Source organism: Streptomyces sp. Je 1-369 (genome assembly GCF_026810505.1).
Classification (GTDB): Bacteria; Actinomycetota; Actinomycetes; order Streptomycetales; family Streptomycetaceae; genus Streptomyces.
The window spans coordinates 5471895-5581901 of record NZ_CP101750.1 but is presented as its reverse complement, the minus strand read 5'-3'; the positions used below and the strand labels follow the sequence as shown (position 1 = coordinate 5581901).

The 110007-nt window shown below is 71.2% G+C and carries 108 protein-coding genes and 1 pseudogene (2 of these 109 running past the window's edge); 60 read left to right on the top strand and 49 right to left on the bottom strand.

Annotated elements, in window-relative coordinates:
- A protein-coding gene (locus tag NOO62_RS25565; protein WP_268773191.1) for a DUF2267 domain-containing protein crosses the window boundary here: on the top strand, positions 1 to 195 show its 3' portion. The gene continues 204 nt to the left of window position 1, outside the view; the window shows 195 of its 399 coding nt (coding positions 205-399); its start codon lies beyond the left edge, outside the window; its stop codon occupies positions 193 to 195.
- Between the two features lie 73 nt (positions 196 to 268).
- Here the strand turns inward: NOO62_RS25565 and NOO62_RS25560 are convergent, their stop codons facing one another.
- On the bottom strand, positions 269 to 1120 hold the full coding sequence (locus tag NOO62_RS25560; protein ID WP_268773190.1) for a S1 family peptidase: 852 nt from the start codon (positions 1118 to 1120) through the stop codon (positions 269 to 271).
- 220 nt (positions 1121 to 1340) lie between these two features.
- On the opposite strand from NOO62_RS25560, the gene NOO62_RS25555 reads away from it, so the two are divergent.
- A complete protein-coding gene (locus NOO62_RS25555; protein ID WP_268773189.1) occupies positions 1341 to 2552 on the top strand; it encodes a pyridoxal phosphate-dependent aminotransferase in 1212 nt (403 codons plus the stop codon).
- 91 nt (positions 2553 to 2643) lie between these two features.
- The gene (locus NOO62_RS25550; protein WP_268773188.1) at positions 2644 to 3054 is read left to right on the top strand and encodes a hypothetical protein; all 411 of its coding nucleotides are present in this window, start codon (positions 2644 to 2646) and stop codon (positions 3052 to 3054) included.
- A 75-nt stretch (positions 3055 to 3129) separates the two neighbouring features.
- On the opposite strand, the gene NOO62_RS25545 is transcribed toward NOO62_RS25550, so the two are convergent.
- Both NOO62_RS25545 and NOO62_RS25540 read right to left on the bottom strand, forming a co-directional pair.
- On the bottom strand, positions 3130 to 4938 hold the full coding sequence (locus NOO62_RS25545) for an Ig-like domain repeat protein (RefSeq protein ID WP_268773187.1): 1809 nt from the start codon (positions 4936 to 4938) through the stop codon (positions 3130 to 3132).
- 133 nt (positions 4939 to 5071) lie between these two features.
- Positions 5072 to 6931, bottom strand: coding sequence for a phosphoenolpyruvate carboxykinase (GTP) (locus NOO62_RS25540; protein ID WP_268773186.1), 1860 nt, complete (start codon positions 6929 to 6931; stop codon positions 5072 to 5074).
- Between the two features lie 283 nt (positions 6932 to 7214).
- Here NOO62_RS25540 and trhA point away from each other — a divergent pair, with 283 nt between their 5' ends.
- The 4 genes from trhA (at position 7215) to NOO62_RS25520 (ending at position 11083) form a co-directional block, all read left to right on the top strand.
- Entirely contained in the window at positions 7215 to 7931 is a 717-nt protein-coding gene (gene trhA / locus NOO62_RS25535) for a PAQR family membrane homeostasis protein TrhA (protein WP_268773185.1), read from the top strand.
- A 125-nt stretch (positions 7932 to 8056) separates the two neighbouring features.
- Positions 8057 to 9574, top strand: coding sequence for an MFS transporter (locus tag NOO62_RS25530; RefSeq protein ID WP_268773184.1), 1518 nt, complete (start codon positions 8057 to 8059; stop codon positions 9572 to 9574).
- Between the two features lie 4 nt (positions 9575 to 9578).
- On the top strand, positions 9579 to 10223 hold the full coding sequence (locus tag NOO62_RS25525) for a TetR/AcrR family transcriptional regulator (RefSeq protein ID WP_268773183.1): 645 nt from the start codon (positions 9579 to 9581) through the stop codon (positions 10221 to 10223).
- 92 nt (positions 10224 to 10315) lie between these two features.
- Positions 10316 to 11083: a Mut7-C RNAse domain-containing protein gene (locus tag NOO62_RS25520; protein ID WP_268775771.1), complete on the top strand. Its 768-nt coding sequence runs from the start codon at positions 10316 to 10318 to the stop codon at positions 11081 to 11083.
- Here NOO62_RS25520 and NOO62_RS25515 read toward each other — a convergent pair.
- Positions 11055 to 11372: a hypothetical protein gene (locus tag NOO62_RS25515; protein ID WP_268773182.1), complete on the bottom strand. Its 318-nt coding sequence runs from the start codon at positions 11370 to 11372 to the stop codon at positions 11055 to 11057. The genes NOO62_RS25520 and NOO62_RS25515 overlap by 29 nt on opposite strands.
- A 21-nt stretch (positions 11373 to 11393) precedes the next feature.
- A complete protein-coding gene (locus tag NOO62_RS25510; RefSeq protein ID WP_268773181.1) occupies positions 11394 to 13415 on the bottom strand; it encodes a thioredoxin domain-containing protein in 2022 nt (673 codons plus the stop codon).
- A 114-nt stretch (positions 13416 to 13529) separates the two neighbouring features.
- Between NOO62_RS25510 and NOO62_RS25505 the strand changes: the two genes are divergently transcribed.
- From NOO62_RS25505 to NOO62_RS25495, 3 genes are all read left to right on the top strand, one after another.
- Complete coding sequence (locus NOO62_RS25505) at positions 13530 to 16796, top strand: tetratricopeptide repeat protein (protein WP_268773180.1); 3267 nt, start codon at positions 13530 to 13532, stop codon at positions 16794 to 16796.
- Between the two features lie 132 nt (positions 16797 to 16928).
- Positions 16929 to 17171, top strand: coding sequence for a chaplin (locus tag NOO62_RS25500; protein WP_268773179.1), 243 nt, complete (start codon positions 16929 to 16931; stop codon positions 17169 to 17171).
- A 163-nt stretch (positions 17172 to 17334) separates the two neighbouring features.
- Positions 17335 to 17526 (top strand): hypothetical protein, encoded by a 192-nt coding sequence (locus NOO62_RS25495; protein WP_268773178.1) that lies wholly within the window; start codon positions 17335 to 17337, stop codon positions 17524 to 17526.
- Positions 17527 to 17608: 82 nt separating this feature from the next.
- Here NOO62_RS25495 and NOO62_RS25490 read toward each other — a convergent pair whose 3' ends face one another.
- Positions 17609 to 17833 carry a hypothetical protein gene (locus tag NOO62_RS25490; RefSeq protein ID WP_268775770.1) on the bottom strand — a complete coding sequence of 75 codons (225 nt, stop codon included), beginning with the start codon at positions 17831 to 17833 and terminating at the stop codon, positions 17609 to 17611.
- 19 nt (positions 17834 to 17852) lie between these two features.
- Positions 17853 to 18734, bottom strand: coding sequence for a mycothiol conjugate amidase Mca (gene mca, locus NOO62_RS25485; RefSeq protein ID WP_268773177.1), 882 nt, complete (start codon positions 18732 to 18734; stop codon positions 17853 to 17855).
- 116 nt (positions 18735 to 18850) lie between these two features.
- On the opposite strand from mca, the gene NOO62_RS25480 reads away from it, so the two are divergent.
- Both NOO62_RS25480 and greA read left to right on the top strand, forming a co-directional pair.
- Complete coding sequence (locus tag NOO62_RS25480; protein ID WP_268773176.1) at positions 18851 to 19270, top strand: DUF4307 domain-containing protein; 420 nt, start codon at positions 18851 to 18853, stop codon at positions 19268 to 19270.
- A 166-nt stretch (positions 19271 to 19436) separates the two neighbouring features.
- Positions 19437 to 19934, top strand: a complete 498-nt coding sequence (gene greA, locus NOO62_RS25475; RefSeq protein ID WP_268773175.1) for a transcription elongation factor GreA — start codon at positions 19437 to 19439, stop codon at positions 19932 to 19934.
- 145 nt (positions 19935 to 20079) lie between these two features.
- Here greA and NOO62_RS25470 read toward each other — a convergent pair whose 3' ends face one another.
- From NOO62_RS25470 to ilvA, 4 genes are all read right to left on the bottom strand, one after another.
- Positions 20080 to 20496 (bottom strand): hypothetical protein, encoded by a 417-nt coding sequence (locus tag NOO62_RS25470; RefSeq protein ID WP_268773174.1) that lies wholly within the window; start codon positions 20494 to 20496, stop codon positions 20080 to 20082.
- 31 nt (positions 20497 to 20527) lie between these two features.
- Positions 20528 to 21391, bottom strand: coding sequence for an ABC transporter permease (locus NOO62_RS25465; RefSeq protein ID WP_268773173.1), 864 nt, complete (start codon positions 21389 to 21391; stop codon positions 20528 to 20530).
- Entirely contained in the window at positions 21388 to 22416 is a 1029-nt protein-coding gene (locus tag NOO62_RS25460; protein WP_268773172.1) for an ATP-binding cassette domain-containing protein, read from the bottom strand. The genes NOO62_RS25465 and NOO62_RS25460 overlap by 4 nt, the downstream gene beginning before the upstream one ends.
- Positions 22417 to 22684: 268 nt before the next feature.
- Positions 22685 to 23926 (bottom strand): threonine ammonia-lyase, encoded by a 1242-nt coding sequence (gene ilvA / locus NOO62_RS25455; RefSeq protein ID WP_268773171.1) that lies wholly within the window; start codon positions 23924 to 23926, stop codon positions 22685 to 22687.
- Positions 23927 to 24082: 156 nt separating this feature from the next.
- Here ilvA and NOO62_RS25450 point away from each other — a divergent pair, with 156 nt between their 5' ends.
- From NOO62_RS25450 to NOO62_RS25440, 3 genes are all read left to right on the top strand, one after another.
- Positions 24083 to 24601, top strand: coding sequence for a MarR family winged helix-turn-helix transcriptional regulator (locus tag NOO62_RS25450; protein WP_268773170.1), 519 nt, complete (start codon positions 24083 to 24085; stop codon positions 24599 to 24601).
- Positions 24602 to 24665: 64 nt separating this feature from the next.
- The gene (locus NOO62_RS25445) at positions 24666 to 25148 is read left to right on the top strand and encodes a sigma factor-like helix-turn-helix DNA-binding protein (RefSeq protein WP_268773169.1); all 483 of its coding nucleotides are present in this window, start codon (positions 24666 to 24668) and stop codon (positions 25146 to 25148) included.
- On the top strand, positions 25145 to 25396 hold the full coding sequence (locus tag NOO62_RS25440) for a hypothetical protein (RefSeq protein WP_268773168.1): 252 nt from the start codon (positions 25145 to 25147) through the stop codon (positions 25394 to 25396). Before NOO62_RS25445 ends, NOO62_RS25440 begins: the two co-directional genes overlap by 4 nt.
- 14 nt (positions 25397 to 25410) lie before the next feature.
- Here the strand turns inward: NOO62_RS25440 and NOO62_RS25435 are convergent, their stop codons facing one another.
- A complete protein-coding gene (locus NOO62_RS25435; RefSeq protein ID WP_268773167.1) occupies positions 25411 to 26565 on the bottom strand; it encodes a cystathionine gamma-synthase in 1155 nt (384 codons plus the stop codon).
- Positions 26566 to 26666: 101 nt separating this feature from the next.
- On the opposite strand from NOO62_RS25435, the gene NOO62_RS25430 reads away from it, so the two are divergent.
- The 4 genes from NOO62_RS25430 to NOO62_RS25415 all read left to right on the top strand — a co-directional run bounded on the left by NOO62_RS25430 (position 26667) and on the right by NOO62_RS25415 (position 30173).
- A complete protein-coding gene (locus NOO62_RS25430) occupies positions 26667 to 27785 on the top strand; it encodes a hypothetical protein (protein WP_268773166.1) in 1119 nt (372 codons plus the stop codon).
- An 81-nt stretch (positions 27786 to 27866) separates the two neighbouring features.
- Positions 27867 to 28565, top strand: coding sequence for a peptide-methionine (S)-S-oxide reductase MsrA (gene msrA, locus NOO62_RS25425; protein ID WP_268773165.1), 699 nt, complete (start codon positions 27867 to 27869; stop codon positions 28563 to 28565).
- Between the two features lie 325 nt (positions 28566 to 28890).
- Positions 28891 to 29538, top strand: a complete 648-nt coding sequence (locus NOO62_RS25420) for a ClpP family protease (RefSeq protein WP_268773164.1) — start codon at positions 28891 to 28893, stop codon at positions 29536 to 29538.
- Positions 29539 to 29555: 17 nt separating this feature from the next.
- Positions 29556 to 30173 carry a ClpP family protease gene (locus tag NOO62_RS25415; RefSeq protein WP_268773163.1) on the top strand — a complete coding sequence of 206 codons (618 nt, stop codon included), beginning with the start codon at positions 29556 to 29558 and terminating at the stop codon, positions 30171 to 30173.
- Here the strand turns inward: NOO62_RS25415 and NOO62_RS25410 are convergent, their stop codons facing one another.
- Both NOO62_RS25410 and NOO62_RS25405 read right to left on the bottom strand, forming a co-directional pair.
- Positions 30174 to 30527, bottom strand: coding sequence for a helix-turn-helix domain-containing protein (locus NOO62_RS25410; protein WP_414931013.1), 354 nt, complete (start codon positions 30525 to 30527; stop codon positions 30174 to 30176). It lies immediately after the preceding gene.
- 156 nt (positions 30528 to 30683) lie between these two features.
- Positions 30684 to 31568 carry a helix-turn-helix transcriptional regulator gene (locus tag NOO62_RS25405; protein ID WP_268773161.1) on the bottom strand — a complete coding sequence of 295 codons (885 nt, stop codon included), beginning with the start codon at positions 31566 to 31568 and terminating at the stop codon, positions 30684 to 30686.
- A gap of 138 nt (positions 31569 to 31706) precedes the next feature.
- Between NOO62_RS25405 and NOO62_RS25400 the strand changes: the two genes are divergently transcribed.
- Together NOO62_RS25400 and NOO62_RS25395 are read left to right on the top strand one after the other, a co-directional pair.
- The gene (locus NOO62_RS25400) at positions 31707 to 32759 is read left to right on the top strand and encodes an NAD(P)-dependent alcohol dehydrogenase (RefSeq protein ID WP_268773160.1); all 1053 of its coding nucleotides are present in this window, start codon (positions 31707 to 31709) and stop codon (positions 32757 to 32759) included.
- A gap of 137 nt (positions 32760 to 32896) precedes the next feature.
- Positions 32897 to 33286, top strand: coding sequence for a VOC family protein (locus NOO62_RS25395; protein ID WP_268773159.1), 390 nt, complete (start codon positions 32897 to 32899; stop codon positions 33284 to 33286).
- A 76-nt stretch (positions 33287 to 33362) separates the two neighbouring features.
- Here the strand turns inward: NOO62_RS25395 and NOO62_RS25390 are convergent, their stop codons facing one another.
- Complete coding sequence (locus NOO62_RS25390; RefSeq protein WP_268773158.1) at positions 33363 to 36701, bottom strand: S8 family peptidase; 3339 nt, start codon at positions 36699 to 36701, stop codon at positions 33363 to 33365.
- A 300-nt stretch (positions 36702 to 37001) separates the two neighbouring features.
- Here NOO62_RS25390 and NOO62_RS25385 point away from each other — a divergent pair, with 300 nt between their 5' ends.
- The gene (locus NOO62_RS25385) at positions 37002 to 38567 is read left to right on the top strand and encodes an InlB B-repeat-containing protein (RefSeq protein ID WP_268773157.1); all 1566 of its coding nucleotides are present in this window, start codon (positions 37002 to 37004) and stop codon (positions 38565 to 38567) included.
- 78 nt (positions 38568 to 38645) lie between these two features.
- On the opposite strand, the gene NOO62_RS25380 is transcribed toward NOO62_RS25385, so the two are convergent.
- Together NOO62_RS25380 and NOO62_RS25375 are read right to left on the bottom strand one after the other, a co-directional pair.
- Entirely contained in the window at positions 38646 to 39908 is a 1263-nt protein-coding gene (locus NOO62_RS25380) for a L,D-transpeptidase (protein WP_268773156.1), read from the bottom strand.
- Positions 39909 to 40157: 249 nt separating this feature from the next.
- Positions 40158 to 40487 carry a hypothetical protein gene (locus tag NOO62_RS25375; protein ID WP_268773155.1) on the bottom strand — a complete coding sequence of 110 codons (330 nt, stop codon included), beginning with the start codon at positions 40485 to 40487 and terminating at the stop codon, positions 40158 to 40160.
- 110 nt (positions 40488 to 40597) lie between these two features.
- Between NOO62_RS25375 and NOO62_RS25370 the strand changes: the two genes are divergently transcribed.
- From NOO62_RS25370 to NOO62_RS25360, 3 genes are all read left to right on the top strand, one after another.
- Positions 40598 to 40933, top strand: coding sequence for an LAETG motif-containing sortase-dependent surface protein (locus tag NOO62_RS25370; protein WP_268773154.1), 336 nt, complete (start codon positions 40598 to 40600; stop codon positions 40931 to 40933).
- A 52-nt stretch (positions 40934 to 40985) separates the two neighbouring features.
- Complete coding sequence (locus tag NOO62_RS25365) at positions 40986 to 41789, top strand: inositol monophosphatase family protein (RefSeq protein WP_268773153.1); 804 nt, start codon at positions 40986 to 40988, stop codon at positions 41787 to 41789.
- Positions 41790 to 41936: 147 nt separating this feature from the next.
- Positions 41937 to 42710: a polysaccharide deacetylase family protein gene (locus NOO62_RS25360; protein WP_268773152.1), complete on the top strand. Its 774-nt coding sequence runs from the start codon at positions 41937 to 41939 to the stop codon at positions 42708 to 42710.
- Here NOO62_RS25360 and hutH read toward each other — a convergent pair.
- The 5 genes from hutH to NOO62_RS25335 all read right to left on the bottom strand — a co-directional run bounded on the left by hutH (position 42707) and on the right by NOO62_RS25335 (position 49123).
- The gene (gene hutH, locus NOO62_RS25355; protein ID WP_414931012.1) at positions 42707 to 44245 is read right to left on the bottom strand and encodes a histidine ammonia-lyase; all 1539 of its coding nucleotides are present in this window, start codon (positions 44243 to 44245) and stop codon (positions 42707 to 42709) included. The genes NOO62_RS25360 and hutH overlap by 4 nt on opposite strands.
- A gap of 131 nt (positions 44246 to 44376) precedes the next feature.
- On the bottom strand, positions 44377 to 45543 hold the full coding sequence (locus tag NOO62_RS25350; protein ID WP_268773151.1) for a sensor domain-containing diguanylate cyclase: 1167 nt from the start codon (positions 45541 to 45543) through the stop codon (positions 44377 to 44379).
- A gap of 133 nt (positions 45544 to 45676) precedes the next feature.
- On the bottom strand, positions 45677 to 46474 hold the full coding sequence (locus NOO62_RS25345) for an enoyl-CoA hydratase/isomerase family protein (protein WP_268773150.1): 798 nt from the start codon (positions 46472 to 46474) through the stop codon (positions 45677 to 45679).
- 77 nt (positions 46475 to 46551) lie between these two features.
- Complete coding sequence (locus NOO62_RS25340; RefSeq protein WP_398974723.1) at positions 46552 to 47751, bottom strand: adenylate/guanylate cyclase domain-containing protein; 1200 nt, start codon at positions 47749 to 47751, stop codon at positions 46552 to 46554.
- A gap of 508 nt (positions 47752 to 48259) precedes the next feature.
- Positions 48260 to 49123, bottom strand: a complete 864-nt coding sequence (locus NOO62_RS25335; RefSeq protein WP_268773149.1) for a biotin--[acetyl-CoA-carboxylase] ligase — start codon at positions 49121 to 49123, stop codon at positions 48260 to 48262.
- Between the two features lie 126 nt (positions 49124 to 49249).
- Here NOO62_RS25335 and NOO62_RS25330 point away from each other — a divergent pair, with 126 nt between their 5' ends.
- From NOO62_RS25330 to NOO62_RS25315, 4 genes are all read left to right on the top strand, one after another.
- The gene (locus NOO62_RS25330) at positions 49250 to 50878 is read left to right on the top strand and encodes an acyl-CoA carboxylase subunit beta (protein WP_268773148.1); all 1629 of its coding nucleotides are present in this window, start codon (positions 49250 to 49252) and stop codon (positions 50876 to 50878) included.
- A 17-nt stretch (positions 50879 to 50895) separates the two neighbouring features.
- Positions 50896 to 51102 (top strand): acyl-CoA carboxylase subunit epsilon, encoded by a 207-nt coding sequence (locus tag NOO62_RS25325; RefSeq protein ID WP_268773147.1) that lies wholly within the window; start codon positions 50896 to 50898, stop codon positions 51100 to 51102.
- A gap of 82 nt (positions 51103 to 51184) precedes the next feature.
- Positions 51185 to 51313, top strand: a complete 129-nt coding sequence (gene mmpB / locus NOO62_RS25320; RefSeq protein ID WP_268773146.1) for a morphogenic membrane protein MmpB — start codon at positions 51185 to 51187, stop codon at positions 51311 to 51313.
- 49 nt (positions 51314 to 51362) lie between these two features.
- Positions 51363 to 51971, top strand: coding sequence for a nucleoside triphosphate pyrophosphatase (locus NOO62_RS25315; RefSeq protein WP_268773145.1), 609 nt, complete (start codon positions 51363 to 51365; stop codon positions 51969 to 51971).
- A 33-nt stretch (positions 51972 to 52004) separates the two neighbouring features.
- Here NOO62_RS25315 and NOO62_RS25310 read toward each other — a convergent pair whose 3' ends face one another.
- Positions 52005 to 52436 carry a hypothetical protein gene (locus NOO62_RS25310; RefSeq protein WP_268773144.1) on the bottom strand — a complete coding sequence of 144 codons (432 nt, stop codon included), beginning with the start codon at positions 52434 to 52436 and terminating at the stop codon, positions 52005 to 52007.
- Between the two features lie 354 nt (positions 52437 to 52790).
- Here NOO62_RS25310 and NOO62_RS25305 point away from each other — a divergent pair, with 354 nt between their 5' ends.
- From NOO62_RS25305 to NOO62_RS25290, 4 genes are all read left to right on the top strand, one after another.
- Positions 52791 to 54563: an acetyl/propionyl/methylcrotonyl-CoA carboxylase subunit alpha gene (locus tag NOO62_RS25305; RefSeq protein WP_268773143.1), complete on the top strand. Its 1773-nt coding sequence runs from the start codon at positions 52791 to 52793 to the stop codon at positions 54561 to 54563.
- A gap of 169 nt (positions 54564 to 54732) precedes the next feature.
- A complete protein-coding gene (locus NOO62_RS25300; RefSeq protein ID WP_268773142.1) occupies positions 54733 to 55632 on the top strand; it encodes a hypothetical protein in 900 nt (299 codons plus the stop codon).
- Positions 55633 to 55637: 5 nt separating this feature from the next.
- The gene (locus NOO62_RS25295; protein ID WP_268773141.1) at positions 55638 to 55811 is read left to right on the top strand and encodes a hypothetical protein; all 174 of its coding nucleotides are present in this window, start codon (positions 55638 to 55640) and stop codon (positions 55809 to 55811) included.
- A gap of 53 nt (positions 55812 to 55864) precedes the next feature.
- The gene (locus NOO62_RS25290) at positions 55865 to 56482 is read left to right on the top strand and encodes a TetR/AcrR family transcriptional regulator (protein ID WP_398974702.1); all 618 of its coding nucleotides are present in this window, start codon (positions 55865 to 55867) and stop codon (positions 56480 to 56482) included.
- Positions 56483 to 56497: 15 nt separating this feature from the next.
- Here the strand turns inward: NOO62_RS25290 and NOO62_RS25285 are convergent, their stop codons facing one another.
- Together NOO62_RS25285 and NOO62_RS25280 are read right to left on the bottom strand one after the other, a co-directional pair.
- The gene (locus tag NOO62_RS25285; protein ID WP_268773140.1) at positions 56498 to 57469 is read right to left on the bottom strand and encodes a DeoR/GlpR family DNA-binding transcription regulator; all 972 of its coding nucleotides are present in this window, start codon (positions 57467 to 57469) and stop codon (positions 56498 to 56500) included.
- A gap of 176 nt (positions 57470 to 57645) precedes the next feature.
- A complete protein-coding gene (locus tag NOO62_RS25280; protein WP_268773139.1) occupies positions 57646 to 59094 on the bottom strand; it encodes an NAD(P)H-quinone dehydrogenase in 1449 nt (482 codons plus the stop codon).
- Between the two features lie 121 nt (positions 59095 to 59215).
- Here NOO62_RS25280 and NOO62_RS25275 point away from each other — a divergent pair, with 121 nt between their 5' ends.
- The 4 genes from NOO62_RS25275 to NOO62_RS25260 all read left to right on the top strand — a co-directional run bounded on the left by NOO62_RS25275 (position 59216) and on the right by NOO62_RS25260 (position 64219).
- On the top strand, positions 59216 to 59653 hold the full coding sequence (locus tag NOO62_RS25275) for a gamma-glutamylcyclotransferase (protein ID WP_055568517.1): 438 nt from the start codon (positions 59216 to 59218) through the stop codon (positions 59651 to 59653).
- Positions 59654 to 59777: 124 nt separating this feature from the next.
- Entirely contained in the window at positions 59778 to 60602 is an 825-nt protein-coding gene (locus tag NOO62_RS25270; protein WP_268773138.1) for a purine-nucleoside phosphorylase, read from the top strand.
- A gap of 559 nt (positions 60603 to 61161) precedes the next feature.
- A complete protein-coding gene (locus NOO62_RS25265; RefSeq protein WP_268773137.1) occupies positions 61162 to 62826 on the top strand; it encodes a phospho-sugar mutase in 1665 nt (554 codons plus the stop codon).
- 148 nt (positions 62827 to 62974) lie between these two features.
- Complete coding sequence (locus tag NOO62_RS25260; protein WP_414930879.1) at positions 62975 to 64219, top strand: hypothetical protein; 1245 nt, start codon at positions 62975 to 62977, stop codon at positions 64217 to 64219.
- 28 nt (positions 64220 to 64247) lie between these two features.
- Here the strand turns inward: NOO62_RS25260 and NOO62_RS25255 are convergent, their stop codons facing one another.
- Positions 64248 to 64883, bottom strand: a complete 636-nt coding sequence (locus NOO62_RS25255) for a PH domain-containing protein (RefSeq protein ID WP_268773136.1) — start codon at positions 64881 to 64883, stop codon at positions 64248 to 64250.
- Between the two features lie 88 nt (positions 64884 to 64971).
- On the opposite strand from NOO62_RS25255, the gene deoC reads away from it, so the two are divergent.
- Genes deoC through NOO62_RS25240 form a run of 3 tightly spaced genes read left to right on the top strand, consistent with a single transcriptional unit; the run spans position 64972 to position 68232 of the window.
- Positions 64972 to 65910, top strand: coding sequence for a deoxyribose-phosphate aldolase (deoC, locus tag NOO62_RS25250; RefSeq protein WP_268773135.1), 939 nt, complete (start codon positions 64972 to 64974; stop codon positions 65908 to 65910).
- Between the two features lie 5 nt (positions 65911 to 65915).
- Positions 65916 to 67352, top strand: coding sequence for an aldehyde dehydrogenase family protein (locus NOO62_RS25245; protein ID WP_268773134.1), 1437 nt, complete (start codon positions 65916 to 65918; stop codon positions 67350 to 67352).
- On the top strand, positions 67345 to 68232 hold the full coding sequence (locus NOO62_RS25240) for an aldehyde dehydrogenase family protein (protein ID WP_268773133.1): 888 nt from the start codon (positions 67345 to 67347) through the stop codon (positions 68230 to 68232). The genes NOO62_RS25245 and NOO62_RS25240 overlap by 8 nt, the downstream gene beginning before the upstream one ends.
- A 54-nt stretch (positions 68233 to 68286) precedes the next feature.
- Here NOO62_RS25240 and NOO62_RS25235 read toward each other — a convergent pair whose 3' ends face one another.
- On the bottom strand, positions 68287 to 69027 hold the full coding sequence (locus tag NOO62_RS25235) for a TetR/AcrR family transcriptional regulator (RefSeq protein ID WP_268773132.1): 741 nt from the start codon (positions 69025 to 69027) through the stop codon (positions 68287 to 68289).
- 89 nt (positions 69028 to 69116) lie between these two features.
- Here NOO62_RS25235 and NOO62_RS25230 point away from each other — a divergent pair, with 89 nt between their 5' ends.
- Together NOO62_RS25230 and NOO62_RS25225 are read left to right on the top strand one after the other, a co-directional pair.
- Positions 69117 to 69722 (top strand): NADPH-dependent FMN reductase, encoded by a 606-nt coding sequence (locus tag NOO62_RS25230; protein ID WP_268773131.1) that lies wholly within the window; start codon positions 69117 to 69119, stop codon positions 69720 to 69722.
- A gap of 26 nt (positions 69723 to 69748) precedes the next feature.
- Positions 69749 to 71311 carry an MDR family MFS transporter gene (locus NOO62_RS25225; RefSeq protein WP_268773130.1) on the top strand — a complete coding sequence of 521 codons (1563 nt, stop codon included), beginning with the start codon at positions 69749 to 69751 and terminating at the stop codon, positions 71309 to 71311.
- Here NOO62_RS25225 and NOO62_RS25220 read toward each other — a convergent pair.
- Positions 71308 to 71697, bottom strand: coding sequence for a hypothetical protein (locus tag NOO62_RS25220; RefSeq protein WP_268773129.1), 390 nt, complete (start codon positions 71695 to 71697; stop codon positions 71308 to 71310). The two genes, NOO62_RS25225 and NOO62_RS25220, sit on opposite strands and share 4 nt — an antisense overlap.
- 224 nt (positions 71698 to 71921) lie before the next feature.
- Between NOO62_RS25220 and NOO62_RS25215 the strand changes: the two genes are divergently transcribed.
- Complete coding sequence (locus NOO62_RS25215; RefSeq protein WP_268773128.1) at positions 71922 to 72563, top strand: uridine kinase; 642 nt, start codon at positions 71922 to 71924, stop codon at positions 72561 to 72563.
- 173 nt (positions 72564 to 72736) lie between these two features.
- Here NOO62_RS25215 and NOO62_RS25210 read toward each other — a convergent pair whose 3' ends face one another.
- Positions 72737 to 73462: a SigE family RNA polymerase sigma factor gene (locus NOO62_RS25210; protein ID WP_268773127.1), complete on the bottom strand. Its 726-nt coding sequence runs from the start codon at positions 73460 to 73462 to the stop codon at positions 72737 to 72739.
- Between the two features lie 224 nt (positions 73463 to 73686).
- On the opposite strand from NOO62_RS25210, the gene afsQ1 reads away from it, so the two are divergent.
- The 5 genes from afsQ1 to NOO62_RS25185 all read left to right on the top strand — a co-directional run bounded on the left by afsQ1 (position 73687) and on the right by NOO62_RS25185 (position 77424).
- Positions 73687 to 74364: a two-component system response regulator AfsQ1 gene (gene afsQ1 / locus NOO62_RS25205; protein WP_030779097.1), complete on the top strand. Its 678-nt coding sequence runs from the start codon at positions 73687 to 73689 to the stop codon at positions 74362 to 74364.
- Positions 74361 to 75935, top strand: a complete 1575-nt coding sequence (locus tag NOO62_RS25200; RefSeq protein WP_268773126.1) for a sensor histidine kinase — start codon at positions 74361 to 74363, stop codon at positions 75933 to 75935. Before afsQ1 ends, NOO62_RS25200 begins: the two co-directional genes overlap by 4 nt.
- The gene (locus NOO62_RS25195; protein WP_268773125.1) at positions 75932 to 76531 is read left to right on the top strand and encodes a hypothetical protein; all 600 of its coding nucleotides are present in this window, start codon (positions 75932 to 75934) and stop codon (positions 76529 to 76531) included. Before NOO62_RS25200 ends, NOO62_RS25195 begins: the two co-directional genes overlap by 4 nt.
- A 52-nt stretch (positions 76532 to 76583) precedes the next feature.
- A complete protein-coding gene (locus NOO62_RS25190) occupies positions 76584 to 77132 on the top strand; it encodes a VanZ family protein (protein WP_414930878.1) in 549 nt (182 codons plus the stop codon).
- 91 nt (positions 77133 to 77223) lie between these two features.
- Positions 77224 to 77424 (top strand): PspC domain-containing protein, encoded by a 201-nt coding sequence (locus NOO62_RS25185; protein ID WP_268773123.1) that lies wholly within the window; start codon positions 77224 to 77226, stop codon positions 77422 to 77424.
- Positions 77425 to 77505: 81 nt separating this feature from the next.
- Here NOO62_RS25185 and NOO62_RS25180 read toward each other — a convergent pair whose 3' ends face one another.
- Both NOO62_RS25180 and NOO62_RS25175 read right to left on the bottom strand, forming a co-directional pair.
- The gene (locus NOO62_RS25180; RefSeq protein WP_268773122.1) at positions 77506 to 77826 is read right to left on the bottom strand and encodes an ATP-binding protein; all 321 of its coding nucleotides are present in this window, start codon (positions 77824 to 77826) and stop codon (positions 77506 to 77508) included.
- A 163-nt stretch (positions 77827 to 77989) separates the two neighbouring features.
- Complete coding sequence (locus tag NOO62_RS25175; protein ID WP_268773121.1) at positions 77990 to 79159, bottom strand: adenosine deaminase; 1170 nt, start codon at positions 79157 to 79159, stop codon at positions 77990 to 77992.
- Between the two features lie 102 nt (positions 79160 to 79261).
- Between NOO62_RS25175 and NOO62_RS25170 the strand changes: the two genes are divergently transcribed.
- The gene (locus NOO62_RS25170; protein WP_268773120.1) at positions 79262 to 80026 is read left to right on the top strand and encodes an alpha/beta hydrolase; all 765 of its coding nucleotides are present in this window, start codon (positions 79262 to 79264) and stop codon (positions 80024 to 80026) included.
- A 9-nt stretch (positions 80027 to 80035) separates the two neighbouring features.
- Here the strand turns inward: NOO62_RS25170 and NOO62_RS25165 are convergent, their stop codons facing one another.
- Positions 80036 to 81010 (bottom strand): LysR family transcriptional regulator, encoded by a 975-nt coding sequence (locus NOO62_RS25165; protein WP_268773119.1) that lies wholly within the window; start codon positions 81008 to 81010, stop codon positions 80036 to 80038.
- Positions 81011 to 81073: 63 nt separating this feature from the next.
- Between NOO62_RS25165 and NOO62_RS25160 the strand changes: the two genes are divergently transcribed.
- Positions 81074 to 82360: an MFS transporter gene (locus tag NOO62_RS25160; RefSeq protein WP_268773118.1), complete on the top strand. Its 1287-nt coding sequence runs from the start codon at positions 81074 to 81076 to the stop codon at positions 82358 to 82360.
- A gap of 128 nt (positions 82361 to 82488) precedes the next feature.
- Entirely contained in the window at positions 82489 to 83472 is a 984-nt protein-coding gene (locus NOO62_RS25155; RefSeq protein ID WP_268773117.1) for a sigma-70 family RNA polymerase sigma factor, read from the top strand.
- On the opposite strand, the gene NOO62_RS25150 is transcribed toward NOO62_RS25155, so the two are convergent.
- The 10 genes from NOO62_RS25150 to NOO62_RS25105 form a co-directional block, all read right to left on the bottom strand.
- Positions 83383 to 83790 carry an STAS domain-containing protein gene (locus NOO62_RS25150; protein ID WP_268773116.1) on the bottom strand — a complete coding sequence of 136 codons (408 nt, stop codon included), beginning with the start codon at positions 83788 to 83790 and terminating at the stop codon, positions 83383 to 83385. The genes NOO62_RS25155 and NOO62_RS25150 overlap by 90 nt on opposite strands.
- A 1598-nt stretch (positions 83791 to 85388) precedes the next feature.
- Positions 85389 to 86666, bottom strand: a complete 1278-nt coding sequence (locus NOO62_RS25145; protein ID WP_268773115.1) for a thymidine phosphorylase — start codon at positions 86664 to 86666, stop codon at positions 85389 to 85391.
- Positions 86667 to 86786: 120 nt separating this feature from the next.
- Positions 86787 to 87188 carry a cytidine deaminase gene (locus NOO62_RS25140; protein WP_268773114.1) on the bottom strand — a complete coding sequence of 134 codons (402 nt, stop codon included), beginning with the start codon at positions 87186 to 87188 and terminating at the stop codon, positions 86787 to 86789.
- Positions 87185 to 88447: an ABC transporter permease gene (locus tag NOO62_RS25135; RefSeq protein WP_268773113.1), complete on the bottom strand. Its 1263-nt coding sequence runs from the start codon at positions 88445 to 88447 to the stop codon at positions 87185 to 87187. The genes NOO62_RS25140 and NOO62_RS25135 overlap by 4 nt, the downstream gene beginning before the upstream one ends.
- Positions 88444 to 89583 carry an ABC transporter permease gene (locus NOO62_RS25130; protein ID WP_268773112.1) on the bottom strand — a complete coding sequence of 380 codons (1140 nt, stop codon included), beginning with the start codon at positions 89581 to 89583 and terminating at the stop codon, positions 88444 to 88446. The genes NOO62_RS25135 and NOO62_RS25130 overlap by 4 nt, the downstream gene beginning before the upstream one ends.
- Positions 89580 to 91163, bottom strand: a complete 1584-nt coding sequence (locus NOO62_RS25125; protein ID WP_268775765.1) for an ABC transporter ATP-binding protein — start codon at positions 91161 to 91163, stop codon at positions 89580 to 89582. Before NOO62_RS25125 ends, NOO62_RS25130 begins: the two co-directional genes overlap by 4 nt.
- A gap of 229 nt (positions 91164 to 91392) precedes the next feature.
- Positions 91393 to 92445: a BMP family lipoprotein gene (locus NOO62_RS25120; RefSeq protein ID WP_268773111.1), complete on the bottom strand. Its 1053-nt coding sequence runs from the start codon at positions 92443 to 92445 to the stop codon at positions 91393 to 91395.
- 264 nt (positions 92446 to 92709) lie between these two features.
- Positions 92710 to 93828: a BMP family lipoprotein gene (locus tag NOO62_RS25115; protein WP_414930877.1), complete on the bottom strand. Its 1119-nt coding sequence runs from the start codon at positions 93826 to 93828 to the stop codon at positions 92710 to 92712.
- A gap of 144 nt (positions 93829 to 93972) precedes the next feature.
- Entirely contained in the window at positions 93973 to 95214 is a 1242-nt protein-coding gene (locus NOO62_RS25110; RefSeq protein ID WP_268775763.1) for a M20 family metallopeptidase, read from the bottom strand.
- Positions 95215 to 95587: 373 nt separating this feature from the next.
- Positions 95588 to 96505 carry a LysR family transcriptional regulator gene (locus NOO62_RS25105; protein WP_268773110.1) on the bottom strand — a complete coding sequence of 306 codons (918 nt, stop codon included), beginning with the start codon at positions 96503 to 96505 and terminating at the stop codon, positions 95588 to 95590.
- Between the two features lie 99 nt (positions 96506 to 96604).
- Here NOO62_RS25105 and NOO62_RS25100 point away from each other — a divergent pair, with 99 nt between their 5' ends.
- A complete protein-coding gene (locus tag NOO62_RS25100; RefSeq protein ID WP_268773109.1) occupies positions 96605 to 98101 on the top strand; it encodes an MFS transporter in 1497 nt (498 codons plus the stop codon).
- Positions 98102 to 98119: 18 nt separating this feature from the next.
- Here the strand turns inward: NOO62_RS25100 and NOO62_RS25095 are convergent, their stop codons facing one another.
- Positions 98120 to 98581 (bottom strand): ATP-binding protein, encoded by a 462-nt coding sequence (locus tag NOO62_RS25095; RefSeq protein ID WP_268773108.1) that lies wholly within the window; start codon positions 98579 to 98581, stop codon positions 98120 to 98122.
- Positions 98582 to 98810: 229 nt separating this feature from the next.
- Between NOO62_RS25095 and NOO62_RS25090 the strand changes: the two genes are divergently transcribed.
- The 4 genes from NOO62_RS25090 to NOO62_RS25075 all read left to right on the top strand — a co-directional run bounded on the left by NOO62_RS25090 (position 98811) and on the right by NOO62_RS25075 (position 100555).
- Positions 98811 to 99665: a helix-turn-helix domain-containing protein gene (locus NOO62_RS25090; RefSeq protein ID WP_268773107.1), complete on the top strand. Its 855-nt coding sequence runs from the start codon at positions 98811 to 98813 to the stop codon at positions 99663 to 99665.
- Between the two features lie 12 nt (positions 99666 to 99677).
- Complete coding sequence (locus NOO62_RS25085) at positions 99678 to 99890, top strand: DUF397 domain-containing protein (RefSeq protein ID WP_268773106.1); 213 nt, start codon at positions 99678 to 99680, stop codon at positions 99888 to 99890.
- Positions 99890 to 100099: a DUF397 domain-containing protein gene (locus NOO62_RS25080; RefSeq protein WP_321170601.1), complete on the top strand. Its 210-nt coding sequence runs from the start codon at positions 99890 to 99892 to the stop codon at positions 100097 to 100099. Before NOO62_RS25085 ends, NOO62_RS25080 begins: the two co-directional genes overlap by 1 nt.
- Before the next feature lie 243 nt (positions 100100 to 100342).
- Complete coding sequence (locus NOO62_RS25075) at positions 100343 to 100555, top strand: DUF397 domain-containing protein (RefSeq protein WP_268773105.1); 213 nt, start codon at positions 100343 to 100345, stop codon at positions 100553 to 100555.
- 11 nt (positions 100556 to 100566) lie between these two features.
- On the opposite strand, the pseudogene NOO62_RS25070 reads toward NOO62_RS25075, so the two are convergent.
- Positions 100567 to 100716 (bottom strand): annotated as a pseudogene (locus tag NOO62_RS25070) (GNAT family N-acetyltransferase); the annotation flags it as partial.
- Positions 100717 to 100745: 29 nt separating this feature from the next.
- Positions 100746 to 101306 carry a cysteine hydrolase gene (locus NOO62_RS25065; RefSeq protein WP_268773104.1) on the bottom strand — a complete coding sequence of 187 codons (561 nt, stop codon included), beginning with the start codon at positions 101304 to 101306 and terminating at the stop codon, positions 100746 to 100748.
- A gap of 40 nt (positions 101307 to 101346) precedes the next feature.
- Here NOO62_RS25065 and NOO62_RS25060 point away from each other — a divergent pair, with 40 nt between their 5' ends.
- A complete protein-coding gene (locus tag NOO62_RS25060) occupies positions 101347 to 101808 on the top strand; it encodes a protein-tyrosine phosphatase family protein (RefSeq protein WP_268773103.1) in 462 nt (153 codons plus the stop codon).
- 3 nt (positions 101809 to 101811) lie between these two features.
- Here the strand turns inward: NOO62_RS25060 and NOO62_RS25055 are convergent, their stop codons facing one another.
- From NOO62_RS25055 to NOO62_RS25040, 4 genes are read right to left on the bottom strand one after another with little or no spacing between them, the layout of a single operon-like run.
- Complete coding sequence (locus NOO62_RS25055; RefSeq protein WP_268773102.1) at positions 101812 to 102921, bottom strand: hypothetical protein; 1110 nt, start codon at positions 102919 to 102921, stop codon at positions 101812 to 101814.
- 38 nt (positions 102922 to 102959) lie between these two features.
- Positions 102960 to 103913 carry an N-acetylneuraminate synthase family protein gene (locus tag NOO62_RS25050; protein WP_268773101.1) on the bottom strand — a complete coding sequence of 318 codons (954 nt, stop codon included), beginning with the start codon at positions 103911 to 103913 and terminating at the stop codon, positions 102960 to 102962.
- Positions 103914 to 103927: 14 nt separating this feature from the next.
- Positions 103928 to 105253, bottom strand: coding sequence for an N-acylneuraminate cytidylyltransferase (locus NOO62_RS25045; protein WP_268773100.1), 1326 nt, complete (start codon positions 105251 to 105253; stop codon positions 103928 to 103930).
- A gap of 26 nt (positions 105254 to 105279) precedes the next feature.
- Positions 105280 to 106629 (bottom strand): DUF6716 putative glycosyltransferase, encoded by a 1350-nt coding sequence (locus tag NOO62_RS25040; protein WP_268773099.1) that lies wholly within the window; start codon positions 106627 to 106629, stop codon positions 105280 to 105282.
- Positions 106630 to 106827: 198 nt separating this feature from the next.
- On the opposite strand from NOO62_RS25040, the gene NOO62_RS25035 reads away from it, so the two are divergent.
- The 3 genes in view from NOO62_RS25035 to NOO62_RS25025 are tightly spaced (each overlapping or abutting the next) and all read left to right on the top strand, a layout consistent with a single transcriptional unit that may run on beyond the window.
- Complete coding sequence (locus NOO62_RS25035; RefSeq protein WP_268773098.1) at positions 106828 to 107805, top strand: glycosyltransferase family 2 protein; 978 nt, start codon at positions 106828 to 106830, stop codon at positions 107803 to 107805.
- On the top strand, positions 107805 to 109226 hold the full coding sequence (locus tag NOO62_RS25030; protein WP_268773097.1) for a polysialyltransferase family glycosyltransferase: 1422 nt from the start codon (positions 107805 to 107807) through the stop codon (positions 109224 to 109226). Before NOO62_RS25035 ends, NOO62_RS25030 begins: the two co-directional genes overlap by 1 nt.
- Positions 109223 to 110007, top strand: partial view of an acyltransferase family protein gene (locus NOO62_RS25025; protein ID WP_268773096.1) — the 5' portion only. Its footprint extends 391 nt past the window's final position; the window shows 785 of its 1176 coding nt (coding positions 1-785); its start codon is at positions 109223 to 109225; its stop codon lies beyond the right edge, outside the window. The genes NOO62_RS25030 and NOO62_RS25025 overlap by 4 nt, the downstream gene beginning before the upstream one ends.

Here is a 110007-nt window from a genome sequence, read left to right as displayed (position 1 = left end):
GCGGCGCAGTTCGTGGAGAGCGTGGCGAAGTGCCTGCCGGGCGCGACCCCCGCCACCGCCCGCTGGGACGTCAGCTCCGTCCTCACCGCACTGGCGCGGGCGGTGGACGGCGCACTCGTCGACCGCCTGCTGGGCCTGCTGCCGTCCGGTTACGCGCTGCTGTTCGGCAGGGCGGAGCTGGTGCGGGCGGCCTGAAGGGCAGGCTCTGACGTGCGGGTGCCGTCCGAGAACCCCGGCAGGGGGTCTCGGACGGCACCCGCAGCAGTGGTTACCGCATGCCCGAGGGCTTGGGCAGCTGGCAGCCCGCGCGGCTCAGGTCGATCTTGTTGCCGGCGCCGACGCACGGCACGATCCAGTAGGTCTGCTGCGCGTAGTTGATGCCTTCGCGCACGGTGACCTTGCCGTTCTCGTCGACCTCGCACGGGTTGTTGTCCGTGCACCGCTCACCGCTCTCGTTGCCGGTGTTGTTGACGGCGACGACCTTGCCGGTCTCGTCGTCGATCACCGGGGAGCCCGAGGTGCCGCCGATCGTCTTGCAGTCGGGGGTGTAGCGGACCGAGTCCTTCCAGGTCCAGCTCCCCTCCTTGAGGCGGTACGCGAAGCCGTCGACGCTGCACTTGTACAGCTTCTTCCAGTACCCGGAGGCGACGGTGATCTTCCGCCCCTGCTCGGGGCGCGCCGAGTTCAGTTCAAGCGCCTTGATCCCGTACCGGCTCTCTATGTCCTTGTAAGTGCTGGTGGTCTGATAGAGCGACATGTCCGTGTCGGTCATCGTGCCGTACGCGATCTTGCTGGCCTTGATGGTCCCGAGGCGGCCGCCCGAGCTGTTGAGCAGCGTGAAGCTGCGGGAGGAGGCCTTGTTGACGATGACCTCGCCCGGCGCGGGGAAGCCGCTCTCCAGGCAGTGTCCGTTGGACAGGACGAGGGCCGGGTCGGTGGGCTGGGAGTTCGGTACGCGGACCACGGAGCCGGAGCAGTTGCTGAGCGCCACCGTTCCGGCGAGTGTGACGGCCTTGATCCTGGGCTTCGCGGGTGCTTCGTTGCCGACGGCAGTCGCGGGCGCCGCGGTTGCTCCGATGAGCAGAGCCGCGAAGCACGCACCGACGAGAGGCTTCTTCATGTGGGGGTCCCCTCAGATGACTAAGTGACCGAAGTTCCTTCGGCGTTGTCATGCGCATTGTTGGGGCGCCACGCCGTCAGGACAAGACCACAAACGGACACAACTGACCGCTGACAGGACGCCGTGGAGCGGAACAACACGCTCCGCCGGGCCCCGCGGGACACCCCTTGTGTCCGAAAACACGAGGCGGCCCGTGATACCCGCCCGTAAGCTCGCGGACATGCAGGTCATCCAGTCGACGAAGCTCTCCAACGTCTGTTACGAGATCCGGGGCCCGGTGCTCGAGGAGGCGATGCGGCTGGAGGCGGCCGGTCACCGCATCCTGAAGCTCAACACCGGCAACCCCGCCGCCTTCGGCTTCGAGTGCCCGCCCGAGATCCTGGAGGACGTCCTCCGCAACGTCGGCACGGCGCACGGCTACGGCGACGCGAAGGGCCTCCTCGCCGCCCGCCGCGCGGTCGTCATGCACAACCAGACGCTGGGCATCGAGACCGACGTCGAGCACGTCTTCATCGGCAACGGCGTCTCCGAGCTCATCGTGATGGCCATGCAGGGCCTCCTGGACGACGGCGACGAGGTCCTCGTACCGGCGCCGGACTACCCCCTGTGGACCGCGGCCGTCTCCCTGTCCGGCGGCACCGCCGTGCACTACCGCTGCGACGAGCAGGCGGACTGGATGCCGGACCTCGCGGACATCGAGCGCAAGGTCACCGACCGCACCAAGGCGCTCGTGATCATCAACCCGAACAACCCGACCGGCGCCGTGTACGACGAAGCGATGCTGCGCGGCCTCACCGACATCGCGCGCCGCCACAACCTGCTGGTCTGCTCGGACGAGATCTACGACAAGATCCTCTACGACGGCGCGACGCACACGCCGACCGCCGCCGTCGCCCCGGACCTGCTGACCCTCACCTTCAACGGCATGTCGAAGGCGTACCGCGTGGCGGGGTACCGGGTCGGCTGGATGGCGATCTCGGGCCCGAAGGCGCACGCGTCCTCGTACATCGAGGGCCTGACGATCCTCGCGAACATGCGCCTGTGCGCGAACATGCCTGGCCAGCACGGCGTCGTGGCCGCGCTCAGCGGACGGCAGACGATCAACGACCTGGTGCTGCCGGGCGGCCGGCTCCTGGAGCAGCGCGACACGGCGTACGACCTGCTGACGCAGATCCCCGGCGTGAGCTGCGTGAAGCCGAAGGGGTCGCTCTACCTCTTCCCGCGGCTCGACCCGAAGGTCTTCAAGATCAAGGACGACCGGCAGATGGTCCTCGACCTGCTGCGCGCCGAGAAGATCATGGTCGTGCACGGTACGGGCTTCAACTGGCCCGAACCCGACCACTTCCGGGTCGTGACGCTGCCGACGGCGACGGATCTCGCGGAGGCGGTCACCCGGATCGGTCATTTCCTGGACGGCTACAGCCAGCCCTGACCAGCACCGATCGACCAGGATTGACCCCGACTCAACTTTAGACAGGATCTAAGCTAGGATGGCTTTCAAGCAACCGTCTGGAGGCCATCCCATGTACGAGCCGATCCGCACCAAGTCGGTCCACACCATGGCCGACGACGCGAGCTATCCGCACCGCTCCCGCGAGGAGGAGCTGGACATCCAGCTCGCCGGACACCTCGCGGCGCTGCTCGCCCTCACCGACGAGCTGCGCGCCCTGTCCCCCTCGGCCGCCCTCGACGACGCCGCCGAGCAGCTCGCGCTGCAGGTGGCACGGCTGCGCGGGGGCGTTCTCCCGCCGCGCTCCGCCGTCGCGGCCGCCGTCCACGAGCCCCACCTGTCCGCCCTGCACCAGCGCGCCCACGCCCTCGCGGGCCGCGCCCTGGTGGTGGCGGCGTCCCGTGCCGACACCGCGGCGGCGATCCTGGCCGCCGAGCGCATGGACGCCCACGCGGACGCCTCGCGCCTCGTCGGCGCCCCCTGATCGGCCCCGGTCCGCGGCCGGGGAGGCCACGGACCGGGTGCCACCAGCCCGGCGACAGCTGGGGGTGCCGGCCGCCTAGCCGGTGATCTTGACGGTCGCCGTGGCGGACGAACCCTCGTGCAGGGCGTCACCCGCGTAGCTCACCGTGTAGAGCGTCTTGCCCCGCTTGCTGGGCAGGTCCTTGACGCTGAACGTGCCGTCGGCCGCGACCGACGCCGACGTCAGCTCGCCCGTCGTGCCGAGCCGGTCGGTCCGCGTCACCTTCAGGTTGATCCCGGACGGCAGGGCGCGTCCCTGCCCGGTCAGCTTGCCGGTGATCGCGACGCCGCCCGCGCGGGTCGCCTCGGCGGGCGCGGTCAGCTCGATCCCCGTCGAGGCCTTCGCGACGTCCACCGTGAGCGTGACGTCCTCGGCCGGGCGGTGCGTGACGTCGCCGAGGAAGCGCAGCGTGTACGTCGCCTCGCCGACCCGGTCCGGCACGTCCAGGACGGTGAAGCTGCCGTCGGCCGCGACTCTGGCGGCCGCCACCTCCTGCGTGCCGTCGGCGTCCTTGCGGACGGCGGCGACCTTCACGGGCTCCGCGGGCGCGGGGCCGTCGAGCTCCAACCTGCCACGGATACCCATGGGTTCACCGACGACGGGCTTCGACGGCGTGGTGGTGAGGGTGCCGGTGAAGCGCGAGTCGTACTGCGCGGCCGGCGGCTTGATGACGTGCAGCCAGTGGCCGTTGCCGCCGTCGGAGGTCACCGCGAAGAGCCGCGAGCCGTCCTTGGCCCAGTTGAGCCCCTGCGGCACGACCCGCTTCCCGTCGAGGTCCCCCTCGAAGGCGAACTCCAGCGGTGTGGTGCCGTCCTTCGGGTCGGCGGGCTGGATCAGGAGGTCCGCCGCGCTGCCGGTGGCGGCCGCGCCCCGCGCCACGTACTTGCCGTCGCCGCTGAACGCCACCGCCGACGCCTTCGCGCCCTCCGGCAGCGGCTGGTACGCCGTCGGGGCGTCCGCCAGGTCACCGGCGTCGAGCAGCCGGGTGCCGTACGCGGCATCCGCCACGGCGATGCGCTTGCCGTCGGCGCTCTGCGCGATGTCCTTCAGGTCGAGCGCGCCCTTGCCCTCGGCGTCGGCGAACCGCCGCGAGGGGCCCCGCACGAGACTGTCGCCGCTCGCATCGAACGTAGTGAGGAACGGGTCGGCCGTGGGACCCGCGCCCGCCTGCCCCATCACGAGCCGGTCGGGCGCCCCGGGGCCCGCCTCCAGGCGCAGCCGTCCCTGGCTGTTCCACCCGGTGTTGACCGACGCCGTGCCCTTGACCCCGTACAGCAGGGCCAGGTTGTCGGGCCGTTCGCAGTACGTGGAGCCGGTGTACGGCGTCTCCGTGAACCATGTCCTGCCGCCCGCGACCGCGACCTCGCGGCCACAGGTCACGTCATAGGGCGTGCTCGCGGCGCCGGTCCTGGTCTGCGTCGCCGTGTCGAACGTCAGGATGCGGTTGGACTGCGACACGTGCAGGGTCGCGCCGTCCGCGCTGAGCGCCATGCCGGACGCCGGCTGGTCCGTGGCGAGCGAACCGACGCGCCGGCCCGCGAAGTCGTAGACGAGGACCTCGCTCGCCCCGGCACCGCTCCTGCGCCCGTCGGTGACGTAGACCCGCTCGTGCGCGTCGTCGACGACCATCGCCCCGAACGACGCGATGGGCAGCTTCGCCGCCTCGTCGGACGGTGTCGCCGCGGAGGCCGCGGGCGCCCCGACGGCGATCATCCCTGCCGAGCCGATGGCCACCGCGAGCGCGGCACCCGTCACCCGTCGTAAGCCCAGAGATCTCTTCAACTCGTCCCCCCACAGGATCGATCGACGGCCCGCCGTGATCAGCGGGCCGACATGCGGACCCATGAAACATGTGTGAGGGATGTGAAGGCAAGGTGTTCAAGATGCGGGTGTGTCACGCGGCCGGGCCCCCGCACGCCGTTGTGCGGGGGCCCGGCCGGAAACGGAACGGCTAAAGGCCGACGGAGCGGCCGACGGGTCAGCCGAGGCGCTGCACCAGCGCGCGGTACTCGTCCCACAGCTCCTTGGGCGTGTGCTCACCGAAGGTGTTGAGGTGCTCGGGGACCAGGGATGCCTCGTCGCGCCAGACCTCCTTGTCGACCGTGAGCAGGAACTCCAGGTCGTCCTTGGCCAGGTCGAGGCCGTCGGTGTCCAGCGAGTCGACCGTCGGCAGGATGCCGATGGGGGTCTCGACGCCCTCGGCCCTGCCGTCGAGGCGCTCCACGATCCACTTCAGGACGCGGGAGTTCTCGCCGAAGCCGGGCCACACGAACTTGCCGTCGGCGTTCTTCCGGAACCAGTTGACGTAGTAGATCTTCGGCAGCTTGGACTGGTCGGCCTTGTCCGCGCCGACCTTCACCCAGTGCGCCATGTAGTCGCCCATGTTGTAGCCGCAGAACGGCAGCATGGCGAACGGGTCGCGGCGCAGCTCGCCGACCTTGCCCTCGGCCGCGGCGGTCTTCTCGCTCGCCACGTTCGCACCGAGGAAGACGCCGTGCTGCCAGTCGAAGGACTCCGTCACCAGCGGCACCGCGCTGGCGCGACGGCCGCCGAAGAGGATCGCCGAGATCGGCACGCCCTTGGGGTCCTCCCACTCGGGCGCGATGATCGGGCACTGCGAGGCGGGCGTGGTGAAGCGGGCGTTCGGGTGGGCGGCGGGGACGCCTGACTCAGGAGTCCAGTCGTTGCCCTTCCAGTCGGTGAGGTGGGCCGGAGTCTCCTCCGTCATGCCCTCCCACCAGACGTCGTTGTCGTCGGTGAGCGCGACGTTCGTGAAGACGGAGTTGCCCCACAGCGTCTTCATGGCGTTGGCGTTGGTGTGCTCGCCGGTGCCGGGCGCGACGCCGAAGAAGCCCGCCTCGGGGTTGATCGCGTAGAGGCGGCCGTCCTCGCCGAACCGCATCCAGGCGATGTCGTCGCCGATGGTCTCGACGGTCCAGCCGGGGATCGTCGGCTCCAGCATGGCGAGGTTGGTCTTGCCGCAGGCGCTCGGGAACGCGGCGGCGAGGTACGTCGGAGATGCGGCCTCGCCCTCGCCCTGCGGGGGCGTGAGCTTGAGGATCAGCATGTGCTCGGCGAGCCAGCCCTCGTCGCGCGCCATGACGGAGGCGATGCGCAGCGCGTAGCACTTCTTGCCCAGCAGGGCGTTGCCGCCGTACCCGGAGCCGTACGACCAGATCTCGCGGTCCTCGGGGAAGTGCGAGATGTACTTGGTGGAGTTGCAGGGCCACGGCACATCGGCCTCGCCCTCTTCGAGCGGGGCGCCGAGCGTGTGGACGGCCTTCACGAAGAAGCCGTCGTCGCCGAGCTCGTCCAGGACGGCCTGACCCATGCGGGTCATGGTGCGCATGGAGACGGCGACGTAGGCGGAGTCGGTGATCTCGACGCCGATGGCGGAGAGCGGCGAGCCGACGGGGCCCATGCAGAAGGGCACGACGTACATGGTGCGGCCGCGCATGGAGCCGCGGAAGACGCCCTTCTCACCCGCGAAGATCTCCCGCATCTCGGCGGGGGCCTTCCAGTGGTTGGTCGGGCCCGCGTCCTCCTCCTTCTCGGAGCAGATGAAGGTGCGGTCCTCGACGCGCGCGACGTCGGTGGGGTCGGAGGCCGCGTAGTACGAGTTCGGCCGCTTCACCGGGTCCAGCTTCTTGAACGTGCCCTTGGCGACGAGCTCCTCGCACAGGCGCTCGTACTCGGCCTCGGATCCGTCGCACCAGACCACACGGTCCGGCTGCGTCAGTTCCGCGATCTCGTTCACCCAGGAGGCCAGCTCCTGGTGGTTCGTCGGGGCAGTGCCCAGGGGCTCTGCGAGAAGGGGAGCCGCGATGTCGCGCGCCACGATTGCTCCTAATCGAGGGGTTTTTGGGATGTATGCCCCGTGGGGGCTGCGACCCGGACGCTTCACGTGTACGTACTTTGGCGCTCATCCGGTGCCGACCGCACTCATTTGATCATCCGACGCGTTCGCGCATCTGTCCAGAGGGCTTCACACTTGAGCGGCGTGAGCATCGCCACTTGTACGGGTACGGGGGTGTGGGCGCCGATCCGTCCGTTTGACGCCGACCAACCAGGTCACCAACCGTTTGATGTCCGACTTACGGGCCCCTCGGTACGATGCCGTCATGACCGCCCCTGTCCCCGAAGCGACACCGCACTCCGCGGACAACCCTTCACTCGTCCCGTCCCCGGACTCCATGCCCCTGCCGGTGAAGCCGGCCATGCGCGGCTGGCTGCACGCGGGCATGTTCCCCGCCGTGGTGATCGCGGGCCTGGTGCTCACCGCCCTCGCGGACTCCCCCCGCGGCCGGGTCGCCTGCGGCATCTTCGCCCTCAGCGCCTGCCTGCTGTTCGGCATCAGCGCGCTCTACCACCGCGGCAACTGGAGCCCCAGAGCCGACGCGGTGCTGCGCCGCCTCGACCACTCCAACATCTTCCTGATCATCGCGGGCACGTACACCCCGCTGACCCTGCTGCTCCTGCCCGAGGCGAAGGGCCAGTGGCTGCTGTGGGGCATCTGGGGCGCGGCGCTCGCCGGCATCGCCTTCCGCGTCTTCTGGGTCGGCGCCCCGCGCTGGCTCTACACGCCGTGCTACATCGCGATGGGCTGGGCGGCCGTCTTCTTCCTGCCGGACTTCATGCGAACGGGCGGCATCGCGGTCCTCGTCCTGGTCGTCGTCGGCGGCGTGCTCTACAGCGTGGGCGGCGTGATCTACGGAATCAAGCGCCCCAACCCCTCCCCCCGGTTCTTCGGCTTCCACGAGGTCTTCCACTCCCTGACCCTGGCAGCCTTCGTCATCCACTACGTAGGCATCTCCCTGGTGGCCTACCAGCACGGCTGACCCCTCCCCCTTTCCACCCGAGCCTTCCACCCGAGTGGCCGCGGTCCGACCGTGGCCACTTTTTTCATGCCTCCACACGGGCCCGATATTGACACTAACCTTCTTTTGAGAGTTACTCTCATTTCATGGCCACTGTCACTACCTCGACCGTCGCGCGGCAGGACCCCCGCCGCTGGTGGGCGCTCGGCGCCCTGGTCGCGAGCATGCTCGTGCTCGGTTTCGACATGACTATCCTCAACGTCGCCCTGCCGACGATGGCCGCGCAGCTCGGCGCGAGCACCGGTGAGCAGCAATGGATGGCCGACGCGTACGTCGTCGTGTTCGCGGCACTGATGCTCCCGGCCGGGCTGCTCGGCGACCGGTTCGGACGGCGCCGGATGCTGATGACCGGCCTGGGGATCTTCCTGGCGGGCTCCGTCGTCGGCACCCTCGCCGACGACGTCTCGCTCGTCGTCGTGGCACGCGCCGTCATGGGCGTCGGCGGCGCCCTCGTCATGCCGCTCGCGATGGCCGTGCTGCCCGCGCTGTTCGGGCCCGGCGAGCGGACCAAGGCCGTCGGCATCGTCTCCGCCGCCTCCGCGCTCGGCGCGCCGCTCGGACCGATCATCGGCGGCTGGCTGCTCGACCACTTCTGGTGGGGGTCGATCTTCCTGATCAACATCCCGATGGTCGCGATCGGCCTCACCGCCTGCCTGTTCCTGCTGCCCGAGACCCGCGACCCCGCGTCCCCCAAGGTCGACACCGTCTCCACGGCCCTGACCGCCGCCGGACTCGGAGCGCTCATCTACGGCATCATCGAGGCGCCGGGACGCGGCTGGAGCGACCCGCTCGTCCTCGGCATGCTCGCGGCCGCCCTCACTCTCCTCACCGCGCTCGTCCTGCGCGAGCGGCGCATGACGCGCCCGATGCTCGACATGACGCTGCTGCGCAACCGCGCCTTCTTCCTCAACACGATGGCGGCGACGCTGGTCATGTTCGTGCTGTCGGGCCTGATGTTCGTGCTGCCGCAGTACCTTCAGACGGTCCTCGGCAACGACGCGTTCGGCACCGGCCTGCGGATGCTGCCGATGATGGGCGGGCTGCTGGTCGCCGCGAAGGGCGCGGAGCCGGTCGTGCGGCGGTTCGGGGCGCGGGCGGTGATCAGCGGCGGGCTCGTCGTCCTCGCCTTCGCCGCGATCCTCGGCAGCCGCACCGACGTCGACAGCGGCTACGGCTTCACCGCGCTGTGGCTCTCGGTGGCCGGCCTCGGTTTCGGCTTCGCCATCGTGCCGTCCATGGACTCGGCGCTGGGCGCGCTGCCCGTGGAGCGGGCGGGATCCGGCACGGGGCTGCTCATGACGGTACGGCAGGTGGGCAGCGCCCTCGGGATCGCGATGCTCGGCTCGCTCCTCGCGGGCACCTACGCGAGCCGCCTCGACACCGGAGGCCTGCCGGGACCCGCGGCCGACGCGGCCGGTGACTCGGTGGTCGCCGGGCACGGGGTCGCCGAACGGCTGGGCGCGCCGGGGCTCGTGCGGTCCGCCGACTCCGCGTACCTCGACGGCATGGGCCTCGTCATGCTGGTCAGCGGTGTCGCCGCGCTGGTGACGGCACTGTGCGTGGCGGCACTGCTGCCCGGGCCGCGGGCCGATGGCCGACAATGACGTCATGACGGCCGCACGTACCCCCGCCCCCGCGGGCGCCCCCCTACCGGGGCTCCGCGAGCGCAAGAAGCTCAAGACCCGCCTCGCGATCCGGGACGCGACGTACCGGCTGATCCGGGAGCAGGGGTACGAGGCGACGACGGTCGAGCAGATCGCGGAGGCGGCGGAGGTCTCGCCGTCCACCGTCTTCCGCTACTTCCCGACCAAGGAGGACATCGTCCTCACGGATGAGTTCGACCCGTTCCTGGAGACGCAGTTGCGGGAGCGGCCCGCGGACGAGCCGATCGTGGAGTCGCTGCGGCTCGTGCTGCGGCGGGCCGTCGCCTTCGGCTTCGCGGAGGAGCCGGAGGTCTCCAGGCTGCGGACGAGGCTGATGCTCGAGGTGCCCGCGGTGCGCTCGCGGATGCTGGAGAGCATGTCGGTCACCGGCGGCATCCTGTGCCGGGTCATCGCCGAGCGCACCGGGCGTGACCCCGGCGACCTGGAGGTGCGGGCCTTCTCCATGGGCCTGATCGGCGCGCTCACCGAGACCGCGGCGTACTGGGCGGAGCGCGACCACGAGGACGACCTGCCCTCGCTGGTCGACCGGACGCTGGACGTGCTGACGGCGGGGTTCGCGGGACCCGCCGACGCGGGCGGGCACGCGTGAGGGCACGAGGGAGGGCACGAGGGAGGGCACGCGTGAGGGGCGGGGAAAAACCCGCGTCGTCACCGCACCCGGCGTGCCATCCTGACCGCATGATGAACGGTCCGGAGATCCTCCTCGCCTTCGCCCCCGAGCTGGGGATCTTCGTCCCGCACGGGCGAAGGGGCGGCCCCACGCGGGCCGTTACGGACGGCGCGTCCACGCTCGGGCACGTCGTCGAGTCGCTCGGCGTCCCGCTGACGGAGGTCGGCGCGCTGGTGGTCGACGGCCGCGAGGTGGCGGTCGGGCACATCCCCGCGGCGGGCGAGAGCGTCACCGTCCGCGCGGTGACCCGCCCCCAGGAGGTGCCGGGCGCCCCGCTCCGCTTCCTCCTCGACGTCCACCTCGGCACGCTCGCCCGCCGCCTGCGCCTCCTGGGTGTCGACGCGGCGTACGAGAGCACGGACATCGGCGACCCGGCCCTCGCCGCGCGTTCGGCGGCCGAGCAGCGGGTCCTGCTGAGCCGCGACCGCGGCCTGCTCCGGCGCCGGGAGCTGTGGGCGGGGGCGTACGTCTACAGCGACCGCCCCGACGACCAACTCCGCGACGTCCTCGGCCGCTTCGCCCCGGAACTGCGCCCCTGGACCCGTTGCAGCGCCTGCAACGGCACGCTGCGCCCGGCCACGAAGGACGAGGTGGCGGACCGCCTGGAGGGCGGCACCCGCGGCACGTACGACGTGTTCGCGCAGTGCGGGTCCTGCGACCGCGTCTTCTGGCGCGGCGCCCACCACGACCGCCTCGAAGGAATCGTGCGGCGGGCGATGGAGGAGTTCGGCGACGCGGGGACGGCCGACCTCACGGCTCGTACAGCGGCAGGAAGTTGATCACGGCTTCCTCGTACGGGTGGGCCGCCCGCACCGCCTCGAGGACGGCGCGAGCCTGCTCCTGGCCGCACACGGACTCCACCCGGCACTCCGCGCCCCGCTGCACGACGCCGACCTCCCCGTCGTAGGGATCGGCGCCCGGCAGCGGCAGCCACGTCCCGTTGACGGGCCACCAGCTCGCACACCGCGCGTAATCCCCGACCCGCCCCGCACCGGCCGCGTGGAGCGCGTCGATGACCTGCTCCACGTGGCTCTCCGGGACGGCTATCTCTATCTTCAGACGCACCATGCGGGGACCCTAACCGGCGGCCTACGACAGCTGTTCCGCCAGCACCGCCGGATCCGTCGTCGGCGCGCTGCAGACGAAGCCACGGCAGACGTACGCCGCGGGGGCGCCGTCGACCAGCGGGCGGTCGGCGAGGAGCGGGAGTTCCGTGCCGCCCTCCGGGCCCGCCGCGACGACCGCTCCCGGCGCCGTGCCGAGCAGCGCCGTGCGGTGCAGGTCGCCCAGGACGTCGCCGATGACCGCCACCTCGCGCGGGCCGTCGAGCGCGGCCTCCGCGACCGCGAGGCCGTGGCCGATGAAGCGCGGCACGCGGGGGCCGAGTGCCTTGACGATGCCGAGTGCGCGCTCCGCCGCGGTGCGGTGGGGCTCGGCGCCCGTGTGCGCCGCGTAGGAGAGGAGCGCGCCCGCCGCCGCCGTCCAGCCGGAGGGCGCCGCGTTGTCGGTGGGGTCCTGCGGGCGGCGGATGAGCTGCTCCGCGTCGGCCGCCGTGTCGTACAGCGCGCCGCTCTCCGCGTCCACGAACTGCGCGAGGACGTGGTCGAGGAGGAACCCGGCGAACTCCAGCCACACGCCCTCGCCGGTGACCGCGGCCAGCGCGAGGAAGCCCTCCGAGACGTCGGCGTAGTCCTCCAGGACGCCCGCGTTGGCCCCGGCCCTGCCGTCCTTGGAGGTACGGGCGAGACGGGCGCGCGGGTCCATGTGGAGACGTACGAGAAGGTCGCCCGCGCCCACCGCGGCCGCGATCAGGTCCGGCCGGTCGAAGTACGCGCCGACCTCGGCGAGCGCGGCGACGGCCAGGCCGTTCCACGCGGCGACCACCTTGTCGTCACGGCCGGGGGCGGGCCGCTCGGCACGCGCCGCGAGGAGCCGCTCCCGGATCGCGGCGAGCCGTGCGGCGTCCGCCACCGGCCCCTCCGTGCGCGGCAGTTGCAGCACGGAGGCACCCTTCTCGAAGGTGCCCTCCTCCGTCACCCCGAAGCAGGCCATCGCCAGCTCCGCGTCGTCCTCGCCGAGGACGTCACGCAACTGCTGAGGAGTCCATACGTAGTACGCGCCCTCGACGTGCGCGCCCGTCACCGGGTCCTCGCTGTCCGCGTCGAGCGCGGAGGCGAACCCGCCCTCGTTGGTGCGGAGTTCGCGGACCATGAAGTCCGCCGTCTCCAGGGCGACGCGGCGTGCAAGCTCCGAGCCCGTGGCCCGCCACAGATGGGCGTACGCACGGCACAGCAGCGCGTTGTCGTACAGCATCTTCTCGAAGTGCGGCACCACCCACTCGCGGTCCACGGAGTACCGCGCGAAACCGCCGCCCAGCTGGTCGTAGATGCCGCCGCGCGCCATCCGCTCGCACGTGTCGGCCGCCATCTGCAACGCGCCCTCGGCGCCCACGCGCGCGTAGTGCCGCAGCAGGAACTCGATGACCATGGACGGCGGGAACTTCGGGGCACCGCCGAAACCGCCGTGCGTCGCGTCGTAGTCCCGGGTGAGCCCGAGCAGCGCCTGCGCCAGCTCGTCCTCGCCGGGCCGCTCGTCGGTGTTGTGGGTGAGCTGCCGCTCCCCCAGGTCCCGCACGATCTTCCCCGCCACCTCGTCGACCTCACCGCGCCGGTCCGTCCACGCCCGGTGGACGCCGTCGAGGACCTGCGGGAAGGAGGGCATCCCGTGCCGCGGCTCCGGCGGGAAGTACGTACCGAAGTAGAACGGCTCGGCGTCGGGCGTGAGGAAGACGGTCATGGGCCAGCCGCCCTGGCCCGTCGCGGCCTGCACGGCCTCCATGTAGACGGCGTCGACGTCGGGCCGCTCCTCGCGGTCGACCTTGATGTTCACGAAGTTCCGGTTCATGAGCGCGGCGGTCGCCTCGTCCTCGAAGGACTCGTGCGCCATGACGTGGCACCAGTGGCAGCTGCTGTAGCCGACGCTCAGCAGCACCGGCACACCCCGCTCGCGCGCCTGATCGAAGGCCTCTGCCGACCAGGGCCACCAGTCGACGGGGTTGTCGGCGTGCTGCAGGAGGTAGGGGGACGTCTCTTGGGCCAGTCGGTTCGGCATGCCCCCCATCCTCGCGCACACCCGGCCCTGATCCACGGACGCCCTCGCGCCCGCGCCCCGTAGGCAGGACACTTGTGGCCGCAGGGAACTGTTGCTCTCGGAGGGGGAACCCATATGCGGGACAGCCATCGGGCCGAGGCCGAGCGGCTGTTGGTACGGGCCGTGGAGGACGAGGTCCGTCGTTCGGGCGGGCGCGTCGACGGGGGCGTGCTGCTTTCGCGGGCGCGCGGCGCGCTGGACGCCATGGCTCAGACGGCGGCGGAGGAGTACGGCGCGTACAGCGGCGCGCTCGACGAGGCGGAGGCCGGGCGGCTGAGCTTCAAGCAGCGGTACGCGCGGGAGGGGGCGGGAACTCCGCTCCTCGTCGCGGTGGTTGCGGCGCTCGCGGCCGGGGTCTCCGACCTGTCGTTCGGCACGAGCGTCGGCACGGCCCTCGGCACCGGCGCGGTCGTCGCCGTGGCGGGCGCGGCGGCCACCGTCGTGAAGGTGACGGCCTCCCACGTCCCGGCGGCCAGCCGCCGCGCGGGCGAGCTCAGCAGGCCGGGCGGGCCCGAGCAGCTGCGGTTGCAGTGGCTGACGGCCCTTGAGGTGCGCGGCATCCGGCCCTTCCTGGACCAGCAGCGGGTCCTCGCCGCGTCGACCGGCGCGCACACGGCGAAGAAGGCGGCGCCGCAGCTGCGCGGTACGGACAAGAGCGCGGCGGCACGCAGGCGCAGCGTCCTGGAGCAGTCCTTCACCCAACTCACCGAGACGACGGCGCCCTTCGTGGGCCGCAGGGCCGAGCTGGGGCGGATCGCGCAGTGGGTGCACGCGGCGCGCGCCAGCACCGATACCCGGCCCACGGTCGTCGTGCTGCACGGCGTGCCGGGCTCGGGGCGGACCTCGCTGGCGGTGCGCGCGGCGCACGACCTGCGGGACCAGTTCCGCGGCGCGTGCGTCGTGGACCTGCGCGGCGACACCCCGCAGGAGTCCCCGATGTCCACCCGCGACGCGCTCCTGCACCTGCTGAATCGATTGGGCGCCCCGCGCGAGCAGCTGCTCTTCCGTGAGCGCGCATCCCAGGAGCAGCAGCTCAAGCGGCTCAGCGAGCTCTACCACCAGTACCTGACGGGCCTCGCGGTGACGATCGTCCTCGACGACGCCAGCGACGCCGAGCAGGTCCGCACCCTGGTCCCCGAGCGCTCGGACAGCCTCGTCCTCGTCACCGCCAGGGAGCCCCTCGAGCTGCCCGGCGACCTGCCCGCGTGGGTGCACACGCTGCCGGTCGAGGCGCTGGACGAAGCGGGCGCCGAGGAGCTGCTCCGCGCCTCCGCGGAGGACGCCTCCGGGCCCTACGACGCCGCATCCGCCGACACGATAAGGGAGTTGTGCGGCGGTCTGCCGCTGGCGCTGCGCGCCGCGGGCTCCTCGCTCGGCCCGCGGACACCGAGCCTGCTCGCATCGGACCTGTCGGCGTACGGCCCCGCGGACAAGGTCGGCCCCGTCGAGCGCGTCCTGTGGCTGCGCTACGCCGACCAGTCCGAGCAGGCCAGGCGGCTGCTGCGGCGCCTGGCGCTCGCTGGGCGCGCCTCGCTGGGCGCGGCCGCCGCGGCGGCGCTGCTCGGCACCGACGAGCAGGAGGCGGCCCGGCAGCTGACCGCCCTGTCCCGCGCGGGGCTCGTCGAAATGCCCCGCCCCCGCGACCGCGAAGGCACCGAGGCTCCGCCCGGCAGCCGCTACCGCCTGCACGACGTCGTCCGTTCCTTCGCCCGCACCCGCCTCCTCGACGAGGAGGAGCCCGCCGAGCGCACGGCCGCCCAGGAACGCCTCATCGCCAGCTACGGGGAGCTGGCCGACACCGTGATCCGCCTGGTCGACGGCAAGACGTCCACCCGCGCCGACACTCTTCTGAAGGGCGCAGCCGGGCAGCACGGGTTCACCTCCCTCGAAGCGGCGCTGCGCTGGCTCGACGACGAGTCGACGTTCATCACGGCGGCGCTGCGGCACGCGGAGGGCGTCGACCAGCGGGCCGTGCTCAACCTCCTGGGCGCCCTGTGCGACTACTGCCTGCTCCGCGGCGACCTCTACCGGCTCGGCGAGATCAACGAACTCACCCAGGCCATCGACCAGGGCCTCCTCGGCCGCAGCGTGCAGTGGCGCACCGGCATCGCCGCCCGCCAGCTCGGCGAGCTCGACCAGTCGCGTACGACACTCAACTCCGTCGTCGACCTGTACTTCGAGGCCCACCAGGACGCGGCCGCCGCCCGCGCGCTCGGCTCCCTCGGCATCACACTCCACCACCAGGGCAATCTGACGGAGGCCGCCGCACGGCTCACCGAGGCGCTCGATCTGCAGGCGGCCGACGAGCTGGCGGGCGACCGCGCCTGGACGCTGCACGCGCTCGCGGCGGTCGAGCGGGACCGCGCCCACCTCGCGCACGCCCTCGACATGCTGGACACGGCGCTCACCCTGCACCGCGCGAGCGGCTCGGTGCACGGCGAGGCCTGGACGCACTTCCAGCTCGGCCAGCTCTGCCTGCGCATGGGCGACGTACCGCGCGCGGAGGGCGAGCTGCGCGACGCCCTCGAGCTGTACGGCCGCACCCGCGACCAGCGCGGCGAGGCCTGGGCCATGACCCAGCTGGCCCGGGCCCGCCTCGTCGACGGCGACCCCTCACCGGCCGTCGACGGACTGCGCCAGGCGGTGTCCCGGCACCGCGACAACGACGACGCGCGCGGCGAGGCGTGGTCCCTGTACTACCTGGGCCAGTCCCTGGAGGAGGCGGGCAGCCTCGACCAGGCGGTGCGCGACCTGGAGCGGGCCCGCACGATGTTCTCCCGGATGCGGGACGTGTACGGCCTGGCCTGCGCCCGGCACCACTCGGCGCGCGCCACCCGCGATCTGCGCGCCGCGCAGACGGGTTCGCTGCGCAACTCCGGCTTCGCACGCCAGCTCCTGGTGGACGCCCGCGCCGACTTCCAGCGCATCGGCGTCGCGCACGGCGAGGCCTGGACGTGCCTGGAGCTGGTGGTCGTGGACGCGGGCAACAACCGCAGTCAGCAGGCGCTCGCCCTGTGCGACGAGGCCATCGAGCTCTTCGCCTCGTACGGCGACCGCCGCGGCGGCGACTGGGCCCGCTTCCTGCGCTGCACCCTGCTGCCGTACGCCTCGCCGGGCGGCTGGGAGATCGGCACGGCGGTCGCCCAGGAGGAGCTGAATCAGCTCTCCCGCGACGACCACCCGACGCGCGACGGCAAGCTCACCGAGTGCGTCCAGGCGTACGCCCTGCTCCTGGAGCGCGGCGCGGACCTGGAGGCGGGCTGGCAGGCCTGGCGCCTGGGGATGGTGCCGAGCCGGCACGCGCGGGAGGTCATGGGGGTGGACGTACCGGAGCGGCGCTGAACGGGGGGTGTGGGCGCCCGCTTTCCCCCAAACGAGGTGTTGTCACCACTGACGGGCTACGGCCGTGAGCGCGCGCGGCCGTCCCGGGTGACGCTCATATGGACCGCCTTCTCCTTCTGCGAAGAGGTATCCATGCGTACGCGCAGCATCGTCACCGCAGCCGCTCTCACCTTCGTCACTGTGCTCGGTGGCGCCGGCGCCGCGATCGCGGACGGCCCCGACGCCGTGGGCACGACCGGCAACTCCCCCGGCGTCCTCAGCGGCAACAACCTTCAGGTCCCCGTCGACGTCGGCCTCAACCTCTGCGGCAACACCGTCGACGTGCTGGGCCTGCTCAACCCGGCCACCGGCAACAAGTGCAAGACCAACGGCTGACGGCCGAAACGGCCTGACACCCCATGTGCGCCCCCCGGACGCGCTCCGCGCATCGGACGTATGAGCCGTGCGGACGGGTGGGCTTCCGCGGAAGGCCGTGTACGGCCGGAACCAGCCGGACAAGCCTTCTTGCGATCATCACACCCACAAGAAAGGACGCTTCATGCGTATTCGTACTGCTGTAGCCACCACTGTCCTGGCCGCTTTCACCGTCCTCGGCGGCGCGGGCGTCGCCTCGGCCGACGGCCACGACGGAGACGACGGCACCGGCTACGGTATCGAGAGCGGCAGCGACATCAACACCGTGCACCACGAGAACACCGCCGCGGTCTTCGGCGACATGGAACTGGACTGACCGGAAGCACCACGGCAGCACAGGCACAGAACTCAGTCCCCTCTCGCCTTCGGGCGGGAGGGGTCCGGGTTGTCCAGGGGTCCTAGCTCCGGGAGGCCGACTCCTGCGCGGACTCCTTCGCCGACCCCTTCTCCGACTCCGCGTCGCTCTCCGGGTCCTTGAAGTCGACCTTGCGCATGTGCTTGTTCATCGACTTCATGAGGCCCCAGACGGCCAGCGCCATCACCGCGAAGACGATGAAGCCGAGCACGCCGGGCGTCACCTTGTCGTCGTCGACCTCCTTGGCAAGAGGGACGAGATGCGTCATTGCCAGATGTACGTTCACGCTAGGCATTGTCGCGGATGCCCGCAAAGAGGTCGTCCTCGGGGAGGGAAGTATCGACGAGCGACTTCGCGAGCTCGTACTCCTCCGTGGGCCAGACCTCCTTCTGGATCTCCATCGGCACCCGGAACCATCCGCCGTCGGGGTCGATCTGCGTGGCGTGCGCGATCAGCGCCCTGTCGCGGGTCTCGAAATACTCGGCACACGGAACGTGCGTGGTCAGCGTGCGCTCGACCCGCTCGAACTCGTCCCAGCGCTTCAGCCAGTCCCCGTACGGCGACTCCAGGCCGCGGTCGAGCATCGCGTGGTGCAGCGCCTCGGTGCGCGGACGGTTGAAGCCCTGGTTGTAGTACAGCTTCCGCGGCTGGAAGACCGGGCCGAACTCGCTCTCGGGGTACTTCTCGGGGTCCGCGGCTCCGTCGAACGCCACCATCGTGATCTTGTGGGTCATGATGTGGTCGGGGTGCGGGTACCCACCGTTCTCGTCGTAGGTCGTGATGACCTGCGGACGGAAGGAGCGGATCTGCCGGACCAGCTCGCCGGCCGCCTTGTCGACGTCCTCCAGGGCGAAGCAGCCCTCGGGCAGCGGCGGCAGCGGGTCGCCCTCGGGCAGACCGGAGTCGACGAAGCCGAGCCAGTCCTGCTTGACGCCGAGGATCTCGCGGGCCCTGTCCATCTCCTTCCTGCGCACCTCGTGGATGTTCTCCTGGATGTAGGTGTCACCCTGGAGCTTCGGGTTGAGGATGTCGCCGCGCTCCCCGCCCGTGCAGGTCACGACGTGCACGTCCACCCCTTCGGCCACGTACTTGGCCATGGTGGCCGCGCCCTTGCTCGACTCGTCGTCGGGGTGGGCGTGTACGGCCATCAGTCGCAGCTGCTCAGTCAAGACTTCGATCCTCAAGGTATTGGGCGCCCTCGTGATTCCGGCGCATCAGGCGGCTTCTATAGTGACGGAACCGGGGGGCGGAAAATTCCGGCATCCCCTGTTCCTGGAGGACGATCATGGCGGCGGCGGGCTCGAAGCTCCCCGAGGGGCTTCCCGAAGGGCGGTACGGCCGCTCGCGCACGGCTGACGAAGCCGCCGACCGCAAGCTGAAGATCGTCGGCTCGGTGCTCGGCGTCCTGCTGCTCGGCGTCGTCGGCTGGTTCGGATACGACTACATCAACGGCGCGAAGCTCAGCGGCGAGGTCATCAAGTTCGACGTGGTCTCGGACCACGCCGTCGAGGCCCACCTCGAAGTCCGCAAGGACACCGATGCCAAGGGCTACTGCACCCTGCGCTCGCAGGCCGAGTCGGGCAACGAGGTCGGCCGCAAGGACTTCCGCTTCGACGGGCACACGGACCGCATCGACCGCGTCGTCACCCTCCGCACCACGCAGAAGGCCACCAGCGTCGAGCTGCTGGGCTGCCACTCCGACTGAAGTCGGGCAGCTTTACCGCGCTCACCTGCGTAGACGCAAATCTGATGGCTTATGTCCTCCCCCTTGGGCGCCTGAATTGTTAGGCTCGTGGTTTCGCCCACCCGAGAAGGAACATTCTTCTGGGTAGGGCGATGCTTTGTATTCCCAGTACCTACGAGGAGCACCTGTGACCCAGACCAGCGACAACGTCACCTGGCTGACCCAGGAGGCGTATGACAAGCTCAAGAAAGAGCTTGAGTACCTGTCTGGTCCCGCGCGCACCGAGATCGCGGCGAAGATCGCGGCAGCGCGTGAGGAGGGCGACCTGCGTGAGAACGGCGGGTACCACGCGGCCAAGGAGGAGCAGGGCAAGCAGGAGCTCCGCGTCCGCCAGCTGACCCAGCTCCTGGAGCACGCGCGAGTCGGCGAGGCGCCCGCGGACGACGGCGTGGTGGAGCCCGGCATGGTCGTCACCATCGCCTTCGACGGCGACGAGGACGACACGTTGACGTTCCTGCTCGCCTCCCGTGAGTACGCGAGCGCCGACATCGAGACGTACTCGCCGCAGTCCCCGCTGGGCACCGGCGTGAACGGCAAGCGGGTGGGCGAGGACGCGCAGTACGAACTGCCGAACGGCAAGTTCGCCTCCGTCAAGATCATCGCGGCGAAGCCGTACTCGGCCTGACGCTTCACTTCTCGGCCCCGACAGAGCCCCGGCACATACCGCGCCGGGGCTCTGTCGTTCCGCGACGACAACGGCAAGTGGTACTCGCTGACCGAGCCGCGCGACGAACTCGACCTGAGCGCGGACCGGGCGTGACGGGACAGCATCAGCGACGTGGCGGCCTCTGCTGGAGCTGCTCCCGCCGCCGTCGGGCGGCGACGGACAGGAGCTCGGCGACCCCCGGGTCCGCCGCGTCCTCCGGGCCGTGCAGTTTGATGTGACGGGCCCACTTGCCGGTCCCGGTCAGCAGCCCTCCCGTGTCGTACGGCTCAAGCGCCACGCCTTCGCTGAACATCAGGTTCACGTGCCGGGCGTGCAGGACGACACCGGCGATCAACCCCTTGTACGTGCCGGGGGCGAAGGTGAAAGCAAGCATCCGGGCCGCCGCATCGAACTCCTCGACCGCGTCGGGAATCGCCTCGTCGGCCACCACGCGTGCCTGCCGCGCGGTCCGTGCGACCTCGTCCCCGGCCGCACCGAGCAACTCCTCCCAGGTCTCCGGGCCCGGCTCCGTCGACACCATGAAGCTTCCCCCTCTCAGGGAAACCCCCCGCTCAGCCGTGCGCCGACCGGTACTTGCGTACCGCCAGCGTGCGGAAGATGAGGACGATCAGGACCGAGTAGAGCAGCGAGGCCCAGACCGGGTGTTGCATGGGCCAGGCGTCGGACGGGGAGACCCCCGGGTTGCCGAAGAGTTGGCGGCAGGCCTGGACGATGGCGCTGAAGGGGTTCCAGTCGGCGACATGCCGCAGCCAGGGCGTCATCTGGCTGGAGTCCACGAACGCGTTCGAGATGAACGTGACGGGGAAGAGCCAGATGATGCCGCCCGACGTGGCCGCCTCCGGGGTGCGGACGGAGAGGCCGATGAGCGCGCCGATCCACGTGAACGCGTACCCGAGCAGGAGCAGGAGTCCGAAGCCCGCCAGAATCCGTCCCGCGTTGGTCGGCTCCGCGGAGCCCGTCCTCCAGCCGACGAGCAGCGCCACGACCGCGAGGACGACGAGGGTGATCGCGGTCTGCACGAGGTCGGCGACCGTGCGTCCGGTCAGGACCGCGCCGCGCGCCATGGGCAGCGAGCGGAAGCGGTCGACCAGGCCCTTCTGCATGTCGTCCGCGATGCCCGCCGCCGAGCCCGCCGTGGCGAAGGTGACGGTCTGCGCGAAGATGCCCGCCATCAGGAAGTCTTTGTAGACGTCGGGGTCGGTGCTGTCGCCGATCTTCATGGACCCGCCGAAGACGTACGTGAACAGCACCACGAACATCACCGGCTGGATGACCCCGAACAGGACCATCTCCGGGATGCGGGACATCCGGATCAGGTTCCGGCGGGCGATGACCAGAGAGTCCCGCACGGACTGCCCGATGCCCCCGGTGGGCCGGGGCGCCAGGGACCGCTTCGCGTCAGTTGCGGTGCTCACTTGTCCGCCTCCTTCTTGCGCTTGGTGTCCGTGGCCGCGCGCTGGGACTTGGCGTCGGCACCGTCTCCGCTGGTCTCGTCCGCGGTTTCGGCGACGTGTCCCGTGAGGGAGATGAAGACGTCGTCGAGGGTCGGGCGGCGCAGGCCGATGTCGTCGATCTCTATGCCGCGGGCGTCCAGCTCGCGGATGACCTCGGCGAGCAGCTTGGCGCCACCCGTGACGGGGACGGTCAGCTTGCGGGTGTGTTCGGCGACGGCGACCTCGCCCTTGCCGAAGCCGCGCAGGACCTCGGAGGCGGTGGCGATGTGGTCACGGTCGTGCACCACGACCTCGACGCGTTCGCCGCCGGTCTGGGCCTTGAGCTGGTCGGACGTGCCGCGGGCGATGACGCGGCCGTGGTCGACGACGCAGATGTCGTGTGCGAGGTGGTCGGCCTCTTCGAGGTACTGCGTGGTGAGGAGCAGCGTCGTGCCGCCCGCGACCAGTTCCTGGATGACCTCCCACAGCTGCTGACGGTTGCGCGGGTCCAGGCCGGTGGTGGGCTCGTCCATGAACATCACCGGGGGCGAGACGACGAGCGCCGCGGCGAGGTCGAGGCGGCGGCGCATGCCTCCGGAGTACGTCTTGGAGGGGCGGTCCGCGGCGTCCGCGAGGTTGAACCGGTCAAGCAGTTCCGCCGCCCTGACCTTCGCCTCCTTGGCCCGCATCTGGTAGAGCTGGCCGACCATCTGGAGGTTCTCACGGCCCGTCAAGTACTCGTCCACGGCCGCGAATTGGCCGGAGAGGCCGATGGAGCGCCGGACCTCGTTGGGGTGCTTCAGTACGTCGATGCCCGCGACGACCGCTCTGCCGCTGTCGGGGGTGAGCAGCGTCGTCAGGCAGCGGACCGCCGTGGTCTTCCCCGCGCCGTTCGGCCCGAGCAGGCCGAGCACGGTACCTTCCGGGACATCCAGATCGACGCCGTCCAGAGCCCGTACGTCGCCGAAGGTCTTCACCAGACCTTCGGCGTAGATGGCGCCTGGCATGTGGGTTCTCCCCTGGTGTGATGGCTTCGGGTGGTGTCTTCCAGTGCATCAGGTGGGTTGGTGGGTTTCTACGCAAAAGCTTAGATTTGCCGGACTTCCCACGCCCGGCGACGCCTCGGCGACGCCCGGCGACGGGTGGTGCAGGTGACGAGGAGCACACCATAACGCGATACATCGCGTTGTCTCAGCTGTTTTACCAAAGTCACCTGCGCGGCCGCGCCGACGCCGATACCGGTACTGATACCGACACCGACACCGACGCCCCGTCTCAGTCGATGACCGTGTAGCCCGCCGCCCGCAGCGCCGCGCCCACCTCGACGCAGTGCTCCGGCCCCTTCGTCTCCAGATGCAGCTCCACCTCGGCCTCGGTGAGCCCGAGCCGGGGATCCGTGCGCACGTGACTCACGTCGAGGACGTTCGCGTCCACCTCCGACAGGACGCCGAGCAGCGTGGCCAGGGCGCCCGGCCGGTCCGTCAGGCGCAGCCGCAGCGAGAGGTAGCGGCCCGCCGCCGCCATGCCGTGGCGCAGGATCCGCTGCATCAGGAGCGGGTCCACGTTGCCGCCCGAGAGGAGCGCCACCACCGGGCCCTCGAACGCCTTCGGGTCGCTCATCAGGGCCGCGACCGGACTGGCACCGGCCGGCTCGACGACCATCTTGGCCCGCTCCAGGCAGAGCAGCAGCGCACTGGAGAGCGCGTCCTCGGAGACCGTCACGACGTCGTCGACCAGGTCCTCGACGAGCCGGAACGGCACGTCGCCGGGGCGGCCCACCTTGATGCCGTCGGCCATCGTCGCCGGGTTCCTGACCGACACCGGGTGGCCCGCGGCGAGCGACGGCGGGTAGGCCGCGGCCCCGGCCGCCTGCACGCCGACGATCTTCACGTCCGGCCGCATCGCCTTCACCGCGACGGCGATGCCCGCCACGAGCCCGCCGCCCCCGATGCCGACGACGAGGGTGCGCACCTCGGGGCACTGCTCCAGGATCTCCAGACCGACCGTGCCCTGCCCCGCGATGATGTCGGCGTGGTCGAAGGGGTGGATGAAGACCGCGCCCGTCCGCTCCGCGTACTCCTGCGCGGCGGCCAGCGTCTCGTCGACCACCTGACCGTGCAGCCGCACCTCAGCCCCGTAGTCCCGCGTCGCCGCGACCTTGGGCAGTGGCGCTCCGGCGGGCATGAACACCGTGGAGCGCACGCCGAGGAGCGAGGAGGCCAGCGCCACGCCCTGGGCGTGGTTGCCCGCGCTCGCGGCGACCACTCCGGCGGCGCGCTCCTCGGGGAGCAGGCCCGCGATCCGTACGTAGGCACCGCGCAGCTTGAACGAACCCGTCCGCTGGAGGTTCTCGCACTTGAGGTGCACAGGGGCCCCGACCAGGCCGGACAGGTACCTGCTGCCCTCCATCGCCGTCATCCGGGCCACTCCGGAGAGCATCTTCTGCGCACCGCGTACGTCGTCGAGGGTCACCGTGTGGAGGGACTTCGGCAAGGAGTGCGGCGTGCGGTAGCTCATGACGGCAAGTCTTGCAGCCGACGCCCGAGTCCTCCTGGGATGACCAAGGAACGAGACCGTTATCGCGTGGGTTTGCGCAGCGCAGGTACGGTACGCGCCGCGGCCGCGTACCCTGTCCCCCAACCCATCGCCCTCGCATGAAGTGAGCCCCCGGCCATGCCCACAACTCCGGACATGACGACCGCCAGCGATCCCGCCCTCCTGGACAGCCTGCAACACCAGGTGGCGGTCTTCGCCCGCCGCGCGGAGCAGACCCGTCTCGGCGGCGTCGGCCAGGTCCGCAACTCCATGGACCGTGCCGCGTATCTGCTGCTCAACCGCCTCGACAAGGAGGGGCCGATGGGTGTCAAGGCGCTCGCGGCGAGCATGGGCATCGACTCCTCGACGGTGACGCGGCAGGTCGCGCCGCTCGTCGACACCGGCCTCGTCAAGCGCACCTCGCACCCCGAGGACGGCCGCGCCGTGGTGCTCCAGCTGTCGCCGCGCGGTCAGGCCAGGCTCGACGAGGTCCGCTCCTCGCGGCGCGAGCTGATGGCCGAGCTGACACAGGACTGGGACCCGGCGGAGCGCGAGAGCTTCTGCGCGCTCCTCACACGCTTCAACTCCGCCCTCTCCGCGCGGCAGACGTCACAGACGTCACCTGTAGGAGAGGTTTCGGCCACTCCGGAGTCTTGACCCCGGCCCCGCCTCTGGCCTCATATGAGACCGGGATCCTCCTTCCTTCCGGCCGGGAGGCGCGGTGCGAGAACGGCAGGCGCTCCAGAGCGCCCGCCGTGCCCGGGAGTTCGAGGCGTTCGTCGCGGGCGCGGCAGGGCGGCTCCTGCATGCCGCGACACTGCTCACCGCCGAACCCCCTGACGACAACCCACGCGCGCGTGCCCTGCTGACCGCGGCGCTCGCCCACACGTACGCGTCGTGGGACCGGCTGCGCGGCGAGGATCCGTACGACCTCACCCGTCAGCAGGTCGCCCTGCGCTTCGGGCGCGCGGCCTGGCGCCGCCACCGCGGCCACGGCGGGGTCCTGGGCCCGCTGAGCCCCCAGGAGCGGCTGATTCTCGTCCTGCGCATGTACGAGGGTGTGGCGGAGGAGCAGACCGCGGCGCTTCTCGGGCTGCCCGCCGAACGGGTCCGGGTGATCTGTGCCCGGGCGACCGCGACGGTGCTGCACCCGCCGCGCGGTCCCGCGCCGGCCCGGGCGCTGAGCGGGGCGGCGCCGTCATGAGCCAGTACGAGCGCAAGGAAGAGGCGGTCCGGCGGCTCCTGGAGGGCACGACGCCCGCCGTGCCGCCCGAACTCCTCGACGACGCGGTACGGCGGGGCAGCCGGGCGCTGCGGCGCCGTACGGCGGCGCGGCGGGCGTTCTGGACGCTGCTGCTCGTCGCCGCGGTGGTGTTCGTCGTGTGGGCGTCCGTCGCCAGGCCGTGGGTGGAGCCGCCGACGGACACGACTCCACCCCTGACGCGCTGGTGACGGACTCCTGGTGGCTAGCCCAGCGCCTGCTGCAGGTCGGCGACGAGGTCGTCCGCCGACTCGATGCCCACCGAGAGCCGTACGAGGTCTCCGGGGACCTCCAGGGCGGAGCCCACCACGGAGGCGTGCGTCATGCGGCCCGGGTGCTCGATCAGGGACTCGACGCCGCCCAGGGACTCGCCCAGGGTGAACAGCTTCGCCCGGTTGCAGACCTCGACGGCCGCCTCCTCGCCGCCCTGCACCCGGAACGACACCATGCCGCCGAAGGACCGCATCTGCTTGGCGGCGACCTCGTGACCGGGGTGCTCCGGAAGGCCCGGGTAGAGAACGCTGCTCACGCGCGCGTGCCGGGTCAGCATCTCGGTGACCTTGGTGGCGTTCTCGCTGTGCCGGTCCATGCGCACCGCGAGGGTCTTGATGCCGCGCAGCACCAGCCAGGCGTCGAAGGGCCCGGCGACGGCGCCCATCGCGTTCTGGTGGTACGCCAACTCCTCGCCCAGCTCCGCGTCGTTGACGACGAGCGCGCCGCCGACGACGTCCGAGTGGCCGCCCATGTACTTCGTCATGGAGTGCACGACGACGTCCGCGCCGAGCGCCAGCGGCTGCTGGAGGTAGGGGCTGGCGAAGGTGTTGTCGACGACGAGACGCACACCGGCCTCGCGGGCGATCTGCGCGACCGCGGCGATGTCGGTGATGCCGAGCAGCGGGTTGGAGGGGGTCTCCACCCAGATCGCCTTCGTACGGTCGGTCAGCGCGGCGCGCACGGCCTCCGGGTCGGAGGTGTCGGCGACGGACCACTCCACGCCCCACCGCGAGACGACCTTGGCGAAGAGCCGGAAGGTGCCGCCGTACGCGTCGTTGGGGATGACGACGTGGTCGCCGGGGCTGAGCAGCGTACGGAGAAGGCAGTCCTCGGCCGCGAGGCCCGACGCGAAGGCGAGTCCGCGGCTGCCGCCCTCCAGTGCGGCCAGGTTCTCTTCGAGGGCGGTCCTCGTCGGGTTGGCGCTGCGGCTGTACTCGTAGCCGCCGCGCAGACCGCCGACGCCGTCCTGCTTGTAGGTCGAGACCTGGTAGATGGGCGGGACGACGGCGCCGGTCAGGGGGTCGGCGGTGTTGCCCGCGTGGATGGCCACGGTTTCGAAGCTCTGCGTGCTGTGCGAGTCACTCATGCGGCCTGAGCGTAGTGCGCGCACGGGTCCTTCTGCCGGGTCGGTCCGGGTACGTCCCGGCAGGTTGGCCAATTGTCCGACGCGTCTGGTTCGCTTGTCCCATGGAGATTCTCTGGTTCCTGTTCGCGGTGATCATGATCGGTGCGGTCCTGGGGCCCGTACTGCTGCGCAGGCGCGGCGGAATCCGGCAGGTGGCACCCGGCTCGCCGGACGCCGCGGACCCGGCTGACTACGGCTTCCTCCGGCAGGAGGAGCTGGACATCCGCATGCCCGGGCCGGACGCGGATCTCCTGGAAGTGCTCGACCTGGTGCAGCGCACGCAGGAGTGGAAGGCCGCCTCGCAGCTGCTCGTCGGCACGGAGACGCACGGCGAGCGTCGCTGGCAGCGCGTGCAGGCCTTCGCGGGCGCGGCCTCCCTGGAGCTGCAGCAGCGGCCCGGCGGCGTCAGCGACAACCCCGGCGGGCAGTGGCTGCGGGTGTGGCGTGCCGAGACGCCCAAGGACGCGGGCGGCGCGGCGGTGCACGCGGAGTTCCTCGTGCAGCAGGCGTGGCGCACGGCGGAGCAGGGGACGGACGAGTTCCGGATCATCCTGGAGGAGGCGAAGGAGGCGTGCGCGCAGGCGGCGCTGCTCGCCCCCGGTGACCCGGTCCCGTACATCATCGAGCTCTCCATCGCGCGCGGACTGGCGTACCCCCGCGAGGAGTTCGAGCAGCTCTGGCTCAAGATCCTGGACCGCGCGCCCGCGCACATGGGCGCCCACCTCGCGGCGCTGCACTACTGGTGCGAGAAGTGGCACGGCTCGCGCGACCTGGCGTACAACTTCGCGGAGGCGGCGGCCGCCCGCGCGCCCCGCGGCTCCCTCCTCGCGGCGCTCCCCCTCTTCGCGGTGTACGAGCACCTGCCCGAGGTCAACCTGGTGCGCGGGTTCTACGAGAGCGAGGTCGTGCTCAAGGCCGTCGAGGGCGCCCTGTTCGCGGTGCACTCAGCGCGCGCGGACGACCCGATGCTGTCGCACGTCCGGCACCTCCTCGTCTTCTTCCTGGTCCGCTGCCAGCGCTGGTCGGAGGCGATGAACCAGCTGGTGCACGTGGACGGCCACGTGGGCGCGCTGCCCTGGACGCTCTCCGCGGACCCCGCTTCGGACTACGCGGTGTACCGCGCGCTGGCCGTCGCGGGGTACGAGGCGAACGGCGGCAGCCCGGCGACGCTCCCGCACTGAGCGCGGGCGCCCCCGCCGGAATGCGTCACCCCGGCCATACGTTGACGGGGTAGACCCCTGTCACGCACGAGGAGAGACCGCATGATCTTCGGCCGCACGCCCGAGCTCCCCACCGCCGAGCAGGCCCTCAAGGGCCGGGCGACCCCGGAATTCGAGGTCCCCTCGCGCCACACGGTCCTCGGCAACCCGCTGCTCGGCCCCTACCCCGACGGCCTGGAGGTGGCGGACTTCGCGCTGGGCTGCTTCTGGGGCGCGGAGCGCAAGTTCTGGCAGGCCGAGGGCGTCTGGACGACGTACGTCGGCTACCAGGGCGGTTTCACGGAAAACCCCTCCTACGAAGAGGTGTGCTCCGGCCTGACGGGCCACACGGAGGCGGTCCGCGTCGTCTTCGACCCGTCCGAGGTCACGTACGCCGAGCTCCTGAAGCTGTTCTGGGAGTCCCACAACCCCACGCAGGGCTTCCGCCAGGGCAACGACGTCGGCACGCAGTACCGCTCGGCGATCTACACGCACTCCTCCGAGCAGGAGGAGACGGCGCAGGCGTCCCTGGCGGCGTACCAGAAGGTCCTGGCGGCCTCCAACTACGGCAAGATCACCACGACGATCCTGCCGGCGGCCGACCGCACGTTCTGGCCGGCGGAGGCGTACCACCAGCAGTACCTGGACAAGAACCCCGACGGTTACTGCGGCATCGGCGGCACGGGCGCGACGCTCGACGCTCCTTCGGAGACGAACTGGGGCCGTGCCTGCCCGACCGGCATCGCACCCGCTGGCGACTGAGGAACTGCCTCCCCAGGTACGGCTGTACGGCTGAGGCACACCCCGCCCGACCTCAGGACTGACCCGCTGAGGGTTCTGAGGGCGGCGAAAGCGTCACTCGGTAGAAGTCCTGGCCCCCTCCACCTCCATGGACGGGCGGAGACAGCGGCGACAGCTGTGACGACGGCAACCGCCATGTGTCTGCCGCCCCCGGCCCCGCGCCCCCTCTGCCCTCAGCGAATCTGCCACGGGCCGAGATTTCTGACAGGGGGCTTCGACGCGGGCAACAGTGGCGGTGGAGCGGGGCGTTGGGTCTCGCCTCGGGGATTTGGGAGGCGTTATGGGCATGGGCGTACGGGACAGGGCGCGGGACGTGCGGGGGGAGGAGGGGGACACCGTGCCGTCGCGGTTCGACGATCACCTCGCCGCGCAGCTGCTCAATCAGCGGATCGTGTTCCTCGGGACGCAGGTCGACGAGGTGTCCGCCAAACGCGTGTGCGCGCAGATGCTGTTGCTGTCCGCGGAGGATCCGAAGACCGACATCAGCCTGTACATCAACAGTCCGGGCGGGTCCGTCACCGCCGGGCTCGCCATCTACGACACCATGCGGCTCGTCCCGAACGACGTGGCGACCCTCGCCATGGGGTTCGCCGCCAGCATGGGGCAGTTCCTGCTCAGCGTCGGCACCGCCGGCAAACGGTTCGCGCTGCCCAACGCGCGGATCATGATGCACCAGCCATCCGCCGGCATCGGCGGCACCACCGCGGACATCGCCATCCAGGCCGAGAACCTGGAGTACACGAAGCGGACCATCGAGCGGCTCACCGCCGAGCACACCGGGCAGAGCGAGGAGACGATCTCGCGGGACGGCGACCGCGACCGGTGGTTCACCGCCGAGCAGGCCAAGGAGTACGGGATGGTCGACCACGTGGTCGCCTCGCTGGACGACGTACGGCCCGCCGGGTCGAAGCGCCGTATCGGGCTCGGAATCTGAGGAGGGGAGAGGGAGCGATGAGTCAGTACACCATTCCCACCGTCGTCGAGCGCACCCCGCAGGGCGGCGAGCGCGCCTACGACGTCTACAGCCGGCTGCTCTCCGAGCGGATCATCTTCCTCGGGACGGAGATCGATGACGGAGTCGCCAACGTCGTCATCGCGCAGCTCCTGCATCTGGAGTCGTCCGCGCCGGAGCGCGAGGTGTCCATCTACATCAACTCGCCCGGCGGATCCTTCACTTCGCTGATGGCCATCTACGACACGATGAGCTTCATCACCGCGCCGATCTCGACGTTCTGCGTCGGCCAGGCCGCGTCGACGGCCGCCGTGCTGCTCGCCGGCGGCGACCCCGGGCGGCGGTTCGTCCTCGACCACGCCCGCGTGCTGCTCGGGCAGCCCGCCAGCCGCGGCCGGCAAGGGACCGTGTCCGACCTCAGCCTGCAGGCCAAGGAGATGGTCAGGATCCGGTCCCAGGTGGAGGAGGTGCTCGCCCACCACACGCACCACGACATCGCGACGCTCCGCGCCGACATGGACCGCGACAAGGTCTTCACCGCGCAGGAAGCGGTGGCGTACGGACTCGCGGATCAGGTGCTGAGCAGGCGGACCCTGCCGGCCGCGGCCGCGGCCTGATCAAGCCGCCAGGCGGACCTCGCCCTGGTACGACGCCCTGGCCGGCCTCACGCGGGGAAGGCCGGCCAGCCGCGTCTGCGCCAGGGAGAGGAGGTCGGGCAAGCCCAGGCCCAGTGCGCGGGCAGCGGCCGCGAGGACCTCGGAGGAGGCCTCCTTGCGGCCGCGCTCCAGCTCGGAGAGGTACGGCATGGAGATCCGGGCGGCGTCCGCCACGTCCTTGAGCGTGCGCTCCTGCGCGAGGCGCTCACCGCGCAGGACGTCGCCGACGACGTCGCGCCAGAGGGGTTCCTTCTCGCCCGCGGGGCGTGCAGGGACCGCCACCCCGGTCGGCGCCGCGGGCGGCGTCGCCTTCACCGGGCGCAGGTGGATGACGCGGGCTTCGTTCGCCTTCTGGCGCTCTTGGCTGCTCACTGGCCCAGCGTAGGAGCGATACGGCCGTCGGCGCAGGGTGGAGCGTTCCGCCTCCCGCGAAATCCGCGGCCCGGGTTCGGGTTCGGCCACCGGCACGCGCTACTTCTGCGGCGAACCCACCGCCGACGCGTCCCGCCCCCAGCTGGCGAGCAGCCGCAGGCCCTGCGCCGACGCCGACTCCGGCTCCGCGTGGTACATCAGCAGGGACTGGTCGCAGTCGTCCGGCAGCCGCAGCGTCTCGAAGGACAGGGTCAGGTCGCCCACCAGCGGGTGGTGCAGGTGCTTGACGCCGTGGCCCTTCTCGCGGACGTCGTGCGTGGCCCACAGGCTCCTGAACTCCTCGCTCTTCACGGAGAGTTCGCCGACCAGAGAGGACAGGTCGGGGTCGTTGGGGTAGCAGCCCGCGTCCATGCGCAGGTAGCTGACGATGTCCGACGCCTTCTGCTCCCAGTTCACGAAGACGTCGCGCGAGCGCGGGTCGAGGAAGCAGATGCGCGCCCAGTTCCGGTCGGCCGACGCGAGCTCGCCCCAGTCGCCGAAGAGGGCAGCGGCGAGTGCGTTCCAGCCGAGGATGTCCGTGCGGCGGCCCACCACGTACGCGGGCACGGTCTGGATGGAGTCGAGGAGCTGCTGCAGCGCGGGCCGCATGTGCTGCTGACGCGCCGCCCGCTTCTTCTTGAGCGCCTTCGGCTTCGCGAGGCGCGTCAGGTGGGCGTGCTCGGCGTCGGTCAGGCGCAGGGCGCGCGCGATGGCGTCGAGGACCTCGCCGGAGACGTTGCGGCCGTTGCCCTGTTCGAGCCGCGTGTAGTAGGCGACGGAGACCCCGGCGAGCTGGGCGAGCTCCTCGCGGCGCAGGCCGGGCACCCTGCGGTGCCGTCCGAAGTCGGGCAGGCCGACGTCGTGGGGTTGCAGCCGCGCCCTGCGGGTGCGCAGGAACTCGCTCAGCTCCGCCCGACTGTCGAGGAGCGCGGGGTTGTCGTCCATGCTCTCCAGTATCCAGGCTCGCCGTCCGGTATCCAGGGGCGTAGGCCTGGGAGCCTGTCCCCGCCAGTGGTAGGCACAGTGGTCGTAGGCAGAATGGGTGTCTGGGCGACACCGCAGGTCAGTGGCAGCCTCGGTGACATGACTGAGCAGATCACCACCGTTTCCGCCTACGCCGCTCCCGCCCCCGAGGCGCCCCTGGAGCGGACCACCGTGCCGCGCCGCGCCGTCGGCGAGTCCGACGTCCTGATCGACATCAAGTACGCCGGTATCTGCCACTCGGACATCCACCAGGCCCGCGACGGATGGGGCGAGGGCATCTACCCGATGGTGCCCGGCCACGAGATCGCCGGTGTCGTCACCGAGGTCGGTCCCGGTGTCACCAAGTTCACCGTGGGTGACCGCGTCGGTGTCGGCTGCATGGTCGACTCCTGCCGCGAGTGCGAGAACTGCAAGGCGGGCCTGGAGCAGTACTGCGTGCAGGGCAACGTCCCGACGTACAACGGGCTCGGCAAGGACGGCGAGCCGACCTACGGCGGTTACTCCACGCACATCGTCGTGGACGAGGCGTTCACCGTCCGCATCCCCGACGGGCTCTCCCTCGATGTGGCCGCGCCGCTGCTCTGCGCCGGCATCACCACGTACTCCCCGCTGCACCGCTGGCAGGCGGGCCCCGGCAAGAAGATCGCCGTCGTCGGTCTCGGCGGGCTCGGCCACATGGCCGTCAAGATCGCGCACGCCATGGGCGCGGAGGTCACCGTCCTCTCCCAGAGCCTGCGCAAGAAGGACGACGGCCTGAAGCTGGGCGCCGACCACTACTACGCGACCAGTGACGACGCCACGTTCGAGCAGCTCGCGGGCTCCTTCGACCTGATCCTCTCGACGGTGTCCGCGCCGCTCCCCCTGGACAAGTACCTGGGTCTGCTGCGCTCCGAGGGCGCCTTCGTGAACGTCGGCGCCCCCGAGGAGCCGGTCTCGCTGAACCTGTTCTCCGTGATCGGTGGCGGCAAGACCCTCGCGGGTTCCATGATCGGCGGCATCCAGGAGACGCAGGAGATGCTGGACTTCTGCGCCGTGCACGGGCTCGGCTCGGAGATCGAGCTGATCCGCGCCGACCAGATCAACGAGGCGTACGAGCGGGTCCTGGCCAGCGACGTGCGCTACCGCTTCGTGATCGACACCGCGACGATCTGACGCGTCCGCACGGCCTGGTCCTAGGCCCTATGGCGCACCCCGGCGGGCCCGGCGACCGATACGTCGCCGGGCCCGCCGGGCCTACCGTGGTTCCCGGACCGGACAACGGCAGGACCGGCAGACCGGGAGGTCGCACGATGTCGATCGCGCTCAACCACACCATCGTCCCGGCACGGGACAGCAAGGCGTCCGCCCAGTTCCTCGCGGACATCCTCGGCCTGGAGGTGGGCCCTCGGTACGGCCCCTTCATCCCCGTCGAGATCCCCAACGGCGTGACCCTCGACTACTACGACGGCGACGACGACGGCCCGTTCGTGCCCCAGCACTACGCCTTCCTCGTCTCCGAGGACGAGTTCGACGCGATCTTCGGCCGCATCAAGGACCGCGGTCTCCCTTACTGGGCCGACCCGTACCACCGGCGCGCCAACGAGACGAACACGAACGACGGCGGCCGCGGCGTCTACTGGGACGACCCGAACGGCCACAACCTGGAGATCATCACCAGGCCCTACGGCGCCGAGGGCTGAGCTCGGGGCGACGCGGCACCGACGGGTGCCGGCGATACGTGATCGACAGTCCCTTCGGTGCCGCGCCGGGGCAGGACTACTTCGCGTAGAACGCGTTGTAGATCGACAGCGTCGACTTGTTGCCCTTCTTGTCCGCGATCTTGGCGTGGAACGAGATCGCCTTGTTCTTCGCGGGGTTCTTCACGGAGATCTTGCCGTTGGTGACCGTGACCTTCTTCCAGGTCTGGCCGTAGTCGTAGGAGACGTACACGGCAAGGGACTTGAGGTTCGAGCCCGCGGCCGCGCCCTGGACCGTCACCGGCAGGGACTGCTTCTCGTCGGCCTTCACCCGGCTGCTCAGGTCGGTCTTCGCGCCGAACCGCACCGTGGAGACCGGCAGCTTCGCCTCGTCGACCTTCTTGGAGCGGAAGCTGAAGCTCGCGTCGACCCGCGTGGAGGCCGCGCCCACCTTGACGCTGCGCTTCACGGACGTCGACAGCTTGTACGCGGCGTCGCCCGACGGCACCTTGAACGGCTTCTCGCCGGTCAGCGGGTCGGTGTTCTCGCCGATCTGCGTGCCGTTGCGGGTGAGCGTCGTCTTGACCGACGTGTACAGCGAGTAGCCCGCGTGGGTCTGGCCGTCGGCGAGGACGGGGAGACTGCCGGTGATCTCGTTGCCGCGCCGGTGGACGCCGTACGCGCCACCGATGCGCGGGCCGAAGACGGCCGTGTTGAACTTCTTCTCGTAGGTCGCGCCCGGCTTGAAGGTCTGCGCGGCGCCCAGCGTGTAGGCGGTCTCAAGAGTCGGCCAGCCCTCCGGGTCGGGCGCGCCGTTCTGTTCGAACTCCAGACCCCACTTGACCTTGTCACCCGTGGACACGTACAGCCTGCGCTCGGTCGGCAGCTTCGACGGCACGGAGACGGACCAGCCGCCGTCGACGCCGGGCAGTTCCGCGGCCGCGCGCAGCGAGCCCGTCTTGCCGCTCGCGGCGGCGCCGAGCCCGACCTTGAGCGTGGCCAGGTCGGTCGCCTTGTAGTGCTTGGTGTAGCCGGTGGCGAGCTGCTTCACCTTGCCACCGGAGGTGACGTTGTACTCGGTGTTGTCGCCCTTGGTCCAGACTGCGGGCCACGACTGGCTGAGCGTGACGCCGGTCGGGGCGGCACCGATGGCGCCGGTGCGGAAGTTCTTGTACTCGTCCATCAGCCAGCCGAAGCCCGCGGCGAAGTCCGGCGTCTCGACCTTGTAGTCGGGTGCCGCGAGGACGCCCTTGAGGTCGGTCGCGGGCACGGTGATGTCGACGGGCTTGGCCGTCCGCGCGTCCACCGTCACCGTGGTGTTCTTGGTGACGTCCACCTTCGGCTGGGCGATCCAGTCGAGGCCCTTGTTGAGGTCCTCCAGGTCGACCGCGACGTTCGCGTCGAGCACGTAACTGCCCTTGGGCACACGGACCTTGACGGTGCCGGACGGGTCGTAGGAGCTACGGTCCGTGCCTCTGGCGGCGCCGGTGAGGCCGACGAACGAGTCCATGTAGTGCTTCGTCGGCTGTCCGTCACGCCCGAGGTGCTTGACGGTGACGTCGTACGACTCCACCTCGCGGTCGACCGCGGCCGCGGTGCGCACGGACTGGCCGCCGCCCTCCGCCACGACGTACGCGGAGTACGCGCCGTCGACCGTGCCGCCCAGCTTGGAGTCGGCCGTCAGGTCGACCGAGGCGGTGCCGCCCGCGGGGACCGTGACCTTCTTCGCGCCGAGGGTGAAGAAACCGGCCGGGGCCGGACGGCCCTTCGGGTCGGTCGCGGACACGGTCAGGTCGAGGGTGACCTCGTCCTTGCCGAGGTTCCGGTAGGTGACCTGCTTGGTGACCGGCTTGTCGTCGGTGTGCGGCCACTGCTGCGTGCCGAAGCTCACCGACACCGGGTCGGCGATGACGGTCTGCTTGATGGCCTTGTCGACGGCGATGCGTCCCGAACCCTGCTGGAACGCGGTGTAGTCGCCGCCCTTGGCGGAGCCGGCGAGCGCGCCCTTCAGCTCCGTGTACTTCCAGTCCGGGTGCTGCTGCTTGAGCAGCGCGGCGGCGCCCGCGGCGTGCGGGGTCGCCATCGACGTACCGGAGATCGTCAGATAGCCCTCGGGGTTCTGGCCGACCTCCTTCTCGATGACCGAGCCGGGTGCCGCGGCCGCCGTGATGTCCACGCCGGGCGCGGTCACGTCGGGCTTGACGGCGCTGTCGCCGACCCGCGGGCCCTGGCTGGAGAAGTCCGCCAGCTTGTCGTTGTCGTCGACGGCGCCCACGGTGAGGGCGGCGTCCGCGCTGCCCGGGGAGCCGACCGAGCCGGGCTCGCCGTCGTTGCCCGCGGCGATCGCGAAGAGGATGCCCTTGTCCTTGGACAACTTGTCGACCTGCGCTTCGAGCGGGTCGACGCCGGGGGCGTCGGGGCCGCCGAGGCTCAGGTTGACGACGTCGGCGCCCTCGGATGCCGCCCAGTCCATGGCGGCGATGATGCCGGAGTCCTCGCCGTAGCCGTCGTCGCCGAGGACCTTGCCGTTGAGGAGCTTGGCGCCGGGTGCGACGCCCTTGAACTTCCCGCCGGACTTGGCGCCCGTGCCGGCCGCGATGGACGCGACGTGCGTGCCGTGGCCGTAGCGGTCCTTGGCGTCGGCGGACTCCGTGAAGTTCCGCTCGGCGATCACCTGGTCCTTGAGGTCCGGGTGGGTGGCGTCGACGCCGGTGTCCAGGACGGCGATCTTGACGCCCTTGCCGTCGTACCCGGCGGCCCACGCCTTGTCGGCGCCGATCTGCTTGACGCTCTTGTCGAGGCTCGCCTTGCGGACGCCGTCGAACCAGACGTGGCTGATGCCGGACGCCGCGGTGCGGTCGGTGCCCTTGCCGCTGGTGAGCGCGGCCCACAGGTCGCCCGCGTCCTGCTTCGGCGTGCTGACCGCGTCGGCGTTCAGCGCCTTGAGGCTCCGGCGGACGGTGGTGTCACCGGCGCCGCGGACGTCGGCCTTGGCGGCGGTCGCCGAGCCCTTGTAGCCGACGATTATCCTGAGGGCCTTCTTCTGCGCCGCACGGTTGCGCTTCTTGTTCAGCTCCGTGACGTCGAAAAGGCGCCGGTCGAGGGTGCCGTCGGCTATCAGGCGCTGCGCGTCGGCGGGTATCAGCAGTGTGTGTCCGCCGCTGTTCCGCACCTGTACGGGTATGTGTTCGCGGCCCTTGGCGCGGTCCAGTCCGACCACGCGGCCTTCGGCGTCGAGGACGGCACGGTCACCGGTGATCAGCGTGACGCGGTCGTTGCCCGCACCCTTGCCGAGCCCGCCCTCCGCCGTGGCCGACTGTCCTGCGGTGGCCGGGTCCGCGGCCGCGGGGCTGGTCATGCCCGCCGCGAGTGCCACGGCGACCGCCGCGGCGATACTGGCCCCGTACGCTCTCTTCACTTGTCTGTGCAAGTCTCCCCCTGGAGGTTAAGGGGCTCCAGCCCCTCGGATGTCGAAGTATGCCGAGGGGAGAACACGCGCTCAATAGCGGGGCAGGAGTACAGAGTTGAGGCTGTCCTGATTTCATGACGCCTTAACGGCACTTGGCCGGATCCGGCCAATTCGGAAATACGGACCCCTGCCTTCCCCGTCTTCCCGCGCCGGAATGGACGCAGCCGTGTGAGTGCCGTGGGCGCGCGCTCGGGTGACGTCCCCGGGCCCGCGGTTGCCGCCCGCCCCCGCAGTGGAACGACAAGCGCCATGATCCCGACGCCCTCTTCGCGCCCTCGTGGTTCGATCCGGCTGGCCTGCCTCTGTGCGGCCGCCCTCACCCTGTCCACGGCCGCGGCGGTGGCCGAACCCAAGCCGTCGGACCCTCACCCGTCGGGCCCCCGCCCCTCCGCCAACGAGAAGGACGTCCTGCGCGAGCGCACCGTCGCCCTCGACGTCGCCGACTACCGGTGGCTGTGCGCGTCCGGCGGCTTCGGCGGGGCCACCGAGCACGCCCTGGACCTCTTTCCCGGCGTGCGGATCACCCTCGTCCAGGACGGCCGCACGGCGCGCGCCGACACCGTCACGTGGTCCGGTCACGTCAAGGGGGCGCCGGACCAGCAGGCGGTGATCTCGGCGAGCCACGTGTGCCGGCCGGCCGAGGGAACCCGGCCCGTCGTCGACGCCGTGGTCGACCTCGGCACGCGCACGTACCACCTCACCACCCTGCCCGGCGAGCGCCCGCGCCTGCGGATCACGGAGGAGGACCCCGGCGCGCGCCGCCATCCCTCGGCCGACAACGGCGCCCTCGACGCCGGCGCCGCCCGCGAACTGCGCGACTCCCTCGCCGACCGTGCCCCCGCCGACCCGGCCGACCCCGTCGTCATCGACGTCCTCGCCGGGCACACGCCTCCCGCGGTGCGCAGGGTGGGCGGCGAGCAGGCGATGGCGGCCCGCATCGGGATGGCCGAGTCGTACATGAACCAGGCCCTCGCGGACAGTGACGTCGCGGCCAGGATCGACATCGTCGACACGTACGACACCGGGTACAGCGGCGACCAGACGGCCACCGTCATGCTCGACAAGCTCTCCGACCCGCGGGACCGCGATCTCGGCGCGACCGCGCACCGCAAGCGCGAGGAGCTCGGCGTCGACCTGGTGACCGTCGTCAACGACGTCCCCGTCGGCTCGTCGGGCCAGGCCAGCCTGCCCACGAAGGGCCAGTTCGACGACGAGCTCGCGTACTCGGCCGTCGACGTCCAGTCCCTCAGTGAGTGGTACAACCTCGGGCACGAACTCGGCCACAACCTGGGCCTGTTCCACGACCGCGCCACGCTCGAACAGCAGGCGGGGCCGGGAGGCTACCAGGAGTTCCTCAACTCCCCCAGCGGCACCGGGTGGATCACCCCGCGCCGCGACCACCACACCCTGATGGCCTACTCGAACAGCTGCGGGCAGCCCTGCAAACCCGTCAACCAGTACTCGAACACCGAGCACACCGTGGAAGGCCAGCCGCTGGGCGACCAGAACAACAACAACGCCGCGCTGGCCCGCAAGTCCGCCCCCGTCGTCGCGGCCTACCGCACGCTGAAGGCGACCCGTGCCCGCCACCGGCTCACGCTGGACGCGAGCCCGAACGGCACGGTCAGCCCCGCCGTCCACGGCCCCTACACCCCGGGAACCACGGTGGGCCTCACGGCGAAGCCCGCGGCCGGCTACCGCGTCAGCGCCTGGATCGTCGACGGCGAGCGCCACGCGATCACGGACGAGAACGTGACGATGACGATGGACCGCCCGTACACCGTGAGCGCGGTCTTCACGCGGACCGGGGCGTGAGGGAGCCGGGTACGGAAGCGGCCCGCACCCCTCGTGGGATGCGGGCCGCTTCCGTACAGACCGGTACTGGAAGAGGGATCAGACGGCCGAGCCGGCCTTCCACTGCGCCCAGTCCATGTTCCAGCCGTTGAGGCCGTTGTCCGGGGCGATGGTCTTGTCGCCGGTGTTGCGGACGTCGACGACGTCACCGGTGATCGAGTTCTCGTAGAACCAGGAACCCGGCGTGCTCTTGTCGCCCGCTCCCTTGGCGTCCTGGAGGCCGATGCAGCCGTGGCTGGTGTTGGCGCCGCCGAAGATGGACGGCGAGCCCCAGTAGTTGCCGTGGATGAACGTGCCGGAGTTCGACAGGCGCATGGCGTGCGGGACGTCCTTGATGTCGTACTCGCCCTTGCCGTCGCCGTCCTTGAAGCCGACGGTCGCGCCGTCCATCCGGGTCTCCTTGAACTTCTCGGAGATCACCATCTTGCCGTTGTACGTCTTGTTCTGCGGCGAGCCCGCGGAGATCGGGATGGTCTTGACGACCTTGCCGTCCCGCATCACCTTCATCTGCTTCGTCTTGGCGTCGACGACGGAGACCTGGTTGCGGCCGATCTTGAACTGCACGGTCTTCTGCTGCACGCCGTAGACCCCGTCGGCGCCTTCGACGCCGTCGAGGTTCAGCTTCAGGGTGACCGTGGAGTTGCCCTTCCAGTACTGCTCGGGCCGGAAGTCCAGGCGGTTCGCGCCGAACCAGTGGCCGGAGATCTCCTGGCCGCTGCTGGACGAGACCTTGACGGCGGACTGCACTTCCTTCTTGTTGCTGATCGCCTTGTCGAAGTTGATCGACACGGGCATGCCGACGCCGACCGTGGAGCCGTCCTCGGGCGTGAAGTTGCCGATGAAGCTGTTGGCCTTCGAGACCGTCGTGAACGACGAGTTCTCGTGCGCCTTGCGGCCCTCGGAGTCCTTGGCGGTCGCCGAGATCTTGTACTTCGTGGCGCGCTCCAGCTGGGCGGTGGGCTTCCAGCTCTTCTGGTCCGCGGATATCTTGCCGGCGACGGCGGTGCCGTCATCGGCCTTCATCGTCACGTCCGTGAGCGTTCCCTCGCTCACCGTGACGGCGGCCGCGCTGTTGATGCTTGCGTTGTCGGAGCCGTTCTTCGGCGCGATCTTGATCTGGGCCGCGGAGGTCTTCTTCGCCGCCGCCTCGTCGACCTGGTTCTGCGACTCCTTGCCGCCGGAAGCCTTGTCGCCGTCGTCGCTGCTGCATGCCGAGAGCACGAGCACGCCGCTCACCAGAGCGGACACGGCCGCGACGCTCTTGCGCCCACGTCCGAGCCTGCGACTCCTACTTTCCGTCATCACACGCATCTCCATAGTTGCCGAATCCCCAGAACCAACCCCGAGAGTCCCCCGTAATCCCGCATAACGTCCTGCCCGGTTCGTCCCGTTCCACAACCGCGAAGAGTGTGGGGAACACCACGTCCGCGGTACTGGAATTGCCTCCCGTCGCCCCTCGGGCCGAGGAGGCGGACCGTGCGGGGTGAGACGACGGAACCCCGAGCGGCGGTTGCTGCCCGGGGTTCCCGATTCCGCATTCTTCAATCCGGACTACAAGTCGTCGTCCTCGCCATCATCCTCGTCCGGGTCCCAGTCCGGTGCGTCGGGGTCGTAGTCGACCGACTCGCTGCTCCACGAAGCCTGTGTGAGCTCGGTGCCCGGCACCTGGCTGACCAGGTCGAAGGGGTCCACGAGGTAGGCGAGCGCCTCGGCGACGTCCTCCTGGACCGCCGTCTCGGCGTGCGCCCGCTCCTCGGCGGGCATCTGCTCGTCCTCGGCGATGTGGCCGAGGGCGGCGCCGGTCAGCTTCTCGGCGTCACCCACCTCGACGACCATTTCGACCCTCAGCCGTACAAACCGTGATGTCTCGTCTCCACTCATACGACGGAGGGTACGGCCCCCGGCCCCCGCGACTTTCCCGCGACCCGCACCTTTCATTAGCATCGCCCCACACGGCCAATTCGCCAGCGCCACAAGGGGGATCCGATTCCGTGTCCGCACGCCGATCACTGCTGACCACCGCCGCCGCCGGAGCCCTGCTCGGCGCCCTGTGCTTCGTCCCCTCCGCCAACGCGACGTCGCCCGCGACCCATGAGGCCCCCAGGAGCGAGAGCGCTTCCTCCCCACACACGACCGCGTCCGGGACGGCCACCGAGACGACCACCGAGGCCTCCGACCGCCTCGCGGAGACGGGCGGCTTCGACACGACCCCGTACGTCGTCGGCGGCACGGCGTTCCTGAGCCTCGGCGCGGGCTTCGTCGTCTTCTCCGTCCGCAGAGAGCGCACGAGCGGCGGCAAGGTCTCCTACCGAGCCGTGCGCGGGTAGATCTCCCGGGCACGGGGAGTGGCCTCTCCCCGTGGGCCGCTACTCTGCGGCGATGATCACCTCGGACACGTACTCCAACGACTCGGACATCGCGGTCGCCGCGGCACGCGCGGGCGCTGATGTCGTACGCGGCCTGTACGGCCGACGGCTCGCCCGCATCGACAAGGGCGCGGGCGACTTCGCCACCGAGGCCGACGTGGCGGCCGAGAAGGCGATCCTCGACGTCATACGCGCCGCCCGCCCGGACGACACTCTGCTCGGCGAGGAAGGGGGCCGCCAAGGTGCCGCCGACGTCGCGCGCCAGTGGCTGGTCGACCCGCTGTGCGGAACGCTGAACTACGCCGTGGGCAACATGCTCGTCGCCGTCAACGTGGCGCTGCGCGACGGGGCGGCGGCGGTGACGGCGGCAGTGGCGGACCCGTTCGGCGGCGAGGTGTTCCACACGGACGGGACGTCCGCGTGGGTGCGGGACGGCGCCGCGGACGCGCCGCTGGTCCCCTCCGCCGACACCCGGCTCGTCGACGTCAACCTCGATCCGCCCTTCCCGAGCGCGCCGGGGTTCCGCGGCGTGGACCTGCTGGCCCACCCCGAGTTCGTCGCACGGTTCCGGCCGCGGGTCGTGTCGACGTCGCTGGCGCTGGCGTGGGTCGCGGCGGGCCGGCGCGCCGCGTACGTCACCGACGGCGGCGACCTGTCGGGGAGCGTGCACTTCGCCGCGGGTATCGCCCTGTGCCGGGCGGCGGGCTGCGTGGTCACCGGAGTTGACGGCGCGGCGCCCGGGAGAGGCGGCCGCGGGCTCGTGGCCGCGGCCGACGCGGAGACCCATGAGCTGCTGATGTCGATGATCCGGAACTGACGGGCCGAACGGAATTGTCAGCGATCTCCTGCGGAATTGTCCGTGATCCGTAACAGACGCATCCTCCCGCCTCCCTGACTCGTCCTGCCGGGTGGCCGCACGGCGGCGACCGGGGGAAACGACGGGGATTTGGCGAGAGGGGCGGGCATGGCACGGCACAGCGGCGGGCGGGGCTGGTACGGCAAGTTGATCGGGGCGGCGCTCGGGGTGACGATGCTCGCCACCGGCGCTTCGGTGTGGACCGCGCAGGCCGGTGACGCGGACGACGCGTCACCGGAGGCGACCGCGCCCGCCGACCCGGGCCAGAACGTGAAGCCGGTGTCGAGGACCATCGCGCACGCCTCGGAGAAGGGGAAGCGCGGCATCAACATCACCATCGACGACGGCCCCGACCCCAAGTGGACCCCGCAGATGCTCGACCTGCTGCGGCAGAACGGGGTGAAGGCCACGTTCTGCATGGTGGGGACCCAGGCGCAGGCCCACCCCGACGTCGTGAAGAAGGTCGTCGCGGACGGGCACCGCCTCTGCGACCACTCGATATCGCACAACACCGGCATGGACAAGGAGTCCAACGCCTACCAGTCGAAGCAGATCCTCGACGCCGAACGCATGATCACCAAGGCGTCCGGCGGCGTCCGCCCCATGTACTACCGCGCGCCCGGCGGCGCGTTCACCCCGTACAGCCGCAAGCTCGCCGCCGACCGCGGCATGCGCCCGCTGGGCTGGAACGTGGACACCAAGGACTTCGAGCTGCCGGGCACGGACGCCATCGTCGCGACCGTCGAGCGTGAGCTGCCCAACGGTCCGACGCTCCTCTTCCACGACGCGGGCGGCGACCGCACCCAGACCGTCGAGGCCCTGCGCCGGCTCCTCCCCCGGCTGAAGGCGCAGGGCTACACCTTCGGCTTCCCGGTCCGCTAGGCCAGCGGTCCCGTCACCGGCTCGACCGCCGTCAGCACCGCGCCCGACCTGACGAACGCGTCCGCCGCCGCCAGGTCCGGCGCGAGGAAGCGGTCCGGGCCCGGGCCCTCGACGCCCGCCTTGCGGACGGCTTCGATGACCGCCTGCGTCGCGGGCGCCGGGGTGAGGCCCTCGCGGAGTTCGACGGCGCGCGTGGCGGCGTACAGCTCGATGGCCACGATGCGGGTGAGGTTGTCGACCGCGGTGCGCAGCTTGCGGGCCGCGGACCAGCCCATGGAGACGTGGTCCTCCTGCATGGCGGAGGACGGGATGGAGTCGGCGGAGGCCGGGACGGCGAGCCGCTTCATCTCGCTGACCAGGGCCGCCTGCGTGTACTGGGCGATCATGAGGCCCGAGTCGACGCCCGCGTCGTCCGCGAGGAACGGCGGCAGGCCGTGCGAGCGGTTCTTGTCGAGCAGCCGGTCGGTGCGGCGCTCGGCGATCGAGCCGAGGTCGGCCGCCGCGATGGCGAGGAAGTCCAGGACGTACGCGACCGGGGCGCCGTGGAAGTTGCCGTTGGACTCCACGCGTCCGTCGGGCAGGACGACGGGGTTGTCGACGGCTGCGGCCAGCTCGCGTTCGGCGACGAGGCGCGCGTGGGACATCGTGTCCCGGCCCGCGCCCGCGACCTGCGGCGCGCACCGCACCGAGTAGGCGTCCTGGACGCGCGGCGCGTCGTCCTGGTGGTGGCCGGTGAGGCCGGATCCGGCGAGGACGGCGAGCATGTTGGCGGCTGAGGCGGCCTGGCCCGGGTGGGGGCGGATGGCGTGCAGCTCGGGCGCGAGGACCTTGTCCGTGCCGAGCAGGGCTTCCAGGGTGAGGGCCGCGGTGACGTCGGCCGACTTGTAGAGGGTCTCCAGGTCGGCGAGGGCCATCACCAGCATGCCGAGCATGCCGTCGGTGCCGTTCAGGAGGGCGAGGCCCTCCTTCTCGCGCAGCTCGACCGGCGTGATGCCGTGCGCGGCGAGCAGCTCGCCCGCGGGCCGCACCTCGCCGTCGGGGCCCTCGGCGTCGCCCTCGCCCATCAGCGTCAGCGCGCAGTGGCTGAGCGGCGCGAGGTCGCCGGAGCAGCCCAGGGAGCCGTACTCGTGGACGACGGGCGTGATGCCCGCGTTGAGTACGTCGGCCATGGCCTGCGCGACCTCGGGGCGTACGCCCGTGTGGCCGGAGCAGACCGTCTTCAGGCGCAGGAACATCAGCGCGCGCACCACTTCGCGCTCCACGCGCGGGCCCATGCCTGCCGCGTGCGAGCGCACGATGTTGCGCTGCAGCTGGGCGCGGAGGTCGGGGCCGATGTGGCGGCTGGCCAGGGCGCCGAAGCCGGTCGAGACGCCGTACACGGGCTCGGGCTTGGCCGCGAGCGCGTCGACGATCTCGCGGGCGGCGGTGAGCGCCGCCCGCGCGTCGGCGGTGAGTTCGATCCGTGCGTTGCCGCGCGCGACGGCGATGACGTCCGCCGCGGTCGTCCCGGAGGTCCCAAGGGCCACGGTGCCCACGCTGTGCATATCCATATTCAGCAGCGTACGGACTGAATCGCCAGGTGTCACGGGTGGAATTGGAGGGAGCCACTTACCGCGAGGTCAGCCGCGCCCCATCGCCCCGCGGAACGTCATGCCGCATGCCGCTGTCAGCCGCCGGTGGGCCGCGGCCCCCGCCCCCGGAACTTGCGCCGCTCCCCCGTCCGGTGGACCCCCGCCGGCGCGTCCGCGAGCCGTACCACCGGGTCGTCCACGCCCTCGCGCCCCGCCACCACCGGCTTCATGGCGCGCGCGGCCTTCGCGCGGTACTGCGCCGCGTCGGCGAGCCGGAAGAGGCGGCGGGCCGAGCGCACCGCGCCGATCGGGTCCCCGGTCGACGCCACCCCGCACGCGACGCCGTCGCCGAGCTCCAACTCCGACGCGCGTACGCAGAGTTCATCGGCGACCCGCACCACCTCGTCGGCGGTGGGCCCGACCGCGACGAGGCAGAACTCGTCGCCGCCGAGCCGCGCCGCGAGCGTCCCCGGCAGCATGGCGCCGCAGAGCGAGAGGACCGAGCCGAAGCGTTCGAGGAGGCGGTCACCGACCGCGTGGCCCTGGGTGTCGTTGACCCGCTTGAGGCCGTTGACGTCGCAGACGACCAGACTCACCACGGCCCCCTCGGCGAGGTGCCGCTCCACCGCCTCGTCGAGGCGCAGGTCGACCGCGCGGCGGTTGGCGAGCCCCGTCAGCGCGTCCGTGAAGGCGAGACGGCGCGCCTCCTCCAGGCGCTCGGTCTGCGCGATCCCGGCGGCCACCACTGCCGTCAGGACCGTCGCGAAGTCGGCGTCGGCCCGCTCGAAGACCGGCTCGCCCGGCGGCCGCGCCACGTACAGCTCGCCCCACGCGCGCCCGTGCAGCACGACCGGGGCGACCACGCAGCAGCCGCGCCCCCTGCGGCGCAGGGCGGCGACGCGCTGGTGGCAGTAGCCGGGCTCGCGGGCGTCGGCGGGACCCTCCGCGGTCTCGACCCAGGCGTGCGGTTCGCCGCCGCCCGCCCAGTGCTCGTGCAGGAACTCGGTGATCTCCGGGAACTGGTGGACGGGGTACGCCTCGTTCTCCGGGAACTCCTCCTCGCCGTGGACGCGTTGTCCCGCGTTCACGAGCACCCGCAGCCGGCCCATGTCCCGCTCCCACACGGACAGCGCGGCGAAGCTCCCGCCCAGCGCGCGGCAGGTGCCGAGAGCGGCCGCCCGCCAGGACTCGCGCGGAGTGTGCGCGGCGGCCATTCCCTGCGCCAGCTCGACGACGGCCCGCAGCCGGACATCCTCTCCCATTTCCCCAGATTAGGAGGTTTGCCGCATTTTGGTACGTCGAGACATGACACAACGTGAGCGCGGAGGGGCCGCCCCGGAGCCCTACCGCCCGCCCGCTGGACCCCCGCTGCACACCCGACCCGCTACACCCCCGCTACACCCCGGGCCACTGCGGCTTCCGCTTCTCGTTGAAGGCCGCCACGCCCTCCGCGCGGTCGGCCGAGAACGCCACCGTGCGCCACGCCGCGTCCTCGACTTCCAGGCCCGCCCGCAGGTCGAGGCCGTGCCCGAGGCGCAGGGCGCGCTTGGCGGCGCGCAGGCCGACCGGCGAGTTCGCGGCGATGCGGGCGCCGAGCGCCAGCGCCTCCGTACGGGCCTCGCCCTCCGCCACCAGCAGGTCGACCAGACCCAACTCCCGCGCCTCCGCGGCCTCCACGCGGCGCGCGGAGAAGATCAGCTCGGCGGCGCGGGCGGCGCCCACGCGGCGCGGCAGGAGCTGGGTGCCGCCACCGCCGGGGATGACGCCGACGGACACCTCGGGGAGTCCGACGACCGCGGTCGAGTCGGCGACGATCATGTCGCAGGAGAGCGCGAGCTCGAACCCGCCGCCGAGCGCGAAGCCGTGCACGGCGGCGACGGTGGGCATGGGCAGGTCCAGGACGCCGGTGTACGAGGCGCGGGTCGTGGGGCGCTGGCGGCGCAGCTCGTCGTCGCTGAAGGAGTTCCGCTCCTTCAGGTCGGCGCCCACGCAGAACGCCCGCTCGTGGGTGGAGGTCAGGACGACGACGCGGGCGTCGTGGTCCTCGGAGAGCGCGGCGCAGGCGGTGGCGATGGAGCGGGCCATCTCCGAGGAGACGGCGTTCATCGCCTTGGGGCGGTCCAGGACGAGCTCGACGACGTGGCCGTGCCGCCTGACCGCCACGTACTCCCCGTACCGCTGCTCGTCGCCCATGACGCTCCTCCACCTCCGGTTAACGGCCGTTACCCGGGGATCATGTCACCGGGCACCCCGGCGGGGGAAGGGACTCCTCAGCCCCGTCGCGCCAGCAGCCACGGCTCGACGACGCCGAGACCGCGGACCGGGCGCTGCCACATCGGCTGGAGCGCGAAGCGGTACGAGGGCGGCTCCTCGCCCTCCTTCTCGGCCGCGGCGGCCTCCTCCGCGGCCTGGGTCTCGGAGGCGGGGGCGTCGCCCGTGCGGGTCAGCTCCTCGGCGAACGCGCCGTCCACGAGGACCGCGTCGCGTGGCGCTATCGAGGTGAGGCGGCTCGCGAGGTTCACGGTCGTACCGAAGACGTCGCCCATGCGGGTCGTCACCGTGCCGAAGGCGATGCCGACGCGCAGCTCCGGCATCGTCTCGTCGTTGGCCATCGTCTCGATGAGACGGAGTGCGATCTCGGCGGCGACGCCCGCGTCGTCGGCGGCGTAGAGGACTTCGTCGCCGAGGGTCTTGATGAGGCGTCCGCCGTGGGCGGCGACGAGGTCCGCGGCGGTCGTCTCGAAGGCCTCGACGAGCTCGCCGAGCTCCTCCTCCTCCATGCGCCGGGTCAGCCGGGTGAACCCGACGAGGTCGGCGAAGCCGACGGCGAGGCGCCGGTCCACCATCTCGTCGTCGTCCGCGGCCTGCACGACGCGGCCGGTGGCTGCGGCGAGCTGGCGGCGCCACACATAGACCAGGAACTCCTGCAGCTCGGGCAGGAGCAGCTCGATCAGGGGGTACGTGACCTCGGTCCGTGTCATGCCCGGCTCGGGAGGTTCGGTGAGCCCCTCCAGGAAGGAGTCGATCTGCCACTCGGCGAGGCGGGCGGTGGTCTGTCCCGTGGACCGGGCCACCTGTACGGCCATGGCCTCGCTCAGGAGGCCCGCCTCGACGAGGCCCGCGAGGCGGCGCAGGGCGAGTACGTCCGCCTCGGTGAGGGCCTTGGCCTGGCCGATGTCGGGAAAGCCCATGGCCCGCCAGAAGCGGGACGCCAGCTCCATCGAGACGCCTGCGCTGCGGGCGGCCTGGAAGGGGGTGTAGCGGCGGTCCGCGCCGAGGATGAGCTGTTCGAGGCGGAGCGCGAGCGGGTCCCTCTCGGCGTCGTCCTCGTCCTTCTCGTCCACGTCAGGCACTTCCGGCACGCCGGAGTCGTCCCTCGTGCGGCCCGCCACGGACCCGGCGGTACGGCTGTCCCCGCCGTCGGAGGCGGGGTGCTCGCCCTCGCCTGAGCCCGTGTCGTCGACGGTCACGCCTGCTGCCCTTCCGATCTGCCGCGGTCAGGTATCGACCGGCGCCAACTTTACGGCAGGTGTGCCGCAGCTCACTCCCGACTCCCGCGACGCGCTCCTTGACGACGGGGGATCGGTTACCCCGCGCCGTCCGGCGCGCCCCGGCGCGTGCGCGATGCCGTCGCGCGGCTGCGGGCGGGTGGTGGCTGGTCGCGCAGTTCCCCGCGCCCCTTAAACACCCGCCTCCCGCGCGTGCCGCGCGATGCCGCCGCGCGGCTGCGGGTCCGTCGTGGCTTGTCGCGCAGTTCCCCGCGCCCCTTACAAGCCGCCTCCCGCGCGTGCCGCGCGATGCCGCCGCGCGGCTGCGGGCGGGTGGTGGCTGGTCGCGCAGTTCCTCGCGCCCCTTAAGCGCCCGCCTCCGCGCGTGCCGCGCCGTGCCGTCGCGCGGCTGCGGGTCCGTCGTGGCTGGTCGCGCAGTTCCCCGCGCCCCTAAAAGCACACCCGTTGCCCCCCGCCCCGGGGCGCCCCGTTACCCCGCCGGGCGCAGGTGCACGATGTCTCCTGCGCCCACTGGTTCCTGCATGCCCTCCTTTGTGGCCAGGATCAGGCGGCCGTCGCCGTCTACTGCTACTGCCTCGCCTTCCAGGGCGCGGTCGCCGGGGAGTTCCGCGCGGACCTGGCGGCCCAGAGTCGCGCAGCCTGCGGCGTAGGTTTCCTGGAGGCGGGAGGCGGTCGGGTCGCCGGAGGCGGAGCGCCAGTCGGCGTACCACTGTTCCAGGGACCGCAGGACGGCCCGCAGCAGCGGGTCGCGGTCCGTGACCTTCGCGCCGGCCAGGGCGAGCGAGCCCGCCGTCGGTACGGGCAGCTCGTCCTCGCGCAGGGTGACGTTGAGGCCGACGCCGATCACGATGCCCCCGCCGGACGCCGAACCCGCCCGCTCCGCGAGGATGCCGCCCGCCTTCCGTTCCTGGTCACCGACGGTGACCAGGACGTCGTTCGGCCACTTGAGTGCCGTGTCGACGCCGGCGACGCGGGAGAGGCCCGTCGCCACCGCGACGCCCGTGAGGAGCGGCAGCCAGCCCCACCGTTCGATCGGCACCTCGGACGGCTTGAGCAGCACGGAGAAGAAGAGGCCCGAGCGCGCGGGCGCGGACCAGCGGCGGTCCAGGCGGCCGCGCCCCGCGCTCTGCTCCTCGGCGACGAGGACCGCCCCCTCGGGAAGCTCGTCCGCGCGCGCCGCGAGGTCGGAGTTGGTGGAGCCGGTCGCGGCCACCACGTCGAGGGAGGACCACAAACCGCCGTCCCTGAGCAGGGTCCGACGGAGCGAGGCCCCGTTCAGGGGCGGCCTGTCGAGGTCGGACCAGCGGTTGTCTTCAGCATCTGACGGCGTCATGCAAGCCACCTTAGGTGTGGTAAACGCCGCACTGCCGAACGGTATGGGCGCCGATACGCTACGGGTCAGTAGCCAGCCGCACAGCCGTAGACAAGCACCTTTGAGCAGGCAGGGAGCCGCATCCCGATGTCCGAGCCGGAACAGCCCAACGTGCCCGCGTCAGACCGCACCGCCGAAGACGGCGCCATCGACATCCATACGACCGCGGGAAAACTTGCCGACCTGCAGCGCCGCATCGAGGAGGCCAAGCACGCGGGCTCGGCCCGAGCGGTGGAGAAGCAGCACGCCAAGGGGAAGCTGACGGCGCGCGAACGCATTGAACTGCTGCTCGACGAAGGCTCCTTCGTCGAGCTCGACGAGTTCGCGCAGCACCGGTCGACCAACTTCGGCCTGGAGAAGAACCGGCCGTACGGCGACGGCGTGGTGACCGGATACGGCACCGTCGACGGCCGCCCGATCGCCGTGTTCTCGCAGGACTTCACCGTCTTCGGCGGCGCACTCGGCGAGGTGTTCGGCCAGAAGATCGTCAAGGTCATGGACTTCGCGCTGAAGACCGGCTGCCCGGTCGTCGGCATCAACGACTCCGGCGGCGCCCGCATCCAGGAGGGCGTCATGGCCCTCGGGATGTACGGGGAGATCTTCCGCCGGAACACCCACGCGTCCGGTGTGATCCCGCAGATCTCCCTGGTCGTCGGGCCGTGTGCCGGCGGCGCCGTCTACTCCCCCGCGATCACCGACTTCACGGTCATGGTCGACCAGACCTCGCACATGTTCATCACCGGGCCCGACGTCATCAAGACCGTCACCGGCGAGGACGTCGGCTTCGAGGAGCTGGGCGGCGCCCGCACCCACAACTCCACGTCGGGTGTGGCGCACCACATGGCGGGCGACGAGAAGGACGCGATCGAGTACGTCAAGTCGCTCCTGTCGTACCTGCCTTCGAACAACCTCAGCGAGCCGCCCGCCTTCCCGGAAGAGGCGGACCTCGCGCCCACGGACGAGGACCTGGCGCTGGACACGCTGATCCCGGACAGCGCGAACCAGCCGTACGACATGCACGGCGTCATCGAGCACGTCCTGGACGACGCCGAGTTCTTCGAGACGCAGCCGCTGTTCGCGCCGAACATCCTCACCGGCTTCGGCCGGGTCGAGGGCCACCCCGTGGGCATCGTCGCCAACCAGCCGACGCAGTTCGCGGGCTGCCTGAACATCGACGCCTCGGAGAAGGGTGCCCGGTTCGTCCGCACCTGCGACGCGTTCAACATCCCGGTCATCACCTTCGTCGACGTGCCGGGCTTCCTGCCGGGCGTCGAGCAGGAGCACACGGGCATCATCCGCCGCGGCGCGAAGCTCATCTACGCGTACGCGGAGGCCACCGTCCCGCTGATCACGATCATCACGCGGAAGGCGTTCGGCGGCGCGTACGACGTGATGGGCTCCAAGCACCTGGGCGCGGACCTGAACCTGGCCTGGCCGACCGCGCAGATCGCGGTGATGGGCGCGCAGGGCGCGGTCAACATCCTGCACCGCCGCACCATCGCCGAGGCCGGGGACGAGGTCGAGGAGGTCAGGGCGCGGCTCATCCAGGAGTACGAGGACGCCCTGCTGAACCCGTACACGGCGGCCGAGCGCGGCTACGTCGACGCGGTGATCATGCCGTCCGAAACCCGCTCCCACCTCGTGCGCGGTCTGCGTCAGCTGCGTACGAAGCGGGAATCCCTTCCTCCGAAGAAGCACGGCAACATCCCCCTCTAGTCCCTCAGGGAGGGCTCATGATCAAGGTCGTACGCGGAAATCCGACCCCGGAGGAGCTCGCCGCCGCCCTGGCGGTGGTCCAGGTGCGCGCCGCGGCGGTGGCGGACGGACCGTCCGGCGCGCCCGAGCTGCCCGACTCCTGGGCGGACCCCGCGCGGGTGGCCCGCCACCGACTGCCCGCCCCCTCGCCGACGGCGTGGGGCCGCAGCTACTGGCCCGGCTAGAGCAGCCGTGGCGGTCGGGCTCCGGGGAACTTGAGTACGCGTACTCAGGCGCCCCGGCCCGCCCGGCCGCACCATCGACTGCATGCTGTGGTCGGACCCGGAGAACAACCCTCCGAAGGACATGCGGGACCTACAGGCGAAGATGCGGCGCGCGGGCCTCGTCCTCGCCCTGGCGATGGTCATCGCGATGTTCGTGCTCAACATCCACTGAGGACCCCACGCCCTGCCGCGCCCGCGTGGGCGCTCGCTACGCTGACCGCATGAGTGATCAGCCCCGCCGTCTCGTCCTCGCCTCCCAGTCCCCCGCCCGGCTCGGCCTGCTCCGGCAGGCGGGCCTCGCCCCCGAGGTGATCGTCAGCGGCGTCGACGAGGACAAGGTGTCCGCGCCGACCCCCGCCGAGCTCGCCCTCGCCCTCGCCGAGGCCAAGGCGTCCGTGGTCGCCGCGCGGCCCGACGCCAAGGGCGCGCTGGTCATCGGCTGCGACTCGGTCCTCGAACTGGACGGCCGGGCGCTCGGCAAGCCCGCCGACGCCGAGGAGGCCGCCGCCCGCTGGAAGGACATGCGCGGCCGCGCGGGCGTCCTGCAGACCGGGCACTGCGTCCGCGACACCGTCTCCGGGCGGTACGCGTCAGCGACGGCGTCCACCGTCGTCCGTTTCGGTGAGCCCTCCGACGCCGAGATCGCCGCCTATGTGGCGAGCGGCGAACCGCTGCACGTGGCGGGGGCTTTCACGCTGGACGGCCGCTCGGCACCGTTCATCGACGGCATCGAGGGCGACCACGGCAACGTCATCGGCCTCTCGCTGCCCCTGCTGCGCCGCCTGCTCGCGGAACTGGGCGTGGGCATCACGGAGTTGTGGCAGCGGTAGCCGGGAGCGGCCGACAGAGGCTGCCGCGGCGGCTCAGGCGGCCTGGGGCGCCGCCACCGCGGCGTCCTGCTGCGCCTTCCTCTCGTACGCCACGAGCGGCAGGACGATCAGGCCGAGCACGACCATCATGAACGCGAACGCGGCCCAGCCCACCAGGCCCACGCAGAAGGCCCCCAGGAGCGCGTGCAGGACGGCGCAGCTGATCAGGAGGATGTGGCCGAAGGTGCCCGGGGCGCGGTCGCGCACGGCGGTGCGGGCGAGGACGAACGCGCACAGCGCGAGGTAGCCGCCGACGAGGGCGCCGGCGATCCAGGTCGAGACGGTCATAACCTGCGGATCGAGGCCGGCCAGGGACATGTCCTGGTTGTCGACGACGTAGCCGAGAATCACGTTGAGGAGCGCGATGCCGACCGCCTCCGCGAGGAGAACGATCGCGCCAACCCAGGCCACCGGTCTGCGCGCCACGGCGCCCACCCTCTTCCGCTTGCTGTTACCGCTAGTACGTCCGAGCCATCGCGAACGCTACTAACGGGTAGAACGGGGGACAAGAGCTGTGCCGCAGGCAAAGAATCATTGGGCCATTCGTAGGGACTCCACAAAGAAAGCCCCGCGTCCGCAGCGCTGACGCACAGAGACCTTGACCACATCGGAGGGCTACGCTGCCGTGGAGGGACCCTGCGTACCGCGGTGCGACAAGGGTTTTCGCGAACCTAGCCGGTCTCGAGTGACACTCCGTGTGGGCAAGCTCACCATTGGGGACGGGTCGTAAGGCCGTGTCGGCAGTCCCTAAACTCGGCTTGTTTCAAGGAGGGAGCCATCGTGCGCAAGGTGCTCATCGCCAACCGTGGCGAAATCGCTGTCCGCGTTGCCCGGGCATGCCGGGATGCAGGGATCGCGAGCGTAGCCGTCTACGCAGACCCTGACAGGGACGCTCTGCATGTACGGGCAGCCGATGAGGCGTTCGCGCTGGGCGGTGACACTCCGGCCACCAGCTACTTGGACATCTCCAAGGTGCTGGCCGCGGCCAAGGACGCGGGGGCGGATGCCATCCACCCCGGCTACGGCTTCCTTTCGGAGAACGCCGACTTCGCGCAGGCCGTCATCGACGCGGGCCTGAACTGGATCGGCCCGCCGCCGCAGGCCATCCGCGACCTCGGCGACAAGGTCGCCGCGCGGCACATCGCGCAGCGCGCGGGTGCCCCGCTGGTCGCGGGCACGCCCGACCCGGTGTCCGGCGCCGACGAGGTCGTCGCCTTCGCCGAGGCGAACGGCCTGCCGATCGCCATCAAGGCGGCGTTCGGCGGTGGCGGCCGCGGTCTGAAGGTCGCCCGCACGCTCGAAGAGGTCCCGGAGCTGTACGACTCCGCGGTGCGCGAGGCCGTGGCGGCCTTCGGCCGCGGCGAGTGCTTCGTGGAGCGCTACCTCGACAAGCCGCGGCACGTCGAGACCCAGTGCCTCGCCGACAAGCACGGAAACGTCGTGGTCGTCTCGACCCGCGACTGCTCGCTGCAGCGCCGCCACCAGAAGCTCGTCGAGGAGGCGCCCGCGCCGTTCCTGACCGCCGAGCAGAACGCCGAGCTGTACGCCGCCTCCAAGGCGATCCTCAAGGAGGCCGGCTACGTCGGCGCGGGCACCGTCGAGTTCCTCGTCGGTGTCGACGGCACGATCTCCTTCCTGGAGGTCAACACCCGTCTCCAGGTGGAGCACCCGGTCACCGAGGAGGTCGCGGGCATCGACCTCGTCCGGGAGATGTTCCGCATCGCCGACGGCGAGGAACTCGGTTACGGCGACCCCGAACTGCGCGGTCATTCCTTCGAGTTCCGCATCAACGGCGAGGACCCGGGCCGCAACTTCCTGCCCGCGCCCGGCACCGTCACCACGTTCGCGCCGCCGTCGGGCCCCGGTGTCCGCCTGGACGCGGGCGTCGAGTCCGGCTCGGTCATCGGCCCGGCCTGGGACTCGCTCCTCGCCAAGCTGATCGTCACCGGCGCCACCCGTGAGCAGGCGCTCCAGCGTGCCTCCCGCGCGCTGGCGGAGTTCAACGTCGAGGGCATGGCCACGGCCATCCCCTTCCACCGTGCCGTCGTCACGGACCCGGCGTTCGCGCCGGAGCTGACCGGCTCCAGCGACCCGTTCACGATCCACACCCGGTGGATCGAGACCGAGTTCGTCAACGCGATCCCGCCGTTCACGGCCACCGGGGACGCCGAGACGGACGAGGAGCCGGGCCGCGAGACGGTCGTCGTCGAGGTCGGCGGCAAGCGTCTCGAGGTCTCGCTGCCGTCCTCCCTGGGCATGACCATCGCGCGCACCGCGGCGGCGGGCGGCGCCCGCCCCAAGCGCCGCGCGGCCAAGAAGTCGGGCCCCGCGGCGTCCGGTGACACCCTCGCCTCGCCCATGCAGGGCACGATCGTCAAGGTCGCGGTCGAGGAGGGCCAGGAGGTCATGGAGGGCGACCTGGTCGTCGTCCTGGAGGCCATGAAGATGGAACAGCCCCTGAACGCGCACCGTTCGGGCACGGTCAAGGGCCTCACCGCAGAGGTCGGCGCGAGCCTGACGTCCGGCGCGGTGATCTGCGAGATCAAGGACTGACCCCGCGGCAGACGCACACGTGACGGGCCGGGCTGGTTTTCTTCCAGCCCGGCCCGTCACGTTCCCGTCGCACTCCGTCCCGTCGCACTCCGTCCCGAACAAGCGCAACCGCCCCCGCCCCGCCCCGCGTCCTCCCCCGCGTAGAACCGAAGGCCACGGGGGGACTTCAGTGAAACGCACGGGGGACGTCGTCGGGCTGCTCGCAGCGGCAGCCGTCATCGGTACGACCGGATGGTTCGCGGCCACCGCGGACGCCGGGCAGCGCTACGAGGCCGGGCTCGCCCTCGGCCTGTCCACGGCCCTGTCCGTCGCGCTCCTGCGCCGCTTCACCCACCTGCCGCTGGGCAGACGCCGCCCCTACACGTTCGCGCTCCCGCTGCCCGCGTCCGACTGGTCGGCCCCGCCGCCGGACCCGGCAGGCGACCCGGAGGCGCTGCGCCCGCACGCCGAACGGCGGGCCGGGCTGCTCAGCGACGCGTCGGCGCTCGGCGACACGCTCCGCCACACCTGCACGCTGACCCCGCAACTCCGCGCCGAGCTGGCGTCCTTCGCGGTCACCGCGTCGATCCAGGCGAGCAACTCGGTGATCGCCCCGATCGGTGAGGGGCCCAGGAGCCCCGACCCGGCGTACGACGCGGCCCACGCCCTCGGCGAGCTCGTCGCGGCGGTCGAGTTCAGCCGCATCGGGATGCGCGCCCTGGAGGCCCTGGTGACGGAGCGGCCGCTGCGGCCCGACCCGCCCTGCTACTTCAACCCGCTGCACGACCGCGGGCACGCGCGCGTGGCGCTGCCCGGCGCCCCGCACGGCACCGAGGAGGTCGCCGCGTGCCACGGCTGCGCCAAGGGCCCCGAGCCGCTCCTGGTGCCGTCGGAGTGCGGCCCGGTGCCGTACTACGACAGCGACGCCGTCGACGCCCGCTGGCGCCTGCTCGGTTACGGCGCGGTGGTCCCGGACAACGGCGCCACGATGATCGCGACGGCCCGGGACGGCTTCCGTGACCCGGGTCCGGCGGTGCCCTCCGGGGGCGGCGGGGGCGGTCTCAAGAGATTTCGTACGAAGGTGAGTTGATGATCATGAGTGACCTGGTCACCGGTGTGCTGAGCGGACTGGTCGTCGGCACCTGTGTCACGTATCCGCTGGTCCTGTGGCTGACCCGGAACCTGAGCGGCGGCTCCCTGCCGCCGCACCGCCGCGAGCGCAGGGCCCGCACGGAGCTGGACGCCTTCTTCGCCCGCCAGGATTCCTGACCACGGGGCAGTGGCATCCTTGGGGGACGCGTACGTTCACGAAGGGTGCGGGGATGACGACCGGCACGGGCCAGCAGGCGAGAGCGCCGCAGCAGGCGGCACAGTCGGCGCGCACCATGCGGGCCGACGCCCGCCGCAACTACGACCGGCTGCTCGCCGAGGCGCGCTCCGCCTTCGCCGAGCACGGCACGGGCGCGTCCCTCGAGGACGTGGCGCGCCGCGCGGGCGTCGGCATCGGCACGCTCTACCGGCACTTCCCCAATCGGCACGCGCTGATGAGCGCGGTCTGGGAGGACGCGGTGTGCGACCTGCTCGCGCGCTCGCACGCGCTGCTGGACGACCCGCAGCCGTGCTCCGCGCTGGTGGCGTGGCTGCGCGCCATCATCACTCATGCGGGTGAGTATCGCGGCCTGTCGAGCGCGCTCATGTCGGCGTCGCACGACGACACCTCGGCACTCGCGCAGTGCAGCATGCCCATGCGTGAGGCGGGCGCGGCCCTGCTGCTCCGCGCGCAGGAGGCGGGGGCGGTGCGGCCCGACGTCTCCATCGGCGACCTGCTCCAGCTGACCAACGCGATCTCCCTGGCGGCCGAGGAGACTCCGGACGATCCGGAGCTCGCCGACCGCCTGCTCACGCTGACCCTGCGGGGGCTGAAGGCCGACGGGGGCTGAAGGCTCCCGCCGGAATCAGCGGCGGCGCAGGTCCGCGACCCGCGCCGCCCGTTCCCCGGGGGGCTGTTCCCCGAGGAGCGCACTGCGCAACTGCTGGCCCGGGCCCGCCCCGTGAGTGCGACGCTGACCCGGCAGGGGCACGTCCCGGCGCGGCTGGCGCCCCGCCGGGACGGAGTCGACACCGGGCGCGGAGTTAGGGCTTGCGGCACCGCCCGCCACCGTGATCTGCACGCCCTGGTCGGCCAGGGCCTGCAGTTCCGTCGCGGCACGGTCGTCGTGCCCCGGCGGTTCGTCCGTGACCAGGCGGGTGATGACGTCCGTCGGCACCGTCTGGAACATCGTGTCGGTGCCGAGCTTGGTGTGGTCCGCGAGGACCACGACCTCGGCCGCCGCCTGGACCAGCGCGCGGTCCACGCTCGCGGAGAGCATGTTGGACGTGGAGAGGCCGCGCTCGGCGGTCAGACCACTGCCCGACAGGAAGGCCCGTGACACCCGCAGTCCCTGGAGGGACTGCTCGGCCCCACTGCCCACGAGTGCGTAGTTCGAGCCGCGCAGGGTGCCGCCGGTCATGACGACTTCCACCCTGTTGGCGTGTGCCAGCGCCTGTGCCACCAGGAGGGAGTTGGTGACGACGGTCAGGCCGGGTACCCGCGCGAGCCGGCGGGCCAGCTCCTGCGTGGTCGTACCCGCCCCGACGACGATGGCTTCGCCTTCTTCGACGAGACCCGCCGCGAGATCGGCGATAGCCGTCTTCTCGGCGGTCGCGAGATGTGATTTCTGCGGAAAGCCGGACTCCCGCGTGAATCCGCCCGGCAATACCGCACCGCCATGTCGGCGGTCGAGGAGTCCTTCTGCCTCCAGCGCGCGCACGTCCCGCCGTACGGTCACTTCGGAGGTCTGGACGACGCGGGCGAGCTCACGGAGCGATACCGCCCCGTTGGCCCGCACCATTTCGAGGATCAATTGGCGACGTTCTGCAGCGAACACGAAACTGACAGTAACCCCAACGACCGTCTGCTTTCAGCAGTTTGCGCCGAATTACAGAAGTTGTTCGCACGGCAGGACGGGAAGTGGTATAGGTGCTTACTCTCCCCGCCTATGCCGCGCGAATGGGCGACAACAGTGCGTGACCTGCAAAGAGTTGATTCAGGCCGCCGACAGGATCAGCCTTCGCCCGCCGTCTTCCGGGTGTGCAGCTGACGCGCCACCTCCGCGATCGACCCCGAAAGAGACGGGTACACGGTGAACGCATTCGCGATCTGCTCGACCGTCAGATTGTTGTCGACCGCGATCGAGATGGGGTGGATCAGTTCCGAAGCGCGCGGTGCGACGACCACACCGCCGACCACGATGCCCGTGCCCGGACGGCAGAAGATCTTGACGAAACCGTCGCGGATGCCCTGCATCTTCGCGCGCGGATTGCGCAGCAGCGGCAGCTTCACCACGCGGGCGTCGATCTTTCCGCCGTCGACGTCGGCCTGGCTGTAGCCGACGGTCGCGATCTCCGGGTCGGTGAAGACGTTCGCCGACACGGCCTTCAGGTTCAGCGGCTGCACCGCGTCGCCCAGGAAGTGGTACATCGCGATGCGCCCCTGCATGGCGGCGACGGAGGCCAGCGCGAAGATCCCGGTCACGTCACCGGCCGCGTACACGCCGGGGGCCGACGTCCGCGACACCTTGTCGGTCCAGATGTGCCCGGAGTCCTTCAGCTTGACCCCGGCCTCCTCCAGACCCATGCCGCTGCTGTTCGGGATGGCACCGACGGCCATCAGGCAGTGCGACCCGGAGATGACGCGGCCGTCGGCGAGGGTGACCTCGACCCGGTCCCCGACGCGCTTGGCGGAAGCGGCACGGGAACGGGACATCACGTTCATGCCGCGGCGCCGGAAGACGTCCTCAAGGACGGCGGCCGCGTCCGGGTCCTCACCCGGAAGCACCCGGTCACGACTCGACACGAGGGTCACGTTCGACCCGAGCGCCTGATAGGCACCGGCGAACTCGGCACCGGTCACGCCCGAACCGACCACGATGAGCTCCTCGGGCAGCTCGTCGAGGTCGTACACCTGGGTCCAGTTCAGGATCCGCTCGCCGTCGGGCAGGGCGTCGGGCACCTCGCGCGGATGCCCGCCGGTCGCGATCAGTACGGCATCGGCGACAAGAGTCTCCTCGCTCCCGTCCGCGGCCCGCACGACGACCTTCCGCGACCCGTCGATGTCCTGCTGCCCCTCGAGCCGCCCGCGCCCGCGCAGCACGCGCGCACCGGCCCGCGTCACCGACGCGGTGATGTCGTGGGACTGGGCGAGCGCGAGCCGCTTCACACGGCGGTTGACCTTGCCCAGGTCGACGCCGACCACGCGCGCGGGGGTGTCGATGTGCGGGGTGTCGTCAGCGACGATGATCCCCAGCTCCTCGTACGAGGAGTCGAAGGTGGTCATCACCTCGGCCGTGGCGATCAGAGTCTTGGACGGCACGCAGTCGGTGAGCACCGACGCCCCGCCCAGACCGTCGCAGTCGACGACGGTCACCTCCGCGCCGAGCTGGGCGGCCGTAAGAGCCGCCTCGTATCCGCCGGGTCCGCCGCCAATGATCACGATCCGAGTCACGTACTCCATTGTCCCGCACGCTTCAAGGTGCTCACGCCCCGGGGGCCTCCGTCCGTGGGACGGCCCCCCGTCCGGGCGGTCCTCCCGTTCCAGGAGGGGCGTACTTGATTGCTGCCGTACCCTCGACCACATGTCGCTCTACGCCGCGTACGCCGGCAATCTGGATCCGCGGCTCATGTCACGCCGCGCACCGCACTCACCGCTGCGCGCGACCGGGTGGCTGACCGGCTGGCGGCTCACGTTCGGCGGGGAACACATGGGCTGGGAAGGCGCGCTCGCCACGCTCGTCGAGGCGCCGCGCTCCCAGGTCTTCGTCACGCTCTACGACATCGCCCCCATGGACGAGGACTCCATGGACCGCTGGGAAGGCGTCGGCCTCGACATCTACCGGCGCATGCGGGTCCGCGTGGACACCCTGGAGGGCGAGGAACCCGCCTGGGTGTACGTCCTCAACGGTTACGAGGGAGGGCTCCCCTCGGCCCGCTACCTGGGCGAACTGGCGGACGCGGCGGAATCGGCGGGCGCACCCCACGACTACGTGATGGAACTCCGCAAACGCCCTTGCTGAGCCCGCCGGGCCGCCGTCCCGCTCCCTCTCGTCTCCCTCTCGTCGGAAACGACAAGACAACGATCGCAATCCCGTGGGCATCGTCATCTACGCGCGTAGGCCCTGAGCGGCTACTCTCGTCCGCGTGAACGCTTCAGTTATTCCGGACGACATCCAAGGCGACCCGTACGCCGCCGCCGACGCCGCCGCCGCGCGCCTCCGCGAGCTGACGGGCGCCGAGACCCACGACGTCGCCCTCGTGATGGGCTCCGGCTGGGCGCCGGCCGTCGACGCGCTGGGCGAGCCCGAGGCGGACTTCGCCGTCACCGAGCTGCCCGGCTTCCCGCCGCCGGCGGTCGAGGGCCACGGGGGACGCATCCGCTCCTTCAAGATCGGCGACAAGCGTGTGCTGGTCTTCCTGGGCCGCACCCACTACTACGAGGGCCGTGGCGTCGCCGCCGTCTCGCACGGCGTCCGTTCGGCCGTCGCCGCGGGCTGCAAGACGATCGTGCTCACCAACGGCTGCGGTGGCCTGCGCGAGGGCATGCGCCCCGGCCAGCCGGTCCTCATCAGCGACCACCTCAACCTCACGGCGACGTCCCCCATCGTCGGGGCCAACTTCGTCGACCTCACCGACCTGTACTCCCCGCGGCTGCGCGCCCTCTGCAAGGAGATCGACCCGACCCTCGAAGAGGGCGTGTACGCGCAGTTCCCCGGCCCGCACTACGAGACTCCGGCGGAGATCCGCATGGCCCGCACGATCGGTGCGGACCTGGTCGGCATGTCCACGGTCCTCGAGGCGATCGCCGCGCGCGAGGCGGGTGCGGAGGTCCTCGGCATCTCCCTGGTCACGAACCTCGCCGCGGGCATGACGGGCGAACCCCTCAACCACGAGGAGGTCCTCCAGGCGGGCCGCGACAGCGCGACCCGCATGGGCGAGCTCCTGGGCCAGGTCCTGAACCGCGTCTGACGCTCCGCGGACGGGTGGGTGGGCACCCTGCGCGTCCCCCCGCGGGCGGTGAGTGGGGGCGCGCCCCGTCTCCCGGCCGCGGGCCCGAACAGTCCCGCCGCTCCGCGGCGGATCACTCCCACCCACCCGTTCACCCCGCACCGCGAGGCGGGGGTAGGGGCGGGTGGGCTTCCGTACCTGCGGGGCAGGGCACGCCGCTGGGTACCAGCCACGGTGCCGGGGCCGGACAGCGCACCCACTGGTCCGCGCCCGCCCGCGAGACGCGAGGGGACGTGGGGGTATGTGCGCACGGAGCACCGAGCACACCCCGACGTTCAGGAACGCCCGACGCGGCGCAGGGATAGCGAGTACGTACATACCCGCGCGGCCCCGCCCCCACGGACGGACCCTGGGCGCACCCGCCCCACCACCCCGCACCCAGAAACGAACCCCAGACGCACCGCCCCCACCCACCCGCACCCGCACCCGCACCCGCGCAGCCACGCAGCCACGCACCCCCAGACCACCCCAAGGCGCAGACACCGCCCAAGGCGCCCCGCCAGGAGAGGCTGAAGATCCCGTGCAGGACGACACCCCCGCCACCTCAGAGCTCATCGCGCAGGCCCGGTCCTGGCTGGCCGAGGACCCGGACCCGGAGACCCGCGAAGAGCTCGGCAAGCTCATCGACGCCGAGGACACCGCCGAGCTCGGGGCCCGCTTCGCGGGCACCCTCCAGTTCGGCACCGCCGGCCTCCGCGGCGAACTCGGCGCGGGCCCCATGCGCATGAACCGCTCCGTGGTGATCCGCGCCGCCGCAGGCCTCGCCGCGTACCTGAAGGGCAAGGGACAGACCGACGGCCTCGTCGTCATCGGCTACGACGCCCGCCACAAGTCCGCCGACTTCGCCCGCGACACCGCCGCCGTGATGACCGGCGCCGGCCTCCGCGCCGCCGTCCTGCCCCGCCCCCTCCCCACCCCCGTCCTCGCCTTCGCCATAAGGCACCTGGGCGCCGCCGCGGGCGTGGAGGTCACGGCCAGCCACAACCCCCCGCGCGACAACGGCTACAAGGTCTACCTCGGCGACGGCTCCCAGATCGTCCCGCCCGCCGACGCGGAGATCGCGGCGGAGATCGACGCCATCCGCAGCCTGGACGACGTCCCGCGCCCCGAGTCCGGCTGGGAGACCCTCGACGAAGCCGTCCTGGAGGCCTACCTGGCCCGCACGGACGCCGTCCTGTCCCCCGGCTCCCCCCGCACCGCCCGCGCCGTCTACACGGCCATGCACGGCGTCGGCAAGGACACCCTGCTCGCCGCGTTCGCCCGCGCCGGATTCCCCGCGCCGACGCTCGTCGCCGAGCAGGCCGAGCCGGACCCGGACTTCCCCACGGTCGCGTTCCCGAACCCGGAGGAGCCGGGCGCGATGGACCTGGCCTTCGCGACGGCGGCCCGCACCACCCCCGCCCCGGACCTGATCATCGCCAACGACCCGGACGCGGACCGCTGCGCGGCGGCGGTCAGGACCGGTCCCGGCGGAGCCGACTGGCGGATGCTCCGCGGCGACGAGGTCGGCGCCCTCCTCGCCGCCCACCTGGTCGGGCGCGGCGCCACCGGAACGTTCGCCGAGTCGATCGTCTCCTCGTCGCTCCTCGGCCGGATCGCCGAGAAGGCGGGCCTGCCGTACGAGGAGACCCTGACCGGCTTCAAGTGGATCGCCCGCGTCGACGGCCTCCGCTACGGCTACGAGGAGGCGCTCGGCTACTGCGTCGACCCCGAGGGCGTACGCGACAAGGACGGCATCACCGCGGCGCTCCTGCTCGCGGAACTCGCGTCCGAGCTCAAGGAGGCGGGCCGCACCTTCCTCGACCTGCTCGACGACCTCGCCGTGGAGCACGGCCTGCACGCCACCGACCAGCTGTCGGTCCGCGTCGAGGACCTGTCCCTGATCGCGGACGCGATGCGCCGCCTGCGCGAGCAGCCGCCGACGGAGCTCGCGGGCCTGCCCGTGTCCAAGGCGGAGGACCTGACGCGCGGCACGGAGACGCTGCCGCCCACCGACGGCCTGCGCTACACGCTCGACGGCGCCCGCGTCATCGTCCGCCCGAGCGGCACCGAGCCGAAGCTCAAGTGCTACCTCGAAGTGGTCGTCCCGGTGACGGACAAGGCCGCGCTCCCCGAGTCCCGCACCCGCGCGACGGACCTGCTCGCCGCCATCAAGCGCGACCTGTCGGCGGCAGCGGGCATCTGACACCAAGCCACTCGGACACCGGCGTGCACCCGGCCACCACCCGTCCGAGTGATTCCACGCAGCGACTGCCGCAGTGCCCCGGTGCGCTGCCGGTCTTCCCAGGTAGGGACGACCGGTAGCGCACTTTCACGTTCCGGGAGCCGCCGCAGTGCCGTACGGATTCTCCGAGCCCCCCACCGCCGCCCCGACCCGCGTCCCCGCACCCGCGACAGCGACCGCGGCCGCGTCCGGCAGTCCCCACGGCGGCGCCGCGTCCGCGCCCCCGGGTCTGAGAGCACGCGCCACCCGTGCCCTGCGCCACGCCTGGCCCGCCCTCGCCGCGTACACGGCCGTCCGCGCGCTCGGCCTGCTGGTGTTCACCGTGTGGGCCCACCGCGACCACCGCGGCGTACGGCACCTGCTCATGGAGTCGTGGGACTGCGACTGGTACCTGAAGATCGCGCAGAACGGTTACGCCCACGAGCTCGGCACCCGGATCGACGGCAACAACCTCGCCTTCTTCCCGCTCTACCCGCTGCTCGTCAGGGCGGGCGACGCCCTCGCGCCGTGGTTGCCGCGGGGCGCCGCGGGCCTCTCCGTGTCGGTGGCCGCCTCGCTGCTCGCCGCGTGGGGGATCTTCGCGGTCGGCGACCGGCTGTACGGACGTAGAGCCGGTGTCGTCCTCGCCGTGCTCTGGGGCAGCCTGCCCGTGGCGCTCGTGCAGTGGATGGGTTACACGGAGTCCCTGTTCACGGCCCTGTGCGCGTGGTCTCTGTACGCGGTGCTCAGCGGGCGCTGGCTGTGGGCGGGTTCCTTCGCCGCACTGGCGGGCCTGACGCGTCCCACGGGCGTGACGGTGGCCGCGGCGGTCTCCCTGAGCGCCCTGTTCGCCCTGCGCCGCCCACCCGTCGTCCGGCCGCTCCGCCCGCTCCTCGGCGCCGTCATCGCCCCCCTCGGCTGGCTGGCGTACGTCGGGTGGGTGGGCCTGCGCCTCGGCCGCTGGGACGGGTACTTCGCCGTACAGAAGCTGTGGCGCAACAGGTGGGACGGCGGGGTCGCGACGTGGCAGCGGATGCGGGACCTGTTCGTCACCGAGCGGCCCGCGCTCTTCGTGGCGATGGTGACGGTCGTCCTGCTCGGCGCGGTCGTGCTGTTCGTGCTGTCGGCGGGCGACCGGCAGCCGCTGCCCCTGCTGGTCTTCAGCGGTCTGCTGCTCGTGATCGTGCTCGGCAGCAGCGGCGTCTACTTCCCCCGGGCCCGCTTCCTGCTGCCCGGCTTCCCGCTGCTGCTGCCGGTCGCCGTGGCGCTGGCGCGCGCGAGAGCACACGTACTCGTGACGGTGCTGAGCGCGGCGGCGCTCATGTCGGCGGTGTGCGGCGGCCACATGCTCCTGGGCTGGCACGGCCCGCCGTAACCCCGGCGCAGCCCCCCGAACAGACTCCTCAGGCCACCGCGAGCAGCACAGCGAGCAGCACCGCCCCCGCGGCGCACGGCGCGAGGATCTCGTACGCCCAGCGCACCACGGGCTCGCCCTGCGCGGACTCCGCGTCGGCGCGCCGTTCGGCGAGTTCGCGGAGCTCGTCCATGGACAGGTCGCCCGCCGCGCGCGTGGGCGGCGCGTTGGGGTCGAGGAAGGGGCGGCCGCCCGTCGGGTCGCCGGACGCGGCGGCCATCGACCGCCTGCGCGCCGCCCTCTTGCGGCCGCGCATCGAGACGGGGATCGCCCAGAGCTGGAACTTCGTGCCCGCGCCGGTGAGGACCTCGTTGGAGTAGCCGGAGCGGAGCGTCGCGACGGACGCCCACGGCAGCGTGATGGTCCGGAACGGGTTGCGGATCCGGAGGCGGTCGTCGTTGGCGTACACGGCGGGCCGTACGGTGAACGCGACGATCAGCGGCACGGCGAGGAGCAGCCCGGCGAGCGCGAGCCACGGGGTGCGGCCCTCGCCGCGGACCACGGCGTCGATGCCGAGCCAGGCGCCCAGGGCGAGCAGCAGGACACCGCCCGCGATGCCGGCCGGGGACCGATAGGTGCGGTCCTTGTAGACGGGCTCCGCCGCGGGGTCTTGAGGGTCGCTCATACCCTGATTCTGCCTGAGAGCCTGCCGGGCGCCCCGTCCCCTCCCCCTGTACAGCAGCTACGCGCGTAGATATGCTCCCCTCGTGACCATGCCCACTGCATTCGCTGACGTGACAGCGTCCGACAGCACGCTCCGCCGCTTCCTTCACGGGCTGCCCGGCGTCGACGCGGTCGGCCTGGAGGCGCGTGCCGCCTCGCTCGGTACCCGTTCGATCAAGACCACGGCGAAGGCGTACGCCATCGACCTGGCCATTTCGATGATCGACCTGACGACGCTCGAGGGCGCCGACACCCCGGGCAAGGTCCGGGCGCTCGGTGCGAAGGCCGCGAACCCGGACCCGACCGACCGTGAGACCCCCCGCACCGCGGCCGTCTGCGTCTATCCGGACATGGTCGCCACCGCCAAGGAGGCCGTCGGGAACAGCGGCGTGAAGGTCGCGTCCGTCGCGACCGCCTTCCCCGCGGGCCGCGCGGCGATCGAGGTGAAGCTGGGCGACGTGCGCGAGGCCGTCGCGGCGGGCGCCGACGAGATCGACATGGTCATCGACCGGGGCGCGTTCCTGTCGGGTGACTACATGACGGTGTTCGAGCAGATCCGCGCCGTGAAGGAGGCCTGCGGCACCGCCCGCCTGAAGGTCATCTTCGAGACCGGTGAGCTCTCGACGTACGACAACATCAAGCGCGCCAGCTGGATCGGCATGATCGCGGGCGCCGACTTCATCAAGACCTCGACCGGCAAGGTCGGCGTCAACGCCACCCCGGCCAACACCCTGCTCATGCTGGAGGCCGTCCGCGACTTCCGTGCGCAGACGGGGGTGCAGATCGGCGTGAAGCCCGCGGGCGGCATCCGCTCCACCAAGGACGCGGTGAAGTTCCTCGTGCTCGTGAACGAGACGGCCGGTCCCGACTGGCTGGACAACCACTGGTTCCGCTTCGGTGCCTCTTCGCTCCTCAACGACCTGCTCATGCAGCGTCAGAAGCTGGCCACCGGCCGCTACTCCGGCCCCGACTACGTGACGGTGGACTGATCACCATGACTTCCCCCTTCGAGTACGCTCCGGCGCCCGAGTCGCGCTCCGTCGTCGACATCGCGCCGAGCTACGGCCTGTTCATCGACGGCGAGTTCACCGAGGCCGCCGACGGCAAGGTCTTCAAGACGGTCTCCCCGTCCTCCGAAGAAGTCCTCTCCGAGGTGGCGCAGGCCTCCTCCGAAGACGTCGACCGCGCGGTGAAGGCCGCCCGCAAGGCCTTCGAGAAGTGGTCGGTGCTGCCGGGTGCCGAGCGCGCCAAGTACCTCTTCCGCATCGCCCGGATCATCCAGGAGCGCAGCCGCGAACTGGCCGTCCTGGAGACCCTGGACAACGGAAAGCCCATCAAGGAGACGCGCGACGCCGACCTCCCCCTGGTCGCCGCGCACTTCTTCTACTACGCGGGCTGGGCCGACAAGCTCGACCACGCCGGGTACGGCGCGAACCCCCGGCCGCTCGGCGTCGCGGGCCAGGTCATCCCCTGGAACTTCCCGCTCCTGATGCTGGCCTGGAAGATCGCCCCGGCGCTCGCGACCGGCAACACGGTCGTCCTGAAGCCCGCCGAGACGACCCCCCTGAGTGCGCTGTTCTTCGCGGACATCTGCCGCCAGGCGGGCCTGCCCAAGGGCGTCGTCAACATCCTTCCCGGTTACGGCGACGCGGGCGCGGCCCTGACCGCCCACCCGGACGTGAACAAGGTCGCCTTCACCGGCTCGACCGCCGTCGGCAAGGCCATCGCGCGCCAGGTCGCGGGCACCGACAAGAAGGTCACGCTCGAACTGGGCGGCAAGGGCGCGAACATCGTCTTCGACGACGCGCCCATCGACCAGGCCGTCGAGGGCATCGTCACCGGCATCTTCTTCAACCAGGGCCAGGTCTGCTGCGCGGGCTCGCGTCTCCTCGTACAGGAATCGGTCCAGGACGAGGTGCTCGACGCCCTCAAGCGCCGCCTCTCCACGCTCCGCCTCGGCGACCCGCTGGACAAGAACACCGACATCGGCGCCATCAACTCCGCCGAGCAGCTCGCCCGCATCACCGCGCTCGCCGAGACCGGCGAGGCGGAGGGCGCTGAGCGCTGGTCGGCGCCGTGCGAGCTGCCCTCGTCCGGCTACTGGTTCGCGCCGACGCTGTTCACCAACGTCACGCAGGCGCACACCGTCGCGCGCGACGAGATCTTCGGTCCGGTGCTGTCGGTGCTCACCTTCCGTACGCCGGAAGAGGCCGTCGCCAAGGCCAACAACACCCAGTACGGCCTCTCCGCCGGCATCTGGACGGAGAAGGGCTCCCGCATCCTCGCGGTCGCCGACCGCCTGCGCGCGGGCGTGATCTGGGCCAACACGTTCAACAAGTTCGACCCGACCTCGCCCTTCGGCGGCTACAAGGAATCGGGTTACGGCCGCGAGGGCGGTCGCCACGGCCTGGAGGCGTACCTCGATGTCTGACCGTTTGAGCGTCTTCAAGACCTACAAGCTGTACGTCGGGGGCAAGTTCCCCCGCAGCGAGAGCGGCCGGGTGTACGAGGTGTCCGACTCGAAGAACAAGTGGCTGGCCAACGCCCCGCTCTCGTCCCGCAAGGACGCGCGTGACGCGGTCGTCGCCGCGCGCAAGGCGCAGGGCGGCTGGGCGGGCAGGACGGCGTATCTGCGCGGCCAGATCCTCTACCGCGTCGCGGAGATGCTGGAGGGCCGCAAGGACCAGTTCGTCCGCGAGGTCGCCGAGGCGGAGGGTCTGTCCAAGTCCAAGGCCGCCGTGGTCGTGGACGCGGCGATCGACCGCTGGGTCTGGTACGCGGGCTGGACCGACAAGGTCGCCCAGATCGTGGGCGGCGGCAACCCCGTCGCGGGCCCCTTCTTCAACCTCTCCTCGCCGGAGCCGACGGGCGTGGTGACGGTCGTCGCCCCGCAGAAGTCGTCGTTCCTGGGTCTGGTCTCCGTCATCGCGCCCGTGATCGCGACGGGCAACACGGCCGTGGTGATCGCCAGCGAGGACTCCCCGCTCCCCGCGCTCTCCCTCGGTGAGGTGCTCGCCACCTCCGACCTGCCCGGCGGCGTCGTGAACATCCTGTCCGGCCGTACGGCGGAGATCGCCCCGTCGCTCGCCGCGCACCAGGACGTGAACGCGATCGACCTCGCGGGCGTCGAGGACGACGTCCTGGCCAAGGAGCTGGAGGTCGCCGCGGCGGACAACCTCAAGCGTGTCGTCCGTCCACAGCCTGTGGACTGGTCGGCCGACCCCGGCACGCACCGCCTGACGGCCTTCCTGGAGACCAAGACGGTCTGGCACCCCACGGGTTCGCTGGGCGCGTCCGGCTCGGCGTACTGAGCCGCTCCGCACCGCGAAGCCCCGGCCTCCTCCGTCCAGGAGGCCGGGGCTTCGTCATGCGCGCGGTGCGAGCCCGAGCCGGACCGCGATGCCGTCCAGGACGCAGTCGAGGCCCGTCTCGAACTGCCAGGCGGCGTCGTCCTTGCGGCCCGCCCCGATGGCGTAGCGCCGGTAGGCCGGATAGCGGCCGGTGCCCATCAGGTACATCATCTGCGGCGCGAGTCCGGCGCGTGCCTCTTCGCCGCTGGTCCAGCCGTTGTCCTGCATGTACTGGCGCAGCGCCACCTCCGACTGGCTGACGCCGTGCACGTAGGCGCCGACGGTGCGGAAGGCCGTCATGATCGTGTCGGCGTCGAGCCCGTGGTGCTCCAGTGCCGCGAGCTGCCGGTCGGCCATGGCCATCCGGTTCGGCGTCAGGGCGAAGTGGGGCGTGGGGAGCTGGGCGAGCCAGGGGTGCGCCAGCATCAGGCGGCGGCTGCCGACGGCGTACGCGCGCAGTACCTCGCGCCAGCCGGCCACGTCCTCGGCCACGACGACCTCGGCGGTGACCCGGTCGACCATGAGCGCCCACAGGTCGTCCTTGCCGGAGACATGGCGATACGCGGCCATGGGCGCGACGCCGAGTTCGGTGGCGAGACGGCGCATGGTGACGGCCGCGAAGCCTTCGGCGTCGGCGACCTTCACCGCGACCTCCGCGATCTTCTGTGGCGTCAGCGCGGTGCGCTGCGCGGCTGCCGGGCGCTCCAGGCGTTCCCAGAGCGTGATCTCGGGCTCGACCTTCTTCTGTGCTGCCATGCGTACACCGTATCCCTTGTAGACGCCGTACACACCAGTGTGTACGTTGTACGCGAACGATACGCCGTACACATTCCCGGGGGACCCCCATGACCGCAGCCATTTCCCGCCCCGCCGCACTCCGCGTCGCGATCCTCGTAGGCAGCACCCGCGAGGGCCGCTTCGCACCCGTCGTCACCCGCTGGATCAAGGGCCACCTCGACCAGCGCGACGACATGGACGTCGACGTCATCGACCTCGCCGAGACCCCGCTCCCCACGGTCCTGCCCGCCTTCGGCGCGCCGCCCGCGCCCGCCACCGCCGAGGCCCTCGCACTGGTCAGCCCGCGCCTGGCCGCGGCCGACGCCTTCGTCTTCATCACGCCCGAGTACAACCACAGCTACCCGGCGTCCCTGAAGAACGCCATCGACTGGCACAACGAGCAGTGGCACGCCAAGCCGATCGGCTTCGTCTCCTACGGCGGTCTCTCCGGCGGCCTCCGCGCGGTCGAGCACCTCCGGGTCGTGATGGCCGAGCTGAACGCCACGACGATCCGCAACACCGTCAGCCTGCACAACGCCTGGGGCTCCTTCGACGAGCAGCACGGGATCACGGAGCCGGCGAGCGACGCCGCGGTCAAGACCATGCTCGACCAGCTCGCGTGGTGGGCGCTGGCCCTGCGCGAGGCCAGGTCGGCCCGCCCGTACGCCGCCTGACCCGACGTCACCACCGCGAGGACGCCATGAACCAGCGCACGGAGCCCACCGCACCCACCCCCGCCCAGGAGACACCCCCCGCACCACCGGAAACCCCGGACCCGCCCTCCCGGCTCGCCGTCCTCGGCCTGCTGCTCGGCATCATCCTGGCGACGCTCGACGGCACCATCGTCGGCACCGCGCTCCCGACGATCGTCGGCGACCTCGGCGGCCTCGACCACTTCTCCTGGGTCGTGACGGCCTACCTGCTCGCCGCCGCCGTCTCCACCCCCGTCTGGGGCAAGATCGGCGACCTGTACGGCCGCAAGGGCAGCTATCTGACCTCGATCACGGTCTTCCTGGTCGGCTCCGTGCTCTGCGGACTCGCCCAGAACATGGAGCAGTTGATCGCGTTCCGCGCCCTCCAGGGGCTCGGCGCGGGCGGCCTCTTCGTCGGCGCGATGGCACTCCTGGGGACACTGCTCACGCCCGCACAGGCCGGGCGTTCACAGTCGATGATCGGCGTCATGCTGCCCGTCGCGATGATCGGCGGCCCGCTCCTCGGCGGCTTCCTCACCGACCACCTCGACTGGCGCTGGGTCTTCTACGTCAACGTGCCCGTCGGCGCGGTCGCGCTCCTGCTCGTCGGCCTCCTCGTCCGGCTCCGCGGCGAGCGCAGCACGGCCCGGATCGACTACGCGGGCGTCGCACTCCTGACGGCGGGCATCCTGGCGCTGACGCTGCTCGGGACCTGGGGCGGCACGACGTACGACTGGCTGTCCCCGCAGATCGGCGGCCTCGCACTGCTCGCCGCCGCCTCGCTCGCCGCGTTCGCCCGGGTGGAGCGGCGCGCCCCCGAACCGGTCGTCCCGCCCCGCCTGTTCCGCGACCGCAACTTCACGCTCGCCCAAGTGCTCACCTTCCTGGCAGGCGCGGCGATGATGGGGGCGGCCAGCTATCTGCCGCAGTACATGCAGTTCGTCCGCGGCATGTCGTCGACGGAGAGCGGTCTGCTGCTGCTCCCGCTGATGCTGGGCATGATGGGCGCGCAGCTGTACATCGGCAGGGCGGTCGGCAAGGGCGGCACGTACCGTGCGTACCCGATCGCGGGCGGCGCCGTCGCCACGGTGGGCGCACTGGCCCTTCTGACGGTGGACGTGGGCACCTCCACGGCCGTGGCGTCCGCACTGACGTTCGTCCTGGGCGCGGGCCTCGGCTGCCTGATGCAGCCGTCGCTCCTCATCACCATGAACAGCGCGGACCTCCGCGACATGGGCGCCGCCAGCGGCACCAACGCGCTCCTGCGCACCATCGGCGGCTCGCTCGGCGTCGCGGTCCTCGGCTCCGTCTACACCGGCCGCCTGACCGCCTCCCTGACGGAGCGCCTCGGCCGGGACGGCGAGCGCCTGGCGGGCGGCGAACTGACCCCCGCGCTCCTGACCGGCCTCCCCGAACCGGCACGGGACGCCTTCCGGGCCGGGGTCACCAGCGGGCTGCACGGCGTCATGACCGGCACGGCCGTGCTGTGCGTGCTCACGCTCGCGGCGGCGTGGCTGATCCGCGAGGTGCCGCTGCGGACCAGGCCGGAAGCCGCGGCGCCCGCCGACTAGCTCGGCAGCAGCCGCGTCAACCCGCCCACCAGCGGCAGGTCCGCCAGGGAACCCCCCGAGGTGAGCGGGCCGGTGACAAAGCCCGTGTTGACCGGCTTGAAGTCCGCGACCTGCGTACCCAGCGTGTTGTTGAGCGGGTCGGCGCTGGTGTTGGCCAGCGGGTCCAGCTGCAGGTCCTTGAGCGGGCCGAGCCCGCCCGCCGCCGAGTGGTGCAGCGCCGTCGAGAGGCCCTGGAGCGGCGACGCCAGAGGCCCCGGCTCCGCCGCACCGGCCGTCGCCGTGCCCCCCACCCCGAGCGCCGCGCCCGCCACGGTCACGGTGATCCCCGCCCGCAGCAGCGCGCGCGAGCCGGACCGGGGAAGCTTCTTCACTGCGTGTCGTGCCATGGGTACCGCTCACATCCGTGCGTCGTAGGGTAATCGCGCGAGCACGTAGCGTAGTTGAAGGAACGTGTCTGAACCAAGGTCCACCCGCGTGGCGGCGCGTGCGGCGGCACCGGAGCGGGGCGGGGGAGCCCCATCCCGGGCGCGTCGGTTGATAATGGCTCCCGTCCACACGGACGCACCGTGTCGGGAGATGCGGTCCACTCCGGCTGCAAAGGCTCAGAGAATTGGGTTCCCATCCCCCGATACCGACCCGTGTCGTGCTGCTGACGGGCCCTTCCGGCTCGGGGAAGTCGTCGTTCGCCGCCCGCTCGGGGCTGCCCGTGCTGTGTCTGGACGACTTCTACAAGGAAGCGGGCGACCCCACGCTGCCGCAGGTGCCGGGCAGTTCGGACATCGACTGGGACTCCCCGGCCTCCTGGGACGCCGACGTGGCGGTCGCCGCGATCGAGGAGCTGTGCCGGACGGGGCGCACGAAGGTGCCGGTGTACGACATCTCGGTCAGTGCGCGCGTCGGGCAGGAGTCCCTGGACATCGAGCGCACGCCGCTCTTCGTCGCCGAGGGCATCTTCGCGGCGGACATCGTGGAGCGGTGTCGGGAGCTCGGCGTGCTGGCCGACGCGATCTGTCTGCGGGGGCGGCCCTCGACCACGTTCCGGCGGCGGCTGCTGCGGGATCTGCGGGAGGGCCGCAAGTCCGTGCCGTTCCTGCTGCGGCGCGGCTGGCGGCTGATGCGGGCGGAACGCGCCATCGTGGCGCGGCAGACCGCGCTGGGCGCGCATCCCTGCGCGAAGGACGAGGCGTTGGGGCGGGTCGCGGCGGCCGCGGCGGGCCGGTGCGTGCAGGCGCGGGCCAAGGCCTCTTCGTAGGCCCGGGTCAGTCTCAAAAAGCAGAGGGACCGGAAAAAGCAAGACGGACCGGAAAGCAGAGGGACCGGAAAGACCCCCCGGCCTTCCGGTCCTCCACTTGTTTCCCCCGTGCTGTCCCCCGTGCAACCGCCGCAACCCCCCGGAGCGACGGCCCCCCGTGTTTCCCCCTGCCCTCAGGCGACCAACTCGCCGAAGGACTCCTCCTCGTCACGGCCGAAGCTGAGGACCTCGTCCTCGCGCAGCCGGCGGAGCGACCGCCAGATGCTGGACTTCACCGTGCCGACACTGATGTCGAGGATGTCCGCGATCTCGGGGTCCGTACGACCCTCGTAGTAGCGGAGCACGAGCATCGTGCGCTGCAGTTCGGGGAGGCGGGCCAGGGCCTGCCAGAGAACCGCGCGCAGCTCCGTGCCGCGCATCGCGTCCGTGTCGCCCACCGTCTCCGGCAGCTCCTCGGTCGGGTACTCGTTCAGCTTGCGGCGGCGCCACGCGCTGATGTGCAGATTCGTCATGGTGCGGCGGAGGTAGCCCCCGACCGCGGCCTTGTCACTGATCCGGTCCCAGGCCCGGTACGTCGAGAAGAGGGCGCTCTGCAGCAGGTCCTCGGCCTCGAACCGGTCGCCGGTCAGGTGGTAGGCGGTTGCGTACAGGGAGGCGCGGCGTTCCTGGACGTAGGCGGTGAACTCCGCCTCCGACAGTGACTTCCGCTCCCCCGAGTCCTCCCCGTACGCGGCTCCCCCGTGAGCCCTGTCAACCACCGTCATGATCCCGGTGTGCTGACGCCCGGTGCCGCGAGCGCACCCCCGCCCGCTCACGGCACCGGACTTCTCAGACCCCCGTCCGACGTCGTGGAGACGCGTGACAACTGCGCTCGAGCTGGTGCTGTGCAGCGAATTCATCTTGCGCCCCCCGTCGGTGGAGTCCGGCTTCTTCCGTGTGACCAGAACTCTGCCGCAGTCACTTCATGGCGGTGTCCGTCGACTGTCACAGGCCTGTCACAGGGGTCGGGGAGGTCTTCCACCTGTGAAGGTCACGTGTGGGTGCGGGCATCTACCTGCCCATTACGAGCTCGGGGAGGAACCAGCAGTCGAACTGGGCCGTGGCATGGGACAGAATGACGTCCGTGCCTTCCCTGTTGCTGATCGAGGACGACGACGCCATCCGGACGGCCCTGGAGCTTTCGCTGACGCGCCAGGGGCATCGGGTGGCCACTGCTGCCACCGGCGAGGACGGTCTGAAGCTGCTCGGCGAGCAGCGGCCCGACCTGATCGTGCTGGATGTGATGCTGCCGGGCATCGACGGCTTCGAGGTGTGCCGTCGCATCCGGCGCACCGACCAGCTGCCGATCATCCTGCTGACCGCGCGCAGCGACGACATCGACGTGGTCGTCGGCCTGGAGTCCGGCGCCGACGACTATGTCGTCAAACCCGTACAGGGCCGGGTCCTGGACGCCCGGATCCGCGCCGTGCTGCGGCGCGGCGAGCGCGAGGCGAACGACGCGGCGACGTTCGGTTCGCTGGTCATCGACCGGGCCGCGATGACCGTCACGAAGAACGGTGAGGACCTGCAGCTCACACCCACCGAGCTGCGGCTGCTCCTGGAGCTGAGCCGCAGGCCGGGACAGGCCCTGTCGCGGCAGCAGTTGCTGCGTCTGGTGTGGGAGCACGACTACCTCGGCGACTCGCGGCTCGTGGACGCGTGTGTGCAGCGGCTGCGCGCCAAGGTCGAGGACGTCCCCTCGTCGCCGACCCTGATCCGTACGGTGCGCGGCGTCGGATACCGGCTGGACACGCCTCAGTGACCAAACCGCACGACAAGCTCCGCGGCTGGGCCGCGGCGCGCAAGGCGATACTGGCGGGTCTGCGCTTCACGAGTCTGCGGCTGCGGCTCGTCGTGGTGTTCGGCCTCGTGGCGCTCACCGCGGCGGTCTCCGCGTCCGGCATCGCGTACTGGCTCAACCGCGAGGCGGTGCTCACGCGCGCGCAGGACGCGGCGCTCAAGGACTTCAGGCAGCAGATGCAGAACCGTGCGGGCGCGCTGCCCGCCGACGTCTCGCAGGCCGAACTGCAGGCGGCCGCCGAGCAGATGGCGAACAGCAGCCAGCGCTACAGCGTGCTCCTGGTCGCCGAGAAGAAGGGCGGCGGCCAGCTCGTCGGCTACTCCGACCTGGACGCCTTCACGCTCGCCAAGGTGCCGGCCTCGCTGCAGAAAGCGGTGACCGAGAAGCAGCCGCTGACCTCCGGCAACAAGAGCCCCTACCACCTGTACTGGCAGCGGACCGCCGAGCACGGCACCCCGCATCTGGTGGGCGGCGCCAAGGTCATCGGCGGCGGCCCGACCGGTTACATGCTCAAGTCACTGGAGCCGGAGGCGAAGGACCTCAGTTCGCTCGGCTGGTCCCTGGCCATCGCCACCGGGCTCGCGCTGATCGGCTCGGCGCTGCTCGCGCAGGCCGCCGCGACGACCGTCCTGAAGCCCGTGCACCGTCTCGGTGTCGCCGCGCGGCGCCTCGGCGAGGGGAAGCTGGACACGCGGCTGCGGGTGTCGGGCACCGATGAGCTGGCCGACCTGTCCCGTACGTTCAACAGGACCGCGGAGAACCTGGAGAAGAAGGTCGCCGACATGAGCGCCCGCGACGAGGCGTCCCGGCGCTTCGTCGCCGACATGTCGCACGAGCTGCGCACCCCGCTGACCGCCATCACCGCCGTGACGGAGGTCCTGGAGGAGGAGCTCGACGCGGAGACGGGGTCCGTGGACCCGATGATCGAACCGGCCGTACGCCTCGTGGTGAGCGAGACCCGCCGTCTGAACGACCTCGTGGAGAACCTCATGGAGGTCACCCGCTTCGACGCGGGGACCGCGCGCCTCGTCCTTGACGGCGTCGACATCGCCGACCAGATCACCGCGTGCATCGACGCGCGCGCCTGGCTGGACGCGGTGGAGCTGGACGCCGAGCGCGGCATCATGGTCCGGCTCGACCCGCGCCGCCTCGACGTGATCCTGGCGAACCTCATCGGCAACGCACTCAAGCACGGCGGCTCCCCGGTGGAGGTGTCGGTGCGCCTGGAGGACGCGAAGCTGGTCATCGCCGTACGCGACCACGGTCCCGGCATCCCCGAGGACGTGCTGCCGCACGTCTTCGACCGCTTCTACAAGGCGTCCGCCTCCCGGCCGCGGTCCGAGGGCAGTGGCCTCGGTCTCTCCATCGCGCTGGAGAACGCGCACATCCACGGCGGCGAGATCACCGCCGCCAACTCGCCGGACGGCGGCGCGGTCTTCACGCTGTGGCTGCCGCGCGGCGGTGAGGACGACGCGGATGACGTGGACGACGCGGGCGACGCGGGCGAGTCCGCGGAAGGGGGCCAGGCGTGAACGGGCGTCGGATACGGGCCGCGGCCGCCGTCGCGGGTCTCGCCGCCGTGCTCGCCGGGTGCGGGATCAGGACGACGGAGGTGCCGACGGACTACGGCGCGGCGCCGTCGCGGGTGCCGTGTGTGATGTCGGGCTCCACCCTCGCGTCGCGGTCGGGCAACGGGGTGCCGGTGGAGGTCTTCCTGGTGTGCGCGGCGCAGCTGGTGACCGTCGACCGGGATGTGCAGCTGCCCACGGACAAGGCGACCACCGACCGGGTGCGCATCGCGCAGGCCCTCCTCGACCAGCTGGCGGCGTCGCCGTCGGACGAGGAGAAGCAGGCGGGCTTCGCCACGGACGTGCGCCGCGGCACCAGCGTCTCCGGGCCGCGCAGGGGCGACCCCGCGGACGCGCTGCGCCTGAGCACTCCGCCGGAGAACCTGTCCACGTTCGCACTCGCGCAGATCGTGTGCACGCTGGCCGACAACGCGTCGTCGGACGGCGGCACGGTGGTCATGGGCGGCCCCGCGAACAGCCCTTTGAAGCGGTACGAGTGCACTTCGGAGGTGCGGTCCCGGCCCGGGACCGTGGCTCCGCCCGTGCAAACCGTCGAGTAACCACCGCCGGGTACGCGGAACCGATCCTGCCGCCCCCGGCGTCTTGGGGGGCGTGCGTCAAGGCTCGGGCGGTCACAGTGCCGCCATTCGCTTCCGTGCGGCGGGGGGACTCCTCCTCGTCGCACATCTTCTGCTCGTCGGGTGGATCACGCTGCGCCCGCTGGACGTCCCCTGGGTGAGCGCCGCGAACATGGAGCCGCTCGCCGGGATCAAGGCGGATCTGGCGCTCGGCGGTGTGCAGGCGGCCCGCCGGATCGGCGAGAGCGTGCTGCTGCTCGCCCCGCTCGGTGTGCTGCTTCCGCTGGCCGGCGGCCGGCTCGAGGTCTCGCCGTGGGGTTCGCTGGTGCGCACGGTCGCCGCCGGGGCGATGCTGTCGCTCGGCATCGAACTGCTGCAGACCGGGGTGCCCGGTCAGGTCGTCGACATCGACTCGCTGCTCCTGAACACCTTCGGGGTGGCCCTCGCGCATGTCGCCGTCGTGCCCGCGGCCAGGGCGCGGCTCCGTCGTGGGAGTGACGGGAGGGCCCGGGTGCCCCTCCCCCGGGAGGACACGTCTCAGGGTCCGACCCCGACGATTCCCAGGGTCGGTATCGCACCGTAGAGCGATGCTTTGACCTGGTTCGTGAACGTACTGTCGTCGTATCGGGGTACACGGAAGTACCCCGCACCTACGGTTCACGAAGGAGCCCGCCATGACCGCCCTTGCCCGCCCCACCCACGGCCGGATGATCGGCGGAGTGTGCGCAGCCCTCGCCAAGCGCTTCGGCACGTCCGCGACGACCATGCGCGTGATCTTCGTGGTCTCGTGCCTGCTGCCCGGCCCGCAGTTCCTGCTCTACATCGCGATGTGGATCCTGCTCCCCTCGGAGAGCAAGGCGCGTCAGGCCTGGTGATCCGCGGCCGGACGACCGTGACACGACGATGGGGCGCCCCTGCGTGAGGGGCGCCCCATCGGGCGTTCGGACGGGGTCCGGTCAGCCGAGCGGCAGGCCGTTGACGCCGCTGCCGCCGAGGGGCAGGCCGCCGAGCAGGCCGGAGACCGGCGAGGTCGGGCCGCCCGGCTTGGGGCCCTTGACGTTGTTGAGGACGGGCTCGGTGGCGTTCAGGCCGCTGCCGAGGGCGTTCTGTCCGGCGGAGAGGGACTCGGTGGCGCCGGCGGCCGGGACCATGGAGGAGACGGGGCCGAGCGCGGCCGCGGGGTCGGCGGGGACGGCGTTCGCGGCACCGGCACCCGCGGCGGCGAAAGCGGCGCCGAGAGCGGCGACACCGAGGGACTTGGCGGCAGACTGCTTCATCTTCAATGCGTCCTTGCGTCTTTGCTTACGGATGTGGGGAGGGGGGTTTGAGCGGTTCAACGACCGTCAGCAGCCCGAATCACGGGCCGGGCGCAAAAAGGAAAGCGGCCGGGGTGTGCACACCCCGGCCGCTCACGCGTCGTACGACGCGGACGTGAATCCGTCAGCTCCCGACAGAACCGCTGGTCGAGACGGTCTGGCGGAACAGCCATTCGGACTTCAGCTCGGCATAGCCGGGCTTGATCACGTCGTTGATCATGGCCAGTCGTTCATCGAAAGGAATGAATGCTGATTTCATCGCATTGACTGTGAACCACTGCATGTCGTCGAGCGAGTAGCCGAACGTGCCGACCAGGTGCTCGAATTCGCGGCTCATGCTGGTGCCGGACATCAGACGGTTGTCGGTGTTCACCGTCGCGCGGAAGTGCAGCTTGCGCAGCAGCCCGATGGGGTGCTCCGCGTAGGAAGTGGCGGCGCCCGTCTGGAGGTTGGACGTCGGGCAGAGCTCCAGCGGGATGCGCTTGTCCCGTACGTACGACGCGAGGCGGCCGAGGCGGACGGTGCCGTCATCGGCGATCTCGATGTCGTCGATGATGCGCACGCCGTGGCCGAGGCGGTCGGCGCCGCACCACTGCAGGGCCTGCCAGATCGACGGCAGACCGAAGGCCTCGCCCGCGTGGATCGTGAAGTGGTTGTTCTCGCGCTTCAGGAACTCGAAGGCGTCGAGGTGGCGGGTGGGCGGGAACCCGGCCTCGGCGCCCGCGATGTCGAAGCCGACGACGCCCGAGTCGCGGTAGCGGTTGGCGAGTTCGGCGATCTCCAGGGCTCGGGCGGCGTGCCGCATCGCGGTGAGGAGCGCGCCCACGCGGATGCGGTGACCGTTCTCCTTCGCGCGGCGCTCGCCCTCGCGGAAGCCCTCGTTGACGGCCTCGACGACCTCTTCGAGGGTGAGCCCCTGCTCCAGGTGCTGCTCGGGGGCGTACCGGATCTCGGCGTAGACGACGCCGTCCTCGGCGAGGTCCTCGGCGCACTCGGCGGCCACGCGCTTGAGGGCGTCCTTCGTCTGCATCACCGCGCAGGTGTGGGCGAAGGTCTCCAGGTACCGCTCCAGGGAGCCGGAGTCGGCCGCCTCGCGGAACCAGATCCCGAGCTTGTCGGGGTCGGTCTCGGGCAGGCCCTCGTACCCGTTCTCACGGGCGAGGTCGACGATCGTGCCGGGGCGCAGGCCGCCGTCGAGGTGGTCGTGGAGGAGCACCTTCGGGGCGCGGCGGATCTGCTCGGCGCTGGGCGTTTCACGGTCCGTGTGACCGGTCGTGTGTGTCTGGCTCGTCATTTCGGCACTCTAGCGCCTACGCGCGTAGAACTCACTGGTCGATACGTAACAGTGACCCTGCGGAAGGGTGGCGTACACCATGGCTTCTGACACTGTTCTGTCATGGCACAGGAAGGGACCGCGGAGCCGGCGGGCGCGGCCAGGCTCGGGCGTGTGATCGGGACGGCGCCTTCGTCGGTGGGCGGAGTGGTGCTGCTGCTCCCCGGTGGCGCCGAGACCTCCAGCCGCAAGCCGTCGCCGCTCGCGGGGGTCGGGGTGCGTGCGCTGGGCCGCAGACTCGCCCAGGACGGCCGGGAGGCGGGGCTCGTCACGCACGTCGTGCACTACCGCTGCCGGGGCTGGAACGGGGCGCAGGCGGAGCTGGCCCGCGACACGAACTGGGCGGCCGACGAAATCGTACGTCTCTACGGCGACGTCCCCGTCTGTCTCGCCGGAGTGGACATGGGCGGCCGGGCAGCGCTCCGCGCGGGCGGGCACACGGCCGTCGACTCCGTGTTGGCGATGGCGCCCTGGCTGCCCGAGGACGATGTGGCGGCGCCGCCCGAGCCGGTGAAGCAGCTCGCGGGGCGGCGGGTGCTCATCGTGCACGGCACGAACGACGAGCGGACCGATCCCGAGCTGTCGTTCCGGCTCGCCGAGCGGGCGAAGAAGGCGAACCGGGACGTGTGCAGGTTCGAGGTGCACTCGGACGGGCACCGGCTGCACCAGCATCAGTCCGAAGTCCTCGCGCTGGCTTCGGACTTCGTGATGGGGACGTTGTTCGGGGCGGACTTCGCCCGGCCCCTTGAGGACGCGTTGGCGGCGCCGCCGCCGCTGGGGCTGCGGATGCCTCTTGCCTCCGGCTTCGGGCGGTCGCTCCGGAGGTGACCCGCTGAATCAGAAGGTGACCTGCTGGGAGGACTGCTGCAGGAGCTTTCCCTTCCTGCTCAGCAGGAACTCCTTGAACGCCGCCACCGGTGGCGTGTCCGGGTGGCCGTCGAGCCAGGCCACGCCGATCTCGCGCACCGCCCGCTGGCCCGTCACCGTCAGCTCCACCACTCCCGGCCGCGGCACCGCGGGCGGCGGCAGCAGGGCCACGCCAAGGCCTGCCGCGACCAGGCCGCGCAGGGTCTCCGCCTCCTCGCCCTCGAAGGCGATGCGGGGCTTGAAGCCCGCCTCGCGGCAGAGGGCGTCCGTGATGCGGCGCAGGCCGTACCCGGGCTCCAGGGTCACGAATGCCTCCTCCGCGGTCTCGGCGAGGCGGACCCGTTTGCGGGAGGCGAGGCGGTGGTCGTCGGGGACGACCAGGCGCAGGCGCTGCTCGTCGAGGCGGCGGGCGACCAGGTCGGGGGCGTCGGGTACGGGTGAGGTGAGGCAGAGGTCGAGTTCGCCCGCGCGCAGCCGCTCCAGCATCGCCTCGCCGTAGTTCTGGACGAGGCTGAAGCGGATGCGGGGGTGGTCGGCGCGGAAGGCGCGGATGAGGCCGGGGACCGTCTCCGAGCCCATGGTGTGCAGAAAGCCGAAGGCGACCTTGCCGGAGGCCGGGTCGGCGTCGGCGCGCACCGACTCGGCGGCGCGCTCCACCTCGCCGAGGGCCCGCTCCACCGACGTGAGGAAGGTGCGGCCCGCCGGGGTGAGCGAGACCGTGCGGCCGCGGCGTGCGAACAGGTCGACGCCGAGGTCCCGTTCGAGGCGGACGAGGGCGCGGGACAGCGTCGACTGGGGGATGCGCATCTGCTCGGCGGCGCGCGTGACGTGTTCGGTGCGGGCGACTCCCGCGAAGTACGCGAGGCGTGGCGCGAGCAGCGCCACGATGTCCTGCGCGTCACTGTCGTGTGACAGCCGCCCCTGTGACCTGTGCTGATGCTGCATATGATCGATTATGGGGTTTCCATGCATTGGACGCATCAAAAATGCGGTCGTACGTTTCTTGACATGCCTGCTGCCAGTAGCGGGGCGTCCGTCACCCATGCGGTCGCCCCTGCCCCGTCGTCCCCCGCCGCCGATACCCGACTGACTCCGGGCGGGCCCGGCTACCGCCGGATGAGCTTCGCGCTCTTCCTCGCCGGCGTCGCCACCTTCGCCCTCCTCTACTCCACGCAGGCCCTCCTCCCCCTCGTCTCCGCCGACTTCGGCGTGAGCGCGAGCACGGCCAGCTGGACGGTGTCGGGGGCCACGGGCGCACTGGCCCTCTTCGTCCTTCCGCTGAGCGCCCTCAGTGAGCGCTACGGGCGGCGCGCGATGATGACCGCCTCGCTGACCGTCGCCGTCGCCGTCGGACTCCTCGTGCCCTTCGCGCCCTCGGTCGAGGTGCTGATCGTGCTGCGCGCCGTGCAGGGCGCGGCGCTCGCGGGACTTCCCGCCTCCGCGATGGCGTTCCTCGCCGAAGAGGTACGGCCCAAGGCGCTGGTCGCCGCGATCGGCCTGTTCGTGGCGGGCAACTCCATCGGCGGGATGAGCGGGCGCATCGTCACGGGCTGGGTCGCGCAGGCCTGGGGCTGGCGTGCGGCGGTCGGCGTGGTCGGTGTCCTCGCGGTGCTCTGCGCGGTCGCGTTCCGCGTACTGCTGCCCGCGCCCCGGCACTTCACCCCGGGCCCGCTCAGCCCCAAGTCGCTCGCGCGCACGGTGCGCACGCATCTCTCGAACCCGCTCCTGTGCAGGCTGTACGCGATCGGGGCGCTGTTCATGACCGTGTTCGGCGCGGTCTACACGGTGATCGGGTACCGCCTCACCGAGGCGCCGTTCTCACTGCCGCAGGGCGTCATCGGCTCGATCTTCCTGGTCTACCTCGTCGGCACGGTCTCGTCGGCCGCGGCCGGACGGCTCGTGGCACGCCTTGGGCGGCGCGGCGCGCTGTACCTGGCGGTGAGCACGACGGCAGGCGGACTGCTCCTCTCCCTCTCCCCTTCGCTGGTCCTCGTACTGCTCGGACTCGTGCTGATCACCGCGGGGTTCTTCGCGGGGCACGCGGTCGCGTCCTCGTCGGTGAGCCGGACGGCGACGACCGGCCGTGCGCAGGCGTCCGCGCTCTACCAGTCCGCGTACTACCTGGGCTCCAGCGCGGGCGGCACGCTCGGCGCGGTCGCCTTCCACGCTGGCGGCTGGGCCGGGACGGTCGGGCTCGGACTCCTCGCGGTGCTGGGCGTCGTGTCGGTCACGGTGTGGGGATCGCACGCGGCGCGGGTGCGGGAACGGCGCACGCTGGTGGCCCGCTCCTGCTGAGTCCCGCCCGCTCCTACTGATTCACCTGCGGGTTTTCCCACTCCGGGGGCCGTTGTCAGTGGGCTGCGGTAGCTTCCGATGTGTTGGGCCTCACGGAGGGCTCTCTCGCAGCGCAGGGGTGGGTTGGGATGAGCGACATCGCAGGGACGACGACCGATCTGGACGTCACGCTGGAGAAACACCGGGTCGAACTGACGGGGTACTGCTATCGGATGCTGGGCTCCGCCTTCGAGGCCGAGGACGCCGTGCAGGACACGATGGTGCGGGCCTGGCGCAGCTTCGAGAAGTTCGAGGGCCGCTCCAGCGTCCGGTCCTGGCTGTACCGCATCGCGACGAACGTCTGCCTGGACATGCTCAACGCGGGCAACCGCCGCGCCCGCCCCATGGACCTGACCGCCGCGGCCCCGCTGGCGCAGGCCGCGCTCAATCCGCGCCCGGACAACACCTGGCTTGAGCCGATCCCGGACGCCCGTGTGCTGCCGAACGTCGGCGACCCCGCGGAGGCGGCCGTCGCCAAGGAGTCGGTGCGCCTCGCGTTCGTCGCCGCGTTGCAGAGCCTGCCGCCGAAGCAGCGGGCGGTCCTCATCCTGCGCGAGGTCCTCGCGTGGAAGGCCAGCGAGGTCGCCGAGCTGATCGACACCTCCGTCGCCTCCGTGAACAGCGCGCTGCAGCGGGCCCGCGCCACCCTCGCCGAGCGGCCCGAGGACGGCACGGCCGTCTCCGACCCGCTCGACGAGGAGCAGCAGAAGCTCCTTGAGCGGTACGTCGCCGCGTTCGAGGGCTATGACATGGCGGCGCTGACCGCGCTGCTCGCCGAGGACGCCGTCATGACGATGCCGCCGTTCGACCTGTGGCTGCGCGGCACGACGGACATCACGGGCTTCATGACCACGATCGGCGCGTCGTGCGCCAACAGCCGCCTCGTCCCGGTGAACGTGAACGGCACGCCGGGCTTCGCGCACTACAAGCCGGACCCCGACAACGGTGGGTTCGCTCCCTGGGCGATCCAGGTCATCGAGATCTCAGAGGGCCGGATCACCGGCTTCCACTGCTTCCTGGACACGCCCCGGTGGTTCCCGCTGTTCGGCATGCCCCTCCATCTCGACGACTAGACCGAGGAGCTCGACGAGGCCCACGAGGCCGAGCAGGGCCAGCAGGGCGGGGGCGGGGTTCCTGAGACGGATCCGGCCCCCTGCCCGGCGGGCGGCGAGGTGCAGACGAGCGATCGCGTCGACGGTGGCGAAGTCGGCGGTGGTGACGGCGCCGACATCACAGACGACGTCGCCTGCCCCGCCGCCACCGGGACCGCCGCCACCGGGACCGCCTTGCGGGCCGTGCCGGGCGGCGGCCACCTGCTCGCACAGGCGCGGGACGTCGCCTGGGCGCAGGGGGCCCTCGATCCGGACGAGGTTCTCTTCGGAAGCAGTCACGCAAGGTTGACCGCAGCGGCGGCCGGAACTCATCGATGAACGAGCAGGAGACGTCGCCTGGGCGCGGCGTGGCTCGGGTGGGGGCGGTGTCTTCGGTGGCCCGGTGTCTTCGTCGGTCACCGGGGCCGCCCGGGGTTTTGCGGAGTGTGGCGGTTCCGGGCCGGCAGTAAAGGGCGCTCCCTGCGGTCGCGTCGGCTCCGCCGATTCCGCTCCGCTCCACCCTTGACTCCCACCCCTCCACCGCAGTTGAACGTTGACCCGGACGGCCAGGGGTGGGGGCTGCGGGGACGGTTGGGTGGGTCATCACCTTTCGCTGCCGGGTGCGGCCCGGTCCAACGTGGGCGGCCGTCACCGTTGGGGTGCGGCCTCGCTGGTCGGGTCATCCGCTCTCGCTGCCGGGTGCGACCCGGCCCAACGTGAGTCATCCCCACGGTCTGGGGCGGGTCATCGGCTTTCGTTGCCGGGTGCGGACCGGTCCAACGTGGGTGGGAGTGGTGGTCGGTCTGCCGAAGGGCTGCCTGGGCCGTCCCCTCCGGCACCTACTTCGGGAAAGTTGCGAATGGTTTGGCCGTGCGCCCCCTCGGCGGAGTGAATGCGCCCCCTGTCGTGTGGGATTGCTGGCTCGGCTGCGTGAGAGCAGTGCTTCGGGTGATGGCGTGCGGGGTGCGGGGTGCGCGGGAGGGGTGGCGGTTGGGTCGGGCCGCCCCCTCTCCGGCACCTACTTTGGGAAAGTTGCGAATGCCTTCGCCGCGCGCCCCCCCAGCAGATGCCGATGCGCCCCCCGGCATGTCCTCTCTGCCGCGCCGGATGCGCGAGATCGGTGACGTGGGTGGGGGCGTGCGGGGTGTGGGAAGGGGGCGCGCGCCGGAACGGTTCGCAACTTTCCCAAAGTAGGTGCCGGAGGGGGGCCGGGGGGGGCGGTGGCGCTTCGGTCTGCCCGGGGTGGTCGCCCCGCGCACGACGTACCGACCTCACCCCCCGACCATGACCATGACGGCGACGGCGACACGCGATGGACCGGTCCGCACCCGCCCGCGAGAGCCGATGACCCGAGCAGCGAGGCCACACCCCCAGCCGGTGAGGGCAACTCACATTGAGCCGGACCGCACCCGGCCGCGAAAGGTGATGACCCGAGCAGCGAGGCCACGCGGCTGGCGGCGCCGCGACCGGGGCGGCGATACACGTTGGGCCGGTCCGCACCCAGCAACGAGAGCCGATGACCCGACCCGAACCCTGGGGACGACTCACGTTGGGCCGGTCCGCACCCGGCAACGCGAGCAGATGACCCGAGCAGCGCAGCCGCGCGGCTGGCGGCGCCGCGACCGTGGCGGTCGGCCACGTTGGACCGGGCCGCACCCGGCAGCGAAAGGTGATGACCCATCCAGAGAGGTCCGCCGCCTCACCCCTGGCCGTCCGGGTCAACGTCCCACTGCGGTGCAGGGGCGGGAGTCAAGGGAGGAGCGAAGCGGAATCGGCGCAGCCGACGCGCAGCGCAGCGGAGCGCCCTTTACTCCCGACCCGGAACCGCCACACTCCGCAAAACCCCGGGCGGCCCCGGCAACCATCAACGCCACCGGCCCACCGAAGGCCCGGCCGGGCTAGCCGATCCGGTCCAGGATGATCGGAGTCGCCGAGAAGCCCGTCCCGGCCGGAGCGATGTCGTAGGAGCCGGCCACCGACTCCAGCGCGTACGCGAAGCGGTCCGGCGTGTCCGTGTGGAGGGTGAGCAGAGGCGCGCCCGCCTCGACGGAGTCGCCCGGCTTCGCGTGGAGCTCGACGCCCGCACCCGCCTGCACCACGTCCTCCTTGCGCGCACGCCCCGCGCCAAGACGCCACGCGGCGACGCCGACGTCGTACGCGTCGAGGCGGGTGAGGATGCCGGACGAGGGAGCCCGCACCACATGCCGCTCCCGTGCCACCGGCAGCTCCGCATCCGGGTCACCGCCCTGCGCCGCGATCATGCGGCGCCACACGTCCATCGCCGAACCGTCGGCGAGGGCCTTCGCGGGGTCCGCGTCCTTCAGGCCCGCCGCGTCCAGCATCTCCCGGGCCAGCGCGAGGGTGAGCTCGACGACGTCGGCCGGGCCGCCGCCCGCGAGGACCTCGACCGACTCGCGGACCTCGAGCGCGTTGCCCGCCGTCAGGCCGAGCGGCGTCGACATGTCCGTGAGGAGCGCCGCCGTGCGGACGCCGCTGTCCGTGCCGAGCTCCACCATCGTGGCGGCCAGCTCGCGCGCGTCGTCCAGGTTCTTCATGAACGCGCCGGTGCCGACCTTCACGTCGAGGACCAGGGAGCCCGTCCCCTCGGCGATCTTCTTGGACATGATCGAAGAAGCGATCAGCGGGATCGCCTCCACCGTGCCGGTCACGTCGCGCAGGGCGTAGAGCTTCTTGTCGGCGGGGGCCAGGCCGTCGCCCGCCGCGCAGATGACCGAGCCGACGCCCTCCAGGACGTTGAGCATCTCCTCGTTGGAGAGCAGCGCCCGCCAGCCGGGGATGGCCTCCAGCTTGTCGAGCGTGCCGCCGGTGTGGCCGAGGCCGCGGCCCGAGAGCTGCGGGACGGCCGCGCCACACGCGGCGACCAGCGGGGCGAGCGGCAGCGTGATCTTGTCGCCGACGCCGCCGGTGGAGTGCTTGTCGGCGGTGGGGCGGGAGAGCGCGGAGAAGTCCATGCGCTCGCCGGACGCGATCATCGCGGCGGTCCAGCGGGCGATCTCCTTGCGGTTCATGCCGTTCAGGAGGATCGCCATCGCGAGGGACGACATCTGTTCGTCGGCGACCGTGCCGCGCGTGTACGCGTCGATGACCCAGTCGATCTGCTCGTCGCTGAGCTCGCCCCGGTCGCGCTTGGTACGGATGACGGAGATGACGTCCATGGCAGTCCTTCCAGCAGTACAACGGCGTACGTACGTAGATATGCCGCGACTCTACGCGCATAGAGCCGGGAGATGAAGGCGGCCCCGCACCCCGGATCTCCAAGGGGGCGGGGCCGTCCGTCAGTTGAGGTGCTGCGGGCCGAACGCGTCGGGGAGCATGTCCCCCAGCGACCGCACGCCCGACGACGTCTCCAGAAGGAGCTCCGCGCCGCCGAACTCGTACAGCAGCTGGCGGCAGCGGCCGCACGGCATCAGGATCTCGCCCTTGCCGTCCACACACGTGAAGTGCGTGAGGCGGCCGCCGCCGGTCAGCTGGAGCTGCGAGACCAGGCCGCACTCGGCGCACAGGCCGAGGCCGTACGAGGCGTTCTCGACGTTGCAGCCGGAGACCGTTCTTCCGTCGTCGACCAGGGCCGCGGCGCCGACCGGGAAGCCCGAATAGGGCGCGTACGCGCGGGACATCGCCTCGCGCGCGGCCTCCCGCAGGGCGTCCCAGTCGGTGTCGGCGGCAGCAGTCGTCACTTGCCTTGTCCCTTTCGGTACGGCATTCCGTCCGCCTTCGGCATCCGGAGCCGCTGGGCGGAGAGCGAGAGGACCAGCAGGGTCACCACGTACGGAGTGGCGGTGACGACCTGGTTGGGCACCTCATCGGTCAAGCCGTACCACAGGAACATCAGGGCGGAGACGGCCGCGGTGATCGCCGCGGGGACGTACCGCTTGCGCCAGGCTAGGTAGACCGCGCCGATGACCAGCAGGATCGCGATGAGCAGGAGCAGCGCGTGGACGTTGGTGCCGCCACCCCGGAGCTTCAGGCTGTCGGTGTAACCGAACAGGCCCGCGCCGAGCGCGAGTCCGCCGGGCATCCAGTTGCCGAAGATCATCGCGGCGAGGCCGATGTAGCCGCGGCCGCCGGTCTGGCCCTCCAGGTAGATGTTGGAGGCGACCAGGGAGAGGAAGGCGCCGCCGAGTCCGGCGAGGCCGCCGGAGATGACCACGGCCAGGTACTTGTACTTGTACACGTTGACGCCGAGCGACTCGGCCGCGATCGGGTTCTCGCCGCAGGAGCGCAGGCGCAGACCGAACGAGGTGCGCCACAGGATCCACCAGCTCAGCGGGACCATGGCGACCGCGACCACGGTCAGCGGGGAGAGGTCGGTGATGAGGCCGCCGATCAGACCCGCGAGGTCCGAGACGAGGAACCAGTGCTTGTCGTTGAGGTCCTGGAGCCAGTCGGAGAGGCCCGGCACGGAGAAGTTGCCGAGCGACTCGACGGGCGGCGACTGCTTCGACGTACCGCCCTCCTCGCCCTCGAAGGCGAAGGTCGAGAGGTAGCGGGTGGCACCCAGGGCGAGGATGTTCAGGGCCACACCGGAGACGATGTGGTTGACGTTGAACGTGATCGTGACGATCGCGTGCAGCAGCCCGCCGAGCGCGCCGCCGATGATGCCGAAGAGGACGCCGACCCACGGGCCCCACTGGAAGCCCGCCCAGGCGCCGAACCAGGTGCCGAGGATGAGCATGCCCTCGAGGCCGATGTTGACCACGCCCGCGCGCTCGGCCCAGAGGCCGCCGAGTCCGGCGAGGCCGATCGGCACGGCGAGCTTGAGTGCCGTCGACATCTGTCCGGTGGACGTGATGCCGTCGGCGCCGGTGATCATGCGGACCACGGAGGTCAGCACGAGGACACCCGCGATGATCAGCAGGAGGACGGGGAGCGAGACGCGGCGGCGGCCCGGTGCGGGCTGCTCGGCCGGGGCCTTGGCGACGGTTGCCGAGCTCATCGGGCAGCCACCTCCTTCACGGAGTCGTTGTTGCCGTTGTTGCCGTTCGCCCGGGCGGCGGCGGCCAGTTCCTCACCGACGCGGCGCTGCTGGCGGCGCAGGCCCCAGCGGCGCACCTCCTCGTAGGAGACGACGACCGCGATCACGATGAGGCCCTGCATGATCACCGCGATCTCCTTGTCGTACGCCTCGGGCTGGGCGTAGTCGAGGGCGGGCGACGCCTTGTCGAGGAAGGCCCAGAGCAGCGCGGCGAAGGCGATGCCGACGGGGTTGTTGCGGCCGAGGAGAGCGATGCCGATGGCGGTGAAGCCGAGGCCCGCGGGGAAGGAGAGGCTGTACGTGTGGGTGTCGCCGAGCAGGATCGGCAGACCGGCGAGGCCCGAGACCGCGCCGGAGATCAGCATCGCGCTGAGCACCATGCGCTTGGCGTTGACACCGGAGGCCGCGGCGGCCGACTCGGAGGCGCCGGTGGCGCGCAGGTCGAAGCCGAACCGGGTGCGGTTGAGGACGAGCCAGTACAGGATGCCCGCGAGCACCGAGATGATCACGAAGCCGTAGATCTCGCCGCCCGCGACCTCGATGCCGGGGAACCAGCCGGACTTCTCCATGACGCCGGTGGTCTGGTTGTTGCCGACCGGGACGCCGAAGTTCTCGGTGAGGGTGAGGTAGGCGATGACGCTCGTCGCGATGGCGTTGAGCATGATCGTGGCGACCACCTCGCTGACGCCGCGCGTGGTCTTCAGGACGCCCGCGATACCGGCCCAGAAGGCGCCGGTGAGCATGGCGACCGCCATGAGCATCGGGATCTGCAGGAACGACGGCAGCGCGAGGTGCGTGCCGACGACGGCGGTCACCATCGCGGCGAGCCGGTACTGGCCGTCGACGCCGATGTTGAACAGGTTCATGCGGAAGCCGATGGCCACCGCGAGCGCCGCCAGGTAGTACATGCCCGCCTGGTTGAGGATCAGCACCTGCACGTCGGAGAAGGTGGCCTGCTCCAGCATCAGGCTGTACGGCTCGATCGGGCTCTTGCCCGAGGCGAGCAGCACGACCGAGGTCAGCGCCACGGCCGCGATCAGCGCGATGACCGGTCCGGCCACCGCGAGGAGCACGCGCTCCTTGTCGAACTTCTTCATCGGGCCTCGTCCTCCGGGGCGTCTTCTTCCACGTGCTCCAAGTGACCCGTGGCGGCACCGGTCATCGCCGAACCGAGCTCCTCCGGCGTGATGGTGGCCGGGTCGGCGTCCGCCACGAGCCGCCCGTTGTAGATCACGCGGAGGGTGTCGGAGAGACCGATCAGCTCGTCCAGGTCGGCGGAGATGAGCAGCACGGCGAGGCCTTCGCGGCGCGCCTCGCGGATCTGGTCCCAGATCTGCGCCTGCGCGCCGACGTCCACACCGCGGGTGGGGTGGGCGGCGATCAGGAAGCGCGGCTTGTGGCTCATCTCGCGGCCGACGATCAGCTTCTGCTGGTTGCCGCCGGACAGGGAGGCGGCCGTCACGTCGATGCCGGGCGTACGGACGTCGTACTCCTCGACGATGCGGCGCGTGTCGGCCTGGGCGCTCTTGAGGTCGAGCCAGAAGCCGAGCTTGCTGCCCGCGTTGGGCTTCTCGGTGACGTGGCCGAGGATGCGGTTCTCCCACAGCGGCGACTCCAGGAGGAGGCCGTGGCGGTGGCGGTCCTCGGGGATGTAGCCGATGCCGTCCTCACGCCGCTTACGGGTCGCCGTGCCGGTGATGTCCTCTCCGGCCATGCGGATCACGCCGGAGTCGGCGTGCTTGAGGCCGATGAGCGCGTCGATCAGCTCGGTCTGGCCGTTGCCCTCGACACCCGCGATGCCGAGGACTTCGCCCTCGTGGATCGTGAAGGAGATGTCGTCGAGCAGGGCGCGCTGCGACTCGCCGCCCGCGAGCAGTTTGAGGCTCTCGACCTGGATCATCGGGCGGTCGGTGACCGTCGACTCCGCCGTCTCGGGCGTGGGGAGCTCGCTGCCGACCATCAGCTCGGCGAGCTGGCGGGGCGTCGTCTCGGACGGGATCGCCGTGCCGACGGTCGTGCCGCGCCGGATGACGGTGATGTCGTCGGCGACGGAGAGGACCTCGCCCAGCTTGTGCGAGATGAAGATGACGGAGAGGCCCTCGGACTTGAGCTCGCGCAGGTTGTCGAAGAGCGCGTCGACCTCCTGCGGCACGAGTACGGCCGTCGGCTCGTCGAGGATCAGCGTGGTGGCGCCGCGGTAGAGGACCTTGAGGATTTCCACGCGCTGCCGGTCGGCGACGCCGAGGTCCTCCACGTACGCGTTGGGGCGCACGCCGAGGCCGTACCGCTCGGAGATCTCGGCGATGCGGCGGCGGGCGGCGCCGCCGATGCCGTGCAGCTTCTCGCTGCCGAGGACGATGTTCTCCAGGACGGTCAGCTGGTCGGCGAGCATGAAGTGCTGGTGCACCATGCCGATGCCGCGGCTGATGGCGTCCGCGGGGCTGCCGAAGGCGACCTGCTCGCCGTCGACGGTGATGGTGCCCTCGTCCGGCTTCTGCATGCCGTAGAGGATCTTCATCAGCGTCGACTTGCCCGCGCCGTTCTCGCCGACGAGGGCGTGCACGGTGCCCTTGCGGACGGTCAGGTGGATGTCGTGGTTGGCCACGACACCGGGGAAGCGCTTGGTGATGCCGACGAGTTCGACGGCGACGGGCGGAGGGTTGGTGGACGCGTCGATGGCGCACTCTCCTCGGGGGCCTGAAGGAAAGGGGCCGCCTACGCGCGCAGTGCCCCTGCTGGTACTGGGAATCCCCCGGCGCGAAATCCCTTCGCACCAGGGGGTCTTGAGCTGTCGCTCGCGCGAACGGGGCGCGGGTGAACCATCGTCCCCCACACCCCGTTGCACGTGAATCACGCTGCCGTCACGGCAGTCCGGCCGTTACGGCAGTCGGCAAGGCGGCTGCGCCTTACGGAGCGGTCTTGACCTTGATCTTGCCGCCCTTGATGCCCTCTTCGGCCTTCTTCAGGGCCTCCTGGACATCCTTCATCTTCATGAACTCGGGGTTCGAGTCGGCGAGCGCGACACCGCCGGACTTGAGGTCGGCGCGGACGACGCCGCCCTTGGCGTTGCCGTCCTCGACGGCCTTCGCCAGGTTGTACACCGAGCCCGCGACGTCCTTGGTCGCCGAGGTCAGGATGTACTTCTTGTACTTGGCGAGGGCGTCCTGCTTGTACTGGTCGGAGTCGACACCGATCGCCCAGACCTTCTTGGCGGCGGCGGCCTCGATGACGCCCTGACCGGAGAGGCCCGCGGCGTGGTAGACCACGTCGGCGCCCTTCTCGATCTGGCCCTGCGCGGCGGTCTTGCCCTTGTCGGGGCTGGAGAACCCGCCGTCCTCGGCCTTCTCGGTCAGGTACTGCTTGACGACCTTGACCTTGGGGTTGGTGTCCTTGACGCCCTGCGCGAAGCCCGCCTCGAACTTGTGGATCAGCGGGACGTCCACGCCGCCGACGAAGCCGACGGTCTTGGACTTGGTGGCCTTGGCGGCGACGACGCCCGCGAGGTAGGACGCCTCCTGCTCGCTGAAGACCAGGTCGGAGACGTTGTCGGCCTTGACCGTCTCGTCGTCGACGATGCCGAAGGTGGTCTTCGGGAACTTCTCCGAGACCTCCTTGATGGCGGGCGCGTACGCGTAGCCGACGCCGATCACCGGGTTGTAGCCCTGCTTGGCCAGCTGCGTCAGGCGCTGCGTCTTGTCGGCGTCCGACTCGCCGTCGACCGGCTCGACGGCCTTCTCGCCGGTCTTGAACTCCTTGGCGGCCTTCTTCATGCCGACGGTCGCGGCGTCGTTGAAGGACTGGTCGCCGGCGCCGCCGACGTCGTAGGCGATGGCGACGCCCTTGTTCTTGTCGTCCTTGCTCGCGGCGGCGTCGCTGGACGTGCCACCACAGGCGGAGACGGTTACGGCAAGAGCGGCGGTCGCGGCGCCCGCGACAGCTATTCGAGACACCCGGCGCATAGAGACGAACTCCTTAGTACAAGCAAGCACAAGCACGTTCGAGCGCCTCACCTGGCGCTGATTTCGCCGCAGCGTAACGCGCGTAGACCTGACATAAGAACCCTTCTGTCCGGTCCGTTATCGAGCTGTGGCCACCGGGTGTCGGGGGGCCGAACGAAGGGTGGGCGCCCCCCTGATGGGAGGCGCCCAGTCGCCACACGCAGTACTACGTAAAACGTCCCGGATCGTGCGCTCCGGATGCACGACGGACGCGCTTCGGATGCGCTACGGAACGATCTCGACCTTGACCTTGCCGCTGACGATGTCCTTCTCGGCCTTCTCCACGGCGGCGACGACGTCCTTCATCGCCGTGTACTTCGGGTTCGAGTCGGAGAACCCGACGCGGCCCGACTTCAGGTCGTACCGCTGCTCGCCCGTCATCGGCTTGCCCTCGACGACGGACTCCGTCAGGTCGTACACCGCGCCGCCGACGTCCTTGAACGCCGAGCCGAGGATGTAGTCCTTGTACTTGGCGAGGGCCTTCTGCTTGTACTGGTCCGAGTCGACGCCGATGGCCCACTTCTTCTGCGAACCAGCCTCCTGGATGACGCCCTGCCCGGACAGCCCCGCCGCGTGGTAGATCACGTCGGCGCCGGACTCGATCTGTCCGCTCGCCGCGTTCTGCCCCTTGTCCGGGCTGGAGAATCCGCCTTCCTCGGGCTTCTCGGTCAGATACCGCTTCTCGATCTTGATCTTCGGGTCGACGGATTTCACACCCTGCACGAATCCGGCCTCGAATTTGTGGATGAGCGGAATGTCCACGCCCCCGACGAACCCGACGTGTTTGGCCTTGCTCGCCTTGGCGGCGGCGACGCCCGCCAGATAGGAGCCCTGCTCCTCGTGGAAGACGAGGTCGGCGACGTTGTCGGCCTTCACCGTGTTGTCGTCGATGATCCCGAAGGTGGTCTTGGGGAACTTCTTGGCGGCGGCCTCCACGGCGGGCGCGTAGACGAAGCCGACGCCGATGACCGGGTCGTAGCCCTGCTTGGCGAGCTGTTCGAGGCGCTGGACCTTGTCGGCGCTGGACTCGCCGTCGCCCGGCTCCATGTCCACGCCGCCGATCTTGAACTCCTCGCGGGCCTTCTTGTAGCCCGCGTAGGCGGCGTCGTTGAAGGACTGGTCGCCCTGCCCGCCGATGTCGTACGCGAGTCCGATGCCCTTGCCCTTGTACGACGACCCGGCGGAGCCGTTGTCCCTGCCCTCGTCTTCCTGCGAGGCCTCGTTGCTCGTCTTGCCGCAGCCGGCCACCGCGAGGGCGAGGACGGCGACGGCGGCGGTGATGTGGGTGGCGCGAGATTTCCGGGATGTACGGGATTTACGGGATGTCGAAGAGAGACGACGCACAGGAAGCACCCCTTGATCGCCAATTCGCCGCATACGGCGCTGATTTCGGCGCACATTAACGCGCGTAGAAAGGCGAGGGAACGGTTTTCCGCGGTGCCGTTACCTCTTCGTGCTTTTGGTCGGTACGTCGCCTCCGTCGTGCCTCTACTGCATCGCGTCCAACAGCACGGCGGCGGTGAACAGTTCCACGCCCGCCGTGATCGCCGTCTCGTCGACGTCGAAGTCACCTTGGTGGAGGTCGCGGACGGCGCGTTCCCCCGGGTCGCGCACGCCGAGCCGGGCCATGGCGCCGGGCACGTGCTCCAGGTACCAGGAGAAGTCCTCGCCGCCGAGGCTCTGCTCGGTGTCCTCGACGGAGTGCACGCCGCGCCGCTCGATCATCGCGTCACGCAGCAGATCACTGATCGTGCCGTCGTTGACGACGGGCGGCACACCGCGGATGTAGTTGATCTCGGACTTCGCGCGGTAGAGGTCGGCGACCTCCTGGACGGCGCCGTGCACCAGGTCGGGCGCGTCCCGCCAGGCCCTGAGGTCGAGGCAGCGCACGGTGCCGGAGAGCTCGGCGTGCTGCGGGATGACGTTCGGGGCGTGGCCCGTCTCGATGCGGCCCCAGGTCACGACGAGCCCGGAGCGGGCGTCGGCGCGGCGGGAGACCAGGGCGGGGACGTCGGTGGCGACCTTGGCGGCGGCGGTGACGAGGTCCGTGGTGAGGTGCGGTCGCGCGGTGTGCCCGCCGGGTCCGTCGAGGGAGACCTCGAGACGGTCGCAGGCGGAGGTGATGGGGCCGTGCCGCAGGCCGATGCGGCCCGCGTCGACCCGGGGGTCGCAGTGCACGGCGATGATCCTGCCGACGCCTTCGAGGGCGCCGGACTCGATGGCGTCGGTGGCACCGCCGGGCAGGACCTCCTCGGCGGGCTGGAAGATCAACCGCACCGGAAAGGGCAGCTGCCCCTTCTCCGCGAGGCCGGCGAGGACGAGCCCGGCGCCGAGGACGACGGTGGTGTGCACGTCGTGGCCGCAGGCGTGGGCGCGGTCGGGGACGGTCGAGCGGTACGGGACGCCGAGCTTGGTGTCGGGGATGGGCAGCGCGTCGATGTCGGCGCGCAGGGCGAGCATGGGGCGTGTGGAGGGCCGGCCGATGTCACAGATGAGCCCCGTGCCGGTGGCGAGGACACGGGGCTGGAGGCCCGCCTCCTCCAGGCGGGCCTTGAGGGCCGCGGTGGTACGGAACTCCTGGTGGCCGAGCTCGGGGTGCATGTGCAGGTCGCGACGGAAAGCGACCAGTTCGGCACGGAGCGTTTCGGGCAGCGCGCCGGGGAGTGGTGCCGCGGGTGCGGACTCCGCTCCGGACACGCCGTCGGACACCTCTTCGGACACACTGGACATCAGTTGGTTCACCCTCTGAAGGGTAAGGCGATGCAACGGCCAACTAACCCACGATCAACAAAAGTTCAGCCCGATAGGGGAAGAATTACTGGCCTCGTGGCGCATGGCCGCCGATCGGGATGGGTAGATTCTTACGCCGCCTCGGGGGATGCGGAAGTCGTCCGGCGCCTGTAGTGGGCGAGGGCGACCGCTGCCAGCAGGGGCGGCCACGCGATCAGCGGTATACAGCAGAACACGAGTAGGGCGGTTTACGCTGTTCCGCCCGTCACACCCGTTTCGCCCCCCAGTTCGGCGGCCTGTGCGTAGCAGGCCCAGCCCGGCAGGCCACCGGCCGTGAAGTCGTGCTCGGGTCGGCGGTGCGGCGTGGGTGGGCTCAGAGGGCGATCAGGCCCGCCTCGGTCCTGATCTCCGCCGCGGCCTCCCGTGCCGTCCGTGCGAACGCCGCCACCGCGCCGGTCTCCCGGTCCCTGCGCCAGACCAGGCCGTAGCCCGTCGGCTCCGCGTCCGTGAGGGGGACGTAGGTGACGCCGGGGCGGGCGAAGTACGTGGCGGTGTGGGCGGGAGCCAGGAGGGCGCCCTTGCCCGCCGCCACCAGCGTCAGCGCCTCCTGCGTGTTCGTCACGCCGGGGCCCCGGCCGATGGGGCGGCCGCCGGGGGTGCGGGGCGGGGCGTGGTGGTCGAGCCAGTAGTCGGGGACGTCGCCGTCGATGGTGAGGAGCGGCACGTCCGCCAGGTCCTCGCGGGTCACGGAGGGGCGTGCGGCCAAGGGGTGGGACGAGGGCAGGGCCAGGACACGGTCCTCCGCGAGCAGCACCGATCCGCCGCGCAGGTCCTCCTCCCGTACCGGGAACTCCGTCAGCTGCACATCGAACTTGCCCTTGCGCAGCTGCCCGTACGGGTCACCGAGGGGAACCTCGCACACCTCCACCGCCAGACCGGGGTGGCTGACGCGCAAAGCCTCCGTCGCCTTCATGACGATCTCGCCGGTGAGCGGGTTGGCGAAGCCCACGTGGAGGACGGAGTCGATGCCGCGCGCGGTGGCCACGGCGCGCTCCAGGGCGGCCTCGATGGCGCGGTGGTGCGGTTCGAGGTCGGCGCGCAGCTGACGGCCGAGCGCGGTGAGGCCCACGCGGCGGCTGGTGCGGATGAACAGCGGGGCGCCGACACGGCGTTCGAGGCGCTGCACGAGCTGGCTCACCCGGGCCCGGGACAGCCGCATGCGCTCGGCGGTGCGGCCGAAGTGCAGCTCGTCGGCGAGGAGCAGAAAGCACTCCAGTTCGTCGCGTTCCATCGCCGTACCCCCAGGTCGTTCCGCATCGGTCAGCCTGGCTGAACGAACGTTGCGATGTTCGCCGTTGTTCCGCGACCGGGCCCGCCCGAGGCTGACGCCATGAGCCAGAACCTCACGCCGCACGCGCACCAGCCCCCCGGTCGGCCCTTCACAGGGCGCGAGCGGATCGTCCTCCTCGTCCTCTGCGGCGCGATCTTCCTGGAGGGCATCGACATCGCCATGCTCAACGTCGCCCTCCCCTCCATCCGCGCCGACCTCGGCCTGTCCACCGGCTCGCTGCAGTGGGTCATGAGCGCGTACGTCCTCGGGTACGGCGGGTTCATGCTGCTCGGCGGGCGGGCCGCCGACCTCTTCGGGCGCCGCCGGATGTTCGTCCTCTGGCTCTGCGTCTTCCTCGTCTTCTCCGGGCTCGGCGGCCTCGCCACGGAGGGCTGGATGCTGGTCGTCGCCCGCTTCGTCACGGGCGTCGCCGCGGCGTTCATGACCCCGGCGGGCCTCTCCATCATCACCACCGGGTTCCAGGAGGGCCCGCGCCGCAACAAGGCGCTGCTCTTCTACTCCGGCACGGCGGCCGGGGGCTTCTCCATCGGCCTCGTCGTCGGCGGGCTGCTCACCGGGCTCGGCTGGCGCTGGGTGTTCTTCGCACCCGTCGTGCTCTCCGCCGTCATCCTCGTCGGCGCCCTCACCGTCGTGCCCAGGTCGCCGCGCCCTGACCGGACGGGGCAGCGCGTCGACGTGGCGGGCGGGGTCACGATCACCGCCGCCATCGTGCTGCTGGTGCTCGGCGTGGAGCGCGCCACGCACACGACGTCCGCCTGGACCGCGCTCACCGTCGGGGCGGGGCTCGCCCTGCTGGCCGTGTTCGTCACGGTCGAGCGCCGGGCGGCGATCCCGCTGGTGCGTCTGGGAATTCTGCGGAGCGGCCCGCTGGCGCGTGCCAACGCCTCCGCGCTGCTCCTGGCGGCGGGCTTCTTCGGCTTCCAGTTCCTGGTCGTGCTCTACCTCCAGGAGCTGCGGGACTGGTCGACGCTGAAGACCAGCTTCGCGATGCTCGTGATGGGCGTCGACGCGGTCCTCTCCCCTCTTCTCACGCCCCGGCTCGTGAACCGTTTCGGCAACGCCCGGGTGATCTTCGGCGGTCTGCTGCTCGCCGCGCTCGCGTACGCCCTGTTCCTGCCGGTCGGCGCCGACTGGACGTACGCGATGATGTTCCCCACCCTGCTCCTGCTCGGCCTCGCGTTCTCGCTCGCGTACGGCCCGCTCACCATCGTCGCCACGCAGGGCGTGGCGGAGAGGGAACAGGGCCTGGCCGGCGCGCTGCTCTACACGTCGTTCCAGTTCGGCGCGGCGGTCGGCCTGTCCATGGTGACGGCGGTCAACATCGCGGCGACAGCGTCGAGTTCACCCTCAGCCCTCCTCAACGGGTACCGGGCCGCGCTCTGGGTGCCCCTGGTCGCCGCTCTGCTCGCCGTGCTGGTCAGCGCGTTCGGGCTGCGGACGAAGCGGGGGGCGCCTGTGGTGGCATCGGGCGGGCCCGCCGGGGACCGCGCTCCTGCGGACGCTGCCGACGCTGTCGATGCTTCCGCGGCGCGCTGATCCCCTCCCCACGCCTCCTCACACCTGTTCCGGCGCCCGCAACTCGAACCACAGCAGCTTGCCGCCTCTCCCGAAGAGGTCGTCGCCGAGCGGATGGCCGCCCCACGCCTGGGCCCACTGCGCCACGAGGCCGAGCCCGCGTCCGCTGTCGGCCTCGTGCGGTACGGCCCCCAGTGACCCGCTCCGGCAAGGAGGTTTGTCGAAGGGAGCGGGGATGTGCGGATTGCTGTCCCACACGCTCACCCGAAGCCCGTACGGGTCGTCGGTACCGTGCAGCCGGAGGGCGGCGGGTCCTGCGGAGTGCCGGTAGGCGTTGGTGACCAGCTCGGATGTCAGCAGCTCGGCTACGTCGGCGAGTTCGGCCATTCCGTACGCGGGGAGTACTGCGCGGGAGGTCATGCGGGCGATGCGGGGCGCCTGGGGGTCGTGGGGCAGGTGAAGGGCGTACGACCAGGTGCGGGGCGGGGATACGGTTTCCATGTCGCCTCCTTGGGGGCGGAGTTCGGCTCGCCCTCTGCCGTGCCCTGGCGGTGGCATGCCGCGCCGTGCGGTGCGGTGCGCTTCCGGCTTGCGGGGCAGGGCAGTTGAGCGGTTCGAGTCACACCGTAGGCTTGTGAGTGGCCTATATTCCATCGATACGGAGTAAGGGAGGCCATAGCCACTCCTGTGGGTGACATACCTCCCCTGTTCCGGGCCCGAAGGGAACTGAATGCCTCCCAGCAAGACCCCCACGCTCCGCCAGCAGCGCCTCGGCGCCGAGCTGCGAAAACTGCGCGATCGCGCCGGACTCTCCACCGTCCGGGCCGCCGCCCTGCTGGGCGTCAACCAGTCACGCATCAGCAACATCGAGGCAGGCCGGTACGCGGTGGGCGCCGACCGCGTCCGCGTCATCGCCCGCAACTACGCCTGCTCGGACGAGGCTCTGATCAGCGCTCTCGTCGACATGACGGGGGGCCGTACACGTGGATGGTGGGAGGAATACCGGGGGCACCTGCCGAACGGCATGCTGGACCTCGCGGAGCTCGAACACCACGCCGACGCACTGCGTGTCGCACAGGCCTTGCACATCCCGGGGTTGCTGCAGACGGCACAGCACGCCCGCGCACTGTTCACAGACGCCGTCCCGCCTCGCCTTCCCCATGAGGTCGAGCACCTGATGTCGTACCGGATCAAGCGCCAGGCAGTACTGCACCGGAGTATTCCGCTCCCGTACACCGCTCTGATCCACGAAGCGGCACTCCACATGCAGGTCGGAGGCCCTACCGTCGCGGCAGAACAGCTCAATCACCTCGTGGAGACGAGTGAACGGGCCCACGTCTCCGTGCTCGTCATCCCGTTCGGCCGGGGCGCCTTCCCTGGCTCAGGGCAGGGGATCGACTACGCCTACGGACCGGTCACCCAGCTCGACACGGTCCAGTTGGACACCGATCACGGAAGCGAGTTTCTTGATGCAGCGGCCCAGCTGGAGCGCTACGCCGCAGTCCTGGACCGACTGGAGAAGCTAGCGCTCACTGCGGACGATTCCCGAGAACTGATCGCCCAGGCAGCCGCCACCCAGAAGTAAAGGAACAAAACCGTGCCCGAACTCACCTGGCAAAAGTCCACGTACAGCTCGGAAGCCTCCTCCTGCGTCTACATCGCCACCGCCCCCGACGGAACCATCCACCTCCGCGAAAGCGACGACCCGGACGTCATCCTCCGAGCAAGCCGCGCCCAACTGGGCGCCCTCATAACCAGCTACAAGGGCAGTGGCGCACAAGCCGCCCCGGTATCCACCACTCAGAAGTGATGGAACACAAAACCGTGACCGAACTCGCCTGGCAGAAGTCGACGTACAGCCAAGAGGCCTCCTCCTGCGTCAACATCGCCACCGCCCCCGACGGAACAACCCACCTCCGCGAGAGCGACGACCCCGAGGTCGTCCTCACCACATCCCTCAGCCAACTCAGCGCACTCATACGCGCCGTCAAGGACGCATCGCGCGAGAGGTCGCTGTGAGCCAAGTACGGGGCGCTGGCCGTTAAGGATGCTTCCGCGTCGACCGACGTCGGCGCCCTCGAATGAGGAGCCCGTTCTCCGGCTGCCCTCCGGTCGGCTGGTCCGAGGGCGGGACTGCGACTTCCCGGCGCCTAGGCCCAGTTGGCGAAGTACCGAACTATCCTCGACCGCATCGAGGCCGTCGCGCTCCAGCTCGCGGCGACCCGCGACTTCATCACCACCATCCTCCGGAGCCGGTAAGCAGTGACGCCCGTACCTCGACACACCTGGCAGAAGTCCACCTTCAGCCCGGACGGCTCCGACTGTGTCTACGTCGCCACCGCCCCCGACGGAACCATCCGTCTCCGCGAGAGCGACGACCCGGACGTCATCCTTCAAGCAACCCGGGCCCAACTCGGCACGCTCGTATGCGCCGTCAAGAACAGAGGAGCCGGTGTGCGTGCCCGGCGGCGGTGACTTGCTCGGGTTCACAGGGCGATGAGCCCCGCCCCCGTCTCCCGGAACCCGCACGCCTCCAAGTAGAAGCCTCGGAGCTTGTCGTCGAAGTCGACGTGCAGCCACTCGCAGTGGGCGTCCCGCGCGCCCCGTACGGCACGGGCGACGAGCCCGGCACCGATCCTCGAAGGCGTCCGCCATACGTACGCGATCACTTGGCGATCGACTCCGCCCAGGCCGCGGCCGTGGTGACCTCCGCCCATTGGGGGAACAGTTTCTCCGTGAGGGTGCGGTGGACGTCCGGGTCCAGGTCCAGGCACGCGTCCGACAAGATCGTCAGGGGGATGTCCATGTCGTTCGCGCGGCACGCGGTGTGCAGGACTACGCCGCTGGTGGCGATGCCTGTGAGGATGAGGCGGTCGATGTCGTGGGCCCTTAGCACCAGGTCCATGTCGCTGCCCGAGAACGCGCTGGCCCGCCGCTTGGTCACCACGGTCTCGCGGGGCAGCGGCGCGACGTCGGGGTGGATCTCGCTGCCGCGGGCGCCCTCCGTGAACAGGCCCGCCTGCACGACGTTGCGGACGATCGCGGTGGGCAGGGTGGCGTCCGGTACGTCCGGGCGCAAGCCCATCACCACGTAGATCACCGGTATGCCCGCCGTCCGTGCCGCGTCGATCGCCGTGCGCAGCCGCAGGAGGTATCCGGAGCCGTCGTCCGCCAGCTCCACGACGTCCCGCTGGACGTCCATCACCAGGAGCGCGGTGTTCGTCATGTCGCCGTCCTTCCCGTCGCCTTCGCTTAGCCTCCGGGGCATGACGCTTCCAGACATGCCCGAGAGCGATGAGACAAGCACATGGGCCAGCGGTGCCGCCGGGGTTTTACGGCTGCCCTCCGGGCGGCTCGTCCGGGGGCGGGGCCTTCGGCATCCGCTGCCGGACGGGGACCTGCCCGACTTCGGGGTCTATCTGCTCGGGAAGCGGCCGCCCGAAGTGGCTTGGGAGGCGCGGTGGTTGCCCTGGCCCGACTTTCGGCTGCCCCGGGATCGGGAGCTCGCGCGGGACGTGTTGCGCGAGGTGTGGGAGCGGGCCGCCGGGGAGCGGGTCGAGGTGGCGTGCGGGGGTGGGCGCGGGCGGACCGGGACGGCCCTCGCCTGTGTTGCCGTGCTCGACGGGGTGCCTGCGGCCGAGGCCGTGTCGTATGTACGCGAGCACTACGACCGGCGTGCCGTCGAGACGCCCTGGCAGCGGCGGTACGTCCAGAGGTTCGCCCCCTAGGCCTCACGCCGGTGCCGTATGGCGTACTGATGTCAGGCGGTGGACGTCGCGCGCCGTGCCCGTCACGCCCGACAGGAAGCCCTGGGCGCGCGGCGACGCCGTATCCGTGAGCCAGGCCGGGTCGATGTCGCAGACCGCCACCTTGACCTCCGTGCCCGCCAGGGCCAGGGGCAGGGTGTGGACGACGGTCGAGGGGAAGCTGAGGATCGTACGGCCGATGGGGCCGCGGCGGGCGATGAGTTCCAGGGGGAGGTCCGGGCGGACCACCTGGAGGCCCGTCTCGACGGCGAGCCGGTGGAGTTTTTCGGAGCTTTCGCGGCGGTGCGCGAAGTAGCGGGTCGCGCCGTGGGTGCGGGAGAGGGCGATGACCGCTTCGATGTAGCGGTCCGGGTCGACCACGCCCGTCTCCACCAGCGACGTGCCGACCAGGTCGGCGCCGCGTGTGATGCGGGGTGGGCCGAAGCGTTCCCGGGTCCAGGCGAAGGCGTTGGCCGTGACCGTCACGCCGTCCGGTGCGCTGTCTATCGGCATGGAGGAGAAGACCTCCACCGTGCGCGTACCGCCCGGGGTGAGGCGGCGGCGCGCCGAGGCCGAGACCGGGGCGAAGAGCAGGTCGCGGGGGCCGGGGCGCCCGCCCTTGCGGTGCCAGCGCTGGAGGCGTTCGCCGCGGGCCAGCTGGGCGATGAACTCCATCGTGGCCGTGCCGTCGTCGACGACGACCAGGGAGCGGGCCCGGGTGATCGTGAGGAGGAGCTGTACGTAGCGGGAGAACGGGTCGCCGATGACGACCCGGTCGGCCCGCCGCAGGGCGCCCGCGAGGCCGCCCACCGTGTGGAAGGGCGCCGACGCGCCGCCGCGCGCCTCCTCCCAGCGCACTTCGACGCCCTCGTCGCGGGCGAGCTGTGCCATCCGGCGCAACTGGCCGCGCGTCATGGGGTCGTTCGGGGAGAGGACGACGACGGTGAGGCCCCCGGCCGGGCCTGTCGCGGCCGCGGCGTGCGCCCACTCCAGGACGTTCAGGAGCTGCACCGGGCTCTCCACGAAGGCGAGCGTGGAGTCCGCCCCTTCCGGGGCGGTCGTGGTGTCGGCGGCTCGGCCGACTCGGGGGCTCATCGTCGTGTGTCCGTCTCCCGTTAATGCGGGTCGCGTGTTCAGACCGCGACCGGCTCGGCGTCGGCGGCGGTCTCGGCCTCGGCCACGACGCCCGCGACGCGGCGCAGCTTCTTCATCGGGCCGAGCTCGGACTCGTAGACCTTCTTGACGCCGTCACCGAGGGACGCCTCGATGGTGCGGATGTCGCGGACCAGGCGGGTGAGGCCCTGGGGTTCCACCGACGCGGCCTGGTCGGAGCCCCACATGGCGCGGTCGAGGGTGATGTGGCGCTCGACGAACGTGGCGCCGAGGGCGACGGCGGCCAGCGTGGTCTGGAGGCCGGTCTCGTGGCCGGAGTAGCCGATCGGGACGTTCGGGTACTCGGCCTGGAGGGTGTTGATGACGCGGAGGTTGAGCTCCTCCGCCTGCGCCGGGTACGTCGACGTGGCGTGGCACATCAGGATGTTGTCGGAGCCGAGCACCTCCACCGCGTGGCGGATCTGCTTCGGGGTCGACATGCCCGTGGAGAGGATGACCGTGCGGCCCGTGGCGCGCAGGGCGCGGAGCAGCTCGTCGTCGGTGAGCGAGGCGGAGGCGACCTTGTGGGCGGGCAGGTCGAACTTCTCCAGGAAGGCGACGGCCTCGGTGTCCCACGGGGAGGCGAACCAGTCGATGCCGCGCTTGGCGCAGTGCTCGCTGATGGCCTGGTACTCGGACTCGCCGAACTCCACGCGGTGGCGGTAGTCGATGTACGTCATGCGGCCCCAGGGGGTGTCGCGCTCGATGTCCCACTGGTCGCGCGGGGTGCAGATCTCCGGGGTGCGCTTCTGGAACTTCACCGCGTCGCAGCCCGCCTCGGCGGCCACGTCGATCAGCTTGAACGCGTTCTCCAGGTCGCCGTTGTGGTTGATGCCGATCTCGCCGGTGATGTAGACGGGCTGGCCGGGACCGGCCGTCTTCGAACCGAAGCGGCGGAGGCGGGAGTTGGCACCGATGGAGGTGATGTTGCTCATGGTGGGAACAGTCCTTAATTGTGGAGGGAGTCGAGAGAGGGGCCGAGGATCCAGCTGGCGATCTCTCGGATCGCGCCCTCACCACCGGGGACGGTGGTGACCGCGCGTGCGGCGCCGCGTACGACGTCGTGGGCGCTCGCGACCGCCACGGGCCAGCCCACGAGGGCGAAGCACGGGAGGTCATTGACGTCGTTTCCGACGTAGAGCACGCGCTCGGGAGCGATGCCCTGTTCCTCGCACCACTGCTTCAGTGCGAGGTCTTTCCGGTCGATGCCGTGCAGCACGGGGAGCTTCAGCTTCCTGGCGCGCGCGGCGACGACCGGGTTCTGTTCCGTGGACAGGATCAGCATGTTCAGGCCGCTCCTGCGGAGGGCCGCGATGCCGAGTCCGTCGCCGCGGTGCACGGAGACGAACTCCCGTCCATCGGAGTCGATCAGCACCCTGTCGTCGGTCTGGGTGCCGTCGAAGTCGAGGACGACCGCGTCGATGTCGGCGGCGGTCGGGAGGGCGGCGTCGCCTTCGGGGAGGTCCGCGTCGAAGAGCGGGGCGAGCGCGCGGGCCCGGGCGAGGTCGTGCGGGTCGTCGACCTCCAGGACGCGGGCCGGGTCGGTGCGGACGGGTTCGGTGCGGCCGAAGAAGCGGTGCTTCTCGGTGCGGAAGCCCGCCGCGTCCATGGCGTAGGCGGCGCCGGTCTCCAGGAGGTCCTGGGGGCGGTCCTGGCGGCGCGGGCGGAACGATTTGTCGTGGTTGACGCCGTAGCCGCCGCGGGCGTGGGTGGAGTTGGCTGCGAGGGTCGCGGTGGTGCCGCCCACGGAGTCGGTGCGGTGCGTGCCGATGCCCGCCGCGCCGTCCTCCGTCGCGTCGTCCGCCGCGTCGCGCCAGATGAAGCCGTGGAAGGGCGCCACCGTGACGGCGGTGTCGGCGCCGTGCTCGGCGACCGCGGCGGCCACGCCGTCGACGTCCTCGGCGGTGAGGAAGGGGCTGGTGCACTGCACGAGCAGGACGACGCCCACGGTCGCGCCGTGCAGCGCCTCGTGGGCGTCCATGGCATGCAGCACGGCCGCTTCGCTGGTCGCGGTGTCCCCGGCGATCGCGGCGGGGCGCAGCACCACTTCGGCGCCGGCGTGCCGGGCGGCCTCGGCGATCACGTGGTCGTCGGTGGAGACGACGACGTCGGTGACGAGCCGGGCGGCCAGGCAGGCGCGGATGGCGCGGGCCACCAGCGGCACGCCGCCGACCGGGGCGAGGTTCTTGGCGGGGACGCCCTTGGAGCCGCCGCGGGCGGGGATGACGGCGAGCACGCGGCGGGCCTGCGTACCTGCTGGGCCGGGGTGGGACATGGGGGCTCCTTGGAGGGGACGGGGGCTCACAGCTCGCCCATCCGGCGGATGACGGGGGCCACGCGCTGCACTCCGTGGCGGTACGCGCCGCGGGCTGCGCGGCGCACGATCTGCCGTACGGGGCCGGGGTCCTTGTCGCCCGTGGGGGCGCCCGGCAGCGGTGCGCCGTCGGGGCCGAGGTGGTGGCGGGCGAGGATGCCGGGCAGGTAGCCGCCGGCCGTGCTGGGGCTGTAGTACGGCGCGAGGGGCGGGAGGCCGCCCGCGGCCGCGGTGCCGAGGAGGTCGGCGACCCGTTCCCGCGCCGCGTCGAAGGCGTTCTCGTACGCTCCGTCGGCGGCGACGCCCTGCCGTGCCAGCCACCTCTCGTCGGGCACGGGCAGGTGGCCCGCGTCGAGCTGGTCCCAGGAGGCGAGGCACCCGGATCCGGTGAAGTGGTGGTTGCCGAGCGCCTCGCGCACCCCGAGGTCGGTGAGGACGGCGGTGGGGATGCGGCGGTGCAGGGATTCGAGCGCGGCCGTGGAGCTGACGGTGACCAGTAGGTCGGTGCGGTCCAGGACCTCGCCCATGTGCCCGTACACGAGACGGCAGTTGGGCGGCAGGCCGCCGTCGAGTCGCTGCGACAGCTTCTGGTAGGGCAGCTCCTCGATGTGCGTGGTGTGCTCGCCGGGCTTGCTGCGCAGCTTGAGCAGGACCTCGCGGTCGGGGTGCAGGCGGGCGTGCTCGGCGAGGCGGCGCAGGAGGTAGGTGCGGTGCGCGGCGGTCTCGGGGACGGAGGGCTGGGCGGCGAAGACGACGGTGTAGGGGTCGTCTCCGTCGCGCCGGTCACGCTCGTCGTACGACGCTCCGCCGAGGAACGGCAGCGCGGCCTCCGTCACCGCCGACGCGTCGGCGCCCACTCCTTCGTACACGGTGCGGAACCGCTCCGCGTCCTGCCGGGAGTTGGCGAGGACGACGTCCGCGCCGTGCCGCAGGAGGAGACCGTCGGCGAGCTTCTCGTAGACGACGCCGACGTAGCCGGTGACGACGACGGAGCGGCGCGCCGGGCCGCCCGTGAGGCGGGCGTCCTGCGTGATGCGGGCGAGTCCGTGCAGGACCGCCTGGACCGCCCCGCCCACCAGGGCGAGCACGATCACGTCGGGTGCGTCCCGCTCCATCTCACGCAGGAACTCGACGGCCGTGACCTCGCGCAGCGCATCCGCGCGCACGCCCACTTCCTCGAGCTGCCGGGGCGTGGGAGTGGCCCGGCCGCGGAGCAGGAAGCCGCTGAGCCGACTGTCCGATACGATGCGGTTCGCGGTGAGAGCGCCCCATTTCCATCGCGTATCGGAGTCGGCGAGTACGGCGACCCGCAGCGGGTTTCGATGACTTCCTTGCACGTCCCAGACGCTAGGAAGGCAATTCGATTCGCGGCCCAACTCAGGTGCAACAAACGGTTAACAGCACGCCGACGAATGGCGAATCGGCCCGGGAAACGGCCTTCCGGCGGCCCGGTTAACCATTCCGCCACACGTCGTTCACCTGGCATACCGCTGCGGGTCGACCCGAATGACGGGCCGACACCTAACGTCACCCACGTGGTTAAGCTCTCCGTCATCGTGCCGTTCTACAACGTGCAGCAATACGCGCCCGACACTCTGAGGAGTCTGCGTGCGAACGCACGTGACGACTTCGAATTCATTCTCGTCGACGACTGCTCGCGCGACGAGACTCCGGACATCCTGGAGCGTGCGGCGCGCGAGCTTCCCGGCGCCGTCCACCTCCGCCATGAGAAGAACGGGGGCCTCGCGACCGCCCGCAACACGGGTCTCGACGCGGCCCGCGGCGAGTACCTGACCTTCCTGGACGGCGACGACTGGCTCGCGCCCGGGTACTACACGCAACTCGTCGACGCCATCGAGCGGTTGGGCTGCGACTTCGTACGTACCGACCATGTCCAGTGCACCGCGCGGGCCCGCAGCGTGCACCGCGTGCCGCACGGCAGGCGTGGCGTCGTGCTGAACCCGCGCGAGGTGATACTGCCCGCCGACCGCTCGACCTCCGTCGACTACGCGTACGCCTGGGCGGGCATCTACCACCGCAGGCTCGCCGACGCGGGGCTGCTCCACTTCACCGACGGTCTGCGCACCGCCGAGGACAGGCCGTGGATCTGGCGGCTGCACCGGGAGGCGGAATCCTTCGCCGCGGTCGGTCTTCTCGGTGTGTTCTACCGGCGCGGTGTCGCCTCTTCACTGACCCAGATCGGTGACGTACGCCAGCTCGATTTCATCAAGGCATTCGACCAGGTCGTACAGGAAACAGCGGCGGACCGGGACGCGGACGAACTCCTGCCGAAGGCCGTACGCACGTACTGCGCGATCATCTCCCACCATTTGGGATCCATCGAAAGGTTCGAGCCACCCGTGGCGCGGAAATTGAAGTCAATGAGTGCGGCCGCCCTGAAGCGGATGCCGCAGGGCGTTCTCGACGACGCGCTCGACTCCATGGACCTCCAGCGGGCGACGCGGCTGCGCAGGCTGCGGCGGCGTCCGGTGTCGGCGGAGGTGGCCGCGTAATGGCGACCGCAGCGGTGACTCCGACCCCGACCGCGCCCACGGCCCCCCGTACGACCCAGATCTTCCTCGCGTCCACGCTGTACGGCGTCGCGACGCTCGCCGCCGCCCTGGACGCCGACCGTTTCGACCCCGCCGACCGGCGGATCCTCCTGGTCAGCAACAACGCGGCGACGCCCGAGACGACGACGCCCCTCGACGAGATGCCGGGCTTCGAGCGGCTGCGCGGCCGGTTCGACGAGGTGCGCTCCTGGAACGAGGCCATCGCCCCTTTCCACCCGGGCGGCTGGGCCCCGCGCGGCGACGACGTCGTGCTCTGGGAGCGCTACGTACGGATGCTGTGGGACCTCGGCGACGACGACATCGAGCTGGCCGTCGAGTCCATCCAGGTCAACCCGGCGCTCGCGCTCGCGCAGATCTTCACGGGCGTTCCCGTGGACGTCTACGCCGACGGCCTGATGAGCTACGGCCCCACCCGCAACAAGATCGACCCGCTGGTCGGCACGCGTGTGCGGCGCCTGCTCCACCTGGACCTCGTCCCGGGGCTCACCCCGCTCCTGCTCACCGAGTTCGGCGTCGCCCCCGAGGTCGTACCGACCGACGCGTTCCTCGACGTACTCGGTGAACTCGCCGAGGCCGAAGAGCAGTCGCCGGAGCTTCCGGAGCTGCCGACGCTTCCGGACGGCGAGGCGCCCGTCCTCGTCCTCGGCCAGTACCTCTCCGCCCTCTCCATCCTCACCGCCGAGGAAGAGGAGGAGCTGCACATCCGCATGGTGCGCGGCGCCGCCTCGCTCGGCCACACGCACGTCGTGTTCAAGCCCCACCCCACGGCACCGGCCCGCTGGTCGCGCGCCCTGGAGAAGGAGGCGCGGACGATCGGCGTCGAGCTGACCGTGCTCGACACGCCCGTACTCGCCGAGGTGCTCTACCAGCGGATGCGGCCCGCGCTCGTCGTCGGCTGCTTCTCCACGGCGCTGCTCACGGCGTCCGCGCTGTACGGCCTGCCCGCCGCCCGCACCGGCACCGACCTCCTCCTGGAACGGCTCGCGCCCTACCAGAACAGCAACCGCGTCCCCGTCACGATCGTCGACGCGCTGCTGCCCGAGCTCACCGACGGCACGGCGGTCGCGGCGCAGGAGGCCGGTCTCGGCACCGGCGAGCTGACGAACCTCCTCAAGGCCGTCGGCTTCGCGATGCAGCCCCAGATCTATCCGCGCCTGCGCCCCGAGGCCGAGCGCTACCTCGCCCGGAACCTGGACGCCACCACCTGGCGCTACTTCAAGCGGCGCCGCCTCACCGCGCTCGCGCTGCCCGGGGCCGTCCCCTCGCAGCTCGCGTTCATCCCGCGCAACGCGGCCGTCCGGCGCGTCGCGCGCCGTGCCCGCTCCGTACAGCGCTCGCTCAAGCGGACCGCACTCGGATGACCACTCCCGGACCCACGCTCCCGAAGCTCATACCGGGCGCGGAACACGACGCTGGACACGTCTCCCGTACGGTCCCGGCCGCCGCCGCCAGCAGACCCGCCCGCGGCAGACCGCGGCTGCGCGCCCTCGACGGGCTGCGGCTCGTCGCCGCGCTGATGGTCGCCGCGTACCACTACGGCGGCCGCGACGGGGAGATCGCCGAGGCCTGGGGCAGCTCGCCCAAGGCGCAGTTCCCGACGGCCAGTGAGTGGTTCGCGTACGGCTGTCTGGGCGTGCAGATCTTCTTCGTGATCAGCGGTTTCGTCATCTGCATGAGCGGCTGGGGCAGGCCCATGCGCTCGTTCTTCGCGTCCCGCGCCTCCCGGCTGCTGCCGTCCTACTGGGCGGCGATCGTCCTGGTGACGGCGGTCTTCGCGCTGCCCGCCGTGACGTACGCGGCCGTCTCGCCCAGTGACGCGCTGGTCAACCTCACCATGCTGCAACAGCCGCTGGGCGCCGACCGCGTGCTCGGCGTGTGCTGGACGCTCTGGGCCGAGCTGCGCTTCTACGCACTCTTCGCCCTGTGCGTGGTCATGCCGGGCGCGACCCGCGCGCGGGTGGTGCTTTTCTGCGCGGTGTGGACGCTGGCCGCGGCCGTGTCGGAGGCCGCGAACGAGCCGCTCCTCGACCTGGTCCTGATGCCGGAGTACGCGCCCTTCTTCGTCGGCGGCATCGGCATCTACCTCATCCACCGCGACCGCCGCGACCTCACGGCGTGGGGCATCACGGGGGTGAGCTGGCT

What these genes read in the sequence shown, in the direction of transcription:
- NOO62_RS25045 (WP_268773100.1), bottom strand. Translation starts at nt 105,253, where the DNA reads ATGTCCCACCCCGGCCCAGCAGGTACGCAGGCCCGCCGCGTGCTCGCC.
- NOO62_RS25470 (WP_268773174.1), bottom strand. Translation starts at nt 20,496, where the DNA reads ATGGTGTCGACGGAGCCGGGCCCGGAGACCTGGGAGGAGTTGCTCGGT.
- NOO62_RS25365 (WP_268773153.1), top strand. Translation starts at nt 40,986, where the DNA reads ATGATCACCTCGGACACGTACTCCAACGACTCGGACATCGCGGTCGCC.
- NOO62_RS25135 (WP_268773113.1), bottom strand. Translation starts at nt 88,447, where the DNA reads ATGAGCTCGGCAACCGTCGCCAAGGCCCCGGCCGAGCAGCCCGCACCG.
- NOO62_RS25405 (WP_268773161.1), bottom strand. Translation starts at nt 31,568, where the DNA reads ATGGACGACAACCCCGCGCTCCTCGACAGTCGGGCGGAGCTGAGCGAG.
- NOO62_RS25520 (WP_268775771.1), top strand. Translation starts at nt 10,316, where the DNA reads ATGAACGGTCCGGAGATCCTCCTCGCCTTCGCCCCCGAGCTGGGGATC.
- NOO62_RS25330 (WP_268773148.1), top strand. Translation starts at nt 49,250, where the DNA reads ATGTCCGAGCCGGAACAGCCCAACGTGCCCGCGTCAGACCGCACCGCC.
- NOO62_RS25055 (WP_268773102.1), bottom strand. Translation starts at nt 102,921, where the DNA reads ATGAGCCCCCGAGTCGGCCGAGCCGCCGACACCACGACCGCCCCGGAA.
- NOO62_RS25120 (WP_268773111.1), bottom strand. Translation starts at nt 92,445, where the DNA reads ATGCGCCGGGTGTCTCGAATAGCTGTCGCGGGCGCCGCGACCGCCGCT.
- NOO62_RS25440 (WP_268773168.1), top strand. Translation starts at nt 25,145, where the DNA reads ATGAGCCAGTACGAGCGCAAGGAAGAGGCGGTCCGGCGGCTCCTGGAG.
- NOO62_RS25555 (WP_268773189.1), top strand. Translation starts at nt 1,341, where the DNA reads ATGCAGGTCATCCAGTCGACGAAGCTCTCCAACGTCTGTTACGAGATC.
- NOO62_RS25280 (WP_268773139.1), bottom strand. Translation starts at nt 59,094, where the DNA reads ATGGAGTACGTGACTCGGATCGTGATCATTGGCGGCGGACCCGGCGGA.
- NOO62_RS25210 (WP_268773127.1), bottom strand. Translation starts at nt 73,462, where the DNA reads ATGAATTCGCTGCACAGCACCAGCTCGAGCGCAGTTGTCACGCGTCTC.
- NOO62_RS25180 (WP_268773122.1), bottom strand. Translation starts at nt 77,826, where the DNA reads ATGAAGCAGTCTGCCGCCAAGTCCCTCGGTGTCGCCGCTCTCGGCGCC.
- NOO62_RS25235 (WP_268773132.1), bottom strand. Translation starts at nt 69,027, where the DNA reads ATGGCAGCACAGAAGAAGGTCGAGCCCGAGATCACGCTCTGGGAACGC.
- NOO62_RS25050 (WP_268773101.1), bottom strand. Translation starts at nt 103,913, where the DNA reads ATGAGCAACATCACCTCCATCGGTGCCAACTCCCGCCTCCGCCGCTTC.
- NOO62_RS25225 (WP_268773130.1), top strand. Translation starts at nt 69,749, where the DNA reads ATGAACCAGCGCACGGAGCCCACCGCACCCACCCCCGCCCAGGAGACA.
- NOO62_RS25480 (WP_268773176.1), top strand. Translation starts at nt 18,851, where the DNA reads ATGGCGGCGGCGGGCTCGAAGCTCCCCGAGGGGCTTCCCGAAGGGCGG.
- NOO62_RS25145 (WP_268773115.1), bottom strand. Translation starts at nt 86,666, where the DNA reads ATGGACGTCATCTCCGTCATCCGTACCAAGCGCGACCGGGGCGAGCTC.
- NOO62_RS25515 (WP_268773182.1), bottom strand. Translation starts at nt 11,372, where the DNA reads ATGGTGCGTCTGAAGATAGAGATAGCCGTCCCGGAGAGCCACGTGGAG.
- NOO62_RS25175 (WP_268773121.1), bottom strand. Translation starts at nt 79,159, where the DNA reads ATGACGAGCCAGACACACACGACCGGTCACACGGACCGTGAAACGCCC.
- NOO62_RS25435 (WP_268773167.1), bottom strand. Translation starts at nt 26,565, where the DNA reads ATGAGTGACTCGCACAGCACGCAGAGCTTCGAAACCGTGGCCATCCAC.
- NOO62_RS25375 (WP_268773155.1), bottom strand. Translation starts at nt 40,487, where the DNA reads ATGAGTGGAGACGAGACATCACGGTTTGTACGGCTGAGGGTCGAAATG.
- NOO62_RS25220 (WP_268773129.1), bottom strand. Translation starts at nt 71,697, where the DNA reads ATGGCACGACACGCAGTGAAGAAGCTTCCCCGGTCCGGCTCGCGCGCG.
- NOO62_RS25275 (WP_055568517.1), top strand. Translation starts at nt 59,216, where the DNA reads ATGTCGCTCTACGCCGCGTACGCCGGCAATCTGGATCCGCGGCTCATG.
- NOO62_RS25360 (WP_268773152.1), top strand. Translation starts at nt 41,937, where the DNA reads ATGGCACGGCACAGCGGCGGGCGGGGCTGGTACGGCAAGTTGATCGGG.
- NOO62_RS25560 (WP_268773190.1), bottom strand. Translation starts at nt 1,120, where the DNA reads ATGAAGAAGCCTCTCGTCGGTGCGTGCTTCGCGGCTCTGCTCATCGGA.
- NOO62_RS25245 (WP_268773134.1), top strand. Translation starts at nt 65,916, where the DNA reads ATGACTTCCCCCTTCGAGTACGCTCCGGCGCCCGAGTCGCGCTCCGTC.
- NOO62_RS25295 (WP_268773141.1), top strand. Translation starts at nt 55,638, where the DNA reads ATGAGTGACCTGGTCACCGGTGTGCTGAGCGGACTGGTCGTCGGCACC.
- deoC (WP_268773135.1), top strand. Translation starts at nt 64,972, where the DNA reads ATGCCCACTGCATTCGCTGACGTGACAGCGTCCGACAGCACGCTCCGC.
- NOO62_RS25545 (WP_268773187.1), bottom strand. Translation starts at nt 4,938, where the DNA reads ATGGGTCCGCATGTCGGCCCGCTGATCACGGCGGGCCGTCGATCGATC.
- NOO62_RS25335 (WP_268773149.1), bottom strand. Translation starts at nt 49,123, where the DNA reads ATGACGCCGTCAGATGCTGAAGACAACCGCTGGTCCGACCTCGACAGG.
- NOO62_RS25415 (WP_268773163.1), top strand. Translation starts at nt 29,556, where the DNA reads ATGAGTCAGTACACCATTCCCACCGTCGTCGAGCGCACCCCGCAGGGC.
- NOO62_RS25100 (WP_268773109.1), top strand. Translation starts at nt 96,605, where the DNA reads ATGAGCCAGAACCTCACGCCGCACGCGCACCAGCCCCCCGGTCGGCCC.
- NOO62_RS25315 (WP_268773145.1), top strand. Translation starts at nt 51,363, where the DNA reads ATGAGTGATCAGCCCCGCCGTCTCGTCCTCGCCTCCCAGTCCCCCGCC.
- NOO62_RS25325 (WP_268773147.1), top strand. Translation starts at nt 50,896, where the DNA reads ATGATCAAGGTCGTACGCGGAAATCCGACCCCGGAGGAGCTCGCCGCC.
- NOO62_RS25380 (WP_268773156.1), bottom strand. Translation starts at nt 39,908, where the DNA reads ATGACGGAAAGTAGGAGTCGCAGGCTCGGACGTGGGCGCAAGAGCGTC.
- NOO62_RS25155 (WP_268773117.1), top strand. Translation starts at nt 82,489, where the DNA reads ATGAGCGACATCGCAGGGACGACGACCGATCTGGACGTCACGCTGGAG.
- NOO62_RS25160 (WP_268773118.1), top strand. Translation starts at nt 81,074, where the DNA reads ATGCCTGCTGCCAGTAGCGGGGCGTCCGTCACCCATGCGGTCGCCCCT.
- NOO62_RS25345 (WP_268773150.1), bottom strand. Translation starts at nt 46,474, where the DNA reads ATGGGCGACGAGCAGCGGTACGGGGAGTACGTGGCGGTCAGGCGGCAC.
- NOO62_RS25105 (WP_268773110.1), bottom strand. Translation starts at nt 96,505, where the DNA reads ATGGAACGCGACGAACTGGAGTGCTTTCTGCTCCTCGCCGACGAGCTG.
- NOO62_RS25290 (WP_398974702.1), top strand. Translation starts at nt 55,865, where the DNA reads ATGACGACCGGCACGGGCCAGCAGGCGAGAGCGCCGCAGCAGGCGGCA.
- NOO62_RS25460 (WP_268773172.1), bottom strand. Translation starts at nt 22,416, where the DNA reads ATGCCAGGCGCCATCTACGCCGAAGGTCTGGTGAAGACCTTCGGCGAC.
- ilvA (WP_268773171.1), bottom strand. Translation starts at nt 23,926, where the DNA reads ATGAGCTACCGCACGCCGCACTCCTTGCCGAAGTCCCTCCACACGGTG.
- NOO62_RS25095 (WP_268773108.1), bottom strand. Translation starts at nt 98,581, where the DNA reads ATGGAAACCGTATCCCCGCCCCGCACCTGGTCGTACGCCCTTCACCTG.
- NOO62_RS25510 (WP_268773181.1), bottom strand. Translation starts at nt 13,415, where the DNA reads ATGCCGAACCGACTGGCCCAAGAGACGTCCCCCTACCTCCTGCAGCAC.
- NOO62_RS25240 (WP_268773133.1), top strand. Translation starts at nt 67,345, where the DNA reads ATGTCTGACCGTTTGAGCGTCTTCAAGACCTACAAGCTGTACGTCGGG.
- msrA (WP_268773165.1), top strand. Translation starts at nt 27,867, where the DNA reads ATGATCTTCGGCCGCACGCCCGAGCTCCCCACCGCCGAGCAGGCCCTC.
- NOO62_RS25430 (WP_268773166.1), top strand. Translation starts at nt 26,667, where the DNA reads ATGGAGATTCTCTGGTTCCTGTTCGCGGTGATCATGATCGGTGCGGTC.
- mmpB (WP_268773146.1), top strand. Translation starts at nt 51,185, where the DNA reads ATGCTGTGGTCGGACCCGGAGAACAACCCTCCGAAGGACATGCGGGAC.
- NOO62_RS25385 (WP_268773157.1), top strand. Translation starts at nt 37,002, where the DNA reads ATGATCCCGACGCCCTCTTCGCGCCCTCGTGGTTCGATCCGGCTGGCC.
- NOO62_RS25060 (WP_268773103.1), top strand. Translation starts at nt 101,347, where the DNA reads ATGACGCTTCCAGACATGCCCGAGAGCGATGAGACAAGCACATGGGCC.
- NOO62_RS25495 (WP_268773178.1), top strand. Translation starts at nt 17,335, where the DNA reads ATGCGTATTCGTACTGCTGTAGCCACCACTGTCCTGGCCGCTTTCACC.
- NOO62_RS25030 (WP_268773097.1), top strand. Translation starts at nt 107,805, where the DNA reads ATGGCGACCGCAGCGGTGACTCCGACCCCGACCGCGCCCACGGCCCCC.
- NOO62_RS25530 (WP_268773184.1), top strand. Translation starts at nt 8,057, where the DNA reads ATGGCCACTGTCACTACCTCGACCGTCGCGCGGCAGGACCCCCGCCGC.
- NOO62_RS25165 (WP_268773119.1), bottom strand. Translation starts at nt 81,010, where the DNA reads ATGCAGCATCAGCACAGGTCACAGGGGCGGCTGTCACACGACAGTGAC.
- NOO62_RS25170 (WP_268773120.1), top strand. Translation starts at nt 79,262, where the DNA reads ATGGCACAGGAAGGGACCGCGGAGCCGGCGGGCGCGGCCAGGCTCGGG.
- NOO62_RS25450 (WP_268773170.1), top strand. Translation starts at nt 24,083, where the DNA reads ATGCCCACAACTCCGGACATGACGACCGCCAGCGATCCCGCCCTCCTG.
- NOO62_RS25500 (WP_268773179.1), top strand. Translation starts at nt 16,929, where the DNA reads ATGCGTACGCGCAGCATCGTCACCGCAGCCGCTCTCACCTTCGTCACT.
- NOO62_RS25090 (WP_268773107.1), top strand. Translation starts at nt 98,811, where the DNA reads ATGCCTCCCAGCAAGACCCCCACGCTCCGCCAGCAGCGCCTCGGCGCC.
- NOO62_RS25065 (WP_268773104.1), bottom strand. Translation starts at nt 101,306, where the DNA reads ATGACGAACACCGCGCTCCTGGTGATGGACGTCCAGCGGGACGTCGTG.
- NOO62_RS25525 (WP_268773183.1), top strand. Translation starts at nt 9,579, where the DNA reads ATGACGGCCGCACGTACCCCCGCCCCCGCGGGCGCCCCCCTACCGGGG.
- NOO62_RS25395 (WP_268773159.1), top strand. Translation starts at nt 32,897, where the DNA reads ATGTCGATCGCGCTCAACCACACCATCGTCCCGGCACGGGACAGCAAG.
- NOO62_RS25550 (WP_268773188.1), top strand. Translation starts at nt 2,644, where the DNA reads ATGTACGAGCCGATCCGCACCAAGTCGGTCCACACCATGGCCGACGAC.
- NOO62_RS25185 (WP_268773123.1), top strand. Translation starts at nt 77,224, where the DNA reads ATGACCGCCCTTGCCCGCCCCACCCACGGCCGGATGATCGGCGGAGTG.
- NOO62_RS25490 (WP_268775770.1), bottom strand. Translation starts at nt 17,833, where the DNA reads ATGACGCATCTCGTCCCTCTTGCCAAGGAGGTCGACGACGACAAGGTG.
- NOO62_RS25130 (WP_268773112.1), bottom strand. Translation starts at nt 89,583, where the DNA reads ATGAAGAAGTTCGACAAGGAGCGCGTGCTCCTCGCGGTGGCCGGACCG.
- NOO62_RS25230 (WP_268773131.1), top strand. Translation starts at nt 69,117, where the DNA reads ATGACCGCAGCCATTTCCCGCCCCGCCGCACTCCGCGTCGCGATCCTC.
- NOO62_RS25255 (WP_268773136.1), bottom strand. Translation starts at nt 64,883, where the DNA reads ATGAGCGACCCTCAAGACCCCGCGGCGGAGCCCGTCTACAAGGACCGC.
- NOO62_RS25350 (WP_268773151.1), bottom strand. Translation starts at nt 45,543, where the DNA reads ATGGGAGAGGATGTCCGGCTGCGGGCCGTCGTCGAGCTGGCGCAGGGA.
- NOO62_RS25505 (WP_268773180.1), top strand. Translation starts at nt 13,530, where the DNA reads ATGCGGGACAGCCATCGGGCCGAGGCCGAGCGGCTGTTGGTACGGGCC.
- NOO62_RS25400 (WP_268773160.1), top strand. Translation starts at nt 31,707, where the DNA reads ATGACTGAGCAGATCACCACCGTTTCCGCCTACGCCGCTCCCGCCCCC.
- NOO62_RS25110 (WP_268775763.1), bottom strand. Translation starts at nt 95,214, where the DNA reads ATGTCCAGTGTGTCCGAAGAGGTGTCCGACGGCGTGTCCGGAGCGGAG.
- trhA (WP_268773185.1), top strand. Translation starts at nt 7,215, where the DNA reads ATGACCGCCCCTGTCCCCGAAGCGACACCGCACTCCGCGGACAACCCT.
- NOO62_RS25420 (WP_268773164.1), top strand. Translation starts at nt 28,891, where the DNA reads ATGGGCGTACGGGACAGGGCGCGGGACGTGCGGGGGGAGGAGGGGGAC.
- NOO62_RS25080 (WP_321170601.1), top strand. Translation starts at nt 99,890, where the DNA reads ATGGAACACAAAACCGTGACCGAACTCGCCTGGCAGAAGTCGACGTAC.